The following is a 115,343-nucleotide window of genomic DNA, read 5'->3' as shown; positions in this document are numbered from 1 at the left end:
CGTTGGGTTGCCGTTGTCTGATAAGGTTCGGTATAGCTGCTGACGGGACAGACCTGCTTTGGCAGAAATTTCTCCAATACCGCCTCGCGCTTCAATGACCTGACGGAGTGCAATGAGATAGGCAGGGATTCCCTGATCTTCATAGATCTCTTCCAGGGCTGTTTGCAGATAACGCTGAGCGTAGGAAGGATTCTCTCGCAGCATTTTCACAACAGCATCATGGTGGCTAACGGAGCTCGAATATTTTCGTTCAGTGGCGCTCATAGGAATGTCCTTTTGTTTGATGATCTTTCCAGTAATCTAATGCCAGTTTGATATCCGCTTTTTGGCTCTTTTTGTCACCACCGATCGGTAACAATAAAACCTGCCGATTCTCTACTGAAAAATAGATTCTGTAGCCGGGGCCACTGTCGACTCGCATCTCCCAAACACCTTCCCTGAGATACCTGTAATCGCCAAAATTACGTTTTATCGCGCGGTTAATCCGCATAAGGATCCGGAAAACCATATCCGGATCCCTTCGATTCATTCTGACTACCCACTCCTCAAACGGTACTTTCCCGTCACGGGTCCGGTAGCGTTCAACGACATAGTCCCTGTCCATTATTCTATCCCTGAAAAATCCTTTTGTCTTTTATAAAAGACAACCTTTCTAAGCGATCATCAACTCCAGCTTCTCCCGCAACTCCCCTTCCAGCGGCAGCGCTTTCTGCGTTTTCAGATCGATACAGACAAACGTGATCAACGCATCTGCGACCACCTGCCCTTCTGGATCGAGCGTCACCACCTGGCTTAATACGCCACTTTTGCCATTGATCTGTTGCACCTGGCTGGTTACCGTGAGCACGTCACCCAGCACGGCCGGACGGCGGTAGTTGATGTTGATATTGACAACCACAAACGCGATGTTGTGCGCGGTCAGCCACTGAAAGCTTTCGCTGTTTTCCAGCCCGTCCCAGCGCGCTTCTTCAAGAAACTCAAGATAGCGAGCATTGTTCACATGCTGATAAACGTCGAGATGAAAACCGCGTACTTTGATTTTTGTCTGCATAGCGCAATAGCCTTTACTGTTATTGTAGGAAGAGAGGTCATAACTGGTATGACCTCTTTATCCTGGCAAAATTTTGCCGCAGTGCAAGAAATTGCGTAATTACAGCGTCAGGTGTGAGAGGTTGCGCTCAACCAGCGCGCTGCCCATGCCCGGCACCTGCTTGAGATCGTCGACCGTTTTGAAAGGACCATACTCTTCGCGGTAGCTGACGATGGCCTGCGCTTTTTTCAGGCCCACGCCATTCATCGCGCGGGCGAGATCTTGCGCTGAGGCCGAATTGATACTGACCCGCGTACCGTCATCATCCGCATTTTTACCAGCGTCTGTCGCTTTGGTTTGCCCTTGCACCGGCGCTGCCGCATCGGACTTGCTCTGCGTAGCCTGTGCTTTGGCAGCAGGCGTCGCCGCCAGCGCGCCCGCGCTCATCCCGGTGGTGGCAATAGCCAGCGTAATTAACAGTGCTTTGATTCCACATTTCATGCTGTTATCTCCTTGTTTGTTGACAGCCACGTCACGATAGCCGCCAGTTAAAACCGGCACAAACAGCAGATTGCAGAAATGGAAAAGGCCGCGAAAGCGGCCTTTAGTTTTTGCAGAGCGTTACGAAAATCTGCGAGCAGACACGTAATTACTGCTGCTGAGTCATTACATCACCCAGCTTGATTTTGGCTTCTTTACGCAGGTTGCTCATCATGGCTTCGAAGGCAATCTGAGCATTGTTCTGGGTAATCCCCTGAACCATCGCTTTCTTCTGCGCTTCTGGCAGGGTACCGGCTTTCACTTCATCCAGCGCCAGCAGAACGACGTTACCCTGCGTATCGGTGGTGGTACCAAAGCTTGGCTTGTCCTTCGCAGGCAGAGTCAGACCAAACGCGGCCTGGCTGATTGGGTCCTGGCCGGTACGGCTCAGCGTTTTCGCTTCACCGAAGCTCAGGCCAGCTGCTTTCAGCGCGTCTTCTTTACCCGCTTTCAGATCGGACAGAATCTTCTCAGCATCCAGTTTCGCCTGCTGTTCCGCTTTGTTGTGCTTAACCTGAGCGACGACCTGATCCTTCACTTCCGCCAGCGGTTTGACCGCTTCTGGCTTGTGCTCGCTGACGCGCAACACAAACGCACGATCGCCGTCGACGGTAATGATGTCAGAGTTACTGCCCGGCGTGCCGTTTTCGCCCACCAGACCACCGTTGAAGATGGCATCGGAAACCGGTTTGAAGTTCAGCTCTTCCGGAAGGTTGTCACGACCAAACCAGCCCGTCTCAACCGCCTTCACGCCCGCCGCCTGCTCTGCACCTGCCAGAGATTCGTTGTCGTTGCTGGCAGCATCGCTTACCTTCTGCTGCAGCGCGTAGTAGGCATCCAGCGCTTTTTCCTGTTTCACTTTCGCCGCGATATCATCACGAACGTCAGCCAGCGGCTTAGTTTTCGCCGCGGTGATGTCGTCCAGACGCACGACCAGGAAACCAACGGAAGACTTAATGACGGCAGAAAGCTGGCCTTTCTCTTTCAGACCGGCATTTTTCAGCTCGTCAGGCGTGGTCGCATCTTCCAGCCAGCCCATATCACCGCCGTTTTTCGCAGAGATAATGTCGGTGGATTTCGCTTTCGCAACGGTCGCGAAATCAGCGCCTTTGTTCAGCTCATCCAGCGCCGCTTTAGCATCAGCCTCGGTTTTCGTCTGAATTACGCTGTAGCGGTTACGCTGCGGCTGAGTGAACTGATCCTGATGCTGATCGTAGTAAGACTGGATTTCAGCATCAGACGCGGTTTCCTGCAGCGCGGCCGCATCCAGCTTGATGTAGCTCACGCGGAACTGCTCTGGAGAAACAAAGGAATTCTTGTTCTGCTCGTAGTAAGCGTTAACGTCAGCGTCGCTCACCTGCTGTTTCGCCGCCAGGGCGTTCACATCAATGGTCGCTTCGCGTACAACACGCTGCTGCGCCACCAGCGCGGCCAGTTCATCCGTTTCACCTTTGAGCATGAAATCGGTGCCCACGACGGCATTGATGAGCTGCTGGGTGGTCAGCTGGTTACGCAGCGCCTGAGCGTACTGGTCGGCCGTCATCCCCATTTGATTGACGATGCTGTTGTAACGCGCGTTGTCGAATTTACCGTTAGACTGGAAGGCTTGCGTGGAGAAGATGGCTTTTTTCACCTGCTCATCGCTGATGCCAAGGCCCAGGTTTTTGGCATACTGATCAAGCAGCGCTTCGTCGATAAGACGGTTCAGTGTCTGTTGGCGCAGGGTCTTCATGTACCCTTCGTTCGCCGCCAGTTCAGAGAATTGGTCGCCCAGCTGTTGCTGCATACGGTTACGTTCACCGGCAAAAGCATTCTCGAACTGACCACGGCTGATTTCCTGGCCATTCACTTTTGCGGCATAGTTTGCGCCACCGCCAATAAGGTAACTGCTCACGCCGGTCAATATGAACGACACGATAATGATACCGAAAATAATCTTGAGCACGAGACTGTTAGCAGCCGTGCGTAAGCTGTCCATCATGGTGTAACAACACTCCGCTGTAGGTGACTGGTTACCTGACGCTGACGGAAAATCCTGCCCGTCGCGCGTGAAGGCGTATTGTGACAAGAAAACGGGGCGATTGTCAGCCCACAACTCGCATAAACTCGCACAAATCAGGTCTGGACAAACAAAAAAGGCACATCAAATGATGCGCCCTTGTACTTTCCGGCTTCCCTGAAACGGGAAAGCAATCAGTTTACTGCGTCTTTCAGCGCTTTACCTGCACGGAAACCCGGCACTTTAGCAGCAGCAATGGTGATCTCTTTACCGGTCTGAGGGTTGCGGCCAGTACGGGCAGCACGCTCTTTAACAGCAAAAGTACCGAAACCTACCAGTGCAACGTCGTCCCCAGCCTGCAGAGATTCAGTAACAGAAGCAATTAAGGCATCTAACGCACGTCCAGCTGCAGCTTTAGAAATATCAGCACCCGCAGCAATTTTGTCAATCAGTTGAGATTTATTCACTGTTCTCTTCCTCTCTTTATAATTTATATCGCGCCTGAATCCTTCACAACGCGACCGCGCAGCAGTTATATCAGGCCTGCCATGACCTTACAACACCCGTTGTTGATGACGGACCTAATCAGCAATCTAAATTAGCTATACAAAAAAAGGCTGGCAAGTGCGAAATGACTTACCAGCCTTGTTTTTATTGACGCTCTTTGCGCGAGGTCACTATTTTGCTGTTACAACCTGCATTCCGGAGGGTTCATTCTGCAGTGCGAGACTGAGAACTTCCTCAATTCGCTTCACAGGATGGATCTGCAGGTCGGCAATCACATTGTCCGGAATCTCTTCCAGATCGCGTTTGTTTTCGTAAGGGATCAATACGGTTTTGATCCCACCGCGGTGTGCCGCCAGCAGTTTTTCTTTTAAACCACCAATCGGCAGAACCTGACCACGCAGCGTAATTTCACCGGTCATTGCCACATCGGCACGCACCGGGTTACCTGTCAGGCAGGAAACCAGAGCGGTACACATCGCAATACCCGCGCTTGGGCCATCTTTCGGCGTCGCCCCTTCCGGAACGTGCACGTGGATGTCGCGTTTTTCGTAGAAATCAGGGTTGATACCCAGTTTCTCCGCGCGCGCGCGCACCACGGTCAGCGCTGCCTGGATGGATTCCTGCATCACTTCACCCAGAGAGCCGGTGTAGGTCAGCTTGCCTTTACCCGGGACACAGGCGGTTTCGATGGTCAGCAGATCGCCGCCCACTTCCGTCCATGCCAGGCCGGTCACCTGGCCAACGCGGTTTTCGTTGTCCGCTCGACCGTAGTCGAAGCGCTGAACGCCGAGATAGGCATGCAGATTGTCGCCGTTAATCACAATGTGCTTAAGGCTCTTATCCAGCAGCAGCTGTTTCACCGCTTTACGACACAGTTTCGAAATTTCACGCTCAAGGCTACGCACGCCCGCTTCACGGGTGTAGTAGCGAATGATGCCGACAATCGCGCTGTCCTCGACGGTCAGCTCGTTGGCTTTCAGCGCGTTACGCTCAATCTGTTTCGGCAGCAGGTGCTGCTTAGCGATGTTCAGCTTCTCATCTTCGGTATAACCGGAGAGACGGATCACTTCCATACGGTCCAGCAGCGGGGCCGGAATGTTCATGGAGTTGGAGGTCGCCACGAACATCACATCGCTCAGGTCGTAGTCCACTTCCAGGTAGTGATCGCTGAACGCTACGTTCTGTTCTGGATCAAGCACTTCCAGCAGTGCAGACGCAGGGTCGCCACGCATGTCCGACGACATCTTGTCGATCTCATCGAGCAGGAACAGCGGGTTTTTAACCCCCACTTTCGCCATCTTCTGGATCAGTTTACCCGGCATAGAACCGATGTAGGTACGGCGGTGGCCGCGGATTTCCGCTTCATCGCGTACGCCACCCAGCGCCATACGGATATACTTACGTCCGGTCGCTTTGGCGATGGACTGACCCAGAGAGGTTTTACCCACCCCCGGCGGTCCAACCAGGCACAGAATTGGGCCTTTAATTTTGTTTACACGGCTTTGTACCGCGAGGTACTCAAGAATGCGGTCTTTCACGCGTTCCAGACCGTAGTGGTCGGTATCCAGAATTTCCTGCGCCTGACGCAGGTCTTTTTTGACCTTGCTGCGGGCGTTCCACGGAACCTGCACCATCCACTCAATGTAGCCGCGTACAACGGTCGCTTCAGCCGACATTGGAGACATCATTTTCAGCTTCTGCAGTTCTGCTTCAGCCTTCTCTTTCGCCTCTTTCGGCATCTTCGCCGCGTCGATCTTACGCTTCAGCGCTTCGTTTTCGTCCGGCGCGTCGTCCATCTCGCCCAGTTCTTTCTGAATGGCCTTCATTTGCTCGTTCAGATAGTACTCACGCTGAGATTTCTCCATCTGCTTTTTCACGCGGTTGCGAATGCGCTTCTCAACCTGCAGCAGATCGATTTCAGACTCCATCATCGCCATCAGGTATTCCAGACGTTCGTTGACGTCGGACATTTCCAGCACGGACTGTTTGTCAGCCAGCTTCAGCGGCATATGTGCAGCGATGGTGTCCGCCAGACGCGCAGGATCGTCGATGCTGTTCAGCGACGTCAGCACTTCTGGTGGAATTTTCTTGTTCAGCTTGATATAGCCTTCAAACTGGCTAATCGCGGTGCGAACCAGCACTTCCTGTTCGCGCTCATCAAGCTCAGGCGAATCAAGGTACTCTGCCTTTGCAGAGAAGTGCTCGCCGTCATCTGACAGAGTGGTAATACGCGCACGCTGCAGGCCTTCTACCAGCACCTTCACGGTGCCGTCAGGCAGCTTCAGCATCTGCAAAATAGAGGCCACGGTCCCGACGGTGAAAAGATCGTTTACACCCGGCTCATCCGTTGATGCTTCTTTCTGCGCGACCAGCATGATTTTTTTATCATGATCCATGGCGGCTTCGAGACAACGGATAGATTTTTCCCGCCCTACAAATAAGGGTATGACCATGTGCGGATAAACCACCACATCGCGCAACGGCAATACGGGGATTTCAATGCGTTCAGAACGCTCAGGATTCATAGAGCTCTCTCTTAGTTAGTGTCCGCCAGGTAAGCTGGTCATGTCACTGTGCTTCACATAACCATTAACATGTATCCAGTATATGGGGATGTTTCCCACACATTCAACGCTATGAATACGGAAAAAGTAAAGGGGAGATAAAATCCCCCCTTTTTGATTAACTGCTTGTATGATTTGGTTAATTATTCGCCAGATGCCTGCTGCGCTTCCGGTTTGCCGTAAATCAGCAGCGGCTTGGTTTGACCGCTAATGACGGACTCGTCAATCACCACTTTCTCAACGTCTTCCATCGACGGAAGATCGTACATGGTGTCGAGCAGTGCCGCTTCAACAATTGAACGCAGACCACGGGCACCGGTTTTACGGATCATCGCTTTCTTGGCAATAGCATCCAGCGCTTCGTCGCGGAATTCCAGATCAACGCCTTCCAGATTGAACAGCGCCTGATACTGCTTGGTCAGCGCATTTTTCGGCTCTTTCAGGATCTGGATCAGCGCGTCTTCGCTCAGCTCATTCAGCGTTGCCACAACCGGCAGACGGCCGATGAATTCAGGGATCAGACCGAATTTGATCAAATCTTCCGGTTCAACCTGAGACAGCAGTTCGCCTTCGTTTGGTTTTTCGGACGTCGATTTCACCGTTGCGCCAAAACCAATGCCGGAGCCGGTTTCAACACGGTGGGAGATGACTTTGTCCAGACCAGCAAACGCGCCACCACAGATGAACAGGATCTTGGAGGTATCAACCTGCAGGAACTCCTGCTGCGGATGTTTACGACCACCCTGTGGCGGAACGGCAGCAACCGTACCTTCAATCAGCTTCAGCAGTGCCTGCTGTACGCCTTCACCCGATACGTCACGGGTAATGGACGGGTTGTCAGATTTACGGGAGATCTTGTCGATCTCATCGATGTAAACAATCCCGCGCTGGGCTTTCTGTACGTCGTAATCGCACTTCTGCAGCAGTTTCTGAATGATGTTTTCGACGTCCTCACCCACATAACCGGCCTCGGTCAGGGTGGTGGCATCCGCCATCGTGAACGGAACATCAAGCAGACGCGCCAGGGTTTCAGCCAGCAGCGTTTTACCGGAACCGGTTGGGCCGATCAGCAGAATGTTACTTTTACCCAGTTCTACGCCATTGCTGGTGTCGCCGTTACGCAGACGTTTGTAGTGGTTATAGACCGCTACCGCCAGCACTTTCTTGGCCTGCTCCTGTCCGATGACGTAGTCGTCAAGGTGATGACGAATTTCATGCGGCGTTGGCAGCGCGCTGCGCTCACGGTGCGGTGCGACTTCTTTAATCTCTTCGCGAATGATGTCGTTACATAAATCGACACATTCGTCGCAGATATACACGGACGGCCCGGCAATCAGTTTACGCACTTCATGCTGGCTTTTGCCGCAAAAAGAGCAGTACAGCAGTTTGCCCGAACCATCTTTGCGTTTATCTGTCATGAGTCCAAACCTCTTTTTAAGTTCTTTGTGCCGCACATGACGACGCAAATGCCATTCTAAGACGCAAGCTGCAATCAGCAGCGTGCCGCCCTACCTTAGTATAGCGGCACACTCGCGTCGCGGGCATCAATTACGATGGGTCAACACGGAGTCGACTAAGCCGTACTCAACTGCCTCTGGAGCAGAGAGGAAGCGATCGCGCTCGGTATCGCGCTCGATCTGCTCGAGTGGTTGACCCGTATGCTGCGCCATAAGTTCATTCATGCGCGCTTTTACTTTCAGAATCTCGCGGGCGTGGATTTCGATATCCGTCGCCTGCCCCTGGTAACCGCCCAGCGGCTGGTGAATCATCACGCGGGAATTTGGCAAGCAGAAACGCTTACCTTTCGCCCCTGCTGTTAACAGGAACGCGCCCATAGATGCAGCCTGACCCATACAGATAGTGCTTACATCAGGCTTGATGAATTGCATGGTGTCATAAATGGACATTCCTGCTGTAATCACGCCACCCGGGGAGTTAATGTACAGGTAAATGTCTTTTTCCGGGTTTTCCGCTTCCAGAAACAGCATCTGCGCCACGATCAGGTTAGCCATGTGGTCTTCCACCTGGCCGGTCAGAAAGATAACGCGTTCCTTGAGCAGACGGGAATAGATATCAAAAGAACGCTCACCACGTGAGGTCTGTTCAATAACCATTGGCACCAGAGCCATATGGGGTGCAAAGTTATCTCGTTCGCCACTGTATGACATTTCCGTCTCCTGGATCAAAATTGAAAACACCTGCTGTACTGATTGTAACCTTACGGACGGATTATCAGCCAGTCTCATTCATCATGATTACGTACTTATGGGGTTCACAGTGCCCTATTTCAAGCATAACAACCTTTTGTTGTTACGCTAACACCGAAAGGGCGTTTTAGCACTCTTCCTGGGCTATCGCTGCGATAAAAAAAACCCGCTGCCGCAAGGCAACGGGTTTTCTGTTCAAACTTTAAACCGTTGGGGCGAAATTACGCCTGCTGGTTCATCAGTTCGTTGAAAGAGGTCGCTTTTTCGGTCACTTTCGCTTTCGCCAGTACCGCTTCAACAGCCTGCTCTTCCAGGGCAACGTTGCGCATGTTGTCCATCAGCTCTTTGTTCTTACCGTAGAACTCGATCACTTCTGATGGATCTTCGTATGCAGAAGCCATCTCTTCGATCAGGCCTTTCACACGCTCTTCGTCAGCTTTCAGCTCGTGGGTACGAATCACTTCGCCCAGCAGCAGGCCAACAACAACGCGGCGTTTCGCTTGCTCTTCGAACAGCTCGCGTGGCAGTTCCATCGCTTGCTGCTGGTTGCCACCGAAACGCTGTGCAGCCTGACGGCGCAGAACGTCGATTTCGCTATCGATCAGGGCAGCTGGAACGTCGATTTCGTTGGCTTTCACCAGACCTTCGATCGCCTGAGATTTCACACGGTTACGCACCGCGCCGTTCAGTTCGCGTTCCATGTTCTTACGTACTTCGGTACGCAGACCCGCTACGGAACCATCTTCCACGCCGAAACGCTTGATGAATTCTTCAGTCAGTTCTGGCAGTTCGCGCTCTTCAACTTTCTTCAGGTTGATAGCGAACTTCACTGCTTTCCCTTTCAGGTTTTCAGCGTGGTATTCTTCCGGGAAGGTCACGTCGATGGTGAACTCTTCGCCAGCCTTGTGGCCTTTGATACCGTCTTCGAAGCCTGGGATCATACGACCCTGGCCCATCGCCAGTACGAAGTCAGACGCTTTACCGCCTTCGAACTCTTCGCCGTCTACAGAACCGGTGAAGTCGATGGTGACACGGTCTTCAGCGTCAACAGCGCCTTCTTTCTCTTTCCAGTTCGCCTGCTGCTTGCGCAGGGTATCCAGCATGCCGTCAACGTCTTCGTCAGTCACGGAAACAACTGGTTTTTCAACTTCGATAGATTCCAGACCTTTCAGCTCAACTTCCGGGTACACTTCGAACTCTACGGAGTAGGTGAAGTCTTCGCCCAGTTTGTATTCGCCTGGAACGTAGTTAGGCGCGCCGGCCGGATTGATTTTTTCTTTGATGATCGCATCAATAAAGTTACGGCTCATCAGTTCACCCAGCACATCCTGACGCACGGAAGCGCCATAACGCTGAGCAACAACATTCATTGGTACTTTGCCCTTGCGGAAGCCGTCAATACGTACTTTTTTTGCTACGTTGACCAGCTCGCTTTTCACAGCAGTTTCGATGCTGTCAGCAGCGATAGTAATCGTTACACGGCGGCCAAGGCCTTGAGTGGTTTCAACTGAAACTTGCATCTTGTTACCTCAAAAAAATCACAGTGCTCGGTCAACTCTGAATCTGTCTGTTATACCGGGATGCTCTCTTAGTGCAGATTCACATTCCCTGTCGCCAGAATCATCCCGAAGACATTCAATAAGACGCGGCATTATAGCGGCATCACTTAGGTGAGTCGAGAACGGTTGGGGCATGTTGCTGCGGCTTTTTTCACACTTTAAGGCTATTTTTAGTCTTAAAATCGCTCCATTCGCTCAAAACTCAGACAAAACAAAACGGCCCGGAGGCCGTTTTGAGGAAATCTGTAAGCAACATACTGGAAAAGCTCCAGCCGTTGCAAATCCGATTTATCAGGCGATAGTGCCTGCACCGCGACAGGGCGGCGATGCGAAAACCGTATCCTGCAAACCTTCCCATTCCTTAATGGTGTAGGTATGCAGTGCCAGCGCATGCACGGTCGTGGAGAGCTCTTCCGTCAAGGTGCTGTAGATCAAGCGGTGTCGATTCAGGAAACGCTCTCCCGTGAAGCGATCGCTAACCAGAACCACTTTAAAGTGGCTTTCAGAACCTGCCGGCACGTTATGACGATAGCTTTCGTCGACGACTTCGAGGAACACAGGGTTGAACGCTGCCCTTAATTTATCTTCTATATGCTCACGTATCATCATGAAATTACTCCTCCGACAACGCCAGGATGTCACCCATCCCTTTAAATGTTAGCCGCTTTTACCGTTTCCATTACACCTTGACAACAAATATTTAGCTTTCGTCTGATTTTCTCATTCAAACGAATGAAGTTCACTGTGAGACTCATACGTTTTGTCATACAAGGATTGGGAAAAACGGTGAACTGGTCAGTTTTCGGACAAGGCGATGAATTTACATGCGTTGACCACTTCCCCTCGCCGTTGGCGATGTTATGATGGCGGCAATTTTTCTCTTTATATGCTTACGATTCGTTGAGAACCCGAAAATGTTAAAAAAACTCTTCTTTCCGTTGGTAGCCCTTTTTATGCTGGCAGGCTGTGCTACCCCGCCTACCACCATTGATGTCTCACCAAAAATCACTCTGCCTCAGCAGGACCCAAGCCTGATGGGCGTCACCGTGAGCATTAACGGTGCCGATCAGCGTCAGGATCAGGCGCTGGCTAAAGTGACCCGCGATAACCAGCAGGTTACTCTCACCGCCTCCCGCGACCTGCGCTTCCTGCTCCAGGAAGTGCTGGAGAAACAGATGACCGCTCGCGGCTACATGATTGGCCCAAGCGGCGCGGTCGATCTGCAGATCATCGTCAACAACCTGTACGCTGACGTGTCTCAGGGCAACGTGCGCTACAACATTGCGACCAAAGCGGATATCGCCATCATTGCCACCGCGAAGAATGGCAACAAGATGACCAAAAACTACCGCGCCAGCTACTCTGTTGAAGGTGCCTTCCAGGCTTCTAACCAGAACATTGCTAACGCCGTGAACAGCGTGCTGACCGATACCATCGCCGATATGGCGCAGGACACCAGCATTCACGACTTCATCAAGCAGAACGCGCGTTAATCCCGCTCTCTGACCCGGTGATACACCGGGTCAGTTTTATAAAAACATGTCCAGCCATTACTTACGCATTTTCCAGCAACCGAAATCAGCGATCCTGCTGATCCTCGGCTTCGCCTCGGGTTTACCCCTCGCACTCACTTCCGGCACGCTTCAGGCGTGGATGACGGTTGAGAACATCGATCTTAAAACCATCGGTTTCTTCTCGCTTGTCGGCCAGGCCTATGTCTTTAAGTTCCTGTGGTCTCCGGTCATGGATCGCTACACGCCGCCTTTCCTCGGACGTCGACGCGGCTGGCTAGTGATGACGCAGATCCTGCTGCTGCTGGCTATTGCGGCGATGGGTTTTCTTGAACCCACCACCCAGCTTCGCTGGATGGCAGCGCTTGCGGTGGTGATTGCCTTCTGTTCCGCCTCTCAGGATATTGTGTTCGACGCCTGGAAGACGGACGTATTACCTGCTGAAGAGCGCGGTGCTGGTGCAGCAATCAGCGTGCTGGGCTATCGCCTCGGAATGCTGGTCTCCGGCGGGCTGGCGCTGTGGCTGGCCGACCGTTACCTCGGCTGGCAGGGCATGTACTGGCTGATGGCCGCCCTGCTGATCCCCTGCATTATCGCGACGCTGTTCGCGCCCGAACCGAGTGACGTCATCCCGGTTCCCCGCTCGCTGGAGCAGGCCGTCGCCGAACCTCTTCGTGACTTCTTTGGCCGCAACAATGCCTGGCTGATCCTGCTGCTCATCGTCCTTTATAAGCTGGGCGATGCCTTTGCCATGAGTTTAACCACCACCTTCCTGATCCGGGGCGTCGGTTTTGACGCCGGTGAAGTGGGTGTGGTGAATAAAACGCTGGGGCTGTTTGCGACGATTGTCGGCGCGCTTTATGGCGGCGTGCTGATGCAACGCCTGACGCTGTTTCGCGCGCTGCTGATTTTCGGCATCCTTCAGGGCGCCTCTAACGCAGGCTACTGGCTGCTGTCGATTACCGACAAACATACGATCAGCATGGCCGCGGCGGTGTTCTTCGAAAACCTCTGCGGCGGCATGGGAACAGCGGCGTTTGTCGCCCTGCTGATGACCCTGTGCAACAAGTCGTTTTCCGCTACCCAGTTCGCTCTGCTCTCGGCGCTCTCCGCCATTGGCCGCGTGTACGTTGGCCCGATTGCCGGCTGGTTCGTGGAAGCCCACGGCTGGCCAACATTTTATCTCTTCTCGGTCGTGGCTGCAGTGCCGGGAATTTTATTGCTGCTGGTCTGCCGTCAGACGCTGGAATATACCCAGCGGACAGAACATTTTATGCCGCGCACCGAATATCGCCGCGCCTATCGTTTTGCGCTACGTCTGTTAATGGCGGGCTGCATTGCTCTGGCGCTCTGGCTTGTGGTGCTTATTATCAATGCCAGCACCTCTCTGGTACTCCCTTTCGAAGCCCTTCTGCTGGACGCAGGCGCCCTGCTGGCTATCGCCGGGATCCTGACCGGAGGTCTGCTTGATTTCATGGCGTTGCGTAAAACGCAGATGACCTGAAGAAAAATGCGAAAGGTTATTTCCCGTTGTAATCACTAACCGAAATTATAACGGCGAAATAGCCGCCAGGCGCAAAAAAAATATTTGTTGTTTTGTGCGGGATAAGATTTGGAAATTATTGGCTCCCATTCCAAAACGCTATTTTTCATTAAACGATTCAGCATACGAGAGTTTGATTTTTCGTTTTTCAGATGTCTTTTTATTGATAATTAATTGTTAATTTTTTGTTTATTTTCAACAATGGTTATACCAATTGCCCCTTTTAGGGTATGCTTGGGGGTCCTTTCGTTATAAAGCCCATGCCATGCGGCTTCGGTCATAAAAACCGACATAATTTGCAACACTTGTGACACGTGCGGCAGAACCCGGTAACACCTTCCTGACACAGGCCTAATGATGTTTACAGTAATGTAACCTTCCCGTAAAATGCCCGCACACTTTAAACGCCACCAGACTCCGTGGAATTGAGGTCGTTAAATGAGACTCGGGAAATACAATAAAAGTTTGGGATGGTTGTCATTATTCGCGGGCACTGTATTACTCAGTGGCTGCGATTCTGCACTACTAGACCCCAAAGGACAGATTGGACTGGAACAACGTTCACTGATATTGACGGCTTTTGGCCTGATGTTGATTGTGGTTATTCCTGCCATTTTGATGGCTGTTGGTTTCGCCTGGAAGTATCGTGCGAGCAATAAAGATGCGAAGTATAGCCCTAACTGGTCACACTCCAATAAAGTGGAAGCTGTGGTCTGGACGGTACCTATTCTGATCATCCTGTTCCTTGCCGTACTGACCTGGAAAACCACTCACGCACTTGAGCCAAGCAAACCGCTGGTTCACGATGAGAAACCTATTACCATTGAAGTGGTCTCCATGGACTGGAAATGGTTCTTCATCTATCCAGAGCAGGGTATTGCTACCGTGAATGAAATCGCCTTCCCGGCGAACACTCCGGTTCAGTTCAAAGTGACCTCCAACTCCGTAATGAACTCCTTCTTCATCCCACGTCTGGGTAGCCAGATTTACGCGATGGCCGGTATGCAGACCAACCTGCATCTGATCGCGAATGAAGCAGGCACCTATGATGGTATCTCCGCCAGCTATAGCGGCCCGGGCTTCTCAGGTATGAAGTTCAAAGCTATTGCGACGCCAGACCGTGCCGCTTTCGACCAGTGGGTTGAAAAAGCGAAGCAGTCTCCAAACACCATGTCTGACATGGCGGCGTTCGAAAAAGTGGCTGCACCAAGCGAATACAACAAGGTGGAGTACTTCTCTAATGTGAAACCAGATTTGTTCAAAGACGTTATTGGCAAATTTATGGATCACGGCAAGAGCATGGACATGACCCAGCCTGAAGGCGAGCACAGCGCGCACGAAGGTATGGAAGGCATGGACATGAGCCACGCGGAAACCGCTCACTAAGGGGCCGAGGAAGAAAATGTTCGGAAAATTGACACTGGATGCAGTGCCCTACCATGAACCGATTATCGTGGTTACGGTGGCTGCAATTATCATTGGTGGCGCGGCCTTACTGGCCCTGATCACTTACTTCGGTAAGTGGAGTTACCTGTGGAACGAGTGGCTGACTTCGGTTGACCACAAAAAACTCGGTATCATGTACTGCATCGTCGGTATCGTCATGTTAATTCGTGGCTTTGCGGATGCGATCATGATGCGTAGCCAGCAGGCACTCGCTTCTGCGGGTGAAGCCGGCTTCCTGCCACCGCACCACTACGATCAGATCTTTACCGCCCACGGCGTTATCATGATCTTCTTCGTGGCGATGCCGCTGGTTATCGGTCTGATGAACGTTGTCGTTCCGCTGCAAATCGGCGCGCGCGACGTGGCGTTCCCGTTCCTGAACAACCTGAGCTTCTGGTTCACGGTTGTCGGCGTTATCCTGGTTAACCTGTCACTGGGTGTGGGCGAATTCGCGCAGACCGGCTGGCTGGCTTACCCGCCGCTGTCAGGAATTGAGTACAGTCCGGGCGTTGGCGTCGACTACTGGATTTGGGCGCTTCAGCTCTCCGGTGTCGGTACTACCCTGACCGGTATCAACTTCTTCGTGACCATTATCAAGATGCGTGCCCCAGGCATGACCATGTTCAAGATGCCGGTATTTACCTGGGCATCTCTGTGCGCCAACATCCTGATTATTGCCTCCTTCCCAATTCTGACCGTCACCATCGCGCTGCTGACCCTGGACCGCTACCTGGGCACCCATTTCTTCACGAATGATATGGGTGGCAACATGATGATGTACATCAACCTGATTTGGGCCTGGGGTCACCCGGAAGTGTACATTCTGGTTCTGCCTGTGTTCGGTGTGTTCTCCGAAATCGCGGCAACCTTCTCGCGTAAACGTCTGTTTGGTTACACCTCTCTGGTGTGGGCAACCGTGTGTATTACCGTTCTGTCGTTCATCGTTTGGCTGCACCACTTCTTCACCATGGGTGCTGGCGCGAACGTAAACGCCTTCTTCGGTATTACCACCATGATTATCGCCATCCCTACCGGGGTGAAGATCTTCAACTGGCTGTTCACCATGTACCAGGGCCGTATCGTGTTCCACTCAGCGATGCTGTGGACTATCGGCTTCATCGTGACCTTCTCCGTAGGTGGGATGACCGGCGTACTGCTGGCGGTACCGGGTGCTGACTTCGTTCTGCACAACAGCCTGTTCCTGATTGCGCACTTCCATAACGTTATCATCGGTGGCGTGGTCTTCGGCTGCTTCGCTGGCGTAACCTACTGGTGGCCAAAAGCGTTCGGCTTCACGCTGAACGAAAAATGGGGTAAACGCGCGTTCTGGTTCTGGATCATCGGCTTCTTCGTGGCATTTATGCCTCTGTACGTGCTGGGCTTCATGGGTATGACCCGTCGTCTGAGCCAGCAGATCGATCCGCAGTTCCACCCAATGCTGATGGTTGCAGCGGGCGGCGCCGTGCTGATTGCCTGCGGTATCGCGTCTCAGCTGATTCAGTTCTACGTGTCTATTCGCGACCGCGACCAGAACCGTGACCTGACCGGTGACCCATGGGGTGGCCGTACGCTGGAGTGGGCGACCTCTTCTCCACCTCCTTTCTATAACTTTGCCATCGTGCCGCAGGTTCATGAACGCGACGCATTCTGGGAAATGAAAGAAAAAGGTGAAGCGTACAAGCAACCTGCTCAATACGAAGAAATCCACATGCCGAAAAACAGCGGTGCGGGCATTGTGATTGCCGCCTTCGCAACGGTATTTGGTTTCGCAATGATCTGGCACATCTGGTGGATGGCGATTGTTGGCTTCGCCGGCATCGTAATCAGCTGGATTGTGAAGAGCTTTGACGAGGACGTGGACTACTACGTACCAGTCCGTGAAGTTGAGAAGCTGGAAAATCAGCATTTCGACGAGATTTCTAAAGCGGGGCTGAAAAATGGCAACTGATACTCTGGCGCACTCAACTGCCCACGCGCATGAACATGCGCACCACGATACAGGACCGACCAAAGTCTTCGGTTTCTGGATCTACCTGATGAGCGACTGCATTCTGTTCTGCTGTCTGTTCGCGACCTACGCCGTTCTGGTGAACGGCACGGCGGGCGGCCCGGCTGGCAAGGACATCTTTGAACTGCCGTTCGTTCTGGTTGAAACCGCACTGCTGTTATTCAGCTCCATCACTTACGGCATGGCGGCTATCGCCATGTACAAAAACAACAAGAGCCAGGTTGTGTCCTGGCTGGCGTTGACCTGGCTGTTTGGTGCTGGATTTATCGGGATGGAAATCTATGAATTCCATCACCTGATTCTGGAAGGTTTCGGTCCGGATCGCAGTGGCTTCCTGTCAGCGTTCTTCGCGCTGGTCGGTACCCACGGTCTGCACGTGACCTCTGGTCTGATCTGGATGGCGGTACTGATGTTCCAGGTATCCCGTCGCGGCCTGACCAGCACTAACCGTACCCGTATCATGTGCCTGAGCCTGTTCTGGCACTTCCTGGACGTGGTGTGGATCTGTGTGTTCTCTGTTGTATATCTGATGGGGGCGATGTAATGAGTCATTCAAACGATCATGGCGCTTCCCACGGTAGCGTAAAAACCTACATGACAGGTTTCATCCTGTCGATCATCCTGACGGTGATCCCGTTCTGGATGGTGATGAGCGGTTCTGCGTCTAAGCCGGTTATTCTGGGTGCAATCCTGGTGACCGCGGTGATTCAGATTCTGGTGCATCTGGTTTGCTTCCTGCACATGAACACCAAGTCCGATGAAGGCTGGAATATGACCGCCTTTATCTTTACCGTGATTATCATCGCTATCCTGGTAGTCGGTTCCATCTGGATTATGTGGAACCTCAACTACAACATGATGGTTCACTAAGAGCGGCGAGTATGTTTAAGCAATACCTGCAAGTAACGAAACCAGGCATCATCTTTGGCAACCTGATCTCCGTGATCGGAGGGTTCCTGCTGGCCTCTAAGGGCAGCATTGATTACACCCTCTTTATCTACACGCTGGTCGGTGTGTCACTGGTTGTTGCGTCCGGTTGTGTATTTAACAACTACATCGACATGGATATCGACAAGAAGATGGAAAGGACCAAAAATCGGGTGCTGGTGAAAGGCCTGATCGCCCCTTCCGTCTCGCTGGTGTACGCCACCTTGCTGGGTATTGCTGGCTTTATGCTGCTGTGGTTTGGTGCTAACCCGCTGGCCTGCTGGCTGGGGGTGATGGGGTTCGTGGTGTATGTGGGCGTCTACAGCCTGTATATGAAACGCCACTCCGTCTACGGCACGCTGATTGGTTCTCTCTCCGGCGCTGCGCCGCCGGTGATTGGCTACTGCGCGGTCACGAACGAGTTCGACAGCGGCGCGCTGATCCTGCTGGCTATCTTTAGCCTGTGGCAGATGCCGCATTCCTATGCCATCGCGATTTTCCGCTTTAAGGATTATCAGGCAGCGAACATCCCGGTTCTGCCGGTCGTGAAAGGCATTTCTGTTGCCAAGAACCACATCACGCTGTACATCATCGCCTTTGCCGTGGCAACGCTGATGCTCTCTCTGGGTGGTTACGCCGGGTATAAATATCTGGCGGTAGCGGCTGCGGTGAGCGTCTGGTGGCTCGGTATGGCGCTGCGCGGTTACAAAGTGGAAGATGACAAGGTCTGGGCGCGCAAACTGTTTGTGTTCTCGATTGTGGCCATCACCTCGCTGTCCGTGATGATGTCCGTGGACTTCATGGTGCCAGATTCACACAACCTGCTGACTTACGTCTGGTAAGCCAAACAGGTCAATAAAAGGGTGCTTCGGCACCCTTTTTTATTCACTGAATCTACTAATAACGCATGTAATATTTGTTAAATAACCCTTTATTTACCCCGCCCCTTCCCCACACTACACTATGGCCTGCTTTTGAACTGAGGTGGTAATGAACGATTATAAAATGACGCCAGGCGAGCTACGCGCGACCTGGGGCTTAGGGACTGTCTTCTCGCTACGGATGCTTGGCATGTTTATGGTCCTGCCTGTTCTGACCACGTACGGTATGGCGCTGCAGGGGGCCAGCGAGGCGCTGATTGGCCTCGCGATCGGCATCTACGGCCTGGCGCAGGCGGTTTTCCAGATCCCGTTTGGCCTGCTCTCTGATCGGGTGGGCCGAAAGCCGCTGATCGTCGGCGGGCTGCTGGTCTTTGTGCTCGGAAGCGTGATTGCCGCCCTCTCCCACTCCATCTGGGGGATTATTCTCGGCCGCGCCCTGCAGGGTTCCGGCGCGATTGCCGCCGCGGTGATGGCGCTGCTGTCCGACTTAACCCGCGAGCAAAACCGTACTAAAGCGATGGCGTTCATCGGCGTGAGCTTTGGCGTGACCTTTGCGATTGCGATGGTGCTGGGCCCCATCATTACGCACACGCTGGGTCTGCACGCCCTGTTCTGGATGATTGCCGTGCTGGCGACCATCGGTATTTCCTTAACCCTGTGGGTCGTGCCGGACAGCAAAAACCACGTCCTGAACCGCGAATCGGGGATGGTAAAAGGCTGCTTCAGCAAAGTGATTGTCGAGCCGCGCCTGCTCAAGCTTAACTTTGGCATTATGTGTCTGCACATCCTGCTGATGTCGACCTTTGTCGCCCTGCCCGGCCAGCTTGCCGCAGCGGGTTTCCCGGCGGCTGAGCACTGGAAAATCTATCTGGTCACGATGCTGATTTCGTTTGTCTCCGTCGTGCCGTTCATCATCTACGCCGAAGTGAAGCGCAAAATGAAGCGCGTCTTCGTGGGCTGCGTGGCGGTCCTGCTGATTGCCGAAATTGTGCTCTGGGGTGCCGGCCCGCACTTCTGGGAGCTGATTGCAGGCGTGCAGCTTTTCTTCCTGGCCTTTAACCTGATGGAAGCGCTGCTGCCGTCGCTGATCAGCAAAGAGTCCCCCGCCGGCTACAAAGGCACGGCGATGGGCATCTACTCCACCAGCCAGTTTCTCGGCGTGGCGATCGGCGGCTCGCTCGGCGGCTGGGTGGACGGCCTGTTTGATTCACAAACCGTGTTCCTCGCCGGTGCGCTATTGGCGACAGTCTGGCTGCTGGTCGCCAGCACCATGAAAGAGCCGCGCTACGTGAGCAGCCTGCGCGTGGAAATCCCGGATGATGTTGAGATTAGCGATACGCTGAAACAGCGTCTGGAAGCCAAAGAGGGTGTGACAGAGGTGCTCATCGTCCCGGAAGAGCGCAGCGCTTACGTCAAAATAGACAGTAAAATGACCAACCGCTTCGAGGTCGAGCAGGCGCTCAAAGCGTGAAAAAAAGCCCGGTTAAACCGGGCTTTTTATATTAATCGCGGAAGTTTTTAAACTGGAATGGTTGCCCCAGATCGCCGCCGCGCACCAGCGCCATTACGGACTGGAGGTCATCGCGGGACTTACCGGTCACGCGAATTTCTTCGCCCTGGATCTGCGCCTGCACCTTCAGCTTGCTGTCTTTAATAAGCTTAACGATCTTCTTCTGCACCGCGCTCTCGATGCCCTGCTTCAGCCTGGCTTCAACAAACCAGTTTTTACCGCTGTGCACAAACTCTTCCGGCACGTCCAGAGACGTCCCTTCGATGCCGCGCTTTAACAGCTTGGCGCGCAGAATGTCGAGCAGCTGATTCACCTGGAAATCAGACTCGCTCAGCACCTTAATGGTCTTATTTGCGTCGTTCAGCTCAAACGACGCCTCAACGCCACGAAAATCGAAACGTGACTCAACTTCGCGGGTTGCGTTCTCAACGCCGTTGCGAACTTCCTGGATATCAACTTCGGAAACAATATCGAAAGATGGCATCTTTTCTTCTCCCTTCACTTTTGTTGCGTTGCATAATACCCGCTACGAGGCATAACTCAACAGAAGCTTAGCTGTATAATTAAGCCGTAACACCTGGCGCAGTTGCAGGTGAGGAGGAACAATGAAAATTACGGTGCTCGGATGCGGAGCGCTTGGTCAGCTGTGGCTGACCGCGCTGTGCAAGCACGGACATGAGGTTCAGGGCTGGCTGCGCGTGCCCCAGCCCTATTGCAGTGTAAACCTGATTGGTGAAGACGGAAGCATCTTTAACGAATCCCTCACCGCGAACGATCCTGATTTCCTGGCGCAAAGCGATCTTTTACTGGTGACGCTCAAAGCGTGGCAGGTCTCAGACGCGGTAAAGACACTGGCCGCGCAGCTCCCCCCCACTTCGCCCATACTGCTGCTGCATAACGGCATGGGGACCCTTGATGAGCTGAAAAGCGTACCGCAGCCCCTGCTGATGGCGACGACCACGCACGCTGCCCGTCGCGACGGCAACATCATCGTGCATGTCGCCAGCGGCGTGACGCACATCGGGCCCGCCAGAACTCAGGATGGAGATTACAGCTATCTTGCCGATGTGCTGCAGAAGGTGCTGCCGGACGTCGCCTGGCACAACAACATCCGCCCTCAGCTGTGGCGCAAGCTGGCGGTAAATTGCGTAATCAACCCGCTGACGGCGCTGTGGAACTGCCCGAACGGGGAGCTGAAAAATCATCCGCAGGACGTTGCGATTTTGTGTGCGGAAGTCGCGGCGGTCGTTGAGCGGGAAGGCCTGCATACCTCGGCCGACGATTTGCGCTGTTATGTCGAGCAGGTCATTGAGAGCACGGCAGAAAACATCTCCTCGATGCTGCAGGATGTTCGGGCTTTACGCCACACGGAGATCGACTACATTACCGGCTATCTGCTAAAACGCGCCCGCGCGCACGGCATTTCCGTGCCGGAAAACGCCCGTCTGTATGACCTGGTTAAACGTAAGGAGAGTGAATATGAGCGCGTCAGCACTGATCTGCCTCGCCCCTGGTAGCGAAGAGATGGAAGCGGTCACCACCATTGATTTGATGGTGCGCGGCGGCATTAAGGTCACCACCGCCAGCGTCGCCAGCGACGGTAATCTGGCAATCACCTGCTCGCGCGGGGTGAAAATCCTTGCGGATGCCCCCCTCGTTCAGGTGGCTGACGGCGATTACGACATCATCGTGCTGCCCGGCGGCTTAAAAGGCGCGGAATGTTTTCGCGATAGCCCGCTGCTGGTCGAGACAGTGCGTCAGTTTCATTTATCCGGCCGCATCGTCGCGGCAATCTGTGCCGCAGCAGGAACGGTTCTGGTTCCGCACGATATCTTCCCCATCGGCAACATGACCGGCTTCCCGGGGCTGAAGGATACGATCCCGGAAGAGCACTGGGTGGATAAACGCGTCGTCTGGGATCCGCGCGTCAACTTGCTGACCAGCCAGGGGCCAGGCACCGCGATTGATTTTGGCTTAAAGATTATTGACCTGCTGGTCGGGCGCGAGAAAGCGTACGAAGTGGCGTCGTCGCTGGTGATGCCGGCGGGGATTTATAATTATTACGAATAGGTGTTCTCCCTCTCCCTGTGGGAGAGGGCCGGGGGTGAGGGCTTCAGGCCGCACTCCCCGGCAATGAACTACGGGCGATACACCTTCACGTTCGCAAAGCCCTGCTCGCGCAGATACAGCGCCTGCAGGCGACTCATCACCCCGCGCTCACACCACAGCAGATACGTTTTGCTCTGGTCGAGATCGCCAAACTTGGTGCTCAGCTTATAGAACGGCAGAGAAACCACGTCGACGCCTTCAACCTGCAGCGGCTTGTCATCCTGCTCGTCAATGGAGCGGATATCCAGAATCGCATCGTTAGCGCCGAAACCGCTCACGGTTTCAACTTCAACGACTTCCTGCTCGGTCTGCTGGGCAATCTCGCGGATGTCGATGTTGGAGGCTTCCTCCACCACTTTTTCCAGAATGCTGAAATCGAAGTTCTCTTCTTCCGCTTCGATCTTCGCCTTCACCGCTTTCACCGTTGGGCTTTTTGAGATCACGCCGCAGTATTCCGGCATGGTGCGGGCAAAATCTTCGGTACCGATTTCGCGCGCCAGATCGATGATGTGCTCTTTATCGTGGGAGATCAGCGGGCGCAGGATCAGCGTATCAGACACGTTGTCGATCAGACGCAGGTTGGTCAGCGTCTGGCTGGAGACCTGGCCCAGCGCTTCACCGGTGACCAGCGCCTGTACGCCATAGCGCTCGGCAACTTTGGACGCCGCACGCACCATCATGCGCTTCAGCACCACGCCCATTTGGCCGTCGTCCACTTTTTCGAGAATTTCGCCGACCACAGGTTCGAAGTTGATCGCCACGAAACGCACGCGGTGGGAGCTGCCGAAGCGGTTCCACAGGTAATGCGCGACCTGACGAACGCCGATTTCGTGCGCCGCGCCGCCCAGGTTGAAGAAGCAGTAGTGCACACGGCAACCGCGACGCATCAGCATATAGCTGGAGACGCCGGAGTCGAAGCCGCCGGAGATCAGGGACAATACGTCTTCCTGGGTGCCAATCGGGAAGCCGCCGATACCTTCATAGCGCCCTTTCACCAGCAGCAGGCGATCGTTTTCGATCTCCAGGTTCACGGTCACGTCCGGGTTGGTCAGACGAACGCGCGCCGTTTCAACGTGCTGGTTCAAACCGCCGCCAACGTAACGTTCCACTTCAATAGAGCTGAACTCGTGCTTGCCGCGACGCTTCACGCGCACGCAGAAGGTTTTGCCTTCGATCTGGTCGCGGTACTGCACCAGCGCTTTCTCGAAGATGTCGTGCATATCGCTGAACGGAACATCTTCCACTTCCAGGATATGGTGGATCCCCGGAATACGGGTCAGCGCGTCGCGAATATCCTGACGTTTGTTTTCGTCTTTCGCACGGACCTCTACGTGGTCCCAGTGGCGCACCACGGCGAGGGTTTCGTCGTAGTGCTTTAATACGTTACGAATGTTCCCGGTGAGAATTTTAATAAAGCGCAAACGCACAGATTGGCTTTTGATGGTGATTTCAGGGAACAATTTAATGATAAACTTCATGGCGGCAATGTTTCTTAGGCAAGCGTATTAAGGCTTGTAATGGAAAAGAGTACAGCAGCCCACACCCGTGGCTGCATCCAGGCGCGCAAGTATACCACCATCGCGCCGCTCCTGTGCACATTGCGCGTTATTTGATAATTGCCCTGAGTCCGTTACCATGTCGGGGCTGAGAATATAAGAGTCAATTCACTATGCCGAAGAAGAACGACGCACCGGCCAGTTTCGAAACTGCGCTGAGTGAACTGGAGCAAATCGTTACCCGTCTTGAGAGCGGCGATCTCCCGCTGGAAGAGGCGCTCAATGAATTCGAGCGTGGCGTGCAGCTGGCGCGCCAGGGGCAGGTCAAACTGCAGCAGGCCGAGCAGCGCGTGCAGATCCTGCTTTCCGACAGCGAAGACGCGAAAACCACGCCTTTTACACCGGACGCCGAGTAAATGGATTTTGCCAACGAGCTTCAGGCGCGTGTCGTACGCGCCAACGACGCCCTGCGCCGTTTTATTGCGCCACAGCCTTTTCAGAACACTCCTCTGGTTGAAGCCATGCACTATGGCGCACTCTTGGGTGGAAAGCGCCTGCGCCCGTTCCTGGTGTACGCGACAGGCAATATGTTTGGCATCAGCGATAACACGCTGGACGCCCCGGCAGCCGCCGTGGAGTGTATCCACGCCTACTCGCTGATCCACGACGATCTCCCGGCCATGGACGACGACGATTTGCGTCGGGGTCAACCCACCTGCCATATCAAGTTTGGCGAGGCGAATGCCATTCTGGCGGGTGATGCCCTGCAAACGCTGGCATTCTCAATTTTGAGCGACGCGCCGATGGCGGAAGTGGCCGACCGCGACCGCCTGGCGATGATCTCCGAGCTGGCAATGGCCAGCGGCGTGGCCGGCATGTGCGGCGGACAGGCGCTGGATCTTGAAGCGGAAGGACGTCAGGTTAATCTGGAACAGCTGGAGCGTATTCACCGCCATAAAACCGGGGCGTTGATTCGTTCCGCCGTTCGCCTGGGCGCGCTGAGCGCGGGTGAACAAGGGCGCAAAGCCCTGCCGATTCTGGACAGATACGCAGAAAGTATCGGTCTGGCGTTCCAGGTTCAGGATGACATTCTGGATGTGGTGGGCGATACTGCAACATTGGGTAAACGTCAGGGTGCGGACCAGCAGCTTGGCAAAAGTACCTACCCCGCCCTGCTGGGTCTTGAGCAAGCCCAACGTAAAGCCCGGGATCTGATTGACGATGCCCGCCAGTCGCTAAATGAACTGGCCGCGCAATCGCTGGATACCTCGGCACTGGAAGCGCTAGCGGACTATATAATCCAGCGTGATAAATAAACTATATATCTCGATGAGCCTTTGATGAGTTTTGATATTGCCAAATACCCGACACTGGCGTTAGTTGACTCCACCCAGGAGTTACGTCTGTTGCCGAAAGAGAGCCTGCCGAAGCTGTGCGACGAGCTGCGTCGCTACCTGCTCGACAGCGTAAGCCGCTCCAGCGGCCATTTCGCCTCCGGGCTTGGCACGGTAGAGCTGACCGTGGCGCTGCATTACGTCTATAACACGCCGTTCGATCAGCTCATCTGGGACGTGGGCCACCAGGCCTATCCGCACAAAATTCTGACCGGACGTCGCGATAAAATTGGCACCATTCGTCAGAAAGGCGGCCTGCACCCGTTCCCGTGGCGCGGTGAGAGCGAGTATGACGTGCTGAGCGTCGGCCACTCCTCCACCTCCATTTCTGCGGGCATCGGTATTGCCGTTGCCGCCGAGAAAGAGAACAAGCAGCGCCGCACCGTCTGCGTGATTGGCGACGGCGCCATTACCGCCGGTATGGCCTTCGAAGCCATGAACCACGCGGGCGATATCAAGCCGGACATGCTGGTTATCCTCAACGATAACGAAATGTCGATCTCAGAGAACGTCGGCGCGCTTAACAACCATCTGGCCCAGCTGCTCTCCGGCAAGCTTTACTCCTCGCTGCGCGAAGGCGGCAAGAAAGTCTTCTCCGGCGTACCGCCGATTAAAGAGCTGCTCAAGCGTACCGAAGAACACATCAAAGGCATGGTGGTGCCGGGCACCCTGTTTGAAGAGCTGGGCTTTAACTATATTGGCCCGGTTGACGGTCACGACGTGCTGGGACTGGTGACCACGCTCAAGAACATGCGCGACCTGAAAGGCCCGCAGTTCCTGCATATCATGACCAAAAAAGGGCGCGGTTACGAACCGGCGGAAAAAGATCCGATCACCTTTCACGCGGTACCGAAATTTGACCCGTCCAGCGGCTGTCTGCCAAAAAGCAGCGGCGGCATGCCGAGCTATTCCAAAATCTTCGGCGACTGGCTGTGCGAAACCGCAGCCAAAGACAACAAGCTGATGGCGATCACCCCGGCCATGCGTGAAGGTTCCGGCATGGTGGAGTTCTCCAGAAAATACCCTGACCAGTATTTTGACGTCGCCATTGCCGAGCAGCATGCGGTGACGTTTGCAGCGGGCCTGGCGATTGGCGGCTACAAGCCCGTTGTCGCTATCTATTCCACCTTCCTGCAGCGCGCCTACGATCAGGTGATCCACGATGTGGCGATTCAGAAGCTGCCGGTACTGTTTGCTATCGATCGTGCGGGCATCGTCGGTGCCGACGGCCAGACGCACCAGGGCGCGTTTGATCTCTCCTTCCTGCGCTGTATTCCGGATATGGTTGTCATGACGCCAAGCGACGAGAACGAATGTCGTCAGATGCTGTTTACCGGCTATCACTATCAGGATGGCCCAAGCGCCGTTCGCTACCCGCGCGGCAATGCGGTGGGCGTTGAGCTTCAGCCGCTGGAAAAACTGCCGATCGGTAAAGGGGTGGTTAAGCGTCGCGGTGAGAAAGTGGCGATCATGAACTTCGGCACGCTGATGCCCGAGGCCGCGAAAGCGGCTGAAGCGCTGAATGCCACCCTGGTGGACATGCGCTTTGTGAAGCCGCTCGACGACTCTCTGATCCTGAGTATGGCTGAGACGCATGATGTGCTGGTCACGCTGGAAGAAAACGCCATCATGGGCGGCGCGGGCAGCGGCGTGAATGAGGTGCTGATGGCGAACCGTAAAGCCGTGCCGGTGCTGAACCTCGGCCTGCCGGATCGCTTCATTCCGCAAGGTACTCAGGACGAAGCCCGTGCGGCGATTGGCCTGGACGCCGCCGGTATCGAAGCCAAAATCCGTACCTGGCTGGACTGACCCTTCCCCCCTTTCCGCTCCTGCTATGCTTAAACCTGGTGTTTAAACAGCAGGAGCGGAACCGTGCAATACACAACATTAGGAAAAACGGACCTTAAGGTTTCCCGACTTTGCCTGGGCTGCATGACCTTTGGCGAGCCCGATCGGGGAAACCACGCCTGGACGCTGCCGGAAGAGAGCAGCCGTCCGATTATCAAACGCGCCATCGAGGGCGGCATTAACTTCTTTGACACCGCCAACAGCTACTCAGACGGCAGCAGCGAGGAAATTGTCGGCCGCGCACTGCGCGACTTTGCCCGCCGTGATGACATCGTCGTCGCCACCAAAGTCTACTACCCGGTGGGCGACCTGGCTGAGGGCCTTTCTCGCGCGCAGATCCTGCGCTCCATTGATGACAGCCTCAGACGCCTGAACATGGATTACGTCGATCTGCTGCAAATTCACCGCTGGGATTACAACACGCCAGTCGAGGAGACGCTTGAAGCGCTGAATGATGTGGTCAAAGCCGGTAAAGCACGCTACATCGGCGCATCGTCTATGCACGCGTCGCAGTTTGCCCAGGCGCTGGATCTCCAGGCGCAGCACGGCTGGGCGCGCTTTGTCACCATGCAGGATCACTACAATCTGATCTATCGTGAAGAAGAACGCGAGATGCTGCCGCTATGCCATCAGGAGGGCGTGGCGGTGATCCCGTGGAGCCCGCTGGCTCGAGGCCGCCTGACCCGTCCATGGGGTGAAACCACGGCTCGGCTGGTATCGGATGAAGTGGGAAAAAAACTCTATGGTGGTACAGAAGCCAGCGATGCGCTGATTGCCGAACGTTTAGCCGGGATCGCCGACGATACCGGTGCAACCCGCGCTCAGGTGGCCCTGGCGTGGCTGCTGGGCAAGCGCGGGGTCGCGGCACCGATTATTGGAACGTCGCGGGAAGAACAACTTGATGAGCTGCTGAATGCGGTGGATATCACGCTGACGCCGGAGCAGGTTGCCGAGCTGGAAACACCGTATCAGCCGCATCCGGTGGTGGGGTTTAAGTAAGCCCATCTTTTGTAGGCCGGGTAAGGCGGAGCCGCCACCCGGCAGTACAGCGCGCACAAACTTACGCGAAGTGATCGTATCCTTTCCAGTCCAGCGTAACGGGCGCACCGTCTTTCACAAACTTCAGCCCTTCACTCTCCGGCATGATCTGACCGATGCAGGTAAACTTCGCGCCGAGATGCGCTAACGCCACGTCCAGCGTTCCACGGTTGAGCTCAGGCACCGTGAAGCACAGCTCGTAGTCTTCACCACCGGACAGCGCCCAGCGCAGGGCCTGCTCAGGCTCTACATGGCGAAGCAGTTGCTCCGACAGCGGGAAGAGATCCAGGTCAACGCGCGCGCCCACGCCGCTAGCCTTCAGGATATGCCCGAGATCCGAGATCAGCCCGTCAGAGAGATCGATAGCCGAGCTTGCCCGTTCGCGCAGCGCCTGGCCGTGCAAAATACGCGGCGTTGGCCGCAGATGGCGTTTCACCAGATACGCCGCGTCGTCAGCATCTTCAATCGTTAAACGATTCTGAAGGATCGCCAGCCCTGTCGCGCTGTCGCCCGGCGTACCGGTTACGTAGATCCAGTCGCCCGGTTTTGCGCCTGAGCGCTTCAGCGCGCGGCCGAGCGGCACGTAGCCGTGGATCGCCAGCGTCATCGACAGCGGACCGGCAGTCGTATCGCCGCCAATCAGCTGCATATCGTAATAGCTAAGCTGCTCAAACAGCGCATCGCTAAAGGCTTCCAGCCAGGCTTCATCTACCTCTGGCAGGGTCAGAGCCAGCGTCAGCCACGCGGGATCGGCACCCATCGCCGCCAGATCGCTGACGTTAACCGCCAGGGCTTTATACGCCAGATCGGCAGGATCGATATCCGGTAAGAAATGACGGCCGCACACCAGGGTGTCGGTGCTGATTGCCAGCGTCTGTTTTTCGGGAATATTGAGAAGTGCACAGTCATCGCCAATGCCGGTTTCAACATCAAGACGAGAGGTTCTGACACGGTCGAAATAACGGGCAATCAGGGAGAATTCGCCGCATGCCATACGTTATGCCTCAGCAAATAAAAGAAAAAACCGGAGCCGCATTGCCCGTCAGGCAATGCAGAACTCCGGTTTGCGGATCACTTTTTGTGGGGACGGATCGCAGGTGCTGCTTTATCAAGTACGCCGTTTACAAACTTGTGGCTGTCTTCAGCGCCGAAGGTTTTCGCCAGCTCGATCGCTTCGTTGATGGCCACTTTATACGGCACATCATCACGTTTAGACAGCTCAAACAGCGCGATACGCAACACTGCTTTTTCCACCTGGCCCAGCTCTTCGAGCAGACGGGACAGGTATGGCTTCATCAGGCCATCGAGATACGCGCTATTAGTCGCCACTCCCGACAGCAGTTCGCGGAAGTACAGAACGTCAACGTCTTTTACGTCCTGTTCTGACAGGAACTGGTATTCAACATCAGCGATGTCGTTCTGGGACAACTGCCAGGAGTAAAGTGCCTGGACGGCACATTCACGGGCGCGGCGACGAGCAGCAGGTTTCACGGAATTCCCCTTACAAAAAAATCAGGCCTTGATGGCTTTCAATACATTGATCATTTCAAGCGCGGTCAGTGCAGCTTCTGCACCTTTGTTACCGGCTTTGGTGCCAGCACGTTCGATGGCTTGTTCAATACTTTCGGTGGTCAGCACGCCGAACGCGACAGGAATTTCAGCATCCTGCGCAACGTGTGCCAGACCGTTGCTTGCACCGCCCGCAACGTATTCGAAGTGCGCAGTGCCGCCACGAATAACGGTACCCAGCGCAATCACCGCGTCGTATTTACCGGTTTTCGCCAGCGCGCCTGCCGCCAGTGGCAGTTCGTAAGCGCCTGGAACCCAAACAACGGTAATGTTGTCATCTTTAACCTGGCCGATACGTTTCAGGGCGTCAATCGCACCTTCCAGCAGGCTGTCGTTGATGAAGTTGTTGAAACGCGCAATGGTGATGGCGACGCGAGCGTCCGGGGTAGCTACAGCAGCTTCAATAATGTTCATACTCTTCCTTTACGGGTTCATTTGGCCCCGCAGGGGGGGGGATTTTATCATAATACTTTGCGCACTGCTTCCCTATTTCAGGAGCAATTACGCTGTCGTTAAGTGGAGGCAGACATCCGGGCCTACCGGACGAATCTCGCTAAATTTGAGTTGCGGTGCGTCGGCCAGTTTTTCAAGGCCGGGCAGCACAAACAGGCCGCGCGCGTCGTGACCTAACAGTTTAGGCGCAACGTAAACAATCAGTTCATCCACCAGTCCGGCCTGTAAAAGCGCACCGGCGAGCGTTGGCCCCGCTTCCACCCAGATGCTGTTCACCTGCTGCTTGCCGAGCAGCATCATCAGCACCACCAGATCCAGATGACCGTTATGCTCCGGCACCATAATGCTGCGCACGCCTTCCGGCCATTCGCGCGCATCTTCTTTAGTGCGGGCAATCCAGGTTTCACCCGGCTGCTGCACGATGCGGTGCTCCGGCGTCACGCGGTTCTGGCTATCAATGATAATACGCAGCGGCTGGCGCAGGTTCTCCTGCGGGTACAGCGCCTGGGTATCGGCATTCAGTTCGTCCCAGCGCACGGTCATGGCCGGATCGTCAGCCAGAACGGTTTCACTGCTGGTGAGAATAGCATGGCTTTGCGCGCGAAGACGTTGCACATCGCGCCTTGCCTGTGGTGAGGTTACCCACTGGCTTTCGCCGTTTGCCATCGCCGTACGACCGTCCAGCGAGGCGCCCAGCTTGAGCTGAATATACGGGAACCCCGTGCGCATGCGCTTCAGAAAGCCTTTGTTGATCGCTTCCGCATCCTGCATCATCAGCCCATGGCTGACGTCGATGCCTTCCTGCTGCAGGCGATACAGACCGCGTCCGGCAACCTGCGGATTCGGGTCCTGCATCGATGCGACCACGCGTGAAACGCCTGCCGCGATCAGCGCTTCGCAGCACGGCGGCGTACGCCCGTGATGGCTGCAGGGCTCCAGCGTGACGTAGGCTGTGGCGCCGCGCGCCTTCTCACCCGCCATGCGCAACGCATGAACCTCGGCATGCGGCTCGCCGGCACGATAGTGAAACCCCTCCCCCACGATCTCGCCATCTTTAACGATAACGCACCCGACGTTCGGGTTGGGATGGGTGGTAAAACGACCGCGCTGCGCCAGCTTCATGGCTCGCGCCATGTAAATCTCATCCTGCATGAGCTTAATCCTGTAAGCGGGCGATCTCTTCGCCAAACTCTTTGATGTCTTCGAAGCTGCGGTAGACCGAGGCGAAGCGGATATAGGCAACCTTATCGAGCTTTTTCAGCTGCTCCATCACCAGGTTACCGATCATTTTGCTCGGCACTTCACGCTCACCCAAACCACGAAGGTAAGATTTTATGTGGTTTAACGCCATCTCAACGTCATCCGCGCTGACGGGACGTTTTTCCAGGGCCTTCAGCATCCCGCTGCGCAGTTTCTCTTCGTTAAACGGCTCGCGCACGTCGTTGCTTTTCACCACGCGCGGCATTACCAGCTCTGCAACCTCAAAGGTCGTGAAACGCTCGTTGCACACCAGACACTGCCGACGACGGCGTACGGAGGACCCTTCGCCCACAAGACGAGAGTCGATGACTTTGGTATCCACAGCGGAGCAGAATGGGCAATGCATACGGTATCCCTGTTATGTGGTTAACTAATTTTCATTTTACCCTGATCTGGCCTGACAACAAAGGAAGAGCTTTTTGAGACAAAGGATCTATGTCTGACACGTCGAGTCTGGCTACCATTAAGGCGATCCGTTATTTCAAGGAAATAAACGCAATGACAAGACGTTACCTTAAAATTTTGCTGGTGGGGAGCCTCTTCACCCTTAGCGCCTGTGCACAGCAAACCGAAGTCCGTCAGATGAAACAGAGCGTGAACACGCTCAATGCGGCGATGGACAAACTGAACAAAGAAACGGTGAAGATCACCCAGCAAAACGCGCTAAACGCCAAATCCAGCAGCGGGGTTTATCTGCTGCCGGGAGCGAATACGCCTGCGCGTCTCAATAGTCAGATTGGCACGCTAAAAATGTCTCTGGTGAATGTGGCGGCGAATGCAAATGGTACTCGCGCAACATTACGCATTCAGGGCGAGTCCAACGATCCGTTGCCCGCCTTCAGCGGCACCGTCGAATGGGGACAGATTCAGGGCACCACTGAGAGCTACCAGGAGGTGAATGTTAACAGTCAGCTGTTCACCGCTCCGGCCAGCGTGCTGGCACCAAGCGATGTTGACATTCCGCTGCAGCTTAACGGACTGACTCCGGATCGGTTAGATTTCATCCGCATTCACGATATCCAGCCCGCCGCGCAATAACCCTCCCTTTAGCGGAGTGAAATGTCACTCCGCTAACATTTACATTTCGTATGGATTGGCAACATAAATGATTGCCGCTACAATCCCGCCCGTTTAAAGTACGCAAACGTGAACGCAATCGATTACGCGTGTGAGAGATATGTGAAACAACACATATTTTTGTGAGCAGGGATTCCTATAATAGGCACCGCAGAAACACGAAATATTTAGAAACGCAATTCGCGCATTTTTCACTCCCGGAAGGGAATTTCAATCAGTGGCATGATTATGAAAAAAACATTACTCGCAGCCGGCGCTGTACTGGCACTCTCCTCTTCTTTCACTGTTAACGCAGCGGAAAACGATAAACCACAATACCTCTCCGACTGGTGGCACCAGAGTGTTAACGTGGTCGGCAGCTACCACACGCGTTTCGGACCTCAGATCCGCAACGATACCTACCTGGAGTACGAAGCATTCGCCAAGAAAGACTGGTTTGATTTCTACGGCTATATGGATGCACCGGTCTTCTTCGGCGGTAACTCGCAGGCTAAAGGTATCTGGAACCACGGTTCTCCACTGTTCATGGAGATCGAACCGCGCTTCTCCATCGACAAGCTGACCGGCACAGACCTGAGCTTCGGCCCGTTCAAAGAGTGGTACTTCGCGAACAACTATATCTACGACATGGGCCGCAACGAGTCCGGTCGTCAGAGCACCTGGTATATGGGTCTGGGTACCGACGTTGACACCGGCCTGCCAATGAGCCTGTCCCTGAACGTGTACGCGAAATACCAGTGGCAGAACTACGGTGCCGAAAACCAGAATGAGTGGGATGGCTACCGTTTCAAAGTGAAATACTTTGTGCCAATCACTCAGCTGTGGGGCGGTAACCTGAGCTATATCGGCTTCACCAACTTCGACTGGGGTTCAGAGCTGGGCGATAAGAGCGGTTACGCAGAGAACGGTATCAAGCAGCGTACCAACAATTCCATCGCCTCAAGCCACATTCTGGCGCTGAACTACGATCACTGGCACTACTCTGTTGTTGCGCGTTACTGGCACAACGGCGGTCAGTGGAACGACGACGCGAAACTGGTATGGATGAACGAAAACGTCCGTTCTACCGGTTGGGGTGGCTACCTGGTTGTAGGTTATAACTTCTAACCTGTTCGGGACTGTGCGGGCTGATGCCCTCACCCTGACCCTCTCCCACAGGGAGAGGGAACAAATACAAAAAACGGCAACATTCGTTGCCGTTTTACTTTTACCTCGCCGCCGGGCAAAAAAAGCCAGCTCAAGAGCTGGCTTTTTACTGCTTAACCTTCCGCAAAAAATCCGCCAGCGATCTGTCCGCACTCTCGCTAAACCGCCTCTCCGTCTGCACAATATTGAGACAGCGGTCGAGCCGGAAACAGCGATAGTCGTCGCGCCGTTCGCACCACGCCGCCAGCAGCCAGCGCTCCCCCCAGAAGAACAAGCCCAGCGGCTGAACCTCGCGCTTTGAGAGCTGTCCGGCTTCATCACGGTAATGCAGCGCCAGCACGCGCTGGGCGGAAATCGCCTGATGGATCATGTCAAAATCGCTGCGGGAGTGGCTTTGCATGCAAAAATCCGGGGCGTAGATCCGCGTCTGCTCTGCCTTTCGACGACTCTCCTCGGACAGGATAGCCAGCACCTTCTCCTGAGCCGACTCCAGCTCGCGCGAAAGCGATTCCCCTCCCCAGGTTTTGAGCAGGCGAATCGCGACGATCAGCGCCTCTGACTCCTTATTAGTCAGCATCAGCGGCGGCAGGTCAAAACCCGACATCAGCCGATATCCGCTCCCCGCCTCACCTTCCACCGGCACGCCGGAAAGCGACAGATCGCGGATATCGCGGTAGACCGTGCGCTCGGACACGCCAAGCCGGTCCGCCAGATGCGCTGCCGTTGTCAGACGCCTGCCCCGCAGGATCTGCACAATCTGAAACAAACGGTCAGCGCGTCGGGTCATATCTTATTCCGCTTTCAGGCAGGTTGATGGAGGCCGACGCGGTTACCCTCGCTGTCGGTAAACAATGCGATAGTACCAATGCCATGCGGCAGTTCCAGCGGGCCAAACACGCACTCGCCGCCCGCGGAGGCGATGCGATCGAGCGTGGCCGCCAGATTGTCAGTATGCAGGTAAATAATAGCGCCCTGCAAAGACGGTGTAACGCCGTCAAATTTTGCCAGCGCCCCACCGGTATACGGATCCTCATGCGGGAAAACGGCCAGCTCCGCACAGTCCATTTTCTCGCGACGCAGCGCGAGCTGCATCACCGGTTCATAAAATTTGATGGCGCGATCCATATCCGAGACCGGAATTTCAAACCAGTTAATGACGCTTTTCATATATTCTCCTGCCAGTTGTTTGGGTTCAGAAGAAGTCTACGACAGGGCTCCTGACAGCATACTGTCAGGAGTGTTTGTCAGGAGCAGATAAAAAAAATCCCGGTCAACAGACCGGGATTTCGATAACGCGCTAAACCTCGCCTTACGGCAGAATGGACGGCTGATCCGCCCCTTCTTTCTCGACTTTCTGCTGGAGCAGGTGCTCACGCTTCATGCCGAGTTTCAGTGCCAGAGCGGATGCGACGTAGATAGACGACGCCGTACCGATGGTGACACCAATCAGCATGGTCAGCGAGAAGCCTTCCAGTACCGGACCACCGAAGAGGAACAGCATCAGAATCACCATCAAAGTGGTACCGGATGTGATCAAGGTACGGTGCAGCGTCTGGGTCAACGACACGTTAAAGATTTCGTACGGCGTACCGCGACGGATCTTACGGAAGTTTTCACGGATACGGTCAGATACCACGATACTGTCGTTCAGTGAGTAACCGATAACGGACATCAGGGATGCCACAATCGTCAGGTCAATCTCAATGTGGAACAGCGACAGTATGCCCATGGTGATCACCACGTCGTGCGCCAGAGCGATAACCACACCGGCCGCCAGTCGCCACTCAAAGCGGAAACCGACGTACACCAGGATGGAGATCAGCGCTACCAGCAGCGCCATCGCACCGGTCTGCGCCAGGTCAGCACCCACGCTTGGGCCGACGAACTCAATACGCTTGACCGCCGCGTTCTGGCTGGTTGTTTCGTTAATCACGCTAACAACCTTACTGCCCAGCTCCTGGCTGCCGTTGGCATCGTGCACCGGCGGCATACGCACCATGATGTCGCGGCTGCTGCCGAAGTTCTGCAGCAGCGGCTCTTCAAAGCCCGCTTTCTGCAGCGATTCGCGCATCTGGTCCATATCGACCGGTTTTTCCAGGGAGATCTCGATGACCGTACCGCCGGTGAAATCCAGACCCCAGTTAAAGCCTTTCACGCTCATAATGCCGATGGACAGAATCAGCAGGAAACCTGAAATGCCGAAGGCCCAGTAGTCCCAGCGCATAAAGTCCCAGACTTTACGGCCGTGGTTCAATTGTTCAACAGTATATTCCTGTGCCACAACGCACTCCTCAGATAGACAGCTTTTTGACGCGCTTGCCGCCGTACAGCAGGTTCACGATGGCACGGGTGCCGACAATAGCGGTAAACATTGACGTTGCGACACCGATACCGGTTGTAATCGCAAAGCCTTTGATCGCGCCAGTACCCACTGCATACAGGATAAGAACCTTAATCAGTGTTGTTACGTTCGCATCGAAGATGGAGCTGAACGCGCCTTTATAGCCTTCGTCAATCGCCTGCTGAACAGAGCGACCGTTGCTCAACTCTTCTTTGATACGTTCGTTAATCAGTACGTTGGCGTCGACCGCCACCGCAAGGGTAAGAACGATACCAGCAATGCCCGGCATGGTCAGCGTCGCCCCCGGCAGCAGGGACATAATGCCGATGATAAGCACCAGGTTGGCGATCAGCGCGGAGGTCGCAATCAGACCAAACTTCTTATAGAAGAAGATCATGAAGAGGATTGAGACCACCAGACCGGCCAGACACGCTTCCAGACCCTGCTGGATGTTTTGCATACCCAGAGTTGGACCAATGGTACGTTCTTCAACAATCTGAATTGGCGCAATCAGCGCACCGGCACGCAGCAGCAGGGAGAGCTGACGCGCTTCGTTCGGGTTGTTGATACCGGTAATACGGAAGCTGTTACCCAGACGAGACTGGATGTTGGCGATGTTAATCACCTCTTCCTCTTTCACCAGCACCGCACGACCGTTTGCATCTTTCTTGCCGCTGTCTTTGTACTCCACGAACAGGGTCGCCATCGGTTTGCCGATGTTGTCCTTGGTGAAGTTAGACATGATGTTACCACCCGCGCTATCCAGCGAGATGTTAACCTGCGGCTGGTTGTATTCGTCCTGGCTCGAGGTGGAGTCGGTGATGTGGTCACCGGTCAGAATCACGCGTTTGTACAGCACAACTGGCTGACCTTCGCGGGTCTGTTTCACTTCGGAGTCACCCGGAATACGCCCTGCGGCGGCAGCGGACTGATCGACGTTGGAGTTCACCAGACGGAATTCCAGGGTTGCAGTCGCACCCAGAATCTCTTTCGCACGCGCGGTATCCTGGATACCCGGCAGTTCAACCACGATACGGTCAGCACCCTGACGCTGTACCAGCGGCTCAGCCACGCCCAGCTGGTTTACACGGTTACGCAGAATGTTGATGTTCTGCTGAACGGCATATTCACGCGCTTCTTTCAGACGCGCATCGGTCATCACCGCGCGCAGCTGGTTGCTGCCCTGAGAGGTGATCACCAGGTCACGGTGACGTTGGGTCAGGTAATCTACAGCCTGATCGCGCGCCGCGCTGTCGCGGAACGTGATGCTCATGCCGTAGTTATCTTCTTTACGCACGGTGGTGTAAGCGATGCCTTTATCACGCAGATCGCTGCGCAGGCTGTCGATATTCTGTTCCTGCAGCTTGCCAAGCGCGGTATCCATATCCACTTCCATCAGGAAGTGAACGCCGCCACGCAGGTCAAGACCGAGTTTCATTGGCTCTGCTTTCATCGCAGCCAGCCAACGCGGGGTTGCAGGGGCAAGGTTAAGCGCCACGACGTATTTGTCACCCAGCACGCCCATCAGCGCTTCGCGAGCGCGGAGCTGCGTGTCGGTGGTGTCGAAGCGAGCAAGAATTGCACCCTCTTCCAGAGCCACAGACTTAGCGGTAATTTTTTCTTCTTGTAACGTTTTCTGGACCTGGATCAGCGTTTGCTCACTGGCGGCAACACCGCGCGCGCCAGTGATTTGAACAGCCGGATCCTCACCATACAGGTTGGGAAGCGCGTACAGCAGGCCGACGAGAATCACGACGACCAGCATGATGTACTTCCACAAAGGATAACGGTTTAACACGGCAGTTCCCTTTGGGAAAAGTTGGGATTACAGCGCCTTCATGGTGCCTTTCGGCAGAACGGCAGCTACGAAGTCACGTTTGATGACCACTTCAGTGGTGTCGTTCAGGGCGATAGCAATGTAGCCGTTTTCAGCCACTTTGGTTACGCGACCCACCAGACCACCGTTAGTCAGTACTTCATCGCCTTTGGCAATGGAGTTCATCAGGTTTTTGTGCTCTTTGGTGCGCTTCTGCTGTGGACGCAGGATCATGAAGTAGAAGATCAGACCGAACACAACCAGCATCAGAATCAGAGACATCGGGCTGCCCTGCGCTGGAGCACCTGTTGCCGCTACCGCATCAGAAATAAAAAAGCTCATTCAAATTCCCTCATTATTAAAATTAATCAACGTTCAACGGTGGAACATCCCGCCCCTGACGTTGGTAGAAATCGGTCACGAAGCTCTCTAATTTACCCTCTTCGATAGCCTTACGTAAACCAGCCATTAAGCGCTGATAATAACGAAGATTATGAATGGTATTGAGACGCGCGCCCAAAATCTCGTTGCAACGATCGAGATGATGCAGATACGCGCGAGAATAATTGCGACAGGTATAGCAATCGCACTCGGAATCGAGCGGGCTGGTGTCACTCTTATGCTTCGCGTTACGGATTTTCACCACGCCATCGGTAACGAACAAATGGCCGTTACGCGCGTTGCGGGTTGGCATGACGCAGTCGAACATATCAATGCCGCGGCGTACGCCTTCAACCAGATCTTCTGGTTTACCCACGCCCATCAGGTATCGTGGTTTATCCGCCGGGATTTGCGGGCAGACATGCTCCAGAATGCGGTGCATGTCTTCCTTCGGCTCACCCACAGCCAAACCGCCGACAGCGTAGCCATCAAAACCTATCTCTACCAGACCTTTAACAGAGATATCGCGTAAATCTTCGTAAACGCTGCCCTGGATAATGCCGAACAGCGCATTTTTGTTCTGCAGGGAGTCAAAACGGTCACGGCTACGCTTCGCCCAGCGCAGAGACATCTCCATGGAGCGTTTTGCGTAATCCCAGTCGGCCGGATACGGCGTACATTCGTCGAAGATCATCACGATGTCAGAGCCGAGATCGTACTGAATCTCCATCGATTTTTCGGGATCGAGGAAAATCGGATCGCCGTTGATCGGGTTACGGAAGTGTACGCCCTGCTCGGTGATCTTGCGGATATCGCCCAGGCTGAAGACCTGGAAGCCGCCGGAGTCGGTCAGGATTGGGCCTTTCCACTGCATGAAATCGTGCAGGTCGCCGTGGAGCTTCATGATCTCCTGACCCGGACGCAGCCACAGGTGGAAGGTGTTGCCGAGGATAATCTGTGCGCCAGTGGCTTCTACTTCTTCCGGCGTCATCCCTTTTACGGTGCCGTAAGTGCCCACAGGCATAAACGCGGGGGTTTCCACCACGCCGCGATCAAACACCAGGCGACCGCGACGCGCGCGGCCATCGGTGGTATCGAGTTCAAATTTCATTTTTTCTCCGACGTCAGAAAAACAGTCCAACGTTGTAAAACGGTGCCGCGGACTTATTCCCCGACACGCTCATTCAAAGCCAGCGGATTGTACGTGATAAACATCGCGTCCCCGTAGCTAAAAAAGCGATATTTTTGTTCTACCGCAGACTTGTAGGCCGCCATCGTGTTCTGATAACCGGCAAATGCCGACACCAGCATAATCAACGTCGATTCAGGCAGATGGAAGTTGGTCACCAGCGCGTCAATCACTTTGTACTGATAGCCCGGGTAGATAAAGATCTGCGTATCGCCAAAGAACGGCTCGATAAGATTGCGCTTCGCCGCCTGCGCGGCGCTCTCGAGTGAGCGCACGGACGTTGTACCGACCGCCACGACGCGGCTACCGCGCGCTTTCGCCGCCAGCACCGCGTCCACAACATCCTGAGGCACTTCAGCATACTCAGAGTGCATGATGTGATCTTCAATGCTGTCCACGCGCACCGGCTGGAAGGTTCCCGCGCCGACGTGCAGCGTCACGAACGCCATCTCCACGCCCTTCGCGCGCAGTTTCTCCAGCAGCGGCTCATCAAAATGCAGGCCCGCGGTCGGCGCAGCGACGGCGCCAGGCTTCTGGCTGTAGACGGTCTGGTACAGCTCGCGGTCGGCCTCTTCGTCCGGACGCTCAATATACGGCGGCAGCGGCATGTGGCCGATGGCGTTCAGGATATCGAGCACCGTGCGTTCGTCATCGAACGCCACCTCAAACAGCGCATCGTGGCGCGCGGTCATGGTCGCTTTGATGCTCTCATCATCGCCCAGCAGCAGTTCAGCGCCCGGCTTCGGCGCCTTAGACGCGCGAATATGTGCCAGAATACGTTTATCATCGAGCATACGTTCGACCAGCACTTCAATCTTGCCGCCGCTGGCTTTACGGCCAAACAGGCGCGCCGGGATCACGCGGGTATTATTAAAGACCAGCAGATCGCCAGGGTTGAGCTTGTCGAGCAAATCGGTGAAAGTACCGTGCGTCAGCTCGCCCGTAGGCCCATCCAGTGACAGTAAGCGACAGCTGCTGCGCTCAGGCATGGGATAGTGAGCAATCAGGGATTCAGGTAGTTCAAAGGAGAAATCGGCGACGCGCATGACGTATACTCGTGACTTAAAAACAGGCGGCATAGTCTAGTGCTCACACCCTTTTGCTGCAACAACTAGCCGCCCCCGGACAAATAAAACGCATGAATTTTCTCGCTCACCTGCATCTCGCTCATCTCGCTGACAGCTCCCTGTCCGGCAATTTGCTGGCCGATTTCGTACGCGGCAACCCGGCTGAGGACTATTCCCCGGAGGTTGTCGACGGGATTTTTATGCACCGCCGCATCGACGTGCTTACTGATAAGCTGCCGGAAGTGACGGAAGCCAAAGCGTGGTTTCGCCCTGAAACGCGCCGCGTTGCGCCGATCACGCTCGACGTGATGTGGGATCACTTTCTGTCGCGCCACTGGGAACAGCTGTCGCCGGAGATGCCCTTGCCGGCGTTTGTGCGCTATGCCCACCAGCAGGTGTCGATCATTCTGCCCGACTCGCCGCCGCGCTTTGTGAATCTGAATAACTACCTGTGGTCGGAACGCTGGCTGGAGCGCTATCGCGAGATGGATTTCATCCAGAACGTGCTGAACGGGATGGCGAGCCGCCGACCGCGACTGGATGCGCTGCGGGATTCCTGGTATGACCTGGATGAACATTACGATGCCCTGGAAGCGCGTTTCTGGCAGTTTTACCCGCGGATGATGGTGCAGGCGAAAAACAAACAGCTCTGACAGAATTCACATTGATAGGTAAAAGCTGGCGGAACGATTGTCACCACCTCTTTGTCTTATCCATGAACACTCTCTATACTGGCTCGCGTTGCGTTCCAAATAACCTTAGTATCTACAGGAGAATCATATGGTTCTGGTAACTCGTCCGGCTCCGGATTTTACAGCTGCAGCAGTTCTGGGCAACGGTGAAATCGTTGAAAACTTCAACTTCAAACAGCACACCAACGGTAAAGCGACCGTTCTGTTCTTCTGGCCAATGGACTTCACTTTCGTTTGCCCGTCTGAGCTGATTGCCTTCGACAAACGTTATGAAGAATTCCAGAAGCGTGGCGTGGAAGTTGTTGGCGTCTCCTTCGACTCTGAATTTGTACACAACGCATGGCGTAACACCCCTGTCGACAAAGGCGGCATCGGTCCGGTGAAATACGCAATGGTTGCGGACATCAAACGCGAAATCCAGCAGGCTTACGGTATAGAACATCCGGACGCTGGCGTTGCGCTGCGTGGTTCCTTCCTGATCGACGCAAACGGCATCGTTCGTCACCAGGTTGTGAACGATCTGCCGCTGGGTCGTAACATCGACGAAATGCTGCGCATGGTTGACGCGCTGCAGTTCCACGAAGAGCACGGCGAAGTGTGCCCGGCTCAGTGGGAAAAAGGTAAAGAAGGCATGAACGCGTCTCCAGACGGCGTGGCTAAATACCTGTCTGAGAACGTATCCAGCCTGTAATCGGCACGGTTTACGAAAAAGGCCCGCTTATGCGGGCCTTTTTTTATGCCTTACGCTGCGTCTCTCGCCAGATGCGCCAGGCCATGCCCGCCAGCAGAATCACTCCCGCAATCAGCACGCCCCATACCAGCAGCGTGTTCATCCTGCTCTCCCGCTCGGCCGCAGAGGTAGCGGTCAGACGCTCCTGGCCGCCTAATGCGACATCATCCAGCATGTCGGCCTGCGGCAGGTTCGCCATATCATAAGTCTTGCGCAGGTCGGCCGGGATCAGCATGCCGGGCTCCACGCTGGCAGGCTTCGCGGCGCCGTTGCCCCAGGCGAGCACGTACGGCGCTTTCCCCTGCGCGTTGAACACCAGGTCATAGCGGTCGCGATGTCCCGTGACGCCCGGCAGGTATTCTGGCAGACGCGCATTCAGCGTCGTGATTTTCACGGCCTGCACCAGCCCCCCGTTAAGCGAAACCGGTGGCGACGTTTTTCCCTCAAGACGGTAAAGGACCTCTTTCTTCAGAGGATGCCATGCGTCTTTTTCCGTACTCCGCCACGCGATCTCCACGGGAAGGACGCCATCGCCATTCAGTGAGAGGCTGACAGCACTCAGCGGCTGCGGGCGCGCCCAGTGCCACTGTGCTTCGCTTGTCGATAGCTGCTCCACTTCGCCCTCAAGGTCGACCGCTTCGGGGGCTGCCTGCGCAGGTGCGCTGATTGCGTTTACGCCGGTCAAGGTTATCCCCTGTCTCTGCGCATTCAGCACCACCATGAGATAGCGATTCGCATCGGGAGATAAAACCGTATCGGTATCGATCCGATCGAGCTTAAGACGATCCTGACCGCTGATGACGTCCAGCAATGGCATATCCTCGCGCAGGGTATACCAGCGCTTAAGATCCTCGCTGTAATAGACCGACGCCGTTCCCTGCCACGGCGTCTGCGGGGTATTCCAGAGCAGCTGCAGCTGGGATATAGCGATCTCGCCCGTCGCCTGTTCCGGCAGGGTCAGCAGATAATGTTGCCCGGCTGCGGCGGCTTTTTGCCCCTCCAGCACAATCTCAACGCCGCTTCCGGAACGAAGCAGGATCTTATCGCTATCACCGGATCCTTGCGAAGCCGCTAGCGGCGAGGCGTCCAGCGGGAAGAGGCGCAGCGCGGTGGATTGCGCTGGCGTCTGCGGACGCGTCGCGCTGACCAGGCTGAAGGGAACCGCCTCGCCCGACTGGTTAAAGACGCGGACATCATGCAGATCCGGCGACGTGCTTTGCTCATAGACGGCGAGCGGCAGCATCACCCGATACCACTGGGAAGGAACAGACGTATCCAGTGAAAGACCAAAAGCATAGTCCCGGGGCGATTCCGTTTGTCCCTCGTCGCAGAACGCCGGGCCGGAAAGCGCCAGCAGTGCGGTACAGGCTACCGCTTTCATCCATTTCATTTTTCATCTCCTGTTTTGGGCGGTAGCGGTGAGAAATACCCCACGATCAGAACCAGTATCGCCACGCCGATAAACGCCACCGCGCGCGACAAACCGCCTCCGCCCGCGCTGTCCACCAGCATCAGTTTAACCATCACCACGCCCAGCAGCGCGGCACCGCAGAGCCACTCCTGCCGGGAAGCCCGACGGGTGGCATGGATCATGACCACCAGCGCGCTCAGCATCCAGAACAGGGCAAAACTGGTCTGGATAAGCCGCGAATCCCACAGCGATGCCATATTCCAGGCCACGTCGCCGTACCAGGCCAGGGCGCGCATCAGCGCACCGTTAAGCCACCAGAAGCCAAACGCCATCATCGCGACGGCAGGCCACGGGCGGGCCTGCAAGAGCCACGCCGGGTAGTAGCGATCCACCGCCCGATAAAAGACCACCAGCCCCAGCAATGCGAACGCCGCGCCTTCCTCAAGCGGGTTTATCAGCGGCAGCCAGGTCTGGCGATAGACCACGCCGTCCTGGAAATTGGTCACCACCAGCAGTACCAGCAGCGCCACGACCACGGGGATCGGAGCCAGGCAGGCGTAGAGCGCAGGCCACTCCCGGAACGGCCACCCGCGACGCCGTACGGCTGCAGAGAGCCCCATAATCACCCCGCCGCCTGCTGCCATCGCCAGTCCGCTGCCCCAGGCCGCCATGCCCCACGGCAATGAACGGGCAAACCAGTAAAGCTCCGCGGCCAGCGCCAGCAAAATCATCCAGAACAGCGACAAATGCAGCCCCATCGCGATGCGCGGCAGGAGTCTTTCACCGTCGCGCCGCAGCAGCATCAGCGCGGCAGGAAGCGCAACGCACCAGGCGAGATTTGACCAGCCGGCGGCAACGATCTGCTGGTGCCAGAGCTGATAACCCACCATCAGCAGCATAACCGGCCACAGCAGCCATTTGCTGGCATCCAGCTCCCGCCACGCCAGACGAGCCGCCGCCTGCCGCCAGCCCCAGACCGACGCCGCCGTCAGCGCCAGCACGCCCGCCAGAATGGGTAATTCCTTCGTCAGTGCCAGCCGCGATGCGCCCAATAGCGCCACGAGCCAGAGCAGCAGCCCACCTGCCAGCAGCGCCCGGCTGACCGGCAGAAAGAGAGTCCGCCACAGCCAGGCCGCAGCCAGCCAGCAAAGGCTGAGGATGGTGAAGATCAGCAGCAGGCTAAGGGACGTAACGCCGTTCGTCTGCGCCCACAGCGCGCTGCCGAGCGCCAGCACCAGCAGCGCCGTCCCGCTATAGCACATGCGACGCTGGTGCTGCTGTACGCCCAGCCAGAGGATACCCAGCCCTTCCAGCGCCCAGGCCATCGCCGTCCAGCGCGCCGACAGCGCCAGCGGAATGGCGAGCGTGGCAAATCCGCCGCCGATTGCCAGCGCCGCCATGACCAGCGGTCGTCCGATGGAGGGATAGCGCCGCAGCGCAAGGAACGCGAGGGTAAGATAAAATGCGCCGTATCCCAGCGCGCTCAGGGCCGGGCCATACTCCCAGTGCCGGGTCATGCCGTACTGCATCCCGAAACCGATCAGCGGCGGGGCAAACAGCAACACGCCGTCGATAATCTGCTTCCCTTTCTCCTGCGCCCGCAGCGACAGCGCCACGCTCAGGACGCCGAATATCAGCGTATTGGCAATCAGGAACAGCTGGCAGATCCAATAGTCTTCAGGCTGGTAGTCATTCAGCCCCCACAGGCCGCCCACACCGAACGTAAACAGCAGCCCGAGCAGGTTCAGCTCGCGCCAGTGCTGCCAGATGCTGATAGCGAGAATCCCGATGGAAAGCAGGAGATAGAATGAGAACAGCGCCACAAAGCTGCCGCCCCCGGTGGACAACAGCAGCGGCGCAAGATACCCGCCGAGGCTCGCCAGCATGGCCAGGCTCAGCGCTTTCTGCAACACGGCCAGCCCAACGCTCGCGGCGCAAATCACCACCAGAAGCGCAAAGGCCAGCGTCATCGGCAGCATTTGCCAGAGCCGGAATGCGCCAAACACCGTCAGGTAGAGCACGCCGGTCGCCCCGCCCTGGAGGATCAGCGCATAGACACGCTGCTTATACCGCAGCCGCCACCCCACCGCCAGCAGAACGATGGCAAACAGCGCCGTTGCCACGAGGCGCAGCTCAAGCGGGAACAGGGAATGTTCAACGGTATAGCGCAACAGGAATGAAAGACCGAGGAAAAGCAGCAGGATCCCAAGCTTCGCCAGCGGATTACCCTGCATAAACCAGCGCGCCAGCGACGTCAGGATACCGCCAAAGGCAGAAGGCTGTTTTGCCGCAGGCGTCGGGGCCGGAGCGGGTTCTGCCACGGCTGCGGGAGTATCGGAACGCCAGGGGTCGACAGGCGCGGGAGCGTCTTCAACCACCGGCGCGGTCACAGCCACTGGCGCGGTAGGCTGCACGGGCTCCGGCGCGCTTTCAGGTACGTCGCGCTGCTCAAGCGCCTCAATGCGCTGGCGTAGCCGGGCGATCTCCTGTCGCGCCGCCGTACTTCGATTAAACCCAATAACCGCAAGCACGGGCGCAACCACCAGCGCAAAAACCAGGAACAAACAGCCAAGGATGTAAAGCTCGTCCATGTTTCCACCTTCACCGTAAACGATCCGTTAAGATTGACACAAATAGTTGCATTTGCGCCATCTTAAAAGGTGGAAACATTAACAGGTCTTAACTGCCGAACCAGATCGTCGCGGATACCGCAGGCAGCGCCAGCACGCCGTCCTGTATCGTCGCCTTGCCCTCTTTATTCTTCCACGCAGCCACCTTCAGCAGCGGTGAATCATCCAGCACCACTTCGCAGGCCTCGCCCCGGTTGATCGCCACGAGCACGCGCTGCTGGTTATAGACGCGAGCAAACACCACGACGTTATCGTGCGCATAGACCACCTGACAGCCGCCGTAGCGCAGGGCAAGACTCTGCTTACGCAGCTTCGCCAGCCGCTGATACAGGCTGAACAGCACCTTGTCATGCTTCTCTGGCTCCCACGGGAAGGTTTTACGGCAGAACGGATCGTTGTTGCCGTCCAGCCCCACTTCGTCTCCATAATAGATGCACGGCACGCCCGGCCAGGTGAAGAGCCAGGTCACCGCCAGCGGCAGACGCGCCACATCCTTGCCGAGCAGGGATTTAAAGCGGGCGGTATCGTGACTATCGAGCTGGTTGAACATCCGCAGCTGCTGCTGATGGGACAGACCGGCGCGATAGTTCTCCATCCACCCCATGCAGGTTTCAGCGTCGATATGATTCGGATCGTAGGAGATGTCGGTGTTAGCGAGGAATCCCCACAGCGGGAAGGTAAAGCCGCGATAGTTCATCGCCGCATCTTCCGCATCGTTCTGCAGCCACTGGCGCGCGTCGCCAAAGTGCTCGCCAAAGACGAACGCCTCCGGCTGGGCCGCTTTCGCCGAGCGCGTAATCCCGGCGACGTGCTGAAGGTTATTCCGCGCTCCGCCGGCTTCACCGAGCATATGCACCACGTCCAGCCGCCAGCCGTCCATATTCCACGGCGCCTTCAGCCAGTGACGGACGATGCTGTCTTCGCCGCCGTAGATTTCATTCACGAGCGTTGGCGACTGGAAATCCAGCTTCGGCAGGCTCGCGTAGCCCAGCCAGTCCAGCGCGCGGCCCTCCTCGTTAAAGCTGTACCAGTCGCGCTGCGGCGAGTCCGGGTTATGACACGCCCCGCCCATCGACTGGTTATGGCGGTCAAACCAGGCGTGCGAATCTCCACTGTGGTTGAACACGCCGTCCAGAATCAGGCGCATGCCTTCGTTTTGAGTGTTCTTACGCAGGCGCAGCAGCGCCTCGTCACCACCAAACTGTTCGTCAACGTGGCGATAATCTTCGGTATCGTATTTGTGCACGCTCGGGGCTTTAAACACCGGGTTGAGATACAGCGCCGTCACGCCGAGCTTTTTCAGGTACGGCAGCTTTTCGCTGATGCCGTCGAGAGCGCCGCCGTAAAAAGTGGATCCACCCGCCTGCGCGGTTAACGGCTCGTCCCACGCTTTCAGGATAATGTCGTGGCCCGCCGCATGGTGGTGATAGATCTTATCCTGGTCGGCGGTGCGTTTTTCGCTGCGCGCAAAACGGTCCGGGAAAATCTGGTAAAACACCTGATCGTTAACCCACTGCGGGCCGTTATCCGGGTAATCGACCGCAAACTGCTCCAGCCGTGCGGGCGGGAAACGGCTAAACCCCTGCGGGGTAAACCACAGCTGGCGGTTATTCCACAAAAGCTTAAAGCTGTAACGGCGGCGCGGCTGCCCGCTATTCAGGTCGATATTCGCCCGCCACGCCGTGATCCCCGGCTGCGGCTGGCTGCGCAGCTTGTGCATTTTCAGGCCGGTCTCTTCGTTATCTATTTCGGCGCGGAGCGTCACGCGTTCAGGCTGATTTTCCCCCGCCAGCCAGAGCGTAATCACAAGGTTGTCTTTGTTTTGCTTAACAAATGGGGCAACCGGAAGGTGCCAGGCGTTTAACATCACGAATCCCCTCTGATGAAATTGACGTCACCTTGCCACAGGGTGGTTAAGGATAGCTCATCACGTTCGGGATTATTGGGGGAGGAGAAAGGAGGATGAGGCAAAATTCCCTCTCCCAAGGGGAGAGGGGAAAAGGATATTACTGCGCTTCCGCCAGCTGACGGTCACGGCGGCATTTAAACACCCACCCCACCAGCAGCAGGACGATCCACGCGCAGCCCACGTACAGGGAAATGCGGGTATCCGGATGGTAGCCAATCAGGGCAATGATAAACACCAGGAAGATCAGCCCGACGACGGTCGTCGCAACGCCGCCCGGTACTTTGAACTTCAGCGCTTTCGCCTCATCCGGCGACAGACGACGGCGGAACGCAATCTGCGACAGCAGGATCATAATCCACACCCACACCGTCGCGAAGGTCGCCAGCGATGCGATCACCAGGAAGACGTTCTCCGGCATGATGTAGTTCAGGTAAACCGAGAACAGCAGCGCCCCGGTCATCACCACAACGGTTACCCACGGCGTGCCGCGGCGTGAAGTTTTGGCGAACACCTTCGGCGCACTGCCCTGCTCCGCCATGCCGTGCAGCATACGGCCCACGCCAAAGACGTCACTGTTGATCGCGGAGAGTGACGCGGTGAGCACCACAAAGTTCAGAATGCTGGCCGCAAAGGCGATTCCCATATGCTGGAAGGTCAGAACAAACGGGCTACCGTTGGTGCCGACCTGATTCCACGGGTAGATGGACATAATCACGAACAGCGTGCCCACGTAGAACACCAGAATACGCATCGGCACCGAGTTGATGGCGCGCGGAATGGATTTCTCCGGATCTTTCGCTTCACCGGCGGTAATACCGATAATCTCGATGCCGCCGTAGGCGAACATCACCATCTGCAGCGACATGACCATCCCGAGCCAGCCGTTGCTGAAGAAGCCACCGTTGCTCCAGAGGTTATGGATGCCGGTCGGCTGCCCGCCGTTGCCGATTCCCCAGATGATGATGCCGAAACCGGCCACGATCATGATGATGATGGTGGCGACCTTGAAGAAGGAGAACCAGAATTCGAGCTCGCCGAACACCTTCACGCTCATCAGGTTGACGGCGCAAATGATCAGCACCACGCTCAGCACCCAAATCCAGTGCGGCACCGCCGGGAACCAGACGCCCATATAGATGCCAAACGCCGTCACGTCGGCAATCGCCACAATCAGGATTTCAAAGCAGTAGGTCCAGCCGGTGATAAACCCGGCCAGCGGGCCGAGGTTTTCCTGCGCGTAGCGGGAGAAGGAGCTGGCGGACGGGTTGTGAACCGACATTTCGCCGAGGGCGCGCATGATGATATACGCCGCCACGCCGCCGATGATGTACGCCAGCAGAACGCTGGGACCGGCCATTTTGATGGCATCTGCCGAGCCATAAAAAAGACCGGTGCCGATAGCAGAGCCCAGCGCCATAAAGCGGATGTGGCGCGTGCTCAATCCACGTTTAAGTTTGTTAGTGCTTTCCATTTAAATCTTGCCATTCAACACGAAAAAAACAAAAAACCACGGGGCCTTAAGCCCCGTGGTTAAACAGTTTGTTGCCGTTGATTAATGAGCGTTCGATGCAACCTGACGCCCTGCAGCACGGTCCCAGATAATCGCCAGAACCAGTGCAACAACGGTAGGCATCAGCCAGGCCAGACCCTGCTCGGACAGCGGCAGACGCTGTGTCCATGCCGGCAGTATGTGCGCGAAAGCTGATGCTTTAATCCCGTCAAGGATACCAAAAATCAGGCTGATAAACATGGCTGGCGCAATAATTCGTGAAGAGTTGTTCCACCACGGGCGAGTAAAGCTCAGCACCACCAGCACGATACACGGCGGGTAAATAGCCGTCAGCACCGGAATAGAGACCTGAATCAGGTGGCTCAGACCGAGGTTGGACACCGCCATGGAGAAGATACCGAGGATAAACACCAGGGTGCGGTAAGAGAGCGGCAGATACTGTGCAAAGAACTCTGCGCAGGCGCAGGTCAGGCCAACCGCCGTCACCAGACAGGCAAGGAAGATGAGCGCTGCCAGCAGCATACTGCCCGCACCGCCGAAGGTGTGCTGAACGTAGGCGTGCAGGATAGCCGCACCGTTGGCGTTCTGATCGACCAGCATGGCGCTGTCGGAACCCAGACGGAACAGCGCCAGATACAGCAGCGTCAGCCCCACACCGGCCATCAGGCCAGCCCAGATGGTATAGCGGGTCAGCAGACGCGCTTCGGTCACACCGCGGGAACGCGCGGCGTTAACGATAACGATACCAAACACCATCGCGCCCAGCGTATCCATCGTCAGGTAGCCGTTCACAAAGCCGTTAGAGAACGCGGCATTTTTATATGCGTCCATCGCGTCGCTAATCGGGCCCGCTGGCCAGACGATGGCCGCAACAGCCAGAACAATCAGCGCCACAATTTTCAGCGGAGCCAGGAAGTTACCCACGGTATCCAGCAGCTTGCCCGGATAGAGGGAAACCAGAATCACGATCGCGAAGTAGATCAGGCTGTAGATAAACAGCGGCATCGCACCGTCACCGGTCAGGGGAGCAATACCCACTTCGAAGGACACGGTCGCCGTACGCGGGGTCGCAAACAGCGGGCCAACGGCCAGATAGCAGACGGTTGCCAGCAGAACGCCCGCCACTTTGCCAATCGGGGTGCTGAGGCTATCCACACCGCCGCCGACTTTCGCCAGCGCGACGACGGTCAGAACCGGCAGACCCACGGCAGTAATCAGGAAACCAAACGCGGCGGTCCAGACGTGTTCACCCGCCTGTAAGCCAACCATTGGAGGGAAAATGATGTTGCCTGCGCCAACGAACAGCGCAAATGTCATAAAGCCCAGCGCGATGATGTCACGCGATTTTAAGTGATGGGTCATAAAACCTTACTGCCTGTGGATGTGGTGTTGAAAACATTGAGATTTTCGATATCCCTGACGGGACGATACAGCCGAAAATTTGCTCAATTTCAGCGGGAAATGCTCCCGTCCTGGCGTGGAGAAGAATAGTTTTTCGATTTACCACGCAAATACAGTCGGTCTGACAGTATCTGGGGCGCAATTTAAACGCTTATAACGTTTAAAGGCAAGGTGGGATCGTAAAACCAGAACAATATGCCAGCATGAAAATACACATCAGAACAATACGCTATTTATAAGAAAAACCCATGGCTAATCACGCGAACAAAAAACAGTCAGCCGTATAAAATTCATCCGCGTTTCGCTTGACTGCAAAGCAAACGGGCCAGCAGACGCTGACCCGTGGAAAGGTAAAATGACACGCCTGCCGTCAGGCGATCTTTTTGGCAATTAATCGTTCCGGAATAACGAAACTGAAGCGGGTTCCTTTACCCAGCGTACTCTGAATATCGAGACGGCTTTCATGGTGATTCACCGCGTGTTTCACAATTGCCAGCCCCAGGCCGCTTCCGCCTGTTTGCCGGGATCGCGCTTTATCCACACGGTAAAAGCGCTCGGTCAGACGCGGAATATGCTCAGGCGCGATCCCCGGCCCGTTGTCTTCCACGCTAAACTCAGCCCCCGTTGGGGCATGGTGCCAGCGCACCACGATATTCGTCCCCTCCGGGGTATGATTCACCGCGTTATATACCAGGTTGGAAATGGCGCTCCGCAGTTCATCTTCGCTGCCCAGCACCTTCAGCGTATTGTCGACCTCAAAAGTCAGGTGATGCTTTTTGTGGCTTAACGTCTGCGCTTCACGCTCAACGACCCGCAGCATCATCGGGACATCAATGGTCTCATTTAGCGCGAGCGACGGCGCCGCTTCAATCTTCGAGAGCGTCAGCAGCTGCTTCACCAGCCCTTCCATCCGGTGCGTTTGCTCGCGCATGGTGTGCAGCGCTTTTTCACGCGGCGCGCCTTCAAGCGTTTGCTCCTGCATCATCTCCAGGTATCCCTGAAGCACGGTCAGCGGTGTACGCAGTTCGTGACTGACGTTGGCGAAGAAGTTGCGACGCGCCCCTTCCAGCTGGTGCATCTGGGTGACATCTCGCGCCACCATCAGCCACTGCTTATCGCTGTAGGGCATCACGCGGATTTCCAGATGGCGACCATTATTGAGCTTCAGATTGTGCGGGCGGGTAAAATCACGCTTTTTCAGATACAGCGTGAACTCGGGATAGCGCAGAAGGTTGAGGATATTCTGACCATTATCATCGGGCCAGCGCAGGCCCAGCAGCTGTTGTGCAAGGCCGTTACACCAGAAGATCGTCCCTTCTTCGGTCGTCAGAATAACGGCATCCGGCAGCGACTCTGCACCGCTGCGAAAACGCTTAATCAGGCTTCCCAGCTCGCGGCGACGCTTTTTATTACGCATCTGCATCTGATGCAGTCCGTACAGCAGCGGCTCCCAGCTGCCGCTTCCCGGCGGCGGCGTCATACTTCGGTCAACCCACAGCCACCACGAGAGGCGCAGCAGGTTCCAGAAATGCCAGATCAGCAGCCCGGTGACCGACGCCAGCAGAAACCACGGCAGGTGTCCAAGAAAGGCCCCCAGAAGGAAGGCCGGAATACAGCATAAGATCAGTTCAAAGACGAGCCTTTTCCATGACAGACGTTCCAGCACGCGTCACACTCCTGTCATTGTTCAGAAACGGGTAGAAAAACGATAACCCGTGCCGCGGACCGTCTGCACCATGCGATCGTGGCCGCTCAGTTCCAGTGCTTTTCGCAGGCGGCGAATATGTACGTCAACCGTCCGGTCTTCGACATACACGTTAGTTCCCCAGACGTTATTCAGCAACTGCTCGCGGCTGTAAACGCGTTCCGGGTGAGTCATAAAGAAGTGCAGGAGTTTAAATTCGGTAGGCCCCATGTCGAGGGGATTTTCACCGGTCATGACGCGGTGTGAGGTGGGGTCAAGGCTCAGCCCCTGCATCTCTATCACCTCTTCCACCGCCATCGGCGAAATACGGCGCATCACGGCTTTAATGCGGGCAACCAGCTCTTTTGGAGAGAACGGTTTAGTAATGTAATCGTCCGCGCCGGTCTCCAGACCGCGAACGCGATCCTCTTCTTCTCCGCGCGCCGTGAGCATCACAACCGGGATGTCGCGGGTCAGCGCTTCACGCTTCAGGTGTTTGATAAACTGCAGTCCGGAGCCGCCGGGCAACATCCAGTCCAGCAGAATCAGATCGGGCCAGGGTTCATTCAGCTGGTTCACTGCGCTGTCATAATCTTCCGCTTCAACCGGCTGGAAGCCGTTTTGCTCGAGCACGAAGCACACCATTTCACGAATTGGAGCTTCATCTTCTACGACCAGAATACGTCTCGCCATACTTTGCCCTGTCTTATCTTATTTAAGTTACAAGTTTGTAATTCGGCGCCATTATGCGTCAGATTTATGACAGATTTATGAAAAACAGTACCACGATAACGGGCAAACCGTTGTTTTATTACAGCGGTTATTTTCCCGTCTCTGAACGTTTATAATCCTGCTTTCTCTTTTTTGCCACGGATCTGCTATGCGCATACTTCACACCTCGGACTGGCATCTGGGTCAAAATTTTTACAGCAAAAGCCGTGCGGCTGAACATGAAGCCTTCCTGAACTGGCTGCTGGAAACGGCCCGGACGCACGAGGTGGACGCGATTATTGTGGCGGGTGACATCTTTGATACCGGCTCGCCCCCCAGCTATGCGCGTGAACTGTACAACCGCTTCGTGGTGAATTTGCAGCAAACCGGCTGTCATCTGGTGATTGTCGCCGGCAACCATGATTCCGTCGCGACGCTCAATGAATCCCGCGACATCCTGGCATTTCTCAATACCACCGTCGTCGCCAGCGCCGGGCACGCCCCGCAGATCCTGAAAAAACGCGACGGCACGCCGGGGGCGGTGCTGTGCCCCATTCCCTTTTTGCGTCCGCGGGACATCGTGCAAAGTCAGGCGGGGCTGTCGGGCGCGGAAAAACAGCAGCATCTCCTGCAGGCCATCACGGATTATTATCACCAGCAGCACGCCGATGCCTGCGCCCTGCGCGGCGACCAGCCGATTCCGGTGATTGCGACCGGGCATCTCACCACCGTCGGGGCCAGTAAAAGTGACGCCGTACGCGACATCTATATCGGCACGCTGGATGCCTTTCCGGCGCAAAACTTCCCGCCAGCCGACTACATTGCGCTCGGGCACATACACCGGGCGCAGATCGTCGGCGGCAGCGAGCACATCCGCTACTGCGGCTCGCCTCTTTCGCTCAGCTTTGACGAAACGGGCAAAGCCAAGTCCGTCCATCTGGTGAGCTTCTCCGAGGGAAAACTTCACGCCGTCGAGACGCTGGAAGTACCGGTCACCCAGCCGCTGGCGGTGCTAAAGGGCGATCTTGCCGCCATTACCGCCCAGCTTGAGCAGTGGCGCGGAACAGCGCTTAACCCGCCCGTCTGGCTGGATATCGAAATCACCACCGACGACTACCTGCACGATATGCAGCGTAAAATTCAGGCGCTGACGGAAGATTTACCCGTCGAAGTCTTACTGGTACGCCGCAGCCGCGAGCAGCGCGAGAAAATTCTGTTAAGCGCTCAACGTGAAACGCTCAGTGAGCTTCGGGTTGAAGAGGTGTTTGAACGCAGGCTCTCGCAGGAGGAAATTGACGACGCGAAGCGCGCAAGACTCAGCGAACTGTTCAGCCATACCCTGCATGCGCTCAATGATGAGGAAGAAAACGCATGAAAATTTTGAGCCTGCGCCTGAAAAATCTCAACTCCCTCAAGGGCGAGTGGAAAATTGACTTTACCGCGGAGCCGTTTGCCAGCAACGGGCTGTTTGCCATTACCGGCGCGACCGGGGCAGGTAAAACCACCCTGCTCGACGCCATCTGCCTGGCGCTTTATCACGAAACGCCGCGACTGCAGAAGGTCTCTCAGGCGCAAAACGACCTGATGACGCGCGACACCGCCGAGTGCCTGGCGGAAGTGGAGTTCGAGGTAAAAGGCACCGCCTATCGCGCATTCTGGAGCCAGAACCGCGCGCGCAACCAGCCGGACGGAAACCTGCAGGCGCCGCGCGTGGAGCTGGCGCGCTGCGAAGATGGCAAAATCCTGGCCGACAAAGTGACGGATAAACTGGAGCAAACCGCTGCGCTCACCGGGCTGGACTATGGCCGCTTCACCCGCTCGATGCTGCTCTCACAGGGGCAGTTTGCCGCCTTCCTTAATGCCAGGCCGAGCGATCGCGCCGAGCTGCTGGAAGAGCTGACCGGCACCGAGATCTACGGACAGATTTCCGCCATGGTGTTTGAAAAACATAAAGCCGCCCGCAGCGTGCTTGAAAAGTGCGAGGCGCAGGCGGCGGGCGTCGTGCTGTTGAGCGAAGAGCAACAGCAGCAGTTGCAGCAAAGTTTGCAGGCGCTTACTGACGAAGAGAAAATCCTGCTGGTTCAGCAGCAAAGCCAACAGAAAGATTTTCAGTGGCTTACGCGCCATGATGAGCTCGTGCTTGAGCAACAGCGCGTCACCGCGATGCAGCAGCAGGCGCAACAGGCGCTGACGAACGCTGCGCCAGAGCTGGCAAAGCTCCTGCTTGCTCTGCCCGCCGCCCAGCTTCGACCGCTTTGGGCGCACCAGCAGGAGCAAACCGCGCGCCTGACGCAAACCCAGCAGCGAATTATTGAAGTAAATACTCGCTTACAAGCCAAAACCGCACTGCGCGCGCGGATCCGTCATACCGCCCAGCGGAATCATGAGCAGCTTCAGACCGAACTGACGGCGCTGGCGCAGTGGCTGGCGGAGCACGAGCGCTATCGCCTGCTGGGGCAGGAGATTGCCGGCTGGCGTGCCCAGTTCTCACAGCTTAACCGCGACAAAACGCAGTTAGCCTCGCTTGCTGCGCGGATGGGTGAATTACGCAACAGGCTGGCTGAGATGCCGGAAAATGCGCTGACGCTGACGGCGGATGAGGTCAGCGCGGCCATGGAGCAGCAGTCCCGGTCACGCACGCTGCGTCAGCGGCTGACGTCGCTGCATGCCCGCTATCAGCCGCTGCAAAAGCGCCTGCGCCAGAGCGGTGAAAGCGTGCAGAAGGCTCAGGCCGATCAAAATAAACTCAATGAAACGCTGACGCTGCGCCGCCAGCAGTACAAAGAGAAACACCAGCACTATCTGGACCTCAAGGCCCTGTGCGAAACCGAAGCGACGATTAAAGACCTGGAAAGCTATCGTTCCCGGCTTGAGGCAGGCAAACCCTGTCCGCTGTGCGGCTCCAGCGAGCACCCCGCCGTTGCGCAATACCAGTCGCTTGAGCTGACGGATAACCAGCGCCGCCGCGATGTCCTGGAAAAAGAGGTCGCCGCCCTTAAAGAGGAAGGGCTGCTGGTGCTGGGACAGGTTAATGCCCTGACGCAGCAGATCCAGCGCGAGTCAGACGAAGCGCAGACTCTCTCTCAGGAAGAGCAAGCACTCACTAAAGAGTGGATGGAGGCCTGCGCTTCCCTGAACATCGCGTTGAATATTCAGGAAGATATCACGCCATGGATGAACGAGCAGGAACAGTACGAGCGCCAGCTTTATCAGCTCAGCCAGCGTCTGACCCTGCAAAACCAGCTAAACGAGCAGGAAGTGCTGGAGCGACAGTATCAGCAGCAGCTGACGGCCGCGCGCCAGGCGCTGGAAATCACCCTGCTCTCGCTATCGCTTAACGTACCTGAAGACGGCAATGAAGCCGCCTGGCTGCACGCCCGCGAAGCGGAATTCGCGCAGTGGCAGGAGAAACAAACGCAGCACGGCGTGCTTCTGGAACGCATAAACGCGCTGAAGCCGCTGCTCGACACGCTTCCGGAAACGAACGGCGAAGAGGCCGAACCGGCCATTCCTGACGGCTGGCGCGACGTTCACGATGAATGCGTGTCGCTACAAAGCCAGCTCAGCGCGCAGCAGCAGCAGGAAAAGCTGGAGCAAGAGCGCCTGCAGCAGTCGCAGACGCAGTTCACCACGGCGCTCGCAGCGAGCTGCTTTGCCGATCGGGACGCGTTCCTTGCCGCGCTGCTGGATGACGACGCTATTCGCCACCTCGAACAGCTGAAGCAGTCGCTGGAAAGCCAGATACAGCAGGCCGCGGCCCTTTCCGGCCAGGCTAACCAGCAGCTGCAGGCTCATCTGGCGCTGCGGCCGGAAGGGCTCAACGCAGATGCTCCTGCGCTGCAAAGCCAGCTGCAGCAGCTGGCGGAAAGGCTTCGCGAGAACACCACGCATCAGGGCGAGATCCGCCAGCAGCTTAAGCAGGACAGCGATAACCGTCAGCACCAGCTGGCGTTGATGCAGCAAATTGAAGAGGCCGCGCGCCAGGCGGATGACTGGGGTTATCTGAACGCGCTGATCGGCTCCAGCACCGGCGACAAGTTCCGTAAATTCGCGCAGGGGCTGACGCTGGATAATCTCGTCTGGCTTGCTAACCAGCAGCTTAACCGTCTGCACGGGCGTTATCTGCTGCAGCGCAAGGCCAGCGACGCGCTGGAGCTGGAAGTGGTCGATACCTGGCAGGCGGATGCGGTTCGCGATACCCGAACGCTCTCGGGCGGCGAGAGCTTCCTGGTCAGCCTGGCGCTGGCGCTGGCTCTTTCCGATCTGGTGAGCCATAAGACGCGGATCGATTCCCTGTTCCTGGATGAGGGGTTCGGCACGCTCGACAGTGAAACGCTGGATACCGCGCTGGATGCGCTCGACGCGCTGAACGCCACCGGGAAAACCATCGGCGTGATCAGCCACGTTGAGGCGATGAAAGAGCGCATTCCGGTACAGATCAAGGTGAAGAAAATTAACGGGCTGGGTTATAGCAGGCTGGATAAGGAATTTGCGGTGGGCTGAATGGTAGGTCGGTGCGGTCTGATGCCCTCACCCTAGCCCTCTCCCACAGGGAGAAGAACCAAAATAATTGAATAAAATCGAAGAAAATCTAAGTTAAAAGGCGTTGTTTTTATTAAGTTTTTTGTAGTTGCATGGGTAAATTTTGGTCATTACGCTAATGTTTAAGAAACAGTCTTTTTTGAACCAGTTTTTGAACTTAGTTAATGAATAAAAATTCACTCATTATGCAAGGAACTGAATAATGAACATCGTCTTTTCTTCTAAAGCTTTAGATCGTCTGCCAGCAAAAACCAGCCCGTATATTGTTTATCACGCCAGTGGTGAACGGGGTACGGGCCGCTTAGGTGTGCGAGTATACACCACAGGTAAGAAGAAATTTATCTACCGTCACTTTGTTGGTAAAACGGCAAAGTTTCAGACGTTAGGTGAATACCCGGATATGCCACTCAGTAAAGCGCTTGAGCAATTCGAAGCCCTTTCAGAATCCAAGGATGTGATCAAGACGGCCTCAAAAGGTGCCGGAACCCTTGAAGCACTGTTTGAAGCGCACAAGGAAGACTTCTTTGCAGCGGGTAAACGTTCATACAAGCATTACATCAGTCTGCGCTCTGTCATTGCAGAAAGCGGCCTGTTACCTGAGAGCACAGTCGCCAACAAAATCACGACCAATGATTGCCGCGCAATCCTGAACTACGTATACAAGACCACAGGAAAACGTCAGTGGGTTAATGAAGTGCGCTCCTACATGTGTGCTCTCTTTTCCTGGGGTATGAAGTCTGATAAATCGCCTGTGATGGATGTTGTACAAAGCAAATTTGATATCCCCTTCAACCCGGTAACAGCGATCCCTACGCTTGCGTGTGACGCATATGTGGGCGAGCGCTATCTTTCTTTCGATGAGCTGGCACAACTCCTTAACGATGCGAACTCAGGCGAACATTTTACGCCTGATATCAGTGTGTTTTTAAAGCTTGTTTTCTTTTGTTGTGGTCAGCGCCCCTACGAAATATTAGCAGCGAAAAAAGAACATTATAATCGTGATGCTCAACTACTCTCAATTCCTCCAGGAATTGCCAAAACAAAAAAAATGGTATCACATCGCTTTAAGCCCCAGCGCGATAGAATTAATTGATGAAAAGTGTTTGCGTTATCCTGAAAGTGAATATCTTTTCCCTGATATACGTTACGAATCAAAAATGGCGGCATGGATTTTAAAAGAGAAGGAGGGAACCCTTAAAAAGAACTCTGTAAAACCCACTCCATTTTTACCTACCAGCTTACTTGGAGATAATATTCGTCGTTATCGGGAGCGTACTAATATGAAATCGTTTACGCCCCGCGATTTCCGGCGAACCTTTAAAACCCTTGGAGGACAAATTAAACTATCAAAAGAAATCAGGGACCGCATTCAGAATCATAATAAAAGTGACGTGTCTTCTAAACACTATGACCGCTATGATTACTTTGAAGAGAAAATGGATGCGGTTTTGAAATTGGAGAAGAAGTGTTTCTAATTGACGGGCATCATCGTCTGGCGGGGGCAAAACTTTGCCGCCAGCGTGGTATTCAGATTAATTCTGTTGAATGTCAGGAATTTGTAGGGGATGAAGTTGATAAAGTTCGTCTGATGCTTAAAACTGCTGATGGGTTACAGTTGACCCCGCTTGACCGTGGCGTTGGCTATCAGCGCATGGTTTTGCTTGGAAAAAAACCTCATGAAATCAGTTCGGAAATCGGACGATCTGAGTCTGATGTGGTCATTCATCTGGCCCTGATGGAATGCTCTGATTATATTAAATCGCTGGTTGCCGAGTCTAAAATCAACTACTCATATGCTGTTGAATTAACAAGAGAACACGGAGATCAGGTTGATGCTGTTGTTAAGGCGCAGCTTGAATCCGCTACACGTAAAGGTAAAGAAAAGATCACTCGCAGCCTCAGCGAACCGCAGATCACCCCAAAAAAGTTGCGCCGCTTTATTCAGCTTATCAGTGAGTCAACACAACGGACAAAAGATAATAAAGTCCAGTTTGTACTTGAAGCTGAAAGCGCTAAAGAAGTAATTGATATTCTCACTTTGTATCAGAACAAATTAGAAGGGATATCTAATGGAACTGGTCAATCGTAATGCCCCGCAAAACGTCCTTGATAAAGCAAAACAACATCTTAATCTTTTCAAAGAAAAGGTGTTAATACCGCATAAATTATACAGAACTAAATATCTGGTGATTTATGTTAACAAATCCTGGCGATTGCTTTCTAAAGATAAGGGTGAGAACTGGATATTAATGATATATCATGAATTTGATCGCCACATTTAATGTGTGAGGTTCCTATGCCTGATTCAAATGCTATCGTAAATATGTTGTCAGAAGAACTTGCCGCAAAAGTAAAAAAATTTGCAGCTTTGATTGAGCACGATTACGCGCTTGAGAGCGATGCAATCAAAGAACTGGTTTCACGTTTTGAAGAAGCATTAAAGATGAATGATGCGCTTATCTGTGAAAATTCAATGCTCAATATCATGCGTATGGTTTATGAAAGCGATTCGCCGGAACAGCTTTCGACCCTTACCATGATTATCCCGATCAAGCGGAAACACTAGCTGCGATCTGGAGGTATCTATGGCGCTTTCAGTACGCTATATCAAGATGGGTGAGATGTGCCGCCTCGTTGGTAAAACTCCCCCCACGATCCGAAAGATGATTAAAACGGGCGAGTTTCCAAAACCAAGGAAGGTTGGAGGTACATTCCTGGGTTGGCTTGAGTCTGATTTTCAGGAGTGGGTAGCAGGTCAGAAGGATGAACAATTACGCCTTGTCAATAAAAAGTAGTTAGTAAGTAGCAGCTAAACGTACAGGGATGTACCCACTCCTTTGATTTACTGATACGCAATATTCAACGTTGCAATTGCATTCGCTTTTCCAGCGTGAATTTTATCCTTAGTTTGTATATATCGGGCAGTAAACGGATAAGTCTCAGGGCCACCAGCCGATCGGTTCAGGTTGACCATTTCATTAATTTTGAGCGGATTATTATCATAAAGGATCTGAACCCCCACTCCTGTAGCTACGTTTTCTTCGTCTGATAAAGCGATAACGCTGTTGTCTGAGGTGTCTGGATTTTGTCTTCCATTCAGCGTGACATTCACGTTAGCATCTTCATCGCAATCCAGTTTTAAATTGACAGTCTGTGTGATTTTTGAGAATGCTCCTGTGTGTTCAAAGTCAGAAGATGGAACATTGCCCATCGGGAACGCCAGACCTGCTCCTGACTGAATTGAACATTTTAAAGAAGTAACATTTCCTCCCATCATGTTCAGTTTCATAACCGACATCGTCAGTGCTGAATCAGGCCCATCACCGACATCCCATCTCATAATCATGCCTGAGTTTATCGTACCAGACTGAGCTTCTCCCTCAGTTTTAATTATCTCAACTTTGACCGAGGACAAATTTTGCCACATACCAATCGGAGTCAGATGATCATTTCGAATAACACCATATTCTGTTGACACACGAATACCTATCCCCTCCACATTGGTTTTATAAACATGCGATACGGATGATTCAGTAGAAAATATTCCCACGTCCCAGACACCGTATGTACCATCACTACATTCAGGTCCGAATTTTGTGAAACTGACGGTTTTTGTCTGCAAAACAGTACCGGGAGGTGTATCGCGCTGAACAATTATATTGTCAAGAGTAACTGTTTCGTCCAGATAATTACCGCTGTAAAACCAACAATCCGCTGAAGCTATATTAGAAATGCATATTAATAGGAAAAAAAATAGTATATGCTGTTTTCCTTTCATTTCTTTCATTCCTTTTTACTCGAAAAGTATAGATTTCAAACAGATATACTCCAATAATATTATATTGATAATTAAAAAAATATCCTCATGAGGACTGCTTTGTACTTGACAATAACAAATAATAATATTTTCATTGTATTTTTTTTCTATATATTTCAAGGGGTTACAATATGAAAAAAAACGTGAAAATTAGCACCTCCCTTGTAAATAATTTTACGATTAGACTTTAATAGATCATAAATAAATTCCAATGGTACTCTTTTCAATTATTGATTTGCATTTTAAACCGACACTGCTACTAATTCTTTTATGCAGTTTTTATGCAAAAGCGTGAAACTGATGGATTTTGTTTTTTCTTTTTTGAACTTTTTATTGAACTCCAAAAATACTGAATGAATCCTTTATCAACTAAATTATTGTTTTGTAGGGTATATTTTCTCTTCAGCCTTTTACTTTTTCCCTCTCCCACAGGGAGAGGGAATAAACATTTTTTGCTTTTATTCCGGCCACAGCCACGCCGCGCCGCGCACGCCGCTGGAGTCACCGTGGACAGCTTTGCGGATCGGGGTTTCACACTCGCCGCCAAACACCCACTGTTTCACCAGATTCGGTACCGTGGCGTACAGCCGGTCAACGTTGCTCATGCCGCCGCCGAGCACAATCACGTCCGGATCGAGAATATTCACCACGTGCGCCAGGGATTTCGCCAGCCGCATTTCGTAGCGGCTAAGGGCCAGCTCGGCGACCGGATCCTGTTCTTCGACCAGACGCATGATTTCGTTGCCCTTTAGCGGCTGGCCGCTTAAGCGGTGGTAGTCGGTCGCAAAACCGGTGCCGGAGATAAACGTCTCAATACAGCCCTGCTTTCCGCAGTAGCACGGCACCTCAGCGCGGTATTTAAGCTCGTCTTCATCCATCCACGGCAGCGGGTTGTGTCCCCACTCGCCCGCGGTACCGTTACCGCCGATATGGGCGCGCCCGCCGAACGCCACGCCCGCACCGCAGCCGGTACCGATAATCACGGCAAACACGGTCTGAGCACCGGCCGCCGCGCCGTCGATGGCCTCAGAGACCGCCAGGCAGTTGGCGTCGTTGGCCAGACGCACTTCCCGGTTCAGACTTTGGCTCAAATCTTTATCAAACGGCTGACCGTTGAGCCAGGTGGAGTTGGCGTTTTTAACCACCCCGGTATACGGGGAGATCGACCCCGGGATCCCCATCCCGACGCTGCCGGTTTGGCCTGTCGCCTGCTCTGCCATCTCAACCAGGCTGGCAATCGTCTCGATAGTCTGGTGATAATCATCGCGCGGCGTCGGCAGACGGTGGCGAAACAGCTGCTCCCCCTGCTCGCTCAGTGCGATGACTTCTGTTTTGGTGCCGCCCAAATCGATCCCAATACGCACAAGACTCTCCTCATTATTTTGATTATCAACAGAGTAGAAGCACGCTTCCCGATTAGCAATGCAAGCGATGCGACAATTCGTTATCATGCCCGCTGATTTAACGACAAGGCCGTGGAAATTATCATGCTGTGGTTCAAAAATTTGATGGTTTACCGTCTCAGCCGCGACGTTTCGCTGCGTGCAGAAGAGATGGAAAAACAGTTAGCCGCTTATACCTTTTCCCCTTGCGGTAGCCAGGATATGGCGAAAACCGGCTGGGTTCCGCCAATGGGTTCACAAAGCGATGCACTGACCCACGCCAGCAGCACGGGTCAAATCATCGTCTGCGCCCGTAAAGAAGAGAAAATCCTGCCGACGCCGGTGGTTAAGCAGGCGCTCGAAGCGAAAATTTTCAAGCTGGAAGCCGAACAGGGCCGCAAGCTGAAAAAGACCGAGAAAGATTCGCTGAAAGACGAAGTGCTGCACTCGCTGCTGCCGCGCGCCTTCAGCCGCTTCAGCCAGACCATGATGTGGATCGACACCGTCAACGGGCTGATCATGGTGGACTGCGCCAGCGCCAAGAAAGCAGAAGATACGCTGGCCCTGCTGCGTAAAAGCATCGGATCTTTACCGGTCGTTCCGCTGGCGCTGGAAACGCCGATCGAGCTGACGCTGACCGAATGGGTACGCAGCGGCGCTGCGGCTCAGGGTTTCCAGATCCTTGATGAAGCCGAGCTGAAAGCCCTGCTGGAAGATGGCGGCGTGATCCGCGCGAAGAAGCAGGATCTGGTGAGCGACGAGATCGCCGTCCACATCGAAGCGGGTAAAGTGGTCACTAAACTGGCGCTCGACTGGCAGCAGCGCATTCAGTTCGTGATGTGCGACGACGGCTCCGTGAAGCGTCTGAAGTTCTGCGACGAGCTGCGCGATCAGAACGAAGATATCGACAGGGAAGATTATGCCCAGCGCTTTGACGCGGACTTCATCCTGATGACCGGCGAGCTGGCCGCGTTGATTCAGAATCTGGTGGAAGGTCTCGGCGGCGAAGCGCAGAGATAAGAGGCAAAACGCAGGCCGGGTAAGCGTTAGCGCCACCCGGCTTATTTTTTATTTCAGATAGCGGCACAGATAAGAGGTAGGTTCAGCGACCTGCAAATGGAACTCGCTGTGGCCAGGGACGTTGAAAACTTGCCCGGCAGCGTAAACTTTCCATTCCGTTTCACCCGGCAGTAAGACGTTCAGCGCACCGCTGACGACCGTCATTTCTTCAGCTTCCGCCGTGCCAAAGGTGTATTCCCCTTCCGCCATAACGCCGACACTGGCGCGGCCAGTGCTGCTGCTGGTAAAACCAATGGATTTCACTTTACCGGAAAAGTATTCGTTACTTTGAAGCATGAACTGGCCCTTATATTTATAGATAAAAATTCACTATAGGGGCCATGCTCATCACCTGTCACGCAAAATCATTACATGAGAAGTTCCGAGGCCAGGCGAGCCATCAGAACGTTGGATAACAGCACGGGCACATCCAGCGCTTTTTGCAGCAGATCACGATGGTGCTGATGGAAACCGAGGCAGTCCAGAATCAAGACATCTGCTCCTCTCTCAAGCAGTTCCTTCCCGGCAGCAATAAGTTTTGCCTCACTGTCCCAGAACGGATTTGCCAGCGCATACAAGGGCATTTTTTCCAGCACGTGCCATTTTGCTTCCTGGTTATCCATGAGCTCCTCAATGGGCACAATCACCCCCACCTGATGACCATCCACGATGGAGGCCACCAGCGGTGGAATGATCCGCATCGGCTCAAGCAAAATCGCATTACGCGCCGTAAGCCCCTTAATGGGCGCGGTGCTCATCAGCAAAATAACGTCATAACCTTGATTATCGAGCACTTCTATCACGCCCTGCAGCGAGCGCTCGATTTTCTGACGCGAAACGTGCGCCAGTTTACCGTCGCTTAATAACGTCGCCAGGGGATCCTCCCCCGCCTCGACAGCGTAGTCTTCCATGACCTCTTCCCGACTCATCTTCCCCAGCAGGCTAAGATGCGTTATCTGTTGTTCAGATACATGCTCGGTTAAGAGCGGTAACACTTCGCTTACAGGGACCACACCAATGGTGAGGATCGCCAACGTTGCCTTCATCTTGATCGCCTTCCATTACTCCAACATCGTACACACAGGTACAGGCTCACTACGCTGCGCAGTTCATTTTTTCAACAAAACAGCACCAAGCGTAGCAGGTGATCCCGACATCGAAATGTAAAGATCGCCTGCCGATACCGGAGTTACTTGTAATAACTAAATATTAACTCCTGCTTAACTTTCCCGATGAGTAAAAAGTGTGATTCAGGCACGATACTGGAACGTTTAGGAAAAGGGTCAGGTTTTATCGGGATCTTCGTAGCGCCGTTTCGCATCCAGCGCTTCCTGTTCAGTCTCGTGTTCACTGATCAGCGAGTCCGGCTTGGGGTGATCGGCACGCAGTTGATACCAGGTCACGGTATGACCCGTCTGGCCTTTTTCAACGGTAACAATGCGTGCTTCACGCGGATAGGGAGGTCTGGTTGGCATAGCTCATCCTTTTTTTATGTCTGAGCTATAAGTATAGACGCCGGTTAGCTGGCACAAGCCAAACGCAGGGCGGTAATAATCTGAATCACAACGTCTTCGGGAGAGGCTGACGCATCCACCACGTGGTGAGCCGCTTCGCGGTATAGCGCATCGCGTTCGGCCAGCACTTCGCTCACCTCTTCGCTGAGCGGCCTGGAGGTCAGCGCGGGGCGTTGCCCCTCTTCCGGAAAGGCTTCCAGCCGCCCTACCAGAGCCGACACCGGCGCGCTGAGATAAATCACAATCCCCTTTTCGCGCATAAAGTGGCGATTACACTCAGCCAGAACAATGCCGCCGCCAGTGGCGATCACGGCAGACGGGGTGGTGACCGCTTTCAGCGCGGCGGTTTCGCGCGCGCGAAAGCTCTCCCATCCCTCTTGCTCAACAATCTCGGCGATGGTTTTTCCGGCCTCGGTTTGCAGCCAGTGGTCGGTATCAACAAACTGGCGATGACACACGCGTGCCAGCTCCAGGCCAACGGTGGTTTTCCCACAGCCGCGGGGGCCAACTAAAAAGATGGGTTGGGTCATGCCAGGTGTTCCCCTTGATGCCGAATGGCTGAAGAGTGTAAAGAAATAATTGCAGAAGATGTTGCGATTACTTTACTGCAAAGCGGTACGGGATGACAACCCTGTGGACGCCACACTGTACCACAAATTGACAATAATTATCATTACGCTGTGCGGCGTTTCACTTCCAGCAGCCATTTATCCAGCTCGGCAGCGAACTGCTGGCGATCGCGCTGGGACAGGCTGTCCGGTCCACCGGTCTGCACGCCGCTGGCCCGCATCGTATCCATAAAGTCGCGCATGGTGAGCTTCTCGCGAATGGTCGAAGGCGAGTAACGCTCCCCGCGCGGATTGAGCGCCGCCGCCCCTTTCTCCAGCACTTCGGCAGCCAGCGGAATATCCGCCGTGATCACCAGATCCTCCGCGCTGCACAGGCGAACAATTTCGTTATCCGCCACGTCGAACCCGGCCGGCACGCGCAAGGAGCGAATGAACCGCGAAGGCGGTACGCGAATATTCTGGTTCGCCACCAGCGTCAGCGGCATCTGAACGCGCTCGGCGGCGCGAAATAAAATCTCTTTAATCACGTTCGGACACGCGTCCGCATCAACCCAAATCGCCATATTGTCTCCCCATAATGAGTCTGCCGACTATTGTCGCCTGCATTTCGTTGTTAAGCTATCAATCAGAGAAAACAACGCATAATGACGGAGAATCGTGATGGACAAGAAAATCGGGTTTATCGGCTGCGGTAACATGGGCAAAGCCATCCTGGGCGGTCTGATCGCCAGCGGGCAGGTGCTGCCGGGTCAGATTTGGGTCTATACCCCGTCACCGGACAAAGTCGCCGAGTTGCGCGATCAATATGGGATCAACGCCGCCGAAAGCGCGCAGGAAGTCGCCCAGGTCGCCGATATCGTCTTTGGCGCCGTCAAGCCGAACATCATGATCAAAGTGCTGAGCGATATCACCTCCAGCCTGAATAAAGAGACGCTGGTCGTGTCGATTGCCGCGGGCGTCACGCTCGATCAGCTGGCGCGCGCGCTGGGTCACGATCGTAAAATCGTCCGCGCCATGCCCAACACCCCCTCGCTGGTCAATGCCGGCATGACCTCCGTCACGCCTAACGCGCTGGTGACCACAGAAGAAGTGGCCGACGTGCTGAATATTTTCCGCTGCTTCGGTGAGGCAGAAGTGATTGCCGAATCGATGATCCATCCGGTGGTCGGCGTGAGTGGCTCAGCCCCTGCCTATGTGTTCATGTTTTTAGAAGCGATGGCCGACGCCGCCGTGCTTGGCGGAATGCCGCGCGCGCAAGCGTATAAATTCGCCGCGCAGGCCGTCATGGGCTCCGCCAAAATGGTGCTGGAAACCGGCAAACACCCGGGTGAACTGAAAGATATGGTCTGCTCCCCGGGCGGTACCACCATCGAAGCGGTGCGGGTGCTGGAAGAGCGCGGATTCCGCTCGGCCGTCATTGAAGCGATGGCAAAATGCATGGAAAAATCAGAGAAGCTGAGTAAATCCTGATTTCTGACCGGGCGTCAGGCGGCCACTTCGGTGCGGCCGCGCCCGGCATTTTTCGCCCTGTACAGCGCCACGTCCGCCGCCTTTAGCCACTCCCGATAATGTCCAAACTGCGGCCCCCAGGGGGCAACGCCTACGCTGATGCGCAGCGCTTCTTTTGGCGCGCACGGTAACGTCAGTTTTTCCAGCCGCTCATGCAGTCGCGACATCACGGCGATGGCGCTTTCCGCCGCGGTCTGCGACATAATCACCGCAAACTCATCCCCGCCAAACCGACCGATCGCATCGCCTGACCGTACCGACCGCTGGAGCTGACGCGTAATAGCGATGATCGCCTCGTCGCCCACGTCGTGCCCCCAGGTGTCGTTGATGTTTTTAAAGTGGTCGATATCAATCAGCAATATCGTGGCGGTGCTGTGGTCTCGCCGACAATGCTCAAATTCAATTCGCAGCAGCATTTCCCAGTGCCGACGGTTAAAGACCCCGGTCATCCCGTCGCGGGTGCTCATCATTTCCAGCCGCTGCTTATGTTCCGCAAGCCTGACGGCGGTTCGGTGGCTGAGCCAGGCAAACAGCATGGGATACAGCACGAGCACGGGTAACGTTAAGCCCCACTCCACGAGGTCGGGGTTGAAGACGGCCACTTTCCCGACGAGTGGCAGGGTCACCAGCGCGGAGAGCAGCGTCAACGCGATCCCCGGGATAAACAGACGACAGCCGCCGGAACCCATCATATTCATCCCCACCATCATCACCAGCGCTGCGGTGGGTAACGCATTCATCCCCATCACGCCTATCCAGAGCCCGGCGATAATGGCATCGATTTTAAGATTGAAAATTTCCTGCTGATGAGGTGAAGCGGCACGGCAGGACAGCTGCCAGGCAAAATGGGGCCAGACGAACGACCACCCCACCAGTAAAAGCCACCAGCCACCGGGTAAAAAATGGGTGACCAGCATCCCCGCAACGGGGAAAAACATCGCCGCCAGCCCGACGGCGCGCGCCAGCCGAACTCGCCGGGCAAACTGAATGCCGGCGCGGTGAGGGTCATCCTGAGAAAGGGTTAGATTCCACTCTTCCCGAATGCGCTTTTTGTTGTAATACGTTTCATCATTCATCATTTTTGGGAATATTCTGAAACATTTTCCCAAATTATAGAGAGGGGGTCTGCGGGGAAAGTATGAAATTTCGGGTGAGCCGCCGGAGCCGCTCACCCGTTTGAACTACACTTTTTTCTTCAGGCACGCGCTCATGAACTTGCTGCGGTCGTCCCCCTTCAGGGACTGCTCGGTCGCTTTCGCATTACACTCGCGCATTTTTTGCTGCTGCGGCGTCAGGCTTTTTTCAGCCGGCTTCGCGGCGCCATTTTTAAGGCAGTCGCTCATGTAGGTCTTGCGGGCATCTCCCTTCAGACTCTGCGACGTCGCCTGTTGATTACAGGTGGTCATACGCTGTTGTTGCGGCGTTAGCGTCTTCTCTTCCGCGTTCGCCGATGCGACCAGGAACAGGCCGGAGAGCAGAGTAACCAGTAATGTTGTTTTCATTGCACCATCCTTTTGTGAACATTCCCTGTAAGTCTGGTTCGTGACAGGAAAAAAACCAGCCGACAGATGTGATTTCCGCCGGGATTTTATCATTTAAAACCTAGCGCTGCCTTCATGGTGTAGAACAGATCCGTTTGATCGGTCAGGCCTACCACGTTTGCCGCGTGCGGGCCATAGGCAGCAATGCGCAGCTGGGTGCCCGTGTGCTCCATGGACTCTTCCTCAGAGTTGCCGTAGCTCAACACCATAACGGCGCCATCCTTGGTATTCAGCGCCTGCGTCAGGCCCGGGGCTTTGGTATCTGGCGGGATGATCTGGCTGGCGTGCGCATGGTCCGCGGTGACGATCACCAGGGTGTTGCCGTCTTTTTTCGCGAACTCAAGCGCCTTCTGCACCGCTTCGTCCAGATCGACGGTTTCGCCAATCTGGCCGCACGGATTCGCCGCATGATCCTGCTTATCGATCGACGCGCCCTCGACCTGCAGGAAGAACCCTTTTTCGCTCTTGCTCAGCAGAGAGATGGCTTTATCGGTCATCGCCGCCAGCGTCGGTACGCTGTCCGTGCGTTTCGGGTTAGGCGTACAGGTTACGACAGGTTTATCGATATTGCCGTGATAAGAGGCTTTTGGTCCTTCCCAGCGCACGGGCATGTTGCCGTCAGAGAATAGCCCCAGCAGCGGCTTGTCCTGGTTCGCCTCGGTGATGGCTGCCAGCGAATTTGCATCACTCACCAGCTGATAGCCGCGGGCCTGCGCCTGCTCGCGCAGCGTTTTGCCCTGCCACTCGCCCGCCGTTGCGGTTTCTGCGAAGGTTTTCGCGCCGCCGCCGAGGGTCACGTCAGGACGCGCGTTCAGCAGCTGTTCCGTAATCGAGCCTTTGCCGCCTTTTTCCAGCGCGTTCGTCGGGCATTTTTCGCTGGTCACTGACGGACCGTAGCATTTACGCGAGGTCACGTGCGCCACCAGCGCCGCGGGCGTTGCATCCTGAAGTTCAGCGGTGGAGACGTTGCCGGTCGCCAGGCCCGCCGCTTTTGCCATCTCCAGAAGGGTTTGATGATCTTTTTCGTGAATATCCACACCCAGCGCGCCATTATAGGTTTTCACGCCGGTGGACCACGCCGTAGCAGAGGCCGCGGAGTCCGTGACGTAATCCGGTTTACCGGTTTTTTTATCCAGCGCGTAATGGGTATATTGTCCGGTCAGCGGTAATGCGTCGATGCCTTTAAAAAAGCCGCCCGCACCCTCGGCATAATTTCGCGCCGCCGTGATTTCGGAATCCCCCATTCCATCGCCAATAATCAGAATAATATTTTTCGCCGGCTTATCATTCAGCGAAGCGCGAATAGCGGCAGTTTGATCTTCTGATAAACGGCGTGCGCCGCCAGGCTGGGTGATATCCCCTTTTGCCGCGCGATTATCCAGCACGCTGGTTTGGGCAGTATCGGCATAAATGGCAGGGGTAATTAACGGGGGAAGTAATGCGATGAAAAGTGCGCTCTGTTTCAATTTATTTTCTCCATGTACAAATACATAAAAATAAAAACAGAGCGACTATAGGCATCCTGCATGACAATTCTATGACACGTCGTTACGTCCTGTGACGGTTTAGCTGCGCGGATGCCTTAACAGCTTCTTTACGTACTGGTGGAGCATCTCGGCATCCTCAACCGGAACCTGCGATTCAGGCCTGACGCTGTCCAGCGCGCCTTCCACGCTCTCAATCAACGCCTGTTGATCGGTTTTCGCCATTTGTCGCAGCAGCGCGGTGACCACAATTTCCAGCGCTTCGACCTGGGCTACCAGCTCTTTTGACTCCTCTTCCTTTTGCGCCAGCTTTACCAGCAATTCAGCAATGAGATTTTTCATCGTGCCAGTTCCTTTTTCAGTTTTGTCTGAAGTTAGCATTCTGAATCCATAATGCAAAGAGAAGAAATTTATTATGGTATGCAAAAGTGATGCAGGAATGAAAATAAAGGACCGCCGCGGTGAGCGAAACGTTTTTCTATAAAAAAGCGCCGCATTTTGTTATATAAAAATGCGGCTACCATAAGAATATATAATACATCAACAAAACGATTATCTCGACGATTTCGCTTCCGCCATTTGTCTGCGGCGACGCAGCGCAATAACCAGCTGGATAATATTGATTAAAACGACAATCGCCGTGGCGGCAAATACCCAACGAAAACCGGCCATCGCGGAAACGGATGCGCCAATAAGCGGACCGGCAACATTCCCCAGATACATAAATGACTGGTTATATCCAAAAATACGCCCCGTCACCTGATCGCTGGAATATTTAACCAGCAGGGTCTGTACCGCAGGCAACATTGCACCATCAGCAAACCCGAGCAGGAATCGCAATACGCCAAGCTGAAGCGGAGAGGTGACAAACGACATCGCGAAGAAGAGCACGACCGCAAAGATCAGCGTCGCCATCAGGATGCGCGCCGTGCCGATCCTGTCACCCAGTTTTCCCAGACGCGGCGCGGAAATCAGGGCGGATACGCCCGGCACGGCGGCAATCATGCCGCTCAGAAAAGCGATATTTGTACTTTCCGGCTCCATCGACTTGATAAACAGCGCCAGAATCGGACCGACCGAACCGTTACAAAGCTGGATAACCATAGTGGTCACAAACAGGCTGATCATCAGTCCAGGATAGGGCAGCGAGGCGAAGACGGCCTTGCCGCTCAGGCGTTCAGATTTACTGATAACCGGGCGGCCTCCCTCTTTGATAAGAAAGAGCGTAACCAGAAAACTGACCACCAGCAGGATCGCGGTGATGATAAATACGGCGCGCAGCCCGACGTGATCCGCCAGAAAGCCGCCCAGCAGCGGACCGCCGATGACGCCGCTTATTTGGGCCGTGGAGAGCGTACTCAGCGCCCAGCCGCTACGCTCGCGCGGCACCTGAGAGGCGACCAGCGCCATGGCATTTGGAATGTACCCGGACGTCAGCCCCATCACCGCACGCAGGAAAAACAGCTGCCAGACGTTGGTGGCGAAGGCCTGGAGCAGAATGGCAATCGCCATCCCGAGCGAGGCGCGCAGCAGCATCAGTTTTCGGCCTTTACGATCCGCCAGGCTGCCCCACATCGGTGACACAATGGCGGAGACCAGAAACGTGACGCTGAACGTCAGGCCGGACCACATGGAGAGCGCTTCATGCGAGGTCACCCCCAGCTGCGAGACGTACAGCGGCAGGAACGGCAGGATCTGGCTGATGGCCAGCCCGGTAAAGAAGCAGCCGAACCAGACCGAGATGAGATTAACTTTCCAGGATTCCATAAAGAAATAGTCTTCATTTTTAGGCGAATTCGCCTACAGATTAGCAAGTTACGCGTTTTGACGTCGCACCAGAGATGCGGCCCGACTGACTTTGGTGTTTTATCTTCCCAGTCATCATATTTGTGAAATAAGTCACAATCCATCCATTTTCTGGCGGAATATTATGCTTCACCGACAGAGTCCGAAACCGCGCATTCCCAGATGAAAATGGTTGGCATGCGCCGCGTTATACTCCGGCCCCAGGCCGTTTCCGTAGTAGCCGCAGCTTGCCGCCAGCATGGCCTTCAGCCATGGCTGCGTTGTTGCCGCCTTCCAGCCGTTCAGCACCGTGACGCGCTCCCCGTTCGCTAGCCGAAAGGCGGCGATATCCAGCGCCTCCGCCGTGGCATGCTCACTGCGTCGCGCGTCAGGGCGGTGGTAAATGTTGCGGCAGGCAAAGCTGCCGAGATGCTCGATACGCGCCAGATCGCTGCCCGTATAGCGTTTTGTCAACGGCCGGGCCTGCTGGCTGATAAACAGCGCAGAGCTGAGCGCCAGCGGACAGCTGGCAAGAAAGCTGCTGTTCAGGCCGACCGGGCCGAAGTCACGCACGCGCACGACGTTGTTAAGCGGACACGCGCCGCCGCTGTCGGCCACCGGCTGGGTGCGGATGAGAGCTCTTTGGTTAGCCTGCGAAAGCAGGCTTGCGCACGCCTGGGGTGTTAGGCGCCGAAGCTTATACTGGGTGATACGGCCCGGCGGGTCGTCAAGCGTCAGCGGCATGAAAGGGTTGTAGTAAGGCGGCAACCAGCGGTAACCCACCGTTGCAACGGCCACAATGATGAAAATGGTCAGCAGCGTTTTTCCTTTCACTCTCCCCCCTCAACATTCCCCAAAACATTATGGCAGAAGGCCGCGAAACCCGCCGGGCATCGTGGTATGTTATTGGCTTTTCGTCAGACTGGAAGAGAGTGAGATGGCTAAGCAGCGCGTAGGTATTGTCTTTGGGGGAAAATCAGCGGAGCACGAAGTGTCATTGCAATCGGCCAAAAATATCGTCGATGCGATCGATAAAAGCCGTTTCGACGTCGTGCTGCTGGGCATTGATAAACAGGGGCAGTGGCACGTTAACGATGCTAGCCAGTATCTGCTGAATGCTCACGATCCGGCGCACATCGCCCTTAATCCTTCGGAAGTGAGCGTCGCCACCGTACCCGGCGTCGTGAAGGGGCAGCTCATCGATGCCGGCAACGCGCAGGCACTCGCCCAGATCGACGTTGTCTTCCCTATCGTTCACGGCACCCTGGGCGAAGATGGTTCCCTGCAGGGCATGCTGCGCATGGCCAACCTGCCGTTCGTCGGCTCGGACGTCCTCGGCTCTGCCGCGTGCATGGACAAAGACGTCACCAAACGCCTGCTGCGCGATGCCGGGCTGAATATTGCGCCATTCGTGACCCTCACCCGCGCCAACCGCGACAAGCACAGCTTCGCGCAAATTAGCGGAGAACTGGGTCTGCCGCTGTTTGTGAAGCCTGCAAACCAGGGCTCCTCCGTGGGCGTCAGCAAAGTCACCAGCGAAGCAGAGTTCACGCAGGCTGTCCGTCTGGCGTTTGAGTTCGACCATAAAGTGGTGGTTGAGCAGGGCATCAAAGGCCGTGAAATTGAGTGCGCCGTGCTGGGCAATGATTTTCCACAGGCGAGCACCTGCGGCGAAGTGGTGTTAAACAGCGACTTCTATTCGTACGACACCAAATACATTGATGACAAAGGCGCGCAGGTTGTCGTTCCTGCGGATATCGATCCGGCGATTAACGATAAGATCCGGGCGATCGCCATTCGCGCTTATCAGACGCTCGGCTGCTGCGGCATGGCGCGCGTGGATGTGTTCCTGACGCCGGAAAACGAAGTGGTGATCAATGAAATCAACACGCTGCCGGGGTTCACAAACATCAGCATGTATCCGAAACTGTGGCAGGCCAGCGGCCTGAGCTACCCGGAACTGATCACCCGCCTGATCGAACTGGCGCTGGAGCGTCACGCCGCCGACAGCGCGCTTAAAAGTTCCGTAAACGGTTAATCGGCGCGCTTCGCCTCATCCGCTGTCGTCTCTTCAGGACGACGGCGGATAATCAACCCCGCCAGCCAGAAACTTATCACCCAGGTCACCAGCCCGACGGCATAGGTTTGCCATCCTTTTGCTTCAAACCCCAACAGGCCCACGACACCGTTAAGAATAAAGATCAGCCCGATAGCAAAGGCGTAGTAGTGCCAATCACGGCGTAGTTTGGACGTGAGCTTCATAACAACTCCGGCAGGAAAAAAAGACATCCTCTCACAGTTTTACGGCCAGGTCTGTGGCAGATACGGAAATTCTGAAACGCGACGCAATTTCACTTAAGTGATGAAATTGTGATGTGCTGCAGAAATCGGCAATCCAGGAGGATTCCGGCGCGCAAATTACCACGATTCTGATATTGACAAATGCGATGACCTGTCAAACTCACCCCGTAAGACGCGTATTAAAACAGAGTGATACCACGGGAGGTCAACATGGCTGACTTTACATTGTCGAAACCGATTTTTGGCGGCAAACCAAAAACCTCCACGGCGGGTAATATCGCTTATGCCCTGTTTGTCCTGTTCTGCTTCTGGGCCGGTTCCCAGCTGCTCAATATGCTGGTCCATGCCCCTGGCGTTTATGAACACCTGATGCAGGTGCAGGATAACGGACGCCCGCGAGTTGAGATTGGCTTTGGCGTCAGCACCCTGTTCGGCCTGATCCCCTTCCTCGCGGGATGTATGATTCTGGGCGTTGTGGCGTTAGTATTGCGCTTTCGCCGTCGCCGTTAAAGCCCCATACAGCGCGCCCGGCGATCGTCCACGCGTTTTGCGAACCATGCGGTGGTCAGGTTACGGGTGATCTTCGGGCTTTCCAGCTGGATCCCCGGCAGGATCGCCCTCGGTAACGTTTTCCCGCTTTTCTGCTCCGCAAGCGCAAACACCTTGTTGTACAGATCCGTTTTCTCAAAGGCCAGGCTGTCGCCTTTCTCAAGCTGACGGCGAATGTCGCTGTTGCTCAAGCCAAGCGTGGTCGATAATTTCCGTACTGCCAGCTCGGTGCTTCCCGCCTCGCTGCTGCCGTAAGCGATGAGATCGCCGTCCAGCGCCAGCTTAACGCCGCTTGCGCGGCTGACCGCACTCTGGAATGCCGCATTACGGCTGGCATACCAGCCCGCGTTAAAGTCGGCAAAGCGGTACAGCGGCTCATTGTAGTTCGCCGGATAGTTCAGCAGATGATACGTGCCGAACCATAGCCCACCGCGCAGGGAGAAGACCTCCTGACGCACCGTACCGTCGATTTTCCACGGATAGCCGTCGGTATGCTTCTCCGCGAACGCAATGCTTACCTGCATCGGGCCACCGGTGTGTACCGGGTTCAGTGAGCCAAACAGCTTCTGCCCCATCGGGACCATACTGATGAAATCATCAAAGATGGCGCTGAGCTGTTTTTCGGTTTTCACCGCGTCCAGCCGTTCGCTGTAGCTTTTGCCGTTCGGCGAGGTGATTTTAAGCGCGGTATGCACGAGGAAAACCGGGATATGCATGGACTCCGCGCGGCGGTCGATCTCTTTCCAGGCAATTTTGTTCAGGCCTGGCACCACCGGGTCTGACTGGTACATCGACTCCTGCTGCGCCACCGCCAGCACCGAGCAGATATTCTCCTCGGTCGGCGCGATCTTTTGGCTTTCAAAGGTTTTTGCCAGCGCATCTGCCCACGCGTTGCGATCCTTCACGCTGGCGGGCATTTTCTGCCGCACAACGCTCGCCACATCGACGGGCTTCTCCCCCTTTTTGAGCGGAGCGGCCCCTTTTTCGGCACAGCCTGCCAGCACAAGAGCGGCCAGCAAGGACAACGGTAACGCGCGCGGTACGGCAAAAGACATAGCAACTTCCTGTATTAGCTAAATGTGTTAGTGACTTCCTGCAGGTCACGATCGTCCAGCTCACGTTCAAAACTGCGCAGACGTTTGTAGATGGACATCAGTTCTACCAGGGTGGTCCAGGAGCTGATCAGGTACTGGAACGACCCGCGAACCTGACCGAAAACGTTGGTGATCTGCGTCATCAGACCGAGCGTAATCGTACCCGCAACAATCGACGGGAACAGCAGGAACAAACCGAAAACGTTATCCACCTGTAGATACAAAATACGGGCAATGTTGAAATACATATAGTGGAAGTAGAGTCGGAAGTAGTTACGACGCACGGCGCCAAACAGCTCGCGGACGGTTGGCGGCGAGGCGCGGTTGGCGTCATCTTCGCCGTAAACCAGTTCTTTACGGTAAGCGGCTTCCACGCGTTGATTTTTAAACTCCAGGCCCGGCAGTTTGATCCCCACCACCGCCAGCAGGCCCGTGCCCATCAGCGACCAGACGATCGCGGCAATCACCAGACCATAAGGAATATGGCCGACAATCGGCAGATCCGGCACGTGCGCCGAGAGCGTCACCAGCACCGGCAGGAAGGCGATTAGCGTCATGATGGCGTTGATAAAGCTGACGCCCATGTCTTCAAGGGTGGAGGCAAAACGCATGGTGTCTTCCTGCACACGCTGTGCGGCACCTTCGATATGGCGCAGGTGCTGCCAGTGCGCCATATAATGTTCGTTCATCGCGGTACGCCAGCGGAAAACGTAGTGGCTGACGAAGAAGTTGTTCATCACGCCGATAATCACCGCAATAAGGGCGATACCGAGGAAGACGCCTACTTCATGATAGAACTGGTTGATGGTCACCTTATGCGGCGAGCTCAGCGCGGTCTGGATCAGATCGTAGAACGGCGCATACCAGGCGTTAACCGCCACGCCCACCTCCACGAGGAACCAGGTGACAAAGATAATTAGCGATGTGCCGAGGATAGACCAGTACTGCCAGCGGTGCGGAGAATACATAAACCAGAACAGCGCAAACAGCCCCACGCATACCGTGTAATAGGCGTAAAACAGCAGATAGCTCAGCGACCAGAAGCGCGCCGCGCTAATCGGCACCTCGCCCGTTGCTCCCGTGATGCGCGTCAGCCATGCGCCGCCGCCCGCCTGCCAGAAAATGACAGCGATGAGTGCCCAAATAAATGCCGACAGGAAAAAAGGCCCCGGCTTTGGGAAAAAAGACTTAAACATAATGCTTCCTTCTTGTTGTTATGGCTGTTGCTGTGCACAACACGTTACCACATGAAAAACCTGCCCGAGCCAGCCTCCCGACTCAGGCAAAAAGGTCAGACCCGAGGGTTGATTATTAGTTCGCTTTCCAGTTTTCGAGAATTGTTTCGGTGCGTTTCACCGCGAGAGGATTCGCCGGCGCGATGAAGTTACGCCAGACGTCGTTGTGGTGGTTAATCAGGATCTGCGCATCTGCCGCCGGGCGATTGGCGGTAGTATGGGCATCTTCCGCCACGGTGATGTGATAACCCCGGCTAACGCCGTTCTTGATCGTCGCATCGACGCAGTAATCGGTGGCGCAGCCGCAGATGACAAACTCGCGAATGCCCTGCTCACGCAGCAGCGCCTCAAGCACGGTGTTATAGAAGGCATCACAGGCGGTTTTGGTCACATATAGCGCGTCAGCTGGCTGATGGAGTTCAGGCAGTAGCGCAAACCCTTCACTTCCCTCTTCCAGGCCCCCTGCCTCGGTATGCTGAATAAAAATGACCTTGTCGGCTGCCTGCGTAAGCTGGTTGATCAGAGAGACACATTTTTCGCGCTGATGACGAGGGGTTTCAAATACCCCGTTCTGCATATCGACAACCATAACCACACGCTTCTCAGACATACCGTTCTCCGTAAGATTGAGTGACACTGGTGCCTATCATAAGCCCGATGTCACAAAATGGGAGATGGCTCGTAAGTAAATTGTTCATATTTACCCATGGTTACGTTTTTCTCGCTATCGTTATGCAATTCGGGGCATTGCGCGGTACCGATTAGTAGTATAAATACCCATTACTTTCTTCATTCACTTCATGGATGCTTTTCGTTGAAACGTTGTCTGCTCTCTTTTGCCGCGCTGTGTGCGGTGAGCTTTTCTACCGCCCAGGCAGCCCAACCGCTGACGGCGCCCGTTTTAGCTTCAGATATTGCCGACCGCTACGCGAACCTTATCTATTACGGCAGCGGTGCGACCGGGATGGCGATGGTCGTCATCGACGGCAACCAGCGTGTGTTCCGCAGCTTTGGCGAGACGCGCCCAGGAAATAACGTTCACCCGCAGCTGGATTCCGTTATTCGCATCGCGTCCTTAACCAAGCTGATGACCAGCGAAATGCTGGTGAAACTGCTCGATCAGGGCGTGGTAAAACTCGACGACCCGCTCAGCAAATACGCGCCTCCAGGCGCCCGGGTTCCAACCTGGCAGGGTACGCCGATTCGGCTTGTGAACCTTGCCACCCACACCAGCGCCCTGCCGCGTGAGCAGCCAGGCGGGGCGGCGCACCGTGACGTATTTGTCTGGCCAACGCGCGACCAGCGCTGGAGCTACCTTAGTACCGCCACGCTGAAGGCGGCGCCGGGTTCGCAGGCCTCTTATTCAAACCTGGCCTTTGACCTGCTGGCGGACGCCCTTTCAACGGCGGCTGGCAAACCCTACACGCAGCTTTTTGAAGAGCAGATAACCCGTCCGCTGGGTATGAAAGACACCACCTTTACCCCGTCTCCGGATCAGTGCCGTCGCCTGATGGTGGCGGAGAAAGGCGCTAGCCCCTGTAATAATACGCTCGCGGCCGTGGGCAGCGGCGGGGTCTATTCCACGCCTGGCGACATGATGCGCTGGATGCAGCAGTTCCTTTCCTCAGATTTCTACGCACGCAGCAGCCAGGCCGATCGCATGCAGACCCTGATTTATCAGCGCACTCAGCTGCAACGCGTCATCGGGATGGACGTGCCGGGTAAAGCCGACGCGCTCGGTATGGGCTGGGTCTATATGGCACCGAAAAATGGCCGTCCGGGTATTATTCAGAAAACAGGCGGCGGCGGTGGATTCATCACCTATATGGCCATGATCCCGCAGTCAAACGTGGGCGCATTTGTGGTGGTCACCCGCTCCCCGCATACGCGTTTCGTCAATATGAGTGACGGGATTAATAACTTAGTGGCTGAACTGAGCGCCAATAAAGCCCAGGTTCTCACCGCGTCTAACTAATTTTAATATTCCGTGGGCAAGCGGTTGATGCTGACCAGCTTGCCCCGGCTCATGTTGATATAATTTCCCTGCCTCAGGGCGGCAAGCACCTCGGCAACAACGGAACGTGAAATTCGTGTGCTCTGTTGAATATGATTCATCACACCGATTTTTGAACGCAGCGTTTCATCCCATTCCGCCATATTCAGCAGCATCGAGCGGATCTGGTGATAGGAATTATTTCCCACCAGCTGCTTATCGCGTTTCTCGAGAATGTAAGTTATCCAGGATAACCAGCAGAAGGCCTCTTTCCAGAGTGAATACTGCTGGATGAGTTGACGGGTGGTTTCCGTGGGCAAATAAAAACCGGTACAGGCCGTTTTAGCAATCACCCTGTATTCGTGAGAGTGATTAATCACCACCGTAGATAGCCCGAATATAAAAGGGGCAGTCGCAATCCCCACCAGTAATTCATCAGAAGTTCGATAAACCTCTATAACGCCGGTTTGTAATACGATCGTACAAGGCTCATTCCATTCCTCTGACGTAATTAATTGCTGGGGCGCACATGTAAAAGGGGTACTGGCCGCTGTTAAATACTGTTCGAGCCGGCGTAATTCAGAAAGCGGTTTCGCATTAACGTTCATGCAGACCTCAAGTCATCCGTATTTGTCGGTCCAATATTATTTTTATTGCTTCTATAAAAAGCGGGGGAGATAACCACTCCCCCGCTTTTATTCATTACCAGGTATATTTCACGCCCAGATTTGCGCCCCAGTTCTGATCAACGTCGCCGCCGCCCAGATAAGTGGCATCGGTGTACGCACTGAAGTTCTTCGTGAAGCTAAACTGGGTGCCCAGCCCTACCCGCACAGCGGAGCCTTTCACGCCGTTATCAATGCTGTCACCGTTAATATCGGCATTGTTATCGGCATCGTCATAGACGTAGGCCAGTTTGAAGTAAGGCGTCAGAGCCTGTTCGCCGCCGTAGTTGAAGGTGTACCCCGTATCAACACCGAGTTCATAACGCAGGCTATCGTATGATTGTCCATCTACGCGCATGTCATTGCTAAGACGATAATCATCGCCAGACTGGAACAGGCCAGATACGGCTGCATATGGCGTAACGTAGCCAGAGAGGTTTGGTTTCCAGTCATAGCCCAGCTTCAGCCCAAAACCAACAGCATCATTCGTGGTATTGCCGTCAACATACTGACCGTTGCTCGTGTTGGCAGAGAGATCGCTGTTGAAGCGGGTGTAGCTCAGGGAGCTGTCGAGGAACAGATCGTTCATGAACTTCGCTGACGCATAGATCATCGCAGTCTGGCTGTCCTGATCGACCTGACCGGTACGATCGCTGGTATCACCCTTCGCGAAACCTGCCGCACCACCGACGATCCACTTCGCGTTATTACCGTCAATCTGGGTGTCCAGACCCACCATAATACCGCTCACGTCCTGATCGTAGCTGATAACGCCATTGTCACCGTCGAAGTTGCCACCGAAGTAGCTCACCCACGCCCCGCCGTTATCCGCCAGGCCGTGACGGCTGTTGGTCAGACGCGTGCCGACGGTATCCTGCTGCAGATTCCAGATATTGGTATTGGCAGATGGGATGCTCAGCGCCATATTGGCAGAGTCGGTCAGCTCTTTCTGCTGAAGGACAACGGCGTCACCCTGCTGCTGCGCCTGATAGGTGTAAGCACCCAAATCGGCTTTGTTTGCGGCAGTAAAGCTGGCTGTGGTATCCGCGTTATTGTCATAGACGCGAATAATCTCTTTGTTTTTGTAATCGGCAACTGAACCGGCACCGGTCGCATCGTCGATGCGCACCTGGTAGTTACCTGCAACGTCACCGTTTACTGACAGATGGCCATCAGAGTTAATTGCCACAACACCGTAGTCGTAATCGGCATTGTACTTATCGTTAGTGATATAGCGTGCGTTGTTCAGATCGCTGTTCAGGACGTAATCACGGCTGGCAACGTTCAGCACCCCGCCATCGGTCAGTTCCATATTGTGCGTATCAACCTGACCCAGCCCCAGCGCCAGCTCAGCACCGTTATCCACGGTGATGGTGTTGGCATACAGTTGGGCCGTTTCTTCCGTCAGTGCCGCACGGCTATAGCTGTCCAGATACAGATGGTCGGTCGCCACAGCACCGCTGTCTCCAATATTCATTGATGAAGCATTGGTCAGGGTGATGGAGTCCGCCAACAGACCAGAGTCTTCAACGTTAACCTGAGACTGGTTGTTTACCGTCAGCGTGTCGATGTTAGAAAGCTTGCGGGTATCCCACTCTGAGCCGTTATCCAGCGCGATGTTAAACAGCCCGCTCTGATACACCGCTTCACCCGCAACGTGTCCGTTGCTGTCATAAATGGAATCCGGCCAAATGCTGTTAGGGGATAAGCTACTCCAGTCTACGTTGCTGTAGCCCAGGCCATACATCTGCGCTGGGCCGATAGCCTCGACGCTGGACTGTGCTGCGCCGACCCATTTGCTGCCGTTGGTCAGGGTGACATCCAGCTTATCGGTGCCATCCCAGCCGTTGGTGGTTGGGTTATAGACACCGTCTGCAGTCGTATCCGTTGCCGGATCGCCGTTCGGATAGAAGTTGTTGTCGAAGGTGCTGGAGAACAGAATATCGCCAGTAACGGTGGAATGATCGAACGTGGCAGTGGTCTGCATCGCGTTATCAGACGCGCTAGCGGCAACGATCAGCGCCGCATCATCTGCTGCCGTGGCATTCGTTTCACCGTAGTCGCTCGGCTTCGCGGTTTGACCGTAGAACCCGCTGGTCCCCAGATCGCGGTACGCGCCTGAGGTCAGAACGGAGTCTTTCACCACCAGCGTGTCGGTAAATACTTTGCTGCTGTTGGCTACGCCTTCCACACCGTCGTAAGGGGTATTATCCGGCTCCTGATAACCCTGCGTCAGGGTAATACCGGCAATGTGGGAATTATTCTGGATGACAATATCGGACTCCACATCCAGGGTGATCGCATTACCCAGATTATACGTATCCAGATAGTGTCTTTCCGTATTTTCCCCATTCACAACATCATACGCATAATGCTCATAGGTATCGTTAATGGTGGAATTATCTACGGTCAGGCTAAAACGATCGTATTGAGAATGGTTGGTATCCAGGCCGTCAGCACACGAGGGGGTCATACATTCAGAGGTAATCATGCCATTAATGGTACTGTTGGAAATGCTTAACGCATTCGCCCGACCATTGATGCCATCATCCAGATAATATGTTGAAATAACACCATTCACGGTGCTTTTATTAATCACCGGATAAATATCGCCGTCGTGGGTCGCGTCTGAGTAATCCCAGTCGGCATAGCCATAATACCAGGGAGTGGAAGCGGTATTATCGTATCCGAATGTATTATATGTCGTACCGGAAATATCCTTCGCATTGGCCTGAGAAGCGATAGCCAGGGTGCAGGCTAATGCAAGTTGAGATACAACGAGTTTCTTTTTCCATGTTTGCATTGGGTCATCCCTCCTCAGGGACGTAAGCAAGTTTGTCCATCAATGATTTTGCAATGTTTAATTGCGGAGGGAATTATGCATTTTCATTTCGAAAAGGTTCAATGAATGTTTCCATTAAGTCCGTATCCAGACTAATAACACATCAAAACCGAGAAAGCATCTGTCACTACAGATAAATATTATAAAAACAAAGCATTAAAATACAGACAAAACAATAAGACACATATAAAAATAAATAATGAATCATTTCCAATGATGTTTTCTATTTAATATAAAAACAATATGAATAACTCATCTCCATTTCGGCGTTATACTGCCCTGCATTATATATTGATGCCAGAAAGCCAGACCCATCACATTTTACAAAAATAAAATGCCCACTTTTACCAAAACACCTGTCTTCACTTTGAGGTACACTAGCCTTCTTTGTTCCACAAACGTCAGGCATACCATGACCGATTTAATTGCACGTCCCCGCCGCCTGCGCAAGTCACCTGCACTGCGCGCTATGTTTGAAGAGACAACCCTGACCTTAAACGATCTGGTGTTGCCGATTTTTGTCGAAGAAGAGATCGATGACTACAAAGCCATCGAAGCCATGCCGGGCGTAATGCGCATTCCGGAGAAATATCTGGCGCGTGAGATTGAACGCATCGCCAACGCGGGGATCCGCTCGGTGATGACCTTCGGCATCTCTCACCATACCGATGCCACCGGCAGCGACGCGTGGAAAGAAGATGGCCTCGTTGCCCGCATGTCGCGCATCTGCAAAGAGACCGTGCCGGAAATGGTGGTTATGTCAGACACCTGCTTCTGCGAATATACCTCTCACGGCCACTGCGGCGTGCTGTGCGATCACGGTGTCGATAACGATGCCACCCTGCTGAACCTCGGCAAACAGGCGGTCGTGGCTGCTGCTGCGGGTGCGGACTTCATCGCGCCCTCTGCCGCAATGGACGGACAGGTTCAGGCGATCCGTCAGGCGCTGGACGCGGCGGGCTTTACCGACACCGCCATCATGTCTTACTCCACCAAATTTGCCTCCTCCTTCTACGGCCCGTTCCGCGAAGCGGCCGGTACGGCGCTGAAGGGCGATCGTAAAACCTATCAGATGAACCCGCTGAACCGTCGGGAAGCGATTCGCGAATCCCTGCTCGACGAAGCCCAGGGCGCAGACTGCCTGATGGTGAAACCAGCGGGCGCGTATCTCGATATCCTGCGCGACATCCGCGAGCGCACCGAGCTGCCATTGGGCGCTTACCAGGTCAGCGGCGAGTACGCGATGATCAAATTCGCCGCGCTGGCCGGTGCGATTGACGAAGAGAAAGTGGTCCTCGAAAGCCTCGGCGCCATCAAACGCGCAGGCGCGGATCTGATCTTCAGCTACTTCGCGCTGGATCTGGCCGAGAAGAAAATTCTGCGTTAATCCGCTCTAGCGCCGGGTAGCGGCTTCACCTTACCCGGCCTGCTCTAATCTTCACCAAACTGCAATACAACCGACATCTGCTCCTTCTACTGTCTTCGCAAGACGGCAGGAGGAGTAACCATGTTTAGCCTCGATAGCGTTCTCGACGATCTTTGGCCTCAGGCGAGGCCTGCACCCTGGCAAAAAAGTCTGTTAAAAAGACTGTTTTACGAAGACGAATTTCAGCAATTTGCCGCAGCACACCGCCACCTGAAAGGACTGGATATGGTGGAGCAAGTTCTGGAACACCTTGATATTCTCTGCACCGTTTCCGCCCGCGATCTTGAACAAATCCCCGAACATGGCCCGCTGGTCATTATTGCCAACCATCCGACGGGTACGCTGGATGGCCTGGCGCTGATGTACGCCGTCTCCCGCGTGCGACGCGACGTTAAAGTCGTCACCAACAGGATGCTGACGCACCTTGAGCCCCTCAGCTCGCTGTTTATTCCGGTGGACAATATGGGCGGCAGGACGGCGAAATCGTCCCTGGTTCAGATGGAACAGCATTTGCAAAACGCAGGCGTGCTGATCTTCTTCCCGGCCGGAGAAGTTTCCCGCCCCACGCGCAAGGGCATTCGCGATAAAAAATGGCACTCTGGCTTTATCAAACTCGCCAGCAAGCTGCGCGCCCCGCTGCTGCCGGTGCATATTCAGGCGCATAACAGCCTGCTCTTCTATGCCAGCACGCTGGTCTCCCCGACGCTGTCGATGCTGTTGCTGATGCAGCAGATGTTCCGCCGCCGCCACAGCCAGCTGCCGATTAAAATCGGCCAGCAGATTGCCTGGCATCACTGGCACAGCGCCACCCTTTCGTCGCGTGAGATGGCCGAACAGTGCCGTCAGCACGTGATGCGTCTTGGCAAGGGATTGCCTGGCGTCTTTAAAACCCAGTGCGCCATTGCCCGTCCGGAAGACCGGGCCACCCTGAAACGCGCGCTGGCGCAGGCCGAATGTCTGGGCAATACCAGCGACGGTAAAACCATTTATCTTTGGCAACGCAACGGTCAGGAAGACGCCCCGCTGCTGCGCGAGCTGGGCCGCCTGCGCGAGATTGCCTTTCGCGCGGTCGAGGAAGGGAGCGGCAAACGCCGTGACACCGACTGCTACGATGATGATTATCTGCACCTGATCCTGTGGGATGATGAGGATCTGGAGATCGTCGGCGCGTATCGCTTTATGCCGACCGCCAGACAGGTTGAACGTCGCGGTCTGGAAGGGTTGTATAGCTATAGCCTGTTCCACTACGACGACAAAATGCAGGACGTGCTGGAGCACGGCATTGAGCTGGGGCGCAGCTTTATTCAGCCGCGCTACTGGGGACGCCGTGGCCTGGACTATTTATGGTCCGGCATTGGGGCCTACCTGGCGCGTTATCCGAACTACCGCTACCTGTTTGGCCCGGTCTCCATTTCCGGCGGCTTACCGCCTGCCGCGCGGGATCTGCTGGTGGCCTTTTACCGCCTGTGGTTCCCGGCAACGCATCCGCTCGCCGCGTCACGTCAGCCGTATCCCGCATCGCTGCCGGACGTGCTCGCGCAGTTTGGCGGCGTGGATTACGTGGACGATCTGACAAAGCTGAAATCCCTGCTCGGCAATCTGGGCTGCGGGATTCCGCCGCTCTACAAGCAGTATTCCGAGCTTTGCGAACCCGGCGGCGTGCAGTTTATTGATTTTGGCAGCGACCCGGCGTTTAACGACTGCGTCGACGGACTGGTGCTGGTGGATTTGTGTTACCTGAAGGCGAACCGGTATCAGCGGTATATAGAGGCGCATTTAATACCCTCACCCCAGCCTTCTCCCTAACAGGGAGAGGGTGAAAACCGCACCGGGCAGTCCCCTCGCCCCTTTGGGGAGAGGGTTAGGGTGAGGGGATCAAGGCGCACGGTAGAACGGCTTATCCCCCAGGATCGTCGCCCGCTGCATAATCCGGCGCTGCGGAAGATAGTCCGCATTGGCATAGTGCTGCGTCACGCGGTTATCCCAGATCGCCAGGTCGTTCTCCTGCCAGCGCCAGCGTACCTGAAACTCCGGCCTGGTGATATGCGCGAAGAGGAAGCTTAACAGCGCCTCGCTCTCTTTCTCGGACACGTCCACAATGCGCGTCGTGAACCCTTCGTTCACGAACAGCGCCTGCTTGCCCGTGACAGGATGGGTCCGCACCACCGGGTGCAGCAGCGGAGGATGTTTCGCAACCGCCTCCTGCCAGCGCTGATGCTCCTCTTCCGTTTTACGGTACTTGTACTCCTGGAACGATTTTTTGAAGTCGTGCTCCGCCCGCAGCCCGCTCAGCAGCGTCCGGAACGGCGCGGAGAGCGCCTCATACGCCGCAATCCCGCTGGTCCACAGCGTATCACCCCCGGTTTCCGGCAGCAGCTTCGCCGCCAGAATCGCCCCGGCGGGCGGCGTCTCGATAAAGGTCACGTCGGTATGCCAGTTGTCGTTGTCCGGCGGGTTATCGTTGTGGGTATCCAGAACGATAATCTCCTCCACCCCCTCCGCATGCGGATAGACGGGGTGGATATGCAGATCGCCAAAGCGCAGGGCCAGCGCGCGCTGCTGCTGCGGGGTGATCGCCTGTTCTCGCAGGAAAACAACCTGATGACGCAGCACCGCGTGGTACAGCTGCTCGAACTGGTTGTCGCTCAGCGGACGGGTCACATCCAGGCCCGACACCTGCGCGCCAATGTACGGCCCCAGCGGGGTAATGGTCAGACGTTCACTCATTGTATTTCTCCATGCCAGGGCGTCAGGCGGCGCTGTAACGCGCGCAGCCCCAGTTCTAATCCGAAGGCGATCGCGGCGATCACCGCGATCCCTGCCAGCACCACGTCAGTCGCCAGGAACTCTCCCGCCGACTGCACCATAAACCCAAGGCCGCGCGTGGCCGCAATCAGCTCGGCCGCCACCAGCGTGGACCAGCCCACGCCAAGGCCGATGCGCAGCCCGGTTAAAATCTCCGGCAGCGCGCCCGGTAAAATCACGAACAGCAGCACCTGCGTGCGGCTGGCCCCCAGCGACTGCGCCGCGCGGATCCGCACCTGCTGGGCGCTCTTCACGCCCGCCAGCGCCGACATGGCAACCGGGGCGAAAATGGCCAGATAAATCAGCAGGATTTTTGACGTTTCACCGATGCCAAACCAGATAACCATCAGCGGCAGATAGGCCAGCGGCGGCACCGGACGGTAAAGCTCAATCAGCGGATCGAGAATACCGCGCACCGTCGGGCTTAAGCCCATCGCGATCCCGACCGGTATCCCGATAATTACCGCTGCCAGCAGCGCCACCAGAATACGCGCCAGACTGGCTCCAAGGTGCTGCCAGAGCGTGGCATCCATAAAGCCCTGCGGCCCGGCGATGGTAATGAGTTTGGCCAGCACCTGGCCCGGCGGCGGCAGAAACAGCGGGCTGACCCACTGCTGGGCAGCAACCGCCCACCACACCGCCAGAAGCACCAGCAGCGTACCGACGCTCAGCGTGATTTGGCGCGAGAAAGGCCAGTGCAGCGCCAGACGCGTGCGGCGCGTTTTTTCACTGAAGACGATGCTCATGAGAAAGCCTCCCGTTGTTCAAACACGCGGCTTAAGACGTATTCACGCTGTTCGATAAACAGCGGATCGGATTTGATGCTGCGCACGGGCTCTCCCGCGACGTAGCGGCGGGCGAAATCCAGCGGCAAGCGCTCCAGCACGCGGCCCGGCCCCGGCGAGAGCAGCACCAGCTCCGTCGCCATAAACACCGCCTCTTCGATATCGTGGGTAATCAACAGCACCTGCTTGCCCGTCTCGTGCCACAGGCGCAGCAGCAGGGTTTGCATCTGCTCGCGGGTGAAGGCATCCAGCGCCCCGAACGGCTCGTCCAGCAGCAACAGCTGCGGATTCGCGGCCAGCGCGCGGGCAATACCGACGCGCTGCCGCTGGCCGCCGGAAAGCTGCCAGATAAAGCGTTTTTCCGCCCCTTCCAGCCCCACTTTTTTCAGCATCGCCCGCGCCGTTTCCAGCCGCTGTTCGCGGTTGATGCCCGCAAGCTGTAGCCCAAACGCCACGTTTTCCTGCACGTTGCGCCAGGGAAGCAACCCTTCGTTCTGGAAGACCACGCCGCGCTCGGCGCCCGGGCCTTCCACCTTTTTGCCTTCCAGTTGAATGGTGCCATGCTGATAAGGGACAAACCCGGCGATCAGATTCAGCAGCGTGGTTTTTCCGCACCCGGACGGGCCCAGCACCACCAGCAGCTCACCGCTGTCCAGCGTCAGGTTGATGTCCTCCAGCGCGGGCTTACCACCGTAATCGGCGTACAGGTTCGTAATATTCAGCATGGCGGACTCCTTATTTCACAAAACGATCGGTCACGTACTGGCTGTAATCCGCCGCCACCGCAGGCACTTTGCCCTGCTCTTTCAGGAAGGTGGCGGTATCCACAATCGCTTTGTTCACCGGCCCGGTCAGCTGCTGCACCTGCTGCGCGGGCGTCAGATAGGTATTGCCTTTCACCAGCCCCGGCACGTCCGCTTCCGGCACGCCGCTCAGGCGGGAGAGTTTTTCCAGGTTGGCGGGCTGCTTCAGCCATTCATCCGGGTTGCTGATATACGGCTGCTGGGCGTCAATCGCGCTTTTGGCGAAGGCTTTCACCACTTCAGGATGTTTCTCGGCGAAGTCCTTGCGCACGACCCACACGTCGAGGGTTGGTGCGCCCCACTGGCCCACTTTTTCAGAGTCGGTCAGCACGGTGCCGTCTTTTTCCAGTTCGTTCACTGCCGGTGCCCACACATAGGCCCCGTCAATATCCCCGCGCTGCCAGGCGGCGATAATCGCCGGCGGCTGCAGGTTAATGATTTGTACCTGACCCGGCTTGATGCCCCAGTGTTTTAGCGCCGCCAGCAGGCTGTAGTGGGTGGTGGAGATAAACGGCACGGCGATACGTTTGCCGATCAGATCTTCCGGTTTGGTGATGTTTTTCTTCACCACCAGCGCTTCAGAGTTACCGAGCTGCGAGGCGAGCAGGAAAACCTCGATCGGCACCTGCTGGCTGGCCGCAACCGCCAGCGGGCTGGAGCCGATATTACCGATCTGCACGTCGCCGGAGGCTAACGCACGCACAACGGACGCCCCGCTGTCGAACTTGCGCCAGTCGACTTTCGCGCCGCTCTCTTTCGCAAAGGTGTTGTCTGCCTGCGCGACTTTCGCCGGTTCCGCAGAGGTTTGATACGCGACGGTGACGTCCACCGCCTGCGCCTGAAATGCCCACAGCGCCAGGGCGCCGAGAAGTGTGATTCGCGATGAAATTGCCATAGTGCCTGCTCCCCTTGTTGTTATGAGGGCAGTATTTCCGGCGCGGGAATTTTGATAAAGGAATAAAAATGAATCGCTCATAACGATTCGTTTTTAGATAAAAAGCGGGAAAGGATAGTTGGTTTTGTGCGGTTCGTTTTTTTCCCTCTCCCCGTGGGAGAGGGTCAGGGTGAGGGCATCAGCGCTGCGCGTTCAGCTCAGCAATGTCTTTCGGCGTGGTCCGACAGCATCCGCCAATCAGCTTCGCGCCGGCTTCCAGCCACTGCGGCAGATACCCTACCAGCGTCTCGCACGCTTCGCCGTGGTGGTGCCAGGTTTTGGTTACCGCGTCATAATGCTCGCCCGAGTTCGGATAGACCACCAGCGGCAGCGACGTCAGGCTTTGCAGATGCCTCAGCGCCGCCGTAGTGTTTTCCAGGGCGATGCAGTTAATGCCCAGCGCGACAATCTGCGGAGAGTTTGCCAGCGCGCTGACCACCTCGCGCAGCGGCGTGCCGTCGCTCAGGTGTTCGCTGTCGCGCAGGGTAAAGGAGAACCACGCCCGGGCGCGGGGGTACCCGGCCAGAAGCGCCGCCAGCGCCTTGATCTCCACAAACGAAGGCAGCGTTTCGCAGGCCAGCAGGTCAGCGCCCGCATCCAGCAGCGCTTCCACGCGCGGGCGGTGGAAGGCAGTAAACTCCTCGATGCTGCGCACGTAGTCGCCGCGATACTCTGAGCCATCCGCCAGATACGCGCCGTACGGCCCCACGGAGCCCGCCACCAGCAGCGTGCCCGCATGCGGGTTTTCAGCCAGATACGCTTCGCGCGCCTTACGCGCCAGCTCCACACTTTTACCGATCAGCGCGCGGGACTGCGCCTCGTCCAGCCCTCGCGCCGCAAAGCCCGCAGGCGTGGCCTGATAGCTGGCGGTGATCGCCACCTGTGCCCCAGCCCGGTAGTAATCGAGATGCACTTCACGGATGAGTTCCGGGTTTTCCACCAGCACTTTGGCTGACCAGAGGCTGTCTGCCAGGTTACAGCCGCGCGCTTCCAGCTCCGTCGCCATCGCGCCATCCAGCACCACAAACGGCTGTTTTTCAAGGATGGCGGTAAGCGGGTTATTCTGCGACATGTTCAGGCTCCTGCGATGTCATATTTCGGGTCAGGTAGTACGCACCATAACACAGGGCGACAAACGGAAGCCCGCAATAAAGGGCAATGCGCTGGCTTGGGTCAAACCACAGGCCGACACAGGCCACCACGCAGAGGATAAAACCGAGCACCGGCACCAGCGGATACCACGGCGCGCGGTACTGCAGCGCAGAGAGCGGCTGCCCGGACTGCAGATGACGGCGACGGAAAACGAAGTGCGACGCGCAGATGCTGATCCACACCGCCACCACCGCAAAGCCAGAAATCGCCGAGAGCGCGACAAACACCGTGTCCGGGGCCACGACGCTGGAGAACAGCGCCAGCACGCCGCCGAGCATAGAGACCGAGAGCGCCGTCAGCGGCACGCCGTTTTTGTTCACGCGGGCAAAGCAGCGCGGCAGCGTTTTCTCATTCGACAGCGACCACAGCATGCGCCCGGAAGCGTACAGTCCCGAGTTCGCCGCCGAGAGGATCGCCGTCAGGATCACGAAGTTAACGATGTCTGCCGCGTAAGGAATACCGACCTTTTCAAATACCAGCACGAACGGGCTCTTTTCCACGCCCGCCTGCTGCATCGGGATCAGCGCCGCCAGCACAAACACGGTGCCGATAAAGAAGATAATCAGGCGCGCAATGGTGGTGCGGATCGCAACCGGAATCACCTTGTGCGGATTTTCCGTTTCGCCCGCCGCGATACCGATGAGCTCCGTCCCGGAGAAGGCAAAGTTCACTGCCACCATGGTCATCAGGATCGGCAGGCCGCCGTGCGGGAACCAGCCTTCGGCGGTGATGTTGCTTAAGCCCGGCGCGGGGGAACCGTCCTGCATCGGGATAAAGCCAAAGACCGCCGCCCCGCCAAGAATAATAAAGGCGATGATGGTGATGACTTTCACCAGGGAGAACCAGAACTCGCCTTCCGCAAAGAAGCGCGTAGAGATGACGTTCAGGCCAAAAATCACCACGCAGAAGACCACGCACCAGGCCCAGACGGGCACCTGCGGGAACCAGTACTGCATGCAGAACCCCGCGGCGGTGAAGCTGGAGCCGAGCGCCACCGTCCAGGTGAGCCAGTAGAGCCACGCCACGGTGTAGCCCGTCGCCGGGCCAAGATAGCGGGCGGCGTAGACGTGGAACGCGCCGGTTTCCGGCATCGCCACGGAAAGCTCGCCCAGACACTGCATCACCAGCCAGACCACCAGCGCGCCTATCAGGTACGCCAGCAGCGTGCCCGCCGCCCCGGTCGTTGAAATGATGTATCCGGTATTGAAGAATAACCCTGTCCCAATCACGCCACCCAGCGAGAGCATAATCAGGTGGCGTGTTTTCATGGTGCGCTTAAGCTGCCCATTTTCTTGTTGTGTTTGCATATTACCTTCTATACGTATGGACATCTAAACATCCAAAGAAGGTGTGTTATACCGCGATTGTTAATAAAAAGCTAGATGACCAGACGCAAACGGGCGCGCCGCGCGCTGAGTCTGGGGTGGGTTGTGAGGATCACATAGAGAATCGGACGCCAGGCCATAAGCACCTCCGCAAGCAGATACTTACAGCATGGTGCGGGAAGCGGCGAACTTCGGTCAGTCGAAAGTGGTATCCGCGAAGAGCGGATTCATACCGCAACACTGCCCGCAGGACGGGTAAGGCGCAGCCGCTACCCGGTACAGGGTTGGTAATTCTCACAATCAGTTCTATAGTCGACACAGTTTCTTAGTAACAGGACTGACTGATGCGCTTTAACGGACTGACCAAAGGTTTCTTCATTTTTATTCTCGCCCTCGTCACCTGGGCCTTCTTCGACATACTGTCGCCCTACTTCTCCGCGATACTGTGGGCCGCCATTCTGACCGTCATCTTTAACCCGGTAAAAAACAGGCTGCGCGCCGCGCTGGGGGATCGCAACGGGCTTGCCTCGCTGTTGACCATTGGCATTATCTGCCTGATCGTCTTTATACCGTTGATGGTTATCCTCTCCTCGCTCGCCATTGAGCTGAACGTGGTTTACACGAAGCTTCAGGAGAACAACACCCAGTTTCCGGAAGTGGTGGCGAGCATCTTCAACCATCTGCCTGACTGGGCCAGCGGCTTCCTGGCGGATCACAACCTCACCAACGCGGCGCAGATCCAGAAAAAACTCTCTGATGTCGCCCTGCAGGGCGGGCAATATCTCGCCGGCAGCGCGTTCCTGATTGGCAAGGGCACGTTTGGCTTTGCGATTAGCTTCGGCATCATGCTTTATCTGCTGTTCTTCCTGCTGAAAGACGGCCCGTATCTGGTGCGCCAGATCCTCGACTCCCTGCCGCTGTCTGATTTCGCCAAGCAACACCTGTTCGCCAAATTCGTCGGCGTGTCGCGTGCCACGGTAAAAGGAACGGCGGCGGTAGCGGTGGTTCAGGGCATCCTCGGCGGGATTGCGTTTGCTATTGCCGGTATTGACGGCAGCGTGCTCTGGGGCGCGCTGATGGCCTTCCTCTCGCTGGTGCCCGCCATCGGCTCGGCGATTGTCTGGGTTCCCGCCGCCATCTTCCTGTTCGCCACCCATCAGCTTTGGCAAGGGCTGTTTATTGTCGGCTTCTTCGTGATTATCGTCGGGCTGGTGGACAATATCCTGCGCCCGCTGCTGGTCGGGAAAGACACCAAAATGCCGGACTATCTGATTCTGATCTCCACCCTCGGCGGCATGGAGCTGTACGGCATCAACGGCTTTGTGATTGGGCCGCTCATTGCCGCGCTGTTTATCGCCTGCTGGAACCTCTTCTCAGGGCGCGATCACGAAGGTAACGCCGAAGAGCTGGACCCCGACTTCATCGAAGAAGGAAAAAATCCTCCAGAATTGTGAGGATGTGACGATATAGACCACACCAGGCGGCGCTGTGCCGCCTTTTTTTTCGCCTTAAATCAAACGTTTTCTATAATTTGAAAGAACGCCATCCTACTCATGTCGTAAAAGGATCATCAGGTGCGAATCGCAACGATAACAAACTGGGCCTATGGTGCCACGGTCTGCCTGACCATCGCCTCCGGCATCATCATGCTGATGGCGTCCAGCGCTGATACCCTCGAGCGTCAGGCCGTTGAACAACGGCAGAAATTTGATCAGCTCACGGAAGATATCGAAACCGATATCTGGGCCCAGTCTGATTTAGCACGGCTGTACGTCATTAAAAAAGATCCTCAGGTTCTCAAGGAATATAACCAGGCGGAAAACAGCCTGAAGAGCATCGAGCTTCGGTTGGAAAAGTTGCAGGATAACGGCGCATCGGATGAAGAACTGGCCCTGCTGCATGAAGGAATAAAGATCGTCGATGAGCTGCAGGACGAACAGCAAACCGCCCTTTCCAGCCTTGAGCGAGGAGAAGACGCGCAGGCCGTTGCGCTACTCTACGGTGCGCCCTATGAGCAGGAGCTGGAGCGCGCGCAGAGCCAGCTCGATCACTTCCGCCTGATACTCGACAAACGCGTCATCGCCTCCGTTCAGGACGCGACAAAAAAATCGAAAGCGCTGCGTACGGCCTCTGAGCTGATGGTCGGCCTGACCGCCCTGCTGTTCCTGTTTGTTCTCGGCTTTATATTGAAGCGCCGCGTGCTGCGTCCCGTGGTGCGCCTGAGCGACGTGGTGCACCGTCTGGCATCCCAGGATTACGCGGTTGAAACGCCCAATTTCAACCAGATTGATGAGATTGGCGACATGGCTCAGGCCATCCGCATCTTCCGCGAAAACGGCCTGGCGCGACAGCGTCTGGAAAGAGAACGCGATGCCGACTGGGCCATCCGCGAGCTGCTGGCGCGCATGACCCAGCGGCTGCAGGGGTGTGAGAACTTTAACGATGTGATTAACGTGGCGGAGCTGTTTGCGCCTAATATCGCGCCGGGGATCGCGGGGCGACTTTACGTCCTTGACCGGGAGCCATGGCAGATGCGCTGCGTCGCGCAATGGCTTTCACCGGTTGGGGAAGAGACGAGCTTCCACCCTGACGAGTGCTGGGCCGTGCGCCGCGGGCAGAGTCACCCGCCGGTAAACGGTGAGCCGGATATCGCCTGCTACCATCTTCCGGCATCGCAAGCTGAAAGCTCGCTGTGCGTGCCGCTTATCGCCCAGGGCGAGGCCATTGGCCTGCTCTCTTTCCAGAATATTACGGCGGACAACGCCCCATCCCGCGCCTATCTGGAACTGATGGCCGAAGCGCTCGGGCTGGCGCTGGCCAACCAGCGTCTGCGCGACGCGCTGCTGGAAAAAGCCTTGTTCGACCCGCTCACCGGCCTGCGTAATCGTCATCATCTGGAAGATACCCTGCAAACCCAAACGGCACAGGCGATGCGCACCGGCGAGCCGTTAAGCTGCATGATGATCGACATCGATCACTTCAAGAGCATCAATGACCGCTTCGGCCATGAAGCGGGCGATCAGGTGATTAAAAGCGTGGCGTCAATTGTCCAGCGTGCCGCCCATGACAACGGACTCGCATTCCGCTACGGGGGCGAGGAGTTTCTGGTCCTGCTTCCCGGTGCCAATGAACCAGAGGCGCACGCCTGCGCGCAGAAGATTTACAATAGCGTGCATGAGCTGTCGCTTCGCTACGGGCTGACCGAGATTGGGCCAGTGGATGTGTCGATTGGCATTGCCAGCTACCCGCAACATGCCCAGACTGACAACCTGCTGCGCGCCGCGGATGTGGCCTTGTACCGGGCGAAAGAGCTGGGCCGCGCGCGGATTGTGAGCTTTGGGATGCTGGAGGCAGGTTAGCTATTATTTTCACGCCACTGCTTTACCATCTCGTCCGTAACTTCATTTTTATAACAAATGGGAGCATAGCCTCCCGCTTTACTCCATGCGCTGCGTCTGCCGCAGGCGCTTCCGTTTCTGGCCCGGTTAAAAGGACAGGCGCATACTCCGGGATAAGATGCGATCGACTCTGCAATAACGTTCTCTTTAACCTGTTCACTGGAAACTGAACTGTTTTTTGCCATAGCGATGTCCGCAACAAAAAAGCAGCACACAGCGCAAAGCACCATCAAGAATGGTCTTTTTTTCATTTTTTGATTCGTTTTAAGGAAGGGTGTGCACACGATAAGCGGCGAATGAAAGAGATAATCTGATTTACATCAATGAATCTAATTCGTCAGGAACAACAAACCTTACACGTTCTCGCTTGAGAAATAGAAAACTTTAAATTACATATTTCGTCACTATTTCTCAGTAAGAACCTGTCCTGCCACAATTACCGTTGTGATAAGTAGCCCTCCTTTGTGACGGCGAAAAGGTTTAAACTTTTCGTGATATTCTTTCTTTACGCCCCTTAATTTTTATACTCAAGCCATATTCGCCACTGTATTAACACATGTCACGCGCAATACGTTGTGCATGACATGTGAAGATATTTTGTTATGGAAAAACGTCTATGTCGAAACTGGATTTGAGATCCAAAAAAACCTGGGGCGCGCTGGCATCGATCGCCGTTGTCGCCGGTACGCTGGCATTTGCTTTTGCATGGACGGCGGGCTGGCTTGGTTCACGCACGGTCAGCCAGGCACTGGTGGGTGAAACACCGAAACCCTTCCCGCCGGGTTTTCGCCGCGCGCATGGAAAAGGCATCTGCTTTGCTGGCACCTTTACGCCAAACGGCTCGGCAAATTCTCTTTCAACCTCCCGCCTCTTCTCACAGCAGGAAGTGCCCGTGGTGGGCCGATTCTCTATTGGTACTGGCGATCCCCATGCCCCGGATAGTACGACCAAAACCCTGAGCATGGCGCTGCTGCTGAAGACAGATGACAAGCAGCAATGGCGAATGGCGATGAACAACGAGCCTTTCTTCGCCACGCACAGTCCGGAAGGTTTTCTGGCCTTGCGAAAAGCCACGGCTGTCGATGCAGCCACTGGCAAACCGGATCCACAGCGTCTCGCAGACTTTTTGAAAGCGTACCCGGAGGCGGAGAAATACCTTAAATGGGCGGCACAAAAACCCTCGCCCGGCAGCTTCGCGGGCGCGACGTTTTACAGCATTAACGCCTTTTATCTTGTGAACTCGCAGGGAGATCGCCAGGCCGTTCGCTGGATGATGCGTCCGCACGAGCCTTTCCTTTCTATGAGCGATGAACAACGACAGAAAGCCGATGACAACTTCCTGTTCGAAAACCTGCGTCAGCGCCTGGCGCAGAAGCCACTCTATTGGGATTACGTTTTGCAGCTCGCACAGCGGGGCGATCCGGTGGATGACCCTTCCCAGCCATGGCCGGACGAACGCAAACAGATGGTTGCCGGCACGCTGGAAGTGACGCGTGTCGAAGCACAATCCGAGGGCGCGTGCCGCGACGTTAACTTTGACCCTTCGATTGTTCCTGCAGGCGTTGCGGTGTCTGATGATCCCATCTTAAACGCCCGTTCCGCTGCCTATTCCCACTCTTTCAGTCGCCGTGAGCGGGAAATCGGCTACGGCAAGGCCACCGAAGCTGTGCAAAAGCAGGAGGTAAAATGAGCTCGAATAAAGATATGCGAGAGCACGCGCCGCAGCATTTCAATATCCTGGCGCGAAGCCTGCATTGGCTGATGGCGGTGATGATCCTGGCCATGCTTTTCATCGGTGCCGCAATGATGACGTCGTTACATCACCGGATTTGGTTAATCGACCTGCACCGGCCGCTGGGTGTCGCCATTTTACTGCTGGCACTGGTGCGTCTGGTCAACCGGCTCCTCAGCCGGACGCCCCCACTTCCTGCTGATTTGCCCGTCTGGCAGGTGCTTGCAGCAAAGGCATCACACTGGATGCTGTATGGGCTAATGCTGGCAATGCCGCTGCTGGGCTGGGCGCAACTGTCGGCAGCCGGGCTGCCGATTGTGATGTTTAGTGGCGTCAACCTGCCGGCGATTGCCCCGAACAGCCCAGCACTGTATGCCTGGTGTCACGACGCCCATAGCCTTCTGGCAAAGTTGCTTTTTGCTGTGGTGCTGGTCCATATCTCTGCCGCACTCGTTCATGCGTGGATCTACCGGGACGCAGTGTTTTCCAGCATGGCGAAAGGGGGGAAGTCGGCGTCAGCCATCCAGGATGACATGAAGTAAGGCAAGCGATATGGGACACGCACCATCAGAATGGTCGTGTTCTCGCTTATCGTCGTCATCCTGAAACAACGGACACAACCGGGGTGCGTATTTAGTCTCCAGATTCGCGCCCCAAAAAGCCAAGGACATCCTAAAATTGTCGCGGAAGTTAATATCCATCAATTAAAGCGATTATTTTTTAAACAGAAGAGCATTTATGCCCGCAATTTTAGCTTTTATCAAAAAGTTAAGCGTCGCTCTAGTATCAAACACCCTGTCACCCGCAACACCTAACCCATTGATTAAAATGGATTTATATCAACAAAAACGATAAACCCCCTTACTCCTCAACAAAATATATAAACTCGTGTGATATCTAAATTATAATTCTTATACTTATGTTCAAAAGGTGGAGGTCAAAATGCGATTAACCCTACTGCTGTTATGCTGTCTCGTACAAAGTGTAACCTGGGCTGGCGACCTGCCAAAACCAGTTGGTAAACCCATTTTAACGATTTACGGTAATATAGAAAATACCAATGAAAATGGAAAAGCAGTGTTTGATCTCGCCAGCCTTGAAAAACTCGGAGTAGTGAGTTTCGAGACGACATCTCCCTGGTATAATGGTCGTACGAAGTTTGAGGGTGTTCCAATGAACAAACTCATGGAGTATGTGGGTGCGAAGGGAACTAACGTTAATGTTATTGCGCTCAATGATTACTCTACCGTGATCCCTCTCAGTGACTTTAAAAAATACAACGCCATACTTGCCTTAAAGGTCAATGGCGAATATATGCGCATCCGCGATAAAGGCCCATCGTTCATTGTATACCCCTATGACAGTCTTCCTGAGTTGAATAATCAGATTTATTACTCACGATCAGCATGGCAGGTTAGCAAAATGAAGATTGAGTAGTCGTTCAGGAGAACATAATGAACAGGATACTGGTTGGTATCATTTTTTCTCTTTTTATCACGACAGGATATATTGCATTTCTTGTTTACGATCGACAGCAGGAATTGCAAAAACTGACTCAATACACTGAGTCCTGGTCCGTGGCACAACTGGTATCAGAGTATTACCGTTTTGAATCATGGCTTGGTCTATACGCAACCGATACCGATGACGTTACGATAGACCAGGTCCGCATGCGTCTTGAAATTATGCTAAGCCAGAGCGATTTAATGAAAGGGGGAGATTTAGGACGCTATATTGACAGTGATAAAGCGCATCAGGAGCTCGCTTTGCGCTTAGAGAAAATACTGGCCTATCTGGATAGCCATCTTGAAAAAATGAGCCACCCAGAGCTACAGGCATACCTGACAAATATGCATGACCTTGATGCGCCGCTGAGCCAGCTTTCAGCAACGGCATTGACGAAAGATATTAACACGGTTAATGAATCCAACCATAAAATACAGATTCTTTATTATATTTATTCGGTGCTTTCATTATTACTGGTGATATTAAGCTTTATTCTGGGTTTCTTAATGATCTACCAGAATAAAAACATTCTCAAAGCGCACATGCAGGTTAAAAGCCTTGCTGATGAACTTCAGATATCAAAAGAAACGCTGCAAATTCAGAACTCGAAGCTGGAATATGATGTTTATCATGACTCTCTCACCGGCATGAAAAACCGCCTTTTCTTCTGGGACGATCTCAACAAAATTAATCTTCAGGCGGATAAAAACCACATCCCCGTCACGGTGATGTTATTTGATTTAGACCGCTTCAAAGAGGTCAACGATACCTATGGCCATGATGCCGGAGATTTGCTGTTGAATCAGGTATCCAGACGCCTCACCTCAATGAGCAGCGCCACTGATACGTTTTACCGTTTGGGCGGAGACGAGTTTGCCCTGCTTTCCAGTGGCCTCACTGAAGCAGCCGCCGTTTCGCGCGCCAAAGAAATCAGCGAACATATCAGCCAGCCCTATACGATTAATAACCAGCTGATAAAAATTGCTACCTGTGTGGGGATCGTTTTATCTGATAATGAACGGCGTTCTGACTACCTTTATAAATTTGCCGATCTGGCGCTCTACGAAGCCAAAAAAGAGGGTTCACAGCAGATAAAAGTTTTCCGTCAGTGGATGCTGCAAAAGTTACAGGAAAGCCGAACCCTTGAACATGATATGGCACTGGCGATCGATAACCATGAATTCGTTGTTTATTACCAGCCTATTGTCGATTCATTCAGCAATGAAATTTACGGCTATGAAGCGCTTATTCGCTGGATACACCCGGTGAAGGGGATGCTATCACCCGATTACTTTATTTCCGTCGCTGAAAAAACGGGGATGATCAATCAGATCGGCAAAACCGTGCTGGAGCTTGCCTGCCGGGAAGCGGTTTCCTGGGCGGTTCCGGCAAGGATCTCTGTGAACGTCTCACCCGTTCAGCTGGGCACGAAATCCTTTACGGCAATGGTACAGACCATCCTGAAGGAGACAGGACTTCCGGCGAACCGTCTTGAATTAGAGGTTACGGAGTCATCGCTCTTCAGCGACAGCAACACGCCGATCACTATTCTCAAAAAGCTGAGAACGCTGGGTGTAAGAATTTCAATCGATGATTTCGGGACGGGTTATTCGTCGCTCTCACGTCTGAGTGAACTGAATTTCGATAAAATTAAAATCGACAAATCCTTTGTGAACCCGATATCCACGCAGGATGATGCCCTTAATATCGTTAAATTGATAACCGGCATGGCGAAGAGCCTCAATATGAGGGTCATTGCAGAAGGTGTTGAAACCGAAGCGCAGCTTGAACGTCTTCAGGCGCTTGGCTGCGATCTCGTCCAGGGATATCTGTTCGGAAAACCACAGGCTGAGATTGACAGGAAGATTAGATACGGTTGAAATGGTTGCGCGGCTTTTTCTGGCCCTAAACCCTTTAATCGATTGATAATCAAAGGTTAAACAATGAAAAAAACAGCCCCGGAATATACGCCTGTTGATTTATCTCGTTGGGCCAGGAAGGAGCATTTTGAAGTATTCCAGTCATTTGCTGAGTGTACAATTAACCAAACGGTTCTGATCGACATCACCGCGCTGCGAAAACATATCAAAAAAGTCGGCTGGAAGTTTTACCCAACGATTATTTTCCTCCTCTCTAAAATCATGAACCGGCATCCGGAATTCCGTATGGCCATGAAGGATAATGAGCTTGTCATATGGAATGAAATTCATCCCAGCTATACCATTTTCCACCCTGAAACAGAGACCTTTTCGTCATTGTGGAGCCATTTCGACGGCAATATTCAGCACTTCCAGAACACCTATGCAGAAGATGTTGCGCGCTATGGCAATAACCTTTCTTATTGGCCGAAAGAAGAGTCCCGGGAAAATGTCTTTTTCGTATCGTCTATTCCCTGGGTGACGTTTACGAACTTTACGATGAACATTGCGCACATGAAGAACTTCTTTTCCCCTATGTTCACGTTTGGAAAATACTACGAGCAGGATGGGAAAGTGTTGTTGCCTATGGCGGTACAGGTACATCACTCGGTGTGCGATGGTTTCCATGTGGCAAGGATGTTTAATGAGTTGCAGGAGATGTGTGATGGTTTGCCGGAGTTGTCGGAGGGATTAAATAGCTGATACGCCGAAGGCAATTTTAAAAGAAGGTGATAATAGGAACAAAACATGACGATAAAGGCCATGATTTATAATGATTTCCCATTACAACTCCTTTCATGATACCCCCAAAAGTACCCCCTTTTGCTAATGCTAAGCATTAAATGCCCGTATCACTTTTGAGGAGTGATTATTTAACTTGTTCATTTAACATCAAGGCAAACTAACGATACGTTTATGTCAAAAGCCTTTCTTCATAATCTTCGATAGTTGGCATTCCTCCCAGTTCGGTTATACGGCAAACTAAGCTCGATAGTATCTCCCTCACTGCGACTATATGCTCTATTAAGAGCTGATCTGTTGTAGCCCCACCGTGTACAGCTTTAGAGCGATAATCATACAGTTTTTTTATCCTGCGATAGGCCTCTAAGCGTTTTTGACCACGCTCTTCAAGATATGCGGCTGCCATCAGCGCCAGACGGAAACGAAGTTCGGAGTTAATTCCAAAAAGAGCCTCGAATCCTGCCCATAGTGCAGTAGCAGTCATCCTCAGATTGGCATGTTGATTGTGAGTTGTTAGAGAATCTACAGCAAGTCTGAATGCAGGGAATTCAAGCAAAGATATCCAGTTTTCTAAGTATTGTTGAACCCAATCGAGTGATTCAAGCGATAGTTCTTTGACAGGATTTATCCTACGGGCTGCAGGTACGTCTTCGAGAAGTTGTACTATGCAGGAATTGGGTTGCGTTGCAGGGAAAACATCCCAAGAAACATTTGCTACAGCTGGAACAAGTAGATCGATGAGCGTACGGCATCTTAGCGCAGATAAAATCCACCATCCGATGTTAAGTTCAGTTTGTTGAAAGTTTGGCTCACTGGATTGCAAAGCTAGTTCATGCGTAACCGCAGGCATATGGCGAGCAATAGGACTTAGTAAAGCTTTATTCTGAAGTGCGCCAGCCAATTCAACCTCTCCCGGAGGATGTAAAACTTCACGCAATTCGCCTATTTGATGAAACACATAAGGCCCATGTCGGAAAGTTAGCCCTGACAAAGCAAAACAAACTTCGTTCGTACCAGCCAAGTTTGCCATTCGATTATTAGCAAAATCTTTGCGCGACTTGAAATAGTCAATCAACTCTAATAATTTTTCTCTTTTGTTTTCCATAAAGATATCTTCATCGCACCTATTAAAAGCATTGCTTACATAATACTATCTATAACTCAAAATTTCGCATGGCTTTATGTGAACCGCGTTACAAAATCAAACCATACAATCAATTTTTATTTTACTTTTTAATCATGAATATAACCTCGCTCCACCGCCTGCATGCGCATTTTTCTTATGTAACTCTGATTTCCACTTTGTATCAATCTCAAGACATCCTCTCCTAATTCCGGTGGAATTAGAAACTCAATATTTCTTTCTGCAAGTATAGGAACGAGATTCTCATAAGGCTCGGTATCATCACAAAAGTTGATTGCAAATAACCCCCACTCTGAGTTAATAAAGGGGTCAATAAACCCGTAAATAAACTCAGATATTTTTATTTGAAAACAATCCCTTGGAGAGGAAAAATGTTGTATTTTATTTCTAAGATAACCAAAATCTCTATACAGAGCTTTCTGATAATCTGTAAATTTCATTCCTGTTGCCGCCCAAACTTTTTCCGGCAATTCTGAATAATCGATTGCTCTTCCATCCTCAAGCAGAGCTTCAAAGTCAAGCAAACCGGAATCACTAACATGTCTACTTGTAGATTTTGGAATTGTATCAAAAATAAGTAACGGATGTTCCTGCGCTAGTCTTGCCTTCATAAATATTTCGCAAGAATGAGCTGCCTGAAGAACTGCAAGTTCACTCCAGGTATCATTAACATAGTCATTAAAGTGACCCAAGAAATTGGCATGCATAAGCGAACCGCAACCTAAACGAATCATATGTTCGTGAATATCTCTCAAACTCTGGTCCATTCACCTACCTCTCAAATACTGGTTTGAAAAAATTCAAATAGCATAAAACTGGATTGACATCACGGATTAAAAACTTCAAAAACACCTTTTTGATACCAATGCAATTTACCTTTGGGACGCACCTCCTCCTCTAGAAACTTAACCCCAACCGCATTTCTTTTTTTGAGCGCTTGTTCTTGAAGCAATTTAACAATAACAATCATCTCTTTTATTAACTCTTTATTCTGATCTGGCTGCCGCAGTTCCGTATATAATTCAGGCTCCATATTTGAATTAATATCCGGATGAAGAACAAGACTTACTTTAACACTTTCAAAACCTACACCGCTATGCGCCGTAAAATTATGGCGCATTTTCATAATAATATCATGCGCATCCCTATGCGTTTCAGGAACGTTATTTCTATCATATTTAACCCCTCTCCCCTTACTATCAGTAAAACACTTCCCATAAAAAGTTAAAGCAGCAACAAAAAAACCTTTTATTAAATCCATTTGTTGGGGATTTTTAACTCTAGTGTCTATATCTGGGTTTATTTTCTCTATTTCATTAAGCCACACAAGAACACTACGCAAATCCTTTTCGATTAGGGTATATCCAGCATATTGCTTAATCAACCTTTCCTCCCCGACTTTTACAACAGGAGCCCTTTTTCCAAGATAATAATAATGGTTATGCCCGTCATAATTTGGAGATATAATTTCTTTGATAGTCCATCCGCTTGCCATCGTTTTTTGCAAAACCATTCCAGTGCTCATATAACGTCCTATTCATATTGTGTATAGTTTTAAAAAAATCAAATCTAAAAACTATTCGTTCTATAGATATTATTAGCATCAGCCCCGAGTACTAACTCAAAAGGATTATTACCTTATAATCTATTCAAATTACTGAAGGAAGCAACTGTAACTTAGAGCGCCTACAGCCAAAAATCCCCGCTGGCGGTGCCGGTGAGTGACAAGTTTTGCAGATGCATCCAACGAGCTGAACCTGAAGTTTTCTGAAGCGGTAGCAGTTGACACTTTCCCCCTAGTTTTCCCTAGTAAGGCATAACAAACCATAACAGGCTGACACCTGCCCTGCTTCGCATCAGGATTAACAAAAGTTAACAGCCAAGGCTCAACAAATCTCAACGCCAGCCCTTTACACTTCTGCTTTTGCTGCTGTTGGTAGGAGTCAGGATCCGTTAGGTTGGGTTGACACTTTTCCCAGTTTCTCGCGAAAAAGTGTCAAGTTTGAGGGGCTGGGGGGTTTACAGTTTTTCGCCGTCCAGCAGGCAGAGCGAGTTTTGTTCCTGTCATCCGGCGTATCGGGGTGCATTGTGGCAACGTAGGCCAGCTCAGTACGAAGAAACCGTAAAGCGCCTGCTGCACGGTCTTTGCCATAGAAGCTGTGGGTTTCTTCATCGAGCCAGAAGAGAAGCTGTAGTTGCTCTTCGGGTTCATGCTGAACATCAAAACCCAGCTCAGCGGTGCTGCCTCTATCCTCCGGCCAGAATCAACATCAGCCGGCAGCTTTTCCTGCCATCATGCTCCAATACACGATATTTGAGCCGCCAGAATTTGCCTCCATCAGGTTTGATCAGGAGATAGATACCAGCCACCATCAGTCAGCTTGTAAGGCTTATCTTTAGGCTTGGCGGCATACACCTGCCGGGCGTTTAGTTTCACCTGGGGGTACCTTCTTTAGACCGAACAGCAAATCTAACCATAAGTCCCCAAAAAGACTGTAGATTTCAGGAAACTTTAGTAGATACCGGAATACTAAAAGGGGCTGTAAAGCTCAATGTATAAGGGGTTTCAGTGAACTTTAGTAAACCTTGGGGAGACGTTAGAATGGTGCCGATAATAGGAGTCGAACCTACGACCTTCGCATTACGAATGCGCTGCTCTACCAACTGAGCTATATCGGCCCTGAGAGGCCGGTTACGAGCGTAACCACGGGGCAAAAGGTTAGATCTAACCGGGTGATGCGTCAATGCCCTTTTGAATCAAACGGCTATTTTTGCATCACCCGTGATTATTTACGCACGAATCGTATCGTCGCCAAAGCCGATCCACTTGTACGTGGTCAACGCTTCCAGCCCCATCGGGCCGCGCGCGTGCAGTTTCTGCGTGCTGACCGCCACCTCAGCCCCGAGGCCGAACTGGCCGCCGTCGGTGAAGCGGGTGGAGGCATTCACATATACCGCTGAAGAATCCACTTCGTTCACGAAGCGATCGGCATTGCGCAGGGTGCGCGTCAGGATCGCGTCAGAATGCTGCGTGCCGTGTTCACGAATGTGCGCAATGGCGTCGTCGAGATCGGCAACGATTTTCACGTTTAGATCCAGTGACAGGAACTCGTCGTCGTACTGCTCCGCTTTAACGGGAACAACGTTAGCCGGACCATCCTGAAGCAGTGCGAGCGCATTGGCGTCAGCATGCATCGTCACGCCGCTCTCTGCCATCTGTTTGCTCAGGGCCGGCAGGAAGCTGTTCGCAATACCCTGATGCACCAGCAGCGTTTCTACGGTGTTACAGGTGCTTGGACGCTGGGTTTTCGCGTTAACGATTATCTTCAGCGCCGGTTCAATCTCCGCGCTGTCGTCGACCACGATATGGCACACGCCGATACCGCCGGTGATCACCGGAATCGTCGACTGCTCGCGGCACAGCTTGTGCAGGCCCGCGCCGCCGCGTGGGATCAGCATGTCGATGTATTTGTCCATGCGCAGCATTTCGTTGACCAGCGCGCGGTCTGGGCTCTCGATCGCCTGTACGGCACCCGCCGGTAAGCCACACTCTTCCAGAGCCTGCTGAATGACTTTCACCGTGGCGGCGTTGGTGCGCCAGGTCTCTTTCCCACCGCGCAGAATAGCGGCGTTACCGGTTTTCAGGCACAGGGAGGCGACATCCACCGTCACGTTTGGACGAGCTTCATAAATAACGCCAATGACGCCGAGCGGCACGCGGCGGCGCTCCAGGCGTAAACCGCTGTCGAGCAGCCCGCCGTCGATCACCTGCCCTACCGGGTCGGCCAGATTGCAGACCTGACGCACATCGTCGGCGATGCCTTTCAGGCGTGCTGGCGTCAGCGCCAGACGGTCGAGCATCGCTTCGCTCAAGCCGTTACGACGGGCTTCCAGCAGATCCTGCTCGTTGGCAAGCAAAATTTCCTGAGACTGGGATTCCAGATAATCAGCGATTTTTTCCAGCACGCGGTTTTTCTCGCGGCTGGAAAGGAGCGCCAGTTTGTAAGAGGCAGCCTTCGCGGCAGCGCCCATTTGTTCCAGCATGTTCTGGCTCCTTAACGAATAATCATGTCATCGCGATGCACGGCAACCGGGCCATATTCATAGCCCAGAATGGCGTCGATCTGCTGCGAGTGGTGACCCGCGATGCGGCGCAGCGCGTCGCTGTTGTAACGGCTTACGCCGTGGGCGATGTCGCGGCCTTCGAGGTTACGGATACGGATCACTTCACCACGGGAGAAGTTGCCTGTCACGCTTTTAATTCCTTTAGGAAGTAATGAACTTCCTCGTTCCAGAATCGCGGCGGTTGCCCCTTCATCAACAACGAGTTCGCCAGCAGGAGGCGCGCCAAATATCCAACGCTTGCGGTTTTCCAGCGGGGATTCCTGGGCGTGGAAGCGGGTGCCGACGGAGATACCTTCCATTACGTCGCCAATCACGCCGGGGCGGCTGCCCGCTGCAATGATGGTGTCGATACCGGCGCGGCACGCTACGTCAGCGGCCTGCAGCTTGGTCCCCATACCGCCCGTTCCGAGGCCTGAAACGCTGTCACCGGCGATGGCGCGCAGCGCATCGTCGATGCCTTGAACGTCGGTAATCAGCTCGGCTTCCGGATTCGAGCGCGGGTCGGCGGTAAACAGCCCCTGCTGATCGGTCAGAAGCAGTAATTTATCGGCACCGGCCAGAATCGCAGCCAGCGCCGAGAGGTTATCGTTATCACCCACTTTGATTTCAGCGGTAGCAACGGCATCGTTCTCGTTAATGACCGGAACAATGTTGTTGTCCAGCAGCGCGCGCAGGGTATCGCGGGCGTTCAGGAAGCGCTCTCTGTCTTCCATATCCGCACGCGTCAGCAGCATCTGCCCGACGTGAATACCATATATGGAGAACAGCTGTTCCCAGAGTTGAATGAGTCGGCTTTGCCCCACGGCGGCCAGCAGCTGTTTGGAAGCGATCGTCGCGGGGAGTTCGGGGTAACCCAGGTGTTCACGCCCGGCGGCAATCGCCCCGGAGGTCACAATCACAATACGATGCCCTGCGGCATGTAGCTGAGCGCACTGACGTACAAGCTCAACAATGTGGGCGCGATTTAGGCGGCGCGATCCGCCTGTTAAAACACTGGTACCGAGTTTTACCACCAGCGTCTGGCTGTCACTCATGATTCTCTGCCGTTCAACGATAAGGGAAAGTAATGTCGAACGAACGTTTTAACAGGAGTCAGCCCCGTTGCCAACTGCCTTAGCACATCGCGAAACACTTTGTTGCGCGGGATCAGGAAGCCTAGCGGGAAATTTTGACAATTTTATTACCGAAATAATAAATCACATTTTTTTAAAATTATTCTTAGTTTGTCATAAAAGTTTCATTCCAGAACGATAAAACCCTTCCTGTTTTTTCACGGGACTTAAGCATGAGCTTATCGTCCAGCGAATTTTTTAGCGCGTTTATAAGACAGGATCGAAAATGAAAAAGAGCACTCTGGCATTAATGGTTATGGGCGTAGTTGCTTCTGCATCCGTTCACGCAGCTGAAGTTTATAATAAAGATGGTAATAAACTGGACGTGTACGGCAAAGTGAAAGCCATGCACTACATCAGTGATGATGCCACCAAAGATGGCGATCAGACTTACGTTCGTTTCGGTTTTAAAGGCGAAACGCAGATTAACGATCAGCTGACGGGCTATGGCCGTTGGGAATCTGAATTTGCAGGTAACAAAGCCGAGAGCGACTCTACTCAGAAAACGCGTCTGGCGTTTGCGGGCCTGAAGCTGAAAAACTTTGGTTCACTTGATTACGGTCGTAACCTGGGCGCCCTGTATGACGTCGAAGCATGGACCGATATGTTCCCTGAGTTCGGCGGCGACTCTTCCGCGCAGACCGATAACTTCATGACCAAGCGCGCTACCGGCCTGGCCACCTACCGTAACACCGATTTCTTCGGCGTGGTTGACGGTCTGGACATGACGCTGCAGTACCAGGGCAAAAACGAAAACCGTGACGCCAAAAAACAGAACGGTGACGGTTTTGGTACCTCTCTGACCTATGACTTCGGCGGCAGCGACTTCGCCGTCAGCGGCGCCTACACCAACTCTGACCGCACCAATGCTCAGAACCTGCTGGCGCGTGGCCAGGGTCAGAAAGCAGAAGCCTGGGCAAGCGGTCTGAAATATGATGCGAACGATATTTATCTGGCTGCAATGTATTCTGAAACCCGCAATATGACGCCAATTTCTGGCGGGTTTGCAAATAAAGCGCAGAACTTTGAAGTTGTCGCACAATATCAGTTCGACTTTGGTCTGCGCCCGTCCCTGGGCTATGTCCAGTCTAAAGGCAAAGATATCGAAGGTATTGGCGACGAAGATCTGGTGAAATATATTGACGTTGGCGCGACCTATTACTTCAACAAAAATATGTCCACCTTTGTTGATTATAAAATCAACCAGATTGACGACAAAAATAAACTGGGCGTGAGCAGCGATGACATCGTTGCTGTAGGTATGACCTACCAGTTCTGATGATGTGAAATAAAAAAACCGGCTTGATGCCGGTTTTTTTATTGTCGGGATTAATGCGGTCTGGTGCCCTCCCCCCGCCCCTCTCCCACAGGGAGAGGGAGAATTTGTAGGCCGGGTAAGGCGAAGCCGCCACCCGGCGCTGTGACACCATCAGGCAGTCAGCTTCACCGCTTCGCTGGAAAAGTCATCCGCCGGTTCGAACTTGAGATCCAGGGTAGCCAGCAGTGCGCGTGCCTTATCGTGAAACTCTTTTAGCGTATATTCCAGGCGGTCAATCACTTCCTGATCTTTAATCGTGGTCGCCTGCCAGTTGCCGTCTTTATTAAACAGGCCAAACTGGTAGCTATACGTAAAGCGTTTTTCCTCTGCTTCCATTTCCATCCACCAGCCCCAGAATTCACGTTTTTCGGGTGCAGGCTTCACGTTGACGCATACAGCCAGGCAGTCGAAAAAAAAGCGATTCTCTTCACACTGCTCTTCTCGAATATACGGGCCGAGAGCCATAAACTTCTTAATCAGTCTACTTTTCGGGTGTCCACTCGGTAACGTCATTGCGATCTCCTTTTGTGAAGCCACTGTTTTACCAAACCAGCGAAATTTAGCAATCTATTAACACAATCTCTGAGCGATCCAGCGCGTAATCTCTTTCAGTGATTTGTCGAAATTCTGATAGACCGGGCTGAACGGCACCTCAAGCAATTTGCCATCCGCAGATGACGAAGTGATTAATCGTGACTCTTCTTCCGGGCTGAACGGATCGTTTTTCCAGAACCCTGACAGCATCGGCGTTGGGCAGCGACGTCCCAGCAACCCCTGCGTTTTTAACGAGTAGCGATTGAGCTCAACGCGCAGCGCTTCGTCTGATGCATCATGCATGCCAAGGCGGCTGGCCAGCACATCAAGGTACATTTCAGGTACGCTCCCCTGGCGTGCAGGATCGCTGAGCAGAGCGTGTACGACCGGGCCGAGGCAGGCGACGGCTTTCAGACGAGAAGATTCAAGATAAGCCAGACGCACCGCGACGTTCGCGCCGAAACGGAAGCCGAATGCCGCCACGCGGGTGTGGTCAACCCACGGAATATTTTCCAGCGCTTTTAGCGCATGCTGGTGCAGCAGGCTGGAATCCTGAGTCAGTTTCCATTTGGATGAGAAACCAATTGAAGGCATATCCAGCGTCAGCATCGCGATCCCTTTTGGTGCGAAGTAACGCTCATACAGGCTGTAATAATCAATTTGCAGCGAATCCAGCCCGCCGCACATGAGGACGGTCGGGAACGGACCTTCACCTTCAGGCATATGCAGGAATCCGGTAACGGACGCGCCCCCTGAAATGGTGAATTCAAGTTCACGCATCCGGCCCGGCAGACGTTGAGCCGCCTCCTGATAGGCGCGATTCGCCAGCGCCTGAGCCTGCTCCGCCAGTTCATCCCCTTTTAAATGGGGGTAAGCGGCAATGCCGTAAAGATTAGCAGCGTGCAGCCAGTGCTTGCCGCTGCGCGTGGCATCCTCTTCCTGGCTGGCTTTTTGCTGCCAGAGCATCGCCTGTTTAGACCACTCGTAGATCCAGTTTCCGCCACGGTAGCCCACCACCGTATCGTAGAGTTCGCTGTCGGTACGTTCGGCTTCACTCATCACGATACGTGCCTGCACATCGAGGATTTCACGGGGGTCAATACCGCGCCAGATCCACATCAGGCGGTTAATCATGCGATACCAGTGAGGCACGTTTTTACCGTCTAACGCGGACTGGACGGCAGGCTGGGTACCCGGATTGAAGCGACGCACCAGCGTCGACGTTTCAGGGTGTTTGAAACGGGGTTTGAAGAGAGTCTCGGTGAGATTCGCCTGCGTCATTGCGTTGCCTCCATGAATACGTCGTATAGAGACTATTGTAACGCGTGGCAGGCCAAAAAGAACAACGCCCGACATAGTCGGGCGTGTAAAGTTACGTACTGGTATTAACGGCCTGAAATAGGCGGTACGAAGACCACGCCCATATCCCATGGCTGTTCAATCCAGGTGTCCTGCGGGATATCAATCACGTAATCGTCAACCAGCGGGCGGCCAGCAGGCTTCGCGAAGATAGTGACGAAATGTGCTTTCGGATACATTTCGCGGATAGCGACCGCAGTACCGCCGGTATCTACCAGGTCATCAATAACGATGAAGCCTTCACCGTCGCCTTCCGCACGTTTCAGCACGGTCAGCTCGCGCTGGTTGTCATGGTCATAGCTGGAGATGCAAACGGTATCGACATGACGAATACCCAGCTCACGTGCCAGCAGCGCCCCCGGTACCAGACCGCCACGGCTGACGGCAATAATGCCTTTCCACTGTTCGGAAGGCATCAGACGCGCAGCCAGTTTGCGTGCGTGAATCTGCAACATGTCCCAGGTGACGACGTATTTTTCGCTCATGTGAAGTGTCCCAGCCTGTTTTTATACGGCTTAAAAAGTGTTCGAGGGGGAAATAGGTTGCGCGAGATTATAGAGATCTGACGCACTAAAAACCAGTGTTTAGCGCCCTCTGCCTGAGTTTTTACATGCTTTATGCTACCAGCCAGCAGAGAAAGTGGTATTCTCAGTTTCATCTCGCAAGCCTGACTTGTGGTAACTATTAACCTGCTAACCCTGTGACCTGCAACCCTGTTTGCAGCGCCTCGACAAGGAGACTTATCGTGTCTGAACTGTCTCAATTATCTCCGCAGCCGCTGTGGGATATTTTTGCGAAAATCTGCTCCATTCCACACCCTTCCTACCACGAAGAACAGCTTGCCGAACATATTATGGGCTGGGCGAAGGAAAAAGGTCTGCATGCTGAACGTGACCAGGTTGGCAACATTCTGATCCGCAAACCGGCTACCGCAGGCATGGAAAACCGCAAACCGGTTGTGCTGCAGGCGCACCTGGACATGGTGCCACAGAAGAACAACGACACCGTTCACGACTTCACCAAAGACCCGATTCAACCGTACATCGACGGCGACTGGGTGAAAGCACGCGGCACCACGCTGGGCGCGGATAACGGCATCGGTATGGCCTCTGCGCTGGCCGTGCTGGCCGATGACAGCGTTGAGCACGGTCCGCTGGAAGTGCTGCTGACCATGACCGAAGAAGCGGGCATGGACGGCGCGTTTGGTCTGCAGGCGAACTGGCTGCAGGCGGACATCCTGATCAACACCGACTCTGAAGAAGAAGGCGAGATCTACATGGGCTGCGCGGGCGGGATTGATTTCATCTCTACCCTGCCGCTGAAGCGCGAAGCGATTCCTGCTGGCTTCCAGACCTTCAAGCTGACGCTGAAAGGGCTGAAAGGCGGCCACTCCGGCGGCGATATTCACCTGGGTCTGGGTAACGCCAACAAGCTGCTGGCGCGCTTCCTGGCAGGCCATGCGGCCGAGCTGGATCTGCGTCTGGTAGACTTCAACGGCGGTACACTGCGTAACGCGATCCCGCGCGAAGCGTTCGCCACCGTAGCGGTTCCAGCGGCAAAAGCGGACGAGCTGAAAAAACTCTCCACCGTATACCTGGATATCCTGAAAAACGAACTGTCGGCGAAAGAGAAGAACCTGACCGTAGTGCTGGAATCTGTTTCTACAGATAAAGCCGCGCTGACCGTACAGTCTCGTGACTCCTTCGTTCAGCTGCTGAACGCGACGCCAAACGGCGTGATCCGCAACTCTGACGTGGCGAAAGGCGTGGTGGAAACCTCACTGAACGTGGGCGTGGTGACCATGAGCGACGACAGCGCGGAAATCATCTGCCTGATCCGCTCGCTGATCGACAGCGGTAAAGAGTACGTGGTGAGCATGCTGGAATCTCTGGGCACGCTGGCGGGCGCGAAAACGTCTGCAAAAGGCAGCTACCCGGGCTGGCAGCCGGATGCAAGCTCTCCGGTGATGGCGCTGGTGCGTGAAACTTACCAGCGTCTGTTCAACAGCACGCCAAACATTCAGGTGATCCACGCGGGTCTGGAATGTGGTCTGTTCAAGAAACCGTATCCGGATATGGATATGGTGTCCATCGGGCCAACCATTACCGGTCCACACTCGCCGGATGAGCAGGTTCATATCGAAAGCGTCGGTCACTACTGGACGCTGCTGACTGAACTGCTGAAAGCGATCCCTGCGAAATAACATCTTCATCCCAGCCCTCTTCCTGTGGAAGAGGGTGAAAAATCCAGGCCCGGTAAGCGTAGCGCCACCGGGCTTTTTTACAATCCCAGAACCAGCTGTCGCTCTAGCTGCGGATCCAGCAGCGTGACGTGCAATCCCACCAGCCTTACCCCTCGCCCGCCCCGGCGCTCTTCCCATGCCTTTTTTGCCGTCGCGATAAGATCGTCTTTATTCAGTCGCGGCCAGACGTGTTCCTGCGTGGTCTGCTGGAAGTCGTTGAATTTTAATTTGATACCCTGACGGGCAATCAGCAGGTCCGGCTTCACCTTGATTAAACGCCGTTCCAGCTCCGGATAAAGCTGTTCCGTGATGATCATTTCGCATTCAGACCAGTCATGTATATCTTCAATGAGGGTGCGCTCAACGCCGACGGATTTACGGAGCCGCTCGCTGTTCACATCGCGATCGTCAATTCCCTGGCTGCGCTCCCACAGCACGCGGCCAAACTTCCCGAAACGCTTGAGCAGCATGGCGAGATCGCTTTGCTGCACGTCTTCACAGGTCCGTAGCCCCATGCTTTCCAGCTTTGCGGCGGAGACTTTTCCCACGCCGGGGATTTTGCCGAGCGGCAGCGTTTTCAAAAACGCCGGCACCTCGTCAGGCGTGATGACGTATTGACCGTTGGGCTTATTTAAATCGGAGGCAATTTTGGCGAGGAATTTAACGGGCGCGACGCCCGCCGATGCCGTCAGATTCAGCTCGTTGAAAATCGTCTGGCGGATCTCCTGCGCCATCAGCGTGGCGGAGCCGTGGCAGTGCACGCTGTCGGTCACATCCAGATAGGCTTCGTCCAGCGACAGCGGCTCTATCAGAGAGGTATAGCGGGAGAAGATTTCCCGAATATGGAGGGAAGCCTCTTTATAGGCTTCAAACCGGCCGGGCAGAAGCGTGAGATGAGGGCAAAGCTTTAAGGCCATCGCCGTTGGCATCGCGCTGCGCACGCCAAATTTGCGCGCAGGATAGTTGGCGGTGCTGATGACACCACGCTGAACGCGGCTGCCGCCAATGGCGATGGGAATATCCCGCAGCGCCGGGTTGTCACGCATCTCCACTGCGGCAAAAAAGCAGTCCATATCGACATGGATTATTTTGCGCATAGTAAGCCCTCACTCATCACTGGATAAGTATACAGTAAATAAATGAGGGTTGAGAAGTGTGTGTGGGAATTGTCGGGTGGCGGCTTCGCCTTACCCGACCTACACGACTAAATAATGCGCTGCTGCTCGCGGGCCATTCTTTTTTTCCGCGCATCGCACGGTTCCGGACAGTCGCAAACCTTTTCCATCCCAATAGATGAAATACCGCCGCAGCTACCCTGAATGCTTTTCCGCTTAACGATCCAGCCTAACGACATGCCGAAGATGACAAGCACAAACACCACAAAGGTTGCCAGAAACGTCAGCATCATCAGCCTCCAAAGTCATCGAGCAAGATGTTCTCATCTTCGACACCGAGATCTTTCAGCATCTTAATCACGGCGGCGTTCATCATCGGCGGACCACACATATAGAACTCGCAGTCCTCAGGCGCCGGGTGCTGTTTGAGGTAGTTTTCATACAGCACGTTGTGGATGAACCCCGTATAGCCCGTCCAGTTATCTTCCGGCTGCGGATCGGAAAGCGCCACATGGAAGGTAAAGTTCGGGTTTTCACGCGCCAGCTGTTCAAACTCATCTTCATAGAACATCTCGCGCAGCGAGCGCGCCCCGTACCAGAAGCTGATCTTACGCTGGCTACCCAGCCGCTTGAGCTGGTCAAAGATGTGCGAGCGCATCGGGGCCATACCGGCACCGCCGCCGATAAACACCATTTCCGCGTCGGTATCTTTCGCGAAGAACTCCCCGAACGGGCCGGAGATCGTCACCTTATCGCCAGGCTTCAGGGACCAGATGTATGACGACATGACGCCCGGCGGTGCATCCGGCACATTCGGTGGCGGCGTGGCGATACGCACGTTGAGCATGATGATGCCCTTCTCTTCCGGGTAGTTGGCCATCGAGTAGGCGCGC

General features: G+C 54.5%; 111 protein-coding genes, 1 tRNA gene and 1 pseudogene (2 of these 113 cut by a window edge). 42 read left to right on the top strand and 71 right to left on the bottom strand.

Translation table 11 applies throughout. The annotated features are described in order from the left end of the window. The 11 genes from HB664_RS08095 to bolA all read right to left on the bottom strand — a co-directional run. A protein-coding gene (locus HB664_RS08095) for an addiction module antidote protein (RefSeq protein WP_219940593.1) crosses the window boundary here: on the bottom strand, positions 1-264 show its 5' portion. Its footprint begins 66 nt before the window's first position; only the first 264 of its 330 coding nucleotides appear in the window; the start codon lies at positions 262-264; its stop codon lies beyond the left edge, outside the window. Next, entirely contained in the window at positions 251-604 is a 354-nt protein-coding gene (locus HB664_RS08090) for a type II toxin-antitoxin system RelE/ParE family toxin (protein WP_219940592.1), read from the bottom strand. Before HB664_RS08090 ends, HB664_RS08095 begins: the two co-directional genes overlap by 14 nt. Before the next feature lie 48 nt (positions 605-652). Continuing rightward, entirely contained in the window at positions 653-1,051 is a 399-nt protein-coding gene (locus tag HB664_RS08085; RefSeq protein WP_024906822.1) for a YbgC/FadM family acyl-CoA thioesterase, read from the bottom strand. Positions 1,052-1,150: 99 nt separating this feature from the next. Continuing rightward, positions 1,151-1,531, bottom strand: coding sequence for a helix-hairpin-helix domain-containing protein (locus HB664_RS08080; protein WP_219940591.1), 381 nt, complete (start codon positions 1,529-1,531; stop codon positions 1,151-1,153). 148 nt (positions 1,532-1,679) lie between these two features. Further along, complete coding sequence (gene ppiD / locus HB664_RS08075) at positions 1,680-3,551, bottom strand: peptidylprolyl isomerase (protein WP_219940590.1); 1,872 nt, start codon at positions 3,549-3,551, stop codon at positions 1,680-1,682. A 212-nt stretch (positions 3,552-3,763) separates the two neighbouring features. Continuing rightward, positions 3,764-4,036, bottom strand: a complete 273-nt coding sequence (gene hupB / locus HB664_RS08070) for a nucleoid-associated protein HU-beta (RefSeq protein WP_002444653.1) — start codon at positions 4,034-4,036, stop codon at positions 3,764-3,766. A gap of 210 nt (positions 4,037-4,246) precedes the next feature. Further along, positions 4,247-6,601, bottom strand: a complete 2,355-nt coding sequence (lon, locus tag HB664_RS08065; RefSeq protein WP_126543958.1) for an endopeptidase La — start codon at positions 6,599-6,601, stop codon at positions 4,247-4,249. A gap of 182 nt (positions 6,602-6,783) precedes the next feature. Beyond that, a complete protein-coding gene (gene clpX, locus HB664_RS08060; RefSeq protein ID WP_024906819.1) occupies positions 6,784-8,058 on the bottom strand; it encodes an ATP-dependent protease ATP-binding subunit ClpX in 1,275 nt (424 codons plus the stop codon). A gap of 126 nt (positions 8,059-8,184) precedes the next feature. Beyond that, a complete protein-coding gene (gene clpP / locus HB664_RS08055) occupies positions 8,185-8,808 on the bottom strand; it encodes an ATP-dependent Clp endopeptidase proteolytic subunit ClpP (RefSeq protein WP_010428105.1) in 624 nt (207 codons plus the stop codon). 260 nt (positions 8,809-9,068) lie between these two features. Then, positions 9,069-10,367, bottom strand: a complete 1,299-nt coding sequence (tig, locus tag HB664_RS08050) for a trigger factor (RefSeq protein WP_219940589.1) — start codon at positions 10,365-10,367, stop codon at positions 9,069-9,071. Positions 10,368-10,697: 330 nt separating this feature from the next. Continuing rightward, complete coding sequence (gene bolA, locus HB664_RS08045; RefSeq protein WP_021241655.1) at positions 10,698-11,015, bottom strand: transcriptional regulator BolA; 318 nt, start codon at positions 11,013-11,015, stop codon at positions 10,698-10,700. A 305-nt stretch (positions 11,016-11,320) separates the two neighbouring features. Here bolA and HB664_RS08040 point away from each other — a divergent pair, with 305 nt between their 5' ends. The 8 genes from HB664_RS08040 (at position 11,321) to HB664_RS08005 (ending at position 20,193) form a co-directional block, all read left to right on the top strand. After that, positions 11,321-11,899, top strand: a complete 579-nt coding sequence (locus HB664_RS08040) for a lipoprotein (protein WP_023310568.1) — start codon at positions 11,321-11,323, stop codon at positions 11,897-11,899. Positions 11,900-11,945: 46 nt separating this feature from the next. Further along, positions 11,946-13,421 (top strand): muropeptide MFS transporter AmpG, encoded by a 1,476-nt coding sequence (ampG, locus tag HB664_RS08035; RefSeq protein ID WP_219940588.1) that lies wholly within the window; start codon positions 11,946-11,948, stop codon positions 13,419-13,421. 477 nt (positions 13,422-13,898) lie between these two features. Then, positions 13,899-14,846 carry a cytochrome o ubiquinol oxidase subunit II gene (gene cyoA / locus HB664_RS08030; RefSeq protein WP_014882770.1) on the top strand — a complete coding sequence of 316 codons (948 nt, stop codon included), beginning with the start codon at positions 13,899-13,901 and terminating at the stop codon, positions 14,844-14,846. Between the two features lie 16 nt (positions 14,847-14,862). Continuing rightward, complete coding sequence (gene cyoB, locus HB664_RS08025; protein WP_213787634.1) at positions 14,863-16,854, top strand: cytochrome o ubiquinol oxidase subunit I; 1,992 nt, start codon at positions 14,863-14,865, stop codon at positions 16,852-16,854. After that, entirely contained in the window at positions 16,844-17,458 is a 615-nt protein-coding gene (locus HB664_RS08020; RefSeq protein WP_023334703.1) for a cytochrome o ubiquinol oxidase subunit III, read from the top strand. The genes cyoB and HB664_RS08020 overlap by 11 nt, the downstream gene beginning before the upstream one ends. Continuing rightward, positions 17,458-17,784: a cytochrome o ubiquinol oxidase subunit IV gene (locus tag HB664_RS08015; RefSeq protein ID WP_006176899.1), complete on the top strand. Its 327-nt coding sequence runs from the start codon at positions 17,458-17,460 to the stop codon at positions 17,782-17,784. Before HB664_RS08020 ends, HB664_RS08015 begins: the two co-directional genes overlap by 1 nt. 11 nt (positions 17,785-17,795) lie before the next feature. Beyond that, a complete protein-coding gene (gene cyoE / locus HB664_RS08010; RefSeq protein WP_013095848.1) occupies positions 17,796-18,683 on the top strand; it encodes a heme o synthase in 888 nt (295 codons plus the stop codon). Between the two features lie 148 nt (positions 18,684-18,831). Continuing rightward, a complete protein-coding gene (locus HB664_RS08005) occupies positions 18,832-20,193 on the top strand; it encodes an MFS transporter (protein WP_219940587.1) in 1,362 nt (453 codons plus the stop codon). A 31-nt stretch (positions 20,194-20,224) separates the two neighbouring features. Here HB664_RS08005 and HB664_RS08000 read toward each other — a convergent pair whose 3' ends face one another. Further along, positions 20,225-20,716: a YajQ family cyclic di-GMP-binding protein gene (locus HB664_RS08000; RefSeq protein ID WP_033144770.1), complete on the bottom strand. Its 492-nt coding sequence runs from the start codon at positions 20,714-20,716 to the stop codon at positions 20,225-20,227. A gap of 121 nt (positions 20,717-20,837) precedes the next feature. On the opposite strand from HB664_RS08000, the gene panE reads away from it, so the two are divergent. Further along, the gene (panE, locus tag HB664_RS07995) at positions 20,838-21,749 is read left to right on the top strand and encodes a 2-dehydropantoate 2-reductase (protein WP_045887930.1); all 912 of its coding nucleotides are present in this window, start codon (positions 20,838-20,840) and stop codon (positions 21,747-21,749) included. Beyond that, positions 21,712-22,302 carry a protein deglycase YajL gene (gene yajL, locus HB664_RS07990; RefSeq protein ID WP_033144768.1) on the top strand — a complete coding sequence of 197 codons (591 nt, stop codon included), beginning with the start codon at positions 21,712-21,714 and terminating at the stop codon, positions 22,300-22,302. The genes panE and yajL overlap by 38 nt, the downstream gene beginning before the upstream one ends. A 68-nt stretch (positions 22,303-22,370) precedes the next feature. On the opposite strand, the gene thiI is transcribed toward yajL, so the two are convergent. Continuing rightward, complete coding sequence (gene thiI, locus HB664_RS07985; protein ID WP_048978945.1) at positions 22,371-23,819, bottom strand: tRNA uracil 4-sulfurtransferase ThiI; 1,449 nt, start codon at positions 23,817-23,819, stop codon at positions 22,371-22,373. A gap of 191 nt (positions 23,820-24,010) precedes the next feature. Here thiI and xseB point away from each other — a divergent pair, with 191 nt between their 5' ends. The 4 genes from xseB (at position 24,011) to HB664_RS07965 (ending at position 28,078) form a co-directional block, all read left to right on the top strand. Next, entirely contained in the window at positions 24,011-24,253 is a 243-nt protein-coding gene (gene xseB, locus HB664_RS07980) for an exodeoxyribonuclease VII small subunit (RefSeq protein ID WP_008503331.1), read from the top strand. Next, positions 24,254-25,153 (top strand): (2E,6E)-farnesyl diphosphate synthase, encoded by a 900-nt coding sequence (ispA, locus tag HB664_RS07975; RefSeq protein ID WP_008503332.1) that lies wholly within the window; start codon positions 24,254-24,256, stop codon positions 25,151-25,153. 24 nt (positions 25,154-25,177) lie between these two features. Then, positions 25,178-27,040 (top strand): 1-deoxy-D-xylulose-5-phosphate synthase, encoded by a 1,863-nt coding sequence (gene dxs, locus HB664_RS07970; RefSeq protein ID WP_069303734.1) that lies wholly within the window; start codon positions 25,178-25,180, stop codon positions 27,038-27,040. 63 nt (positions 27,041-27,103) lie between these two features. Then, positions 27,104-28,078, top strand: a complete 975-nt coding sequence (locus tag HB664_RS07965) for an aldo/keto reductase (protein ID WP_219940586.1) — start codon at positions 27,104-27,106, stop codon at positions 28,076-28,078. A gap of 61 nt (positions 28,079-28,139) precedes the next feature. Here HB664_RS07965 and thiL read toward each other — a convergent pair whose 3' ends face one another. From thiL to nrdR, 5 genes are all read right to left on the bottom strand, one after another. Continuing rightward, complete coding sequence (thiL, locus tag HB664_RS07960) at positions 28,140-29,111, bottom strand: thiamine-phosphate kinase (protein WP_219940585.1); 972 nt, start codon at positions 29,109-29,111, stop codon at positions 28,140-28,142. Between the two features lie 77 nt (positions 29,112-29,188). Next, on the bottom strand, positions 29,189-29,608 hold the full coding sequence (gene nusB / locus HB664_RS07955; protein WP_006809908.1) for a transcription antitermination factor NusB: 420 nt from the start codon (positions 29,606-29,608) through the stop codon (positions 29,189-29,191). A gap of 21 nt (positions 29,609-29,629) precedes the next feature. Beyond that, complete coding sequence (gene ribE, locus HB664_RS07950) at positions 29,630-30,100, bottom strand: 6,7-dimethyl-8-ribityllumazine synthase (RefSeq protein ID WP_006176874.1); 471 nt, start codon at positions 30,098-30,100, stop codon at positions 29,630-29,632. A gap of 87 nt (positions 30,101-30,187) precedes the next feature. Continuing rightward, complete coding sequence (gene ribD / locus HB664_RS07945; protein ID WP_039263923.1) at positions 30,188-31,291, bottom strand: bifunctional diaminohydroxyphosphoribosylaminopyrimidine deaminase/5-amino-6-(5-phosphoribosylamino)uracil reductase RibD; 1,104 nt, start codon at positions 31,289-31,291, stop codon at positions 30,188-30,190. A gap of 4 nt (positions 31,292-31,295) precedes the next feature. Next, entirely contained in the window at positions 31,296-31,745 is a 450-nt protein-coding gene (nrdR, locus tag HB664_RS07940; RefSeq protein ID WP_008503337.1) for a transcriptional regulator NrdR, read from the bottom strand. 152 nt (positions 31,746-31,897) lie between these two features. Between nrdR and HB664_RS07935 the strand changes: the two genes are divergently transcribed. Then, on the top strand, positions 31,898-32,437 hold the full coding sequence (locus tag HB664_RS07935; protein ID WP_048978949.1) for a DUF3251 domain-containing protein: 540 nt from the start codon (positions 31,898-31,900) through the stop codon (positions 32,435-32,437). Positions 32,438-32,704: 267 nt separating this feature from the next. After that, a complete protein-coding gene (locus HB664_RS07930; protein WP_039264090.1) occupies positions 32,705-33,583 on the top strand; it encodes a nucleoside-specific channel-forming protein Tsx in 879 nt (292 codons plus the stop codon). Between the two features lie 145 nt (positions 33,584-33,728). On the opposite strand, the gene HB664_RS07925 is transcribed toward HB664_RS07930, so the two are convergent. From HB664_RS07925 to queA, 7 genes are all read right to left on the bottom strand, one after another. After that, entirely contained in the window at positions 33,729-34,409 is a 681-nt protein-coding gene (locus tag HB664_RS07925) for a YafY family protein (RefSeq protein WP_219940584.1), read from the bottom strand. A 14-nt stretch (positions 34,410-34,423) separates the two neighbouring features. Then, complete coding sequence (locus HB664_RS07920; RefSeq protein ID WP_219940583.1) at positions 34,424-34,789, bottom strand: VOC family protein; 366 nt, start codon at positions 34,787-34,789, stop codon at positions 34,424-34,426. Between the two features lie 142 nt (positions 34,790-34,931). Beyond that, positions 34,932-35,903, bottom strand: a complete 972-nt coding sequence (gene secF, locus HB664_RS07915; protein ID WP_033144760.1) for a protein translocase subunit SecF — start codon at positions 35,901-35,903, stop codon at positions 34,932-34,934. 10 nt (positions 35,904-35,913) lie between these two features. After that, on the bottom strand, positions 35,914-37,761 hold the full coding sequence (gene secD / locus HB664_RS07910; RefSeq protein ID WP_071884810.1) for a protein translocase subunit SecD: 1,848 nt from the start codon (positions 37,759-37,761) through the stop codon (positions 35,914-35,916). Positions 37,762-37,788: 27 nt separating this feature from the next. Then, a complete protein-coding gene (yajC, locus tag HB664_RS07905) occupies positions 37,789-38,121 on the bottom strand; it encodes a preprotein translocase subunit YajC (RefSeq protein ID WP_003859109.1) in 333 nt (110 codons plus the stop codon). 22 nt (positions 38,122-38,143) lie between these two features. Next, positions 38,144-39,271, bottom strand: coding sequence for a tRNA guanosine(34) transglycosylase Tgt (tgt, locus tag HB664_RS07900; protein ID WP_003859110.1), 1,128 nt, complete (start codon positions 39,269-39,271; stop codon positions 38,144-38,146). Positions 39,272-39,324: 53 nt separating this feature from the next. Then, positions 39,325-40,395 (bottom strand): tRNA preQ1(34) S-adenosylmethionine ribosyltransferase-isomerase QueA, encoded by a 1,071-nt coding sequence (gene queA, locus HB664_RS07895; RefSeq protein WP_039263914.1) that lies wholly within the window; start codon positions 40,393-40,395, stop codon positions 39,325-39,327. A gap of 92 nt (positions 40,396-40,487) precedes the next feature. On the opposite strand from queA, the gene acpH reads away from it, so the two are divergent. Both acpH and HB664_RS07885 read left to right on the top strand, forming a co-directional pair. Next, complete coding sequence (acpH, locus tag HB664_RS07890; RefSeq protein ID WP_029741678.1) at positions 40,488-41,069, top strand: ACP phosphodiesterase; 582 nt, start codon at positions 40,488-40,490, stop codon at positions 41,067-41,069. 127 nt (positions 41,070-41,196) lie between these two features. Continuing rightward, positions 41,197-41,799 (top strand): peroxiredoxin, encoded by a 603-nt coding sequence (locus HB664_RS07885; protein WP_219940582.1) that lies wholly within the window; start codon positions 41,197-41,199, stop codon positions 41,797-41,799. Positions 41,800-41,842: 43 nt separating this feature from the next. Here HB664_RS07885 and HB664_RS07880 read toward each other — a convergent pair whose 3' ends face one another. The 7 genes from HB664_RS07880 to phoB all read right to left on the bottom strand — a co-directional run bounded on the left by HB664_RS07880 (position 41,843) and on the right by phoB (position 53,076). After that, positions 41,843-43,228 (bottom strand): DUF3999 domain-containing protein, encoded by a 1,386-nt coding sequence (locus tag HB664_RS07880; RefSeq protein ID WP_219940581.1) that lies wholly within the window; start codon positions 43,226-43,228, stop codon positions 41,843-41,845. Further along, a complete protein-coding gene (locus HB664_RS07875) occupies positions 43,225-45,840 on the bottom strand; it encodes a DUF2339 domain-containing protein (RefSeq protein ID WP_219940580.1) in 2,616 nt (871 codons plus the stop codon). Before HB664_RS07875 ends, HB664_RS07880 begins: the two co-directional genes overlap by 4 nt. Before the next feature lie 88 nt (positions 45,841-45,928). Further along, complete coding sequence (gene malZ, locus HB664_RS07870; RefSeq protein WP_219940579.1) at positions 45,929-47,746, bottom strand: maltodextrin glucosidase; 1,818 nt, start codon at positions 47,744-47,746, stop codon at positions 45,929-45,931. Between the two features lie 139 nt (positions 47,747-47,885). Continuing rightward, complete coding sequence (gene proY, locus HB664_RS07865; RefSeq protein WP_219940578.1) at positions 47,886-49,259, bottom strand: proline-specific permease ProY; 1,374 nt, start codon at positions 49,257-49,259, stop codon at positions 47,886-47,888. Between the two features lie 81 nt (positions 49,260-49,340). Continuing rightward, complete coding sequence (gene brnQ, locus HB664_RS07860) at positions 49,341-50,660, bottom strand: branched-chain amino acid transporter carrier protein BrnQ (RefSeq protein WP_024906795.1); 1,320 nt, start codon at positions 50,658-50,660, stop codon at positions 49,341-49,343. Positions 50,661-51,069: 409 nt separating this feature from the next. Next, positions 51,070-52,365 carry a phosphate regulon sensor histidine kinase PhoR gene (gene phoR, locus HB664_RS07855; protein WP_219940577.1) on the bottom strand — a complete coding sequence of 432 codons (1,296 nt, stop codon included), beginning with the start codon at positions 52,363-52,365 and terminating at the stop codon, positions 51,070-51,072. 21 nt (positions 52,366-52,386) lie between these two features. Then, positions 52,387-53,076 carry a phosphate response regulator transcription factor PhoB gene (phoB, locus tag HB664_RS07850; RefSeq protein ID WP_008503265.1) on the bottom strand — a complete coding sequence of 230 codons (690 nt, stop codon included), beginning with the start codon at positions 53,074-53,076 and terminating at the stop codon, positions 52,387-52,389. Between the two features lie 187 nt (positions 53,077-53,263). Between phoB and sbcD the strand changes: the two genes are divergently transcribed. From sbcD to HB664_RS07810, 8 genes are all read left to right on the top strand, one after another. Continuing rightward, positions 53,264-54,469: an exonuclease subunit SbcD gene (sbcD, locus tag HB664_RS07845; protein ID WP_219940576.1), complete on the top strand. Its 1,206-nt coding sequence runs from the start codon at positions 53,264-53,266 to the stop codon at positions 54,467-54,469. Then, entirely contained in the window at positions 54,466-57,597 is a 3,132-nt protein-coding gene (gene sbcC, locus HB664_RS07840) for an exonuclease subunit SbcC (RefSeq protein WP_219940575.1), read from the top strand. The genes sbcD and sbcC overlap by 4 nt, the downstream gene beginning before the upstream one ends. A gap of 241 nt (positions 57,598-57,838) precedes the next feature. Further along, positions 57,839-58,729 (top strand): integrase family protein, encoded by an 891-nt coding sequence (locus tag HB664_RS07835; RefSeq protein WP_219940574.1) that lies wholly within the window; start codon positions 57,839-57,841, stop codon positions 58,727-58,729. Next, positions 58,668-59,111, top strand: coding sequence for a hypothetical protein (locus tag HB664_RS22800; RefSeq protein WP_258235881.1), 444 nt, complete (start codon positions 58,668-58,670; stop codon positions 59,109-59,111). Before HB664_RS07835 ends, HB664_RS22800 begins: the two co-directional genes overlap by 62 nt. Next, a complete protein-coding gene (locus HB664_RS07825; protein WP_219940573.1) occupies positions 59,102-59,725 on the top strand; it encodes a KorB domain-containing protein in 624 nt (207 codons plus the stop codon). Before HB664_RS22800 ends, HB664_RS07825 begins: the two co-directional genes overlap by 10 nt. Beyond that, on the top strand, positions 59,706-59,918 hold the full coding sequence (locus tag HB664_RS07820; RefSeq protein WP_219940572.1) for a hypothetical protein: 213 nt from the start codon (positions 59,706-59,708) through the stop codon (positions 59,916-59,918). Before HB664_RS07825 ends, HB664_RS07820 begins: the two co-directional genes overlap by 20 nt. Positions 59,919-59,932: 14 nt before the next feature. Beyond that, positions 59,933-60,202, top strand: coding sequence for a hypothetical protein (locus tag HB664_RS07815; RefSeq protein ID WP_219940571.1), 270 nt, complete (start codon positions 59,933-59,935; stop codon positions 60,200-60,202). A gap of 19 nt (positions 60,203-60,221) precedes the next feature. Then, entirely contained in the window at positions 60,222-60,431 is a 210-nt protein-coding gene (locus HB664_RS07810) for an AlpA family transcriptional regulator (protein WP_219940570.1), read from the top strand. Between the two features lie 47 nt (positions 60,432-60,478). Here the strand turns inward: HB664_RS07810 and HB664_RS07805 are convergent, their stop codons facing one another. Together HB664_RS07805 and mak are read right to left on the bottom strand one after the other, a co-directional pair. Then, complete coding sequence (locus HB664_RS07805; protein WP_219940569.1) at positions 60,479-61,423, bottom strand: fimbrial protein; 945 nt, start codon at positions 61,421-61,423, stop codon at positions 60,479-60,481. Between the two features lie 488 nt (positions 61,424-61,911). Then, positions 61,912-62,817: a fructokinase gene (gene mak / locus HB664_RS07800; RefSeq protein WP_219940568.1), complete on the bottom strand. Its 906-nt coding sequence runs from the start codon at positions 62,815-62,817 to the stop codon at positions 61,912-61,914. A 123-nt stretch (positions 62,818-62,940) separates the two neighbouring features. On the opposite strand from mak, the gene rdgC reads away from it, so the two are divergent. Next, the gene (gene rdgC / locus HB664_RS07795; protein ID WP_023310540.1) at positions 62,941-63,855 is read left to right on the top strand and encodes a recombination-associated protein RdgC; all 915 of its coding nucleotides are present in this window, start codon (positions 62,941-62,943) and stop codon (positions 63,853-63,855) included. Between the two features lie 48 nt (positions 63,856-63,903). Here the strand turns inward: rdgC and ppnP are convergent, their stop codons facing one another. From ppnP to HB664_RS07770, 5 genes are all read right to left on the bottom strand, one after another. Continuing rightward, on the bottom strand, positions 63,904-64,191 hold the full coding sequence (ppnP, locus tag HB664_RS07790) for a pyrimidine/purine nucleoside phosphorylase (protein WP_008503270.1): 288 nt from the start codon (positions 64,189-64,191) through the stop codon (positions 63,904-63,906). Between the two features lie 71 nt (positions 64,192-64,262). After that, a complete protein-coding gene (locus HB664_RS07785; protein WP_167818689.1) occupies positions 64,263-64,940 on the bottom strand; it encodes an AroM family protein in 678 nt (225 codons plus the stop codon). A gap of 237 nt (positions 64,941-65,177) precedes the next feature. Beyond that, positions 65,178-65,369 carry a protein YaiA gene (gene yaiA / locus HB664_RS07780; RefSeq protein ID WP_032638425.1) on the bottom strand — a complete coding sequence of 64 codons (192 nt, stop codon included), beginning with the start codon at positions 65,367-65,369 and terminating at the stop codon, positions 65,178-65,180. A gap of 44 nt (positions 65,370-65,413) precedes the next feature. Beyond that, a complete protein-coding gene (aroL, locus tag HB664_RS07775; RefSeq protein WP_029739752.1) occupies positions 65,414-65,938 on the bottom strand; it encodes a shikimate kinase AroL in 525 nt (174 codons plus the stop codon). A 143-nt stretch (positions 65,939-66,081) separates the two neighbouring features. Next, entirely contained in the window at positions 66,082-66,540 is a 459-nt protein-coding gene (locus HB664_RS07770) for a YaiI/YqxD family protein (protein WP_010428006.1), read from the bottom strand. A gap of 97 nt (positions 66,541-66,637) precedes the next feature. Here HB664_RS07770 and proC point away from each other — a divergent pair, with 97 nt between their 5' ends. Further along, entirely contained in the window at positions 66,638-67,447 is an 810-nt protein-coding gene (proC, locus tag HB664_RS07765) for a pyrroline-5-carboxylate reductase (protein WP_023310536.1), read from the top strand. Positions 67,448-67,461: 14 nt separating this feature from the next. On the opposite strand, the gene adrA is transcribed toward proC, so the two are convergent. From adrA to HB664_RS07735, 6 genes are all read right to left on the bottom strand, one after another. Then, positions 67,462-68,565, bottom strand: coding sequence for a diguanylate cyclase AdrA (gene adrA / locus HB664_RS07760; RefSeq protein WP_219940567.1), 1,104 nt, complete (start codon positions 68,563-68,565; stop codon positions 67,462-67,464). Between the two features lie 102 nt (positions 68,566-68,667). Continuing rightward, positions 68,668-68,988 carry a phosphate starvation-inducible protein PsiF gene (psiF, locus tag HB664_RS07755; protein WP_023334671.1) on the bottom strand — a complete coding sequence of 107 codons (321 nt, stop codon included), beginning with the start codon at positions 68,986-68,988 and terminating at the stop codon, positions 68,668-68,670. Positions 68,989-69,077: 89 nt separating this feature from the next. Next, positions 69,078-70,493 (bottom strand): alkaline phosphatase, encoded by a 1,416-nt coding sequence (phoA, locus tag HB664_RS07750; RefSeq protein WP_219940566.1) that lies wholly within the window; start codon positions 70,491-70,493, stop codon positions 69,078-69,080. Positions 70,494-70,592: 99 nt separating this feature from the next. After that, positions 70,593-70,853, bottom strand: coding sequence for an anti-adapter protein IraP (iraP, locus tag HB664_RS07745; RefSeq protein WP_024906786.1), 261 nt, complete (start codon positions 70,851-70,853; stop codon positions 70,593-70,595). Between the two features lie 210 nt (positions 70,854-71,063). Further along, positions 71,064-72,278 (bottom strand): multidrug efflux MFS transporter, encoded by a 1,215-nt coding sequence (locus HB664_RS07740; protein WP_094934774.1) that lies wholly within the window; start codon positions 72,276-72,278, stop codon positions 71,064-71,066. 168 nt (positions 72,279-72,446) lie between these two features. Further along, positions 72,447-73,130: an extensin family protein gene (locus HB664_RS07735; protein ID WP_219940565.1), complete on the bottom strand. Its 684-nt coding sequence runs from the start codon at positions 73,128-73,130 to the stop codon at positions 72,447-72,449. 103 nt (positions 73,131-73,233) lie between these two features. Here HB664_RS07735 and ddlA point away from each other — a divergent pair, with 103 nt between their 5' ends. After that, the gene (gene ddlA / locus HB664_RS07730; protein WP_029739746.1) at positions 73,234-74,334 is read left to right on the top strand and encodes a D-alanine--D-alanine ligase; all 1,101 of its coding nucleotides are present in this window, start codon (positions 73,234-73,236) and stop codon (positions 74,332-74,334) included. Here the strand turns inward: ddlA and HB664_RS07725 are convergent. After that, on the bottom strand, positions 74,331-74,558 hold the full coding sequence (locus tag HB664_RS07725; protein WP_033144741.1) for a DUF2754 domain-containing protein: 228 nt from the start codon (positions 74,556-74,558) through the stop codon (positions 74,331-74,333). The genes ddlA and HB664_RS07725 overlap by 4 nt on opposite strands. A 249-nt stretch (positions 74,559-74,807) precedes the next feature. On the opposite strand from HB664_RS07725, the gene HB664_RS07720 reads away from it, so the two are divergent. Next, complete coding sequence (locus HB664_RS07720; protein WP_008503287.1) at positions 74,808-75,107, top strand: DUF2755 family protein; 300 nt, start codon at positions 74,808-74,810, stop codon at positions 75,105-75,107. On the opposite strand, the gene HB664_RS07715 is transcribed toward HB664_RS07720, so the two are convergent. From HB664_RS07715 to HB664_RS07705, 3 genes are all read right to left on the bottom strand, one after another. Then, positions 75,104-76,201, bottom strand: coding sequence for a DUF1615 domain-containing protein (locus tag HB664_RS07715; protein ID WP_045400611.1), 1,098 nt, complete (start codon positions 76,199-76,201; stop codon positions 75,104-75,106). The genes HB664_RS07720 and HB664_RS07715 overlap by 4 nt on opposite strands. 14 nt (positions 76,202-76,215) lie before the next feature. Then, on the bottom strand, positions 76,216-77,436 hold the full coding sequence (sbmA, locus tag HB664_RS07710; protein ID WP_033144739.1) for a peptide antibiotic transporter SbmA: 1,221 nt from the start codon (positions 77,434-77,436) through the stop codon (positions 76,216-76,218). Positions 77,437-77,551: 115 nt separating this feature from the next. Beyond that, positions 77,552-78,085 carry an isochorismatase family protein gene (locus HB664_RS07705; protein ID WP_039263886.1) on the bottom strand — a complete coding sequence of 178 codons (534 nt, stop codon included), beginning with the start codon at positions 78,083-78,085 and terminating at the stop codon, positions 77,552-77,554. A 204-nt stretch (positions 78,086-78,289) separates the two neighbouring features. Between HB664_RS07705 and ampH the strand changes: the two genes are divergently transcribed. Further along, entirely contained in the window at positions 78,290-79,450 is a 1,161-nt protein-coding gene (ampH, locus tag HB664_RS07700; RefSeq protein WP_039263885.1) for a D-alanyl-D-alanine-carboxypeptidase/endopeptidase AmpH, read from the top strand. Positions 79,451-79,452: 2 nt separating this feature from the next. Here the strand turns inward: ampH and HB664_RS07695 are convergent, their stop codons facing one another. Together HB664_RS07695 and HB664_RS07690 are read right to left on the bottom strand one after the other, a co-directional pair. Continuing rightward, positions 79,453-80,076, bottom strand: coding sequence for a helix-turn-helix domain-containing protein (locus HB664_RS07695; protein WP_219940564.1), 624 nt, complete (start codon positions 80,074-80,076; stop codon positions 79,453-79,455). A 94-nt stretch (positions 80,077-80,170) separates the two neighbouring features. Continuing rightward, a complete protein-coding gene (locus HB664_RS07690; RefSeq protein ID WP_219940563.1) occupies positions 80,171-82,936 on the bottom strand; it encodes an autotransporter outer membrane beta-barrel domain-containing protein in 2,766 nt (921 codons plus the stop codon). Between the two features lie 451 nt (positions 82,937-83,387). On the opposite strand from HB664_RS07690, the gene hemB reads away from it, so the two are divergent. Both hemB and HB664_RS07680 read left to right on the top strand, forming a co-directional pair. Beyond that, positions 83,388-84,362 (top strand): porphobilinogen synthase, encoded by a 975-nt coding sequence (hemB, locus tag HB664_RS07685; RefSeq protein WP_028017695.1) that lies wholly within the window; start codon positions 83,388-83,390, stop codon positions 84,360-84,362. Positions 84,363-84,482: 120 nt separating this feature from the next. Continuing rightward, a complete protein-coding gene (locus tag HB664_RS07680; protein WP_033144733.1) occupies positions 84,483-86,207 on the top strand; it encodes a lysophospholipid acyltransferase family protein in 1,725 nt (574 codons plus the stop codon). 69 nt (positions 86,208-86,276) lie between these two features. Here the strand turns inward: HB664_RS07680 and tauD are convergent, their stop codons facing one another. The 6 genes from tauD to mmuP all read right to left on the bottom strand — a co-directional run bounded on the left by tauD (position 86,277) and on the right by mmuP (position 92,187). Further along, on the bottom strand, positions 86,277-87,128 hold the full coding sequence (gene tauD / locus HB664_RS07675) for a taurine dioxygenase (RefSeq protein WP_045887905.1): 852 nt from the start codon (positions 87,126-87,128) through the stop codon (positions 86,277-86,279). Continuing rightward, on the bottom strand, positions 87,125-87,952 hold the full coding sequence (tauC, locus tag HB664_RS07670) for a taurine ABC transporter permease TauC (RefSeq protein WP_094935822.1): 828 nt from the start codon (positions 87,950-87,952) through the stop codon (positions 87,125-87,127). Before tauC ends, tauD begins: the two co-directional genes overlap by 4 nt. Beyond that, complete coding sequence (tauB, locus tag HB664_RS07665) at positions 87,949-88,716, bottom strand: taurine ABC transporter ATP-binding subunit (protein ID WP_023334655.1); 768 nt, start codon at positions 88,714-88,716, stop codon at positions 87,949-87,951. The genes tauC and tauB overlap by 4 nt, the downstream gene beginning before the upstream one ends. Positions 88,717-88,726: 10 nt before the next feature. After that, positions 88,727-89,689 (bottom strand): taurine ABC transporter substrate-binding protein, encoded by a 963-nt coding sequence (tauA, locus tag HB664_RS07660; RefSeq protein WP_023293188.1) that lies wholly within the window; start codon positions 89,687-89,689, stop codon positions 88,727-88,729. Positions 89,690-89,867: 178 nt separating this feature from the next. Beyond that, positions 89,868-90,800, bottom strand: coding sequence for a homocysteine S-methyltransferase (mmuM, locus tag HB664_RS07655; protein WP_045887903.1), 933 nt, complete (start codon positions 90,798-90,800; stop codon positions 89,868-89,870). After that, positions 90,787-92,187, bottom strand: coding sequence for an S-methylmethionine permease (gene mmuP, locus HB664_RS07650; RefSeq protein WP_023334652.1), 1,401 nt, complete (start codon positions 92,185-92,187; stop codon positions 90,787-90,789). Before mmuP ends, mmuM begins: the two co-directional genes overlap by 14 nt. A 362-nt stretch (positions 92,188-92,549) precedes the next feature. Here mmuP and HB664_RS07645 point away from each other — a divergent pair, with 362 nt between their 5' ends. Further along, on the top strand, positions 92,550-93,659 hold the full coding sequence (locus tag HB664_RS07645) for an AI-2E family transporter (protein ID WP_033144729.1): 1,110 nt from the start codon (positions 92,550-92,552) through the stop codon (positions 93,657-93,659). 120 nt (positions 93,660-93,779) lie between these two features. After that, positions 93,780-95,564, top strand: a complete 1,785-nt coding sequence (locus HB664_RS07640; RefSeq protein ID WP_219940562.1) for a diguanylate cyclase — start codon at positions 93,780-93,782, stop codon at positions 95,562-95,564. Here the strand turns inward: HB664_RS07640 and HB664_RS07635 are convergent. After that, positions 95,561-95,854: a hypothetical protein gene (locus HB664_RS07635; RefSeq protein ID WP_071884809.1), complete on the bottom strand. Its 294-nt coding sequence runs from the start codon at positions 95,852-95,854 to the stop codon at positions 95,561-95,563. The genes HB664_RS07640 and HB664_RS07635 overlap by 4 nt on opposite strands. A 365-nt stretch (positions 95,855-96,219) precedes the next feature. Between HB664_RS07635 and HB664_RS07630 the strand changes: the two genes are divergently transcribed. From HB664_RS07630 to catA, 5 genes are all read left to right on the top strand, one after another. Next, positions 96,220-97,293: a catalase family peroxidase gene (locus tag HB664_RS07630; RefSeq protein WP_219940561.1), complete on the top strand. Its 1,074-nt coding sequence runs from the start codon at positions 96,220-96,222 to the stop codon at positions 97,291-97,293. Continuing rightward, positions 97,290-97,877 carry a cytochrome b gene (locus HB664_RS07625; RefSeq protein WP_045143162.1) on the top strand — a complete coding sequence of 196 codons (588 nt, stop codon included), beginning with the start codon at positions 97,290-97,292 and terminating at the stop codon, positions 97,875-97,877. The genes HB664_RS07630 and HB664_RS07625 overlap by 4 nt, the downstream gene beginning before the upstream one ends. A gap of 400 nt (positions 97,878-98,277) precedes the next feature. Next, the gene (locus HB664_RS07620) at positions 98,278-98,772 is read left to right on the top strand and encodes a molybdopterin-dependent oxidoreductase (protein ID WP_039263874.1); all 495 of its coding nucleotides are present in this window, start codon (positions 98,278-98,280) and stop codon (positions 98,770-98,772) included. 17 nt (positions 98,773-98,789) lie between these two features. Further along, on the top strand, positions 98,790-100,721 hold the full coding sequence (locus HB664_RS07615) for a bifunctional diguanylate cyclase/phosphodiesterase (RefSeq protein WP_219940560.1): 1,932 nt from the start codon (positions 98,790-98,792) through the stop codon (positions 100,719-100,721). A 63-nt stretch (positions 100,722-100,784) separates the two neighbouring features. Then, positions 100,785-101,462 carry a type A chloramphenicol O-acetyltransferase gene (gene catA, locus HB664_RS07610; protein WP_219940559.1) on the top strand — a complete coding sequence of 226 codons (678 nt, stop codon included), beginning with the start codon at positions 100,785-100,787 and terminating at the stop codon, positions 101,460-101,462. Between the two features lie 211 nt (positions 101,463-101,673). Here catA and HB664_RS07605 read toward each other — a convergent pair whose 3' ends face one another. The 7 genes and pseudogenes from HB664_RS07605 to proB all read right to left on the bottom strand — a co-directional run bounded on the left by HB664_RS07605 (position 101,674) and on the right by proB (position 107,804). Beyond that, positions 101,674-102,606, bottom strand: a complete 933-nt coding sequence (locus HB664_RS07605; RefSeq protein WP_219940558.1) for a HEPN domain-containing protein — start codon at positions 102,604-102,606, stop codon at positions 101,674-101,676. A 128-nt stretch (positions 102,607-102,734) separates the two neighbouring features. Continuing rightward, positions 102,735-103,412, bottom strand: coding sequence for a hypothetical protein (locus tag HB664_RS07600; RefSeq protein ID WP_182071844.1), 678 nt, complete (start codon positions 103,410-103,412; stop codon positions 102,735-102,737). Positions 103,413-103,471: 59 nt separating this feature from the next. Continuing rightward, positions 103,472-104,170, bottom strand: a complete 699-nt coding sequence (locus tag HB664_RS07595; RefSeq protein WP_182071842.1) for a hypothetical protein — start codon at positions 104,168-104,170, stop codon at positions 103,472-103,474. Positions 104,171-104,949: 779 nt separating this feature from the next. Next, positions 104,950-105,082, bottom strand: a pseudogene (locus tag HB664_RS07590) (Arm DNA-binding domain-containing protein); the annotation flags it as partial. A gap of 166 nt (positions 105,083-105,248) precedes the next feature. Further along, positions 105,249-105,324: transfer RNA gene (locus HB664_RS07585), tRNA-Thr, on the bottom strand. Positions 105,325-105,435: 111 nt separating this feature from the next. Beyond that, positions 105,436-106,689 (bottom strand): glutamate-5-semialdehyde dehydrogenase, encoded by a 1,254-nt coding sequence (gene proA / locus HB664_RS07580; protein WP_219940557.1) that lies wholly within the window; start codon positions 106,687-106,689, stop codon positions 105,436-105,438. A gap of 11 nt (positions 106,690-106,700) precedes the next feature. After that, positions 106,701-107,804, bottom strand: a complete 1,104-nt coding sequence (gene proB, locus HB664_RS07575; protein WP_023310508.1) for a glutamate 5-kinase — start codon at positions 107,802-107,804, stop codon at positions 106,701-106,703. A 304-nt stretch (positions 107,805-108,108) separates the two neighbouring features. Between proB and phoE the strand changes: the two genes are divergently transcribed. Continuing rightward, a complete protein-coding gene (gene phoE, locus HB664_RS07570) occupies positions 108,109-109,161 on the top strand; it encodes a phosphoporin PhoE (RefSeq protein ID WP_196354783.1) in 1,053 nt (350 codons plus the stop codon). A gap of 150 nt (positions 109,162-109,311) precedes the next feature. Here phoE and crl read toward each other — a convergent pair whose 3' ends face one another. The 3 genes from crl to gpt all read right to left on the bottom strand — a co-directional run bounded on the left by crl (position 109,312) and on the right by gpt (position 111,578). Continuing rightward, the gene (gene crl, locus HB664_RS07565; RefSeq protein ID WP_023310506.1) at positions 109,312-109,713 is read right to left on the bottom strand and encodes a sigma factor-binding protein Crl; all 402 of its coding nucleotides are present in this window, start codon (positions 109,711-109,713) and stop codon (positions 109,312-109,314) included. Positions 109,714-109,770: 57 nt separating this feature from the next. Further along, on the bottom strand, positions 109,771-111,015 hold the full coding sequence (gene frsA, locus HB664_RS07560; protein WP_039263866.1) for an esterase FrsA: 1,245 nt from the start codon (positions 111,013-111,015) through the stop codon (positions 109,771-109,773). Positions 111,016-111,119: 104 nt separating this feature from the next. Further along, on the bottom strand, positions 111,120-111,578 hold the full coding sequence (gene gpt / locus HB664_RS07555) for a xanthine phosphoribosyltransferase (protein ID WP_010427903.1): 459 nt from the start codon (positions 111,576-111,578) through the stop codon (positions 111,120-111,122). A 260-nt stretch (positions 111,579-111,838) separates the two neighbouring features. Between gpt and pepD the strand changes: the two genes are divergently transcribed. Beyond that, positions 111,839-113,296, top strand: coding sequence for a cytosol nonspecific dipeptidase (gene pepD, locus HB664_RS07550; RefSeq protein ID WP_219940556.1), 1,458 nt, complete (start codon positions 111,839-111,841; stop codon positions 113,294-113,296). 77 nt (positions 113,297-113,373) lie between these two features. Here pepD and dinB read toward each other — a convergent pair whose 3' ends face one another. The 3 genes from dinB to nqrF all read right to left on the bottom strand — a co-directional run. Then, complete coding sequence (gene dinB, locus HB664_RS07545) at positions 113,374-114,432, bottom strand: DNA polymerase IV (RefSeq protein WP_219940555.1); 1,059 nt, start codon at positions 114,430-114,432, stop codon at positions 113,374-113,376. A gap of 107 nt (positions 114,433-114,539) precedes the next feature. Next, a complete protein-coding gene (gene nqrM, locus HB664_RS07540; RefSeq protein ID WP_023615899.1) occupies positions 114,540-114,743 on the bottom strand; it encodes a (Na+)-NQR maturation NqrM in 204 nt (67 codons plus the stop codon). Further along, a protein-coding gene (nqrF, locus tag HB664_RS07535) for an NADH:ubiquinone reductase (Na(+)-transporting) subunit F (RefSeq protein ID WP_219940554.1) crosses the window boundary here: on the bottom strand, positions 114,743-115,343 show its 3' portion. The gene runs 623 nt beyond the window's last position; the window shows 601 of its 1,224 coding nt (coding positions 624-1,224); its start codon lies beyond the right edge, outside the window; the stop codon is at positions 114,743-114,745. Before nqrF ends, nqrM begins: the two co-directional genes overlap by 1 nt.

It is taken from the genome of Enterobacter sp. DNB-S2, assembly GCF_019443845.1.
In the GTDB taxonomy this organism is placed as follows: domain Bacteria; phylum Pseudomonadota; class Gammaproteobacteria; order Enterobacterales; family Enterobacteriaceae; genus Enterobacter; species Enterobacter asburiae_B.
Note: the sequence above shows the minus strand (reverse complement) of the source record. Positions and strands in the feature narration are given on the sequence as shown.

Bases quoted from the DNA above. Each gene is read 5' to 3' on its own strand.
- HB664_RS08090 (WP_219940592.1), bottom strand. From the start codon at position 604: ATGGACAGGGACTATGTCGTTGAACGCTACCGGACCCGTGACGGGAAA.
- HB664_RS08085 (WP_024906822.1), bottom strand. From the start codon at position 1,051: ATGCAGACAAAAATCAAAGTACGCGGTTTTCATCTCGACGTTTATCAG.
- HB664_RS08080 (WP_219940591.1), bottom strand. From the start codon at position 1,531: ATGAAATGTGGAATCAAAGCACTGTTAATTACGCTGGCTATTGCCACC.
- ppiD (WP_219940590.1), bottom strand. From the start codon at position 3,551: ATGATGGACAGCTTACGCACGGCTGCTAACAGTCTCGTGCTCAAGATT.
- lon (WP_126543958.1), bottom strand. From the start codon at position 6,601: ATGAATCCTGAGCGTTCTGAACGCATTGAAATCCCCGTATTGCCGTTG.
- clpX (WP_024906819.1), bottom strand. From the start codon at position 8,058: ATGACAGATAAACGCAAAGATGGTTCGGGCAAACTGCTGTACTGCTCT.
- clpP (WP_010428105.1), bottom strand. From the start codon at position 8,808: ATGTCATACAGTGGCGAACGAGATAACTTTGCACCCCATATGGCTCTG.
- tig (WP_219940589.1), bottom strand. From the start codon at position 10,367: ATGCAAGTTTCAGTTGAAACCACTCAAGGCCTTGGCCGCCGTGTAACG.
- bolA (WP_021241655.1), bottom strand. From the start codon at position 11,015: ATGATGATACGTGAGCATATAGAAGATAAATTAAGGGCAGCGTTCAAC.
- HB664_RS08040 (WP_023310568.1), top strand. From the start codon at position 11,321: ATGTTAAAAAAACTCTTCTTTCCGTTGGTAGCCCTTTTTATGCTGGCA.
- ampG (WP_219940588.1), top strand. From the start codon at position 11,946: ATGTCCAGCCATTACTTACGCATTTTCCAGCAACCGAAATCAGCGATC.
- cyoA (WP_014882770.1), top strand. From the start codon at position 13,899: ATGAGACTCGGGAAATACAATAAAAGTTTGGGATGGTTGTCATTATTC.
- cyoB (WP_213787634.1), top strand. From the start codon at position 14,863: ATGTTCGGAAAATTGACACTGGATGCAGTGCCCTACCATGAACCGATT.
- HB664_RS08020 (WP_023334703.1), top strand. From the start codon at position 16,844: ATGGCAACTGATACTCTGGCGCACTCAACTGCCCACGCGCATGAACAT.
- HB664_RS08015 (WP_006176899.1), top strand. From the start codon at position 17,458: ATGAGTCATTCAAACGATCATGGCGCTTCCCACGGTAGCGTAAAAACC.
- cyoE (WP_013095848.1), top strand. From the start codon at position 17,796: ATGTTTAAGCAATACCTGCAAGTAACGAAACCAGGCATCATCTTTGGC.
- HB664_RS08005 (WP_219940587.1), top strand. From the start codon at position 18,832: ATGAACGATTATAAAATGACGCCAGGCGAGCTACGCGCGACCTGGGGC.
- HB664_RS08000 (WP_033144770.1), bottom strand. From the start codon at position 20,716: ATGCCATCTTTCGATATTGTTTCCGAAGTTGATATCCAGGAAGTTCGC.
- panE (WP_045887930.1), top strand. From the start codon at position 20,838: ATGAAAATTACGGTGCTCGGATGCGGAGCGCTTGGTCAGCTGTGGCTG.
- yajL (WP_033144768.1), top strand. From the start codon at position 21,712: ATGAGCGCGTCAGCACTGATCTGCCTCGCCCCTGGTAGCGAAGAGATG.
- thiI (WP_048978945.1), bottom strand. From the start codon at position 23,819: ATGAAGTTTATCATTAAATTGTTCCCTGAAATCACCATCAAAAGCCAA.
- xseB (WP_008503331.1), top strand. From the start codon at position 24,011: ATGCCGAAGAAGAACGACGCACCGGCCAGTTTCGAAACTGCGCTGAGT.
- ispA (WP_008503332.1), top strand. From the start codon at position 24,254: ATGGATTTTGCCAACGAGCTTCAGGCGCGTGTCGTACGCGCCAACGAC.
- dxs (WP_069303734.1), top strand. From the start codon at position 25,178: ATGAGTTTTGATATTGCCAAATACCCGACACTGGCGTTAGTTGACTCC.
- thiL (WP_219940585.1), bottom strand. From the start codon at position 29,111: ATGGCATGCGGCGAATTCTCCCTGATTGCCCGTTATTTCGACCGTGTC.
- ribE (WP_006176874.1), bottom strand. From the start codon at position 30,100: ATGAACATTATTGAAGCTGCTGTAGCTACCCCGGACGCTCGCGTCGCC.
- ribD (WP_039263923.1), bottom strand. From the start codon at position 31,291: ATGCAGGATGAGATTTACATGGCGCGAGCCATGAAGCTGGCGCAGCGC.
- nrdR (WP_008503337.1), bottom strand. From the start codon at position 31,745: ATGCATTGCCCATTCTGCTCCGCTGTGGATACCAAAGTCATCGACTCT.
- HB664_RS07935 (WP_048978949.1), top strand. From the start codon at position 31,898: ATGACAAGACGTTACCTTAAAATTTTGCTGGTGGGGAGCCTCTTCACC.
- HB664_RS07930 (WP_039264090.1), top strand. From the start codon at position 32,705: ATGAAAAAAACATTACTCGCAGCCGGCGCTGTACTGGCACTCTCCTCT.
- HB664_RS07925 (WP_219940584.1), bottom strand. From the start codon at position 34,409: ATGACCCGACGCGCTGACCGTTTGTTTCAGATTGTGCAGATCCTGCGG.
- HB664_RS07920 (WP_219940583.1), bottom strand. From the start codon at position 34,789: ATGAAAAGCGTCATTAACTGGTTTGAAATTCCGGTCTCGGATATGGAT.
- yajC (WP_003859109.1), bottom strand. From the start codon at position 38,121: ATGAGCTTTTTTATTTCTGATGCGGTAGCGGCAACAGGTGCTCCAGCG.
- tgt (WP_003859110.1), bottom strand. From the start codon at position 39,271: ATGAAATTTGAACTCGATACCACCGATGGCCGCGCGCGTCGCGGTCGC.
- queA (WP_039263914.1), bottom strand. From the start codon at position 40,395: ATGCGCGTCGCCGATTTCTCCTTTGAACTACCTGAATCCCTGATTGCT.
- acpH (WP_029741678.1), top strand. From the start codon at position 40,488: ATGAATTTTCTCGCTCACCTGCATCTCGCTCATCTCGCTGACAGCTCC.
- HB664_RS07885 (WP_219940582.1), top strand. From the start codon at position 41,197: ATGGTTCTGGTAACTCGTCCGGCTCCGGATTTTACAGCTGCAGCAGTT.
- HB664_RS07880 (WP_219940581.1), bottom strand. From the start codon at position 43,228: ATGAAATGGATGAAAGCGGTAGCCTGTACCGCACTGCTGGCGCTTTCC.
- HB664_RS07875 (WP_219940580.1), bottom strand. From the start codon at position 45,840: ATGGACGAGCTTTACATCCTTGGCTGTTTGTTCCTGGTTTTTGCGCTG.
- malZ (WP_219940579.1), bottom strand. From the start codon at position 47,746: ATGTTAAACGCCTGGCACCTTCCGGTTGCCCCATTTGTTAAGCAAAAC.
- proY (WP_219940578.1), bottom strand. From the start codon at position 49,259: ATGGAAAGCACTAACAAACTTAAACGTGGATTGAGCACGCGCCACATC.
- brnQ (WP_024906795.1), bottom strand. From the start codon at position 50,660: ATGACCCATCACTTAAAATCGCGTGACATCATCGCGCTGGGCTTTATG.
- phoB (WP_008503265.1), bottom strand. From the start codon at position 53,076: ATGGCGAGACGTATTCTGGTCGTAGAAGATGAAGCTCCAATTCGTGAA.
- sbcD (WP_219940576.1), top strand. From the start codon at position 53,264: ATGCGCATACTTCACACCTCGGACTGGCATCTGGGTCAAAATTTTTAC.
- sbcC (WP_219940575.1), top strand. From the start codon at position 54,466: ATGAAAATTTTGAGCCTGCGCCTGAAAAATCTCAACTCCCTCAAGGGC.
- HB664_RS07835 (WP_219940574.1), top strand. From the start codon at position 57,839: ATGAACATCGTCTTTTCTTCTAAAGCTTTAGATCGTCTGCCAGCAAAA.
- HB664_RS07820 (WP_219940572.1), top strand. From the start codon at position 59,706: ATGGAACTGGTCAATCGTAATGCCCCGCAAAACGTCCTTGATAAAGCA.
- HB664_RS07815 (WP_219940571.1), top strand. From the start codon at position 59,933: ATGCCTGATTCAAATGCTATCGTAAATATGTTGTCAGAAGAACTTGCC.
- HB664_RS07810 (WP_219940570.1), top strand. From the start codon at position 60,222: ATGGCGCTTTCAGTACGCTATATCAAGATGGGTGAGATGTGCCGCCTC.
- HB664_RS07805 (WP_219940569.1), bottom strand. From the start codon at position 61,423: ATGAAAGAAATGAAAGGAAAACAGCATATACTATTTTTTTTCCTATTA.
- rdgC (WP_023310540.1), top strand. From the start codon at position 62,941: ATGCTGTGGTTCAAAAATTTGATGGTTTACCGTCTCAGCCGCGACGTT.
- ppnP (WP_008503270.1), bottom strand. From the start codon at position 64,191: ATGCTTCAAAGTAACGAATACTTTTCCGGTAAAGTGAAATCCATTGGT.
- HB664_RS07785 (WP_167818689.1), bottom strand. From the start codon at position 64,940: ATGAAGGCAACGTTGGCGATCCTCACCATTGGTGTGGTCCCTGTAAGC.
- yaiA (WP_032638425.1), bottom strand. From the start codon at position 65,369: ATGCCAACCAGACCTCCCTATCCGCGTGAAGCACGCATTGTTACCGTT.
- aroL (WP_029739752.1), bottom strand. From the start codon at position 65,938: ATGACCCAACCCATCTTTTTAGTTGGCCCCCGCGGCTGTGGGAAAACC.
- HB664_RS07770 (WP_010428006.1), bottom strand. From the start codon at position 66,540: ATGGCGATTTGGGTTGATGCGGACGCGTGTCCGAACGTGATTAAAGAG.
- proC (WP_023310536.1), top strand. From the start codon at position 66,638: ATGGACAAGAAAATCGGGTTTATCGGCTGCGGTAACATGGGCAAAGCC.
- adrA (WP_219940567.1), bottom strand. From the start codon at position 68,565: ATGATGAATGATGAAACGTATTACAACAAAAAGCGCATTCGGGAAGAG.
- psiF (WP_023334671.1), bottom strand. From the start codon at position 68,988: ATGAAAACAACATTACTGGTTACTCTGCTCTCCGGCCTGTTCCTGGTC.
- iraP (WP_024906786.1), bottom strand. From the start codon at position 70,853: ATGAAAAATCTCATTGCTGAATTGCTGGTAAAGCTGGCGCAAAAGGAA.
- HB664_RS07740 (WP_094934774.1), bottom strand. From the start codon at position 72,278: ATGGAATCCTGGAAAGTTAATCTCATCTCGGTCTGGTTCGGCTGCTTC.
- ddlA (WP_029739746.1), top strand. From the start codon at position 73,234: ATGGCTAAGCAGCGCGTAGGTATTGTCTTTGGGGGAAAATCAGCGGAG.
- HB664_RS07725 (WP_033144741.1), bottom strand. From the start codon at position 74,558: ATGAAGCTCACGTCCAAACTACGCCGTGATTGGCACTACTACGCCTTT.
- HB664_RS07720 (WP_008503287.1), top strand. From the start codon at position 74,808: ATGGCTGACTTTACATTGTCGAAACCGATTTTTGGCGGCAAACCAAAA.
- HB664_RS07715 (WP_045400611.1), bottom strand. From the start codon at position 76,201: ATGTCTTTTGCCGTACCGCGCGCGTTACCGTTGTCCTTGCTGGCCGCT.
- sbmA (WP_033144739.1), bottom strand. From the start codon at position 77,436: ATGTTTAAGTCTTTTTTCCCAAAGCCGGGGCCTTTTTTCCTGTCGGCA.
- HB664_RS07705 (WP_039263886.1), bottom strand. From the start codon at position 78,085: ATGTCTGAGAAGCGTGTGGTTATGGTTGTCGATATGCAGAACGGGGTA.
- HB664_RS07695 (WP_219940564.1), bottom strand. From the start codon at position 80,076: ATGAACGTTAATGCGAAACCGCTTTCTGAATTACGCCGGCTCGAACAG.
- HB664_RS07690 (WP_219940563.1), bottom strand. From the start codon at position 82,936: ATGCAAACATGGAAAAAGAAACTCGTTGTATCTCAACTTGCATTAGCC.
- hemB (WP_028017695.1), top strand. From the start codon at position 83,388: ATGACCGATTTAATTGCACGTCCCCGCCGCCTGCGCAAGTCACCTGCA.
- HB664_RS07680 (WP_033144733.1), top strand. From the start codon at position 84,483: ATGTTTAGCCTCGATAGCGTTCTCGACGATCTTTGGCCTCAGGCGAGG.
- tauD (WP_045887905.1), bottom strand. From the start codon at position 87,128: ATGAGTGAACGTCTGACCATTACCCCGCTGGGGCCGTACATTGGCGCG.
- tauC (WP_094935822.1), bottom strand. From the start codon at position 87,952: ATGAGCATCGTCTTCAGTGAAAAAACGCGCCGCACGCGTCTGGCGCTG.
- tauB (WP_023334655.1), bottom strand. From the start codon at position 88,716: ATGCTGAATATTACGAACCTGTACGCCGATTACGGTGGTAAGCCCGCG.
- tauA (WP_023293188.1), bottom strand. From the start codon at position 89,689: ATGGCAATTTCATCGCGAATCACACTTCTCGGCGCCCTGGCGCTGTGG.
- mmuM (WP_045887903.1), bottom strand. From the start codon at position 90,800: ATGTCGCAGAATAACCCGCTTACCGCCATCCTTGAAAAACAGCCGTTT.
- mmuP (WP_023334652.1), bottom strand. From the start codon at position 92,187: ATGCAAACACAACAAGAAAATGGGCAGCTTAAGCGCACCATGAAAACA.
- HB664_RS07645 (WP_033144729.1), top strand. From the start codon at position 92,550: ATGCGCTTTAACGGACTGACCAAAGGTTTCTTCATTTTTATTCTCGCC.
- HB664_RS07635 (WP_071884809.1), bottom strand. From the start codon at position 95,854: ATGAAAAAAAGACCATTCTTGATGGTGCTTTGCGCTGTGTGCTGCTTT.
- HB664_RS07630 (WP_219940561.1), top strand. From the start codon at position 96,220: ATGTCGAAACTGGATTTGAGATCCAAAAAAACCTGGGGCGCGCTGGCA.
- HB664_RS07625 (WP_045143162.1), top strand. From the start codon at position 97,290: ATGAGCTCGAATAAAGATATGCGAGAGCACGCGCCGCAGCATTTCAAT.
- HB664_RS07620 (WP_039263874.1), top strand. From the start codon at position 98,278: ATGCGATTAACCCTACTGCTGTTATGCTGTCTCGTACAAAGTGTAACC.
- HB664_RS07615 (WP_219940560.1), top strand. From the start codon at position 98,790: ATGAACAGGATACTGGTTGGTATCATTTTTTCTCTTTTTATCACGACA.
- catA (WP_219940559.1), top strand. From the start codon at position 100,785: ATGAAAAAAACAGCCCCGGAATATACGCCTGTTGATTTATCTCGTTGG.
- HB664_RS07605 (WP_219940558.1), bottom strand. From the start codon at position 102,606: ATGGAAAACAAAAGAGAAAAATTATTAGAGTTGATTGACTATTTCAAG.
- HB664_RS07600 (WP_182071844.1), bottom strand. From the start codon at position 103,412: ATGGACCAGAGTTTGAGAGATATTCACGAACATATGATTCGTTTAGGT.
- HB664_RS07595 (WP_182071842.1), bottom strand. From the start codon at position 104,170: ATGAGCACTGGAATGGTTTTGCAAAAAACGATGGCAAGCGGATGGACT.
- proA (WP_219940557.1), bottom strand. From the start codon at position 106,689: ATGCTGGAACAAATGGGCGCTGCCGCGAAGGCTGCCTCTTACAAACTG.
- proB (WP_023310508.1), bottom strand. From the start codon at position 107,804: ATGAGTGACAGCCAGACGCTGGTGGTAAAACTCGGTACCAGTGTTTTA.
- phoE (WP_196354783.1), top strand. From the start codon at position 108,109: ATGAAAAAGAGCACTCTGGCATTAATGGTTATGGGCGTAGTTGCTTCT.
- crl (WP_023310506.1), bottom strand. From the start codon at position 109,713: ATGACGTTACCGAGTGGACACCCGAAAAGTAGACTGATTAAGAAGTTT.
- frsA (WP_039263866.1), bottom strand. From the start codon at position 111,015: ATGACGCAGGCGAATCTCACCGAGACTCTCTTCAAACCCCGTTTCAAA.
- gpt (WP_010427903.1), bottom strand. From the start codon at position 111,578: ATGAGCGAAAAATACGTCGTCACCTGGGACATGTTGCAGATTCACGCA.
- dinB (WP_219940555.1), bottom strand. From the start codon at position 114,432: ATGCGCAAAATAATCCATGTCGATATGGACTGCTTTTTTGCCGCAGTG.
- nqrM (WP_023615899.1), bottom strand. From the start codon at position 114,743: ATGATGCTGACGTTTCTGGCAACCTTTGTGGTGTTTGTGCTTGTCATC.